The sequence below is a fragment of the Sphingomonas horti genome (assembly GCF_009753715.1).
In the GTDB taxonomy this organism is placed as follows: Bacteria; Pseudomonadota; Alphaproteobacteria; order Sphingomonadales; family Sphingomonadaceae; genus Sphingomonas_B; species Sphingomonas_B horti.
In genome coordinates, this window is record NZ_WQMS01000020.1 from 1 (window position 1) to 112,130 (window position 112,130).

The window sequence follows — 112,130 nt, forward strand, 5'->3', positions numbered from 1 at the left end:
CGGCCGAGGTCGAGGCCGACCAGGCTCACATTCTTCGAGCCGGTGATGGTGAGCCCGTCGAAATGCGCGCCCGCGCCCGGATTGGCGGCGACGATCGTCACCGTCGAATCGAAGCTGCGGTTGAAGATGCTGAGCTTGCCGTAATTGCCGTCGGCAACGACGATCCGGTCGCCGCCGGCCGCGCCTGCGATCGCGGACGACAGCTCGGCCGCAGTGGCAACGTTGAAAATGGTCATTGCAATCCCCGTCGGGACGCGGCCAAGGGGGCAGGCCGCGCTCATGTCGGGGGTGCGGATAGAGTCTGTGCGTTTAAGGACGCGGTTAACGGATACTTCGGATTTTACGGTGGCTTACGTGCCGGCTGCTGCCTCATGGTCATGCCGGGAATTCGCGACTTTCAGGCGTTCGGTCGAACGGCACCTGCCGGACGCGCTGCAGTCAGTGCGGCGATGGCTTGCGCAAACGGGGATGGCGGCGATGATTAAATATGCCTTTGCGCTGGTTCTTGTCTCCATGCCGAGTTCGATAGCATCGGCCAATCCGCGCGTGCGGGAGGCGGGGGTGACGGTCGGTATCCTGTCGCCGGGGCCGCTCAATGCGATCACCGACGTCGCCGGGGTGGAAGTCGGGCAGGTGACGCTGAACGAGGGCAAGCGCATCCACACTGGCGTCACCGCGGTGCTCCCGCATGGCGGCAACCTCTATCAGGACAAGGTGCCGGCGGGGTTCTTCGTCGCCAATGCGTTCGGCAAATTCGCGGGCTCGACGCAAGTGGTGGAGCTGGGCGAGGTCGAGACGCCGATCCTGCTCACGAACACGCTGAACGTCGCCGAGGCGATGGCCGCGGCGGTCGAATGGACGCTCGCCCGGCCCGGCAACGAACAGGTCCGATCGGTCAACGCGGTGGTCGGCGAAACCAATGACGGCTTCCTGAACGACATTCGCGGCCGCCACGTGACGATCGCCGACGCGCGCCGCGCGATCGAGAGCGCGAAGCCGGGGCCGGTAGCGGAAGGCAATGTCGGCGCCGGCGCCGGCACCGTCGCGTTCGGCTTCAAGGCCGGCATCGGCACCTCGTCGCGGCTGCTGCCGGCGTCGCTTGGCGGCTGGACGGTCGGCGTGCTGGTGCAGGCCAATTATGGCGGCGTGCTGACGATCGCCGGCGTGCCCGTGGGCGTGAAGCTCGGCCGCTACGACTATAAGGAGCAGGTCGAGCAGAAAAAGGCCGACGGGTCGGTCGTGGTCGTGATCGCGACCGACGCGCCACTGTCCGACCGCAACCTGCGCCGGCTGGCCGAGCGCGCCTTTGCCGGGATCGCGCGGACCGGCTCCAGCTTCTCGAACGGCTCAGGCGATTATGCGGTTGCCTTCTCGACCGCTGCTTCGGCGCGCCGCACGCCCGAGCGCCGCGCGGCCGCCAGCCCGGTCGAGGACCTGCCGAACGACCGCATGTCGCCGCTGTTCCAGGCCGTGGCGGAGGCGAGCGAGGAAGCGGTGCTCAACGCGCTGTTCGCCGCCACCAGCGTCGACGGCGATCAGGGCCGGATCGAGGCGCTGCCGCTCGACCGCGTGCTGCCGATGCTGAAGGGGCGCTAAGCCTCTCAAACAACGTGCCGGCTGCGTGCCGCATCCACGCTCCATGCGCCGCCGCCGGCACAGGCGAGGTAGAGGAACACGAAGCAGAACAGGATCGCCGCGTCGCCGCCGTTCAGCGCGGGCCAGAAGCTCTGCGGAGCGTGGCCCATGAAATAGGCGACCGCCATTTCGCCCGCGCAGATAAAGGCGACGGGCCGGGTGAACAGGCCGATCGCGAGCAGCGCGCCGCCGACCACCTCGATCCAGGCGGCCACCATCAGCAGGGCGGGAAGCGGGTCGGGGACGCCGGGCTGCGCGGCGGGGAAGTGGAGCAGCTTCATCAAGCCATGCTCCATGAACAGCAACGCCGCCATGATCCTGAGTACCGACAGCATCCGCTGCGCCCAGACTCCGAACCGGTCCATATGCCCCTCCCTCTATCTGCGGAGCGTCATTCCTCCGCGCCCTTATATTTGAGCTCCAGATATTTGCCCTGGGTGGCGAGCTTGTCGAGGTCGCCGCTCGCCAGCTGCTGGGTCATCCGCGCGAGCTCGCTTTCGACCACGCGCAGGCCTTCGACGAGCTGGGCGTCCGGCCCCTGGCGGCGGAGCTGCTGCGGCACGCGCTGATAGCCGCGGACCAGCTCGGGCAACTCCTCGCCCACCAGCCGGCGCACTTCCATCGCCGCGGGCTCGCGCTCGTCGAGATGCTGGACGCAGGGTGCCAATCCTTCGAGCCGCACCCCGATCTGGTCGATCAGCCGGTTGGCGGGCGCGGGGAGCGCGGGCCGCTGGCTGTCCAGCCATTGCTCGGTGCGGTTGGGGAGCGCCTTCAGCGGCACCTGCGGCAGCTGCTCGGCATTGGCTTCCGGCTCGGCCGAGAACAGCAGCACGCCGATCCAGGCGAGGACGATGCCCAGCACCACCGCCATCACGCCGGTGCCGCCGATCGGGCCGATGACCAGCCCCCAGGCGACCGCCGCGACCAGGATCGCCAATGTGAGGAAGAACATCCGCCGCATCATGCGGATCGCGCGCGCCTTGCGCCGCTCGCGCCGGCGCCGCGCCGCCGCCCGTCCCTCCGGCGAGGCGCGGCGGATCAGCTCTTCGGCCTTGGAGATGATGAGGTCGGAGTCGATCATTCAGTCAGCCCATAGCGGGCTTTCCCGTCCGCGCGAAGGTTCAGCCCGCATCCAGCGCTTGCAGCGGCGAGCTCTGGCCCTGTTCGGCCCCTTCGGCGCGGGCGATGTAGCCGCGCGACTTCTCGACCTCGCTCGACAGCGCGTTGACCGTCGTCTTCATCGATTCGAGCGCCTTCACCTTGAAGGTGTCGATCGAATCCATCGTATCGTAGATGTTCTGGAACGCGCGGCTGAGCACTTCCAGCGGGATCGTCGACGCCGCCGCCTGCTCGTGGATCTGCGCGGTCTGGGTCTTCAACAGCTTGCCGGTCGAATCGATGATGTTCGCGGTCGTGGTGTTGAGCGCGGTGATCTGCTCCAGCACCAATTTCTGGCTGGTCAGCGCCTGCGCGACAGTGACGGCGGTGCGTAGCGCCGAGACGGTGGTGGTGGAGGCGCGGTCGACGCCCTTGATCAGCTCGACATTGTTTTTCTTGACCAGGTCGAGCGCCAGATAGCCCTGCACCGTCACCGCCATCTGGGTCAGCAGGTCCTGGGTGCGCTGGCGGACGTAGAACAGCGCGCTTTCGCGGATCGCCTTGGCCTTGGCCGGATCAGTCGCGTCGAGCTCGTTGGCCTTGTCCTCCAGCTTCTCGTCCAGCGCCTTGGACATGTGGATCATTTGCTCCAGCCGGCCCATCGCCGCCCAGAGCTTCTGCCGCTCGACCGAGATCGCGGCATTGTCCATCAGCAGCTCGTCCTTGCCCTTGGCGAGGCGGCCGAGGATCGCGGCGATATGGCCCTGGGCGGACTGGTAGCTGTCGAAATAATTCCTGAGCTTCGAGCCGAACGGGATGATGCCGAACAGCCGGCGCTTGGTGAACAGGTCGCCTTTCGACGAGGGATCGAGGTCTTCGATCGTGCGGCGCAGCTCGGCGAGGTCGGTGCCGACGCCAGTCTCCTGGTCCATCGCGCGCACCGGCCGATCGAGGAAGCGATTGCTCTCGCCCGCCGCGGCGCGGATTTCCTTCTGACCGAGCGCGGTGATCGAATCGACGCGCTTGCCGAACTCGGGGCTGTTCACGTCCTGCGCGATCAACTCGTCGACGAATTGGTCGACCCGCTTTTCGAGCTCGGTCTTCTGCTTCTCCTCAAGGGGCACCAGGCCCGCCGCCTTTTCCGGGGCGACGGCGGCGACCGGGTCCGGCGGCGTCAGAACGAGCCCGCTCTCTTCGACAGTGGCGGTGGTGGCCATCAATTCATCTCCTGCCCCTTGCGGCTGCGGAGATTAGAGGCGTGCCGCCGCGGTTCAAGCGGCTTTCGTGTTTTAGGCCGATAATACGCCTATTTCGTCGGCTTCGGACCGGGCACGGGCGCCTGCCTGACATTGTCCTGGGCCTCGGCGGCCGCGTTTACCGCATTCTGCGTCGACGAGCCGGGCGCGCCCGGCGCACCGATGGCGCCATTCTCGCGGATCGCGTCGGCCCGGTTCTCCAGCACATCGGCCGCCTTGGCCGTGCTCTGGTCGGCGGCATTGTCGAGCGCATCGGCCTGCGCGTCGGCCGTCGAGCCGTTGGTGGAGTTGTCGGAGCAGGCGGCGAGCGCCAGCAGGGCGAGCGCGGGGACAGCGTATCTCATACGCGGCCAACGCAAGCGCCGCGCCGGGGTTGCGTCAGAGCGCGAAGCCGCCACCAACCGTGCTGTAGAGCACCCAGCCCGACAGGAGCAGCGACAGCGTCAGCGAAAAGGCCATCAGGCCCCAGCCGAACAGGGTCACGATCCGCGGATTGTCGCGGTTCGCGCGCTTGTTGCTGGTGATGCTGGCCAGCACGAAGCTCGCCAGGACGCCGTAGGTAAAAGCTGCAATCTCGAACATCGTGCCGTGAATCCCCCCGGACTCTGGGTGATCGCCCTACGCGGCGGCCGCGCGGCCCGCAAGGCGGGCGCCCGGCCATTTGCGGCGAGCCGAGCCTATTTGCCGGAACAAGGTTAACGGCCCCTTGATTGGGCGCGGCGCCGATCCGCGCGTTCAGCCGCCATGATCCGGGACGCACTGGCGCTGATCGGCGGGCTGGCGATCACCGCGGCGACGGTGTTCGACGTGTTCGCGACCGTGGTCGTGCCCGGCCGGGTATCGGGTCCCATCAACGTGTCGCGGCTGCTGCGGACCTACATGTTCGGCTTCTGGCGCGGCACGCTGCGCGCGTGCGCGGGCACCCGCGATCCCCGGATGGGCAGCGTGTTCGGCGCGATGCTGCTGCTGATGATGCTGGTCGTGTGGGTCTGCCTGACCCTGCTCGGCCTCAGCCTGACCGCCTGGGCGCTGCGCCGGTCGTTCACGCCGCCGATCATTGAATTCGGCGAAGCAGCGTTCGAGATCGGGTGCGCGATGATGACGCTGGGGCTGAGCGGCCATGGCGCCACGGGCTGGGCGCGCCCGCTCGTCGTGGTCGCCGGGCTGTGCGGGCTGCAGATCGTCACCGTCACGCTTTCCTTCATCGTCCAGATCCAGACCGCGCTGCGCGATCGCGACGCACTGGTGCTGAAGCTGGAGAGCCGGGCCGGCTCGCCGCCCTCAGGCGTCGTGCTGCTCGCCACCACGCGCGAGCTGGATGCGCATGACGGCCTGCCCAAGCTGTTCGACGATTGGGAAAGCTGGGCCGCGATGCTGCTGTACACGCACGGCGCCCATCCGGTGCTGTCCTATTTCCGGTCGGACAAGGGCGGGCTGGACTGGCTGACGGCGCTGGGCGCGGTGCTCGACGCGGCCTCGGTCACGATCGCGATGCTCGGCGACGTACCGGGCGGCAATGCCCGGCTGATGCACGACGGCGGCGTGCGGACCGTCCGGCGGCTGTGCGGCGCCTTCCGGCTCGACCCGCGCGCGATGCCGGAGCTGACGGACCGGGACGTCGCGAATGCCGCCGCCCGGCTGGAGCGGGCCGGCTATGCGATCCGGCGCGGCTGCGGCGACGCGCTGCGGCAGTGGCAGCGCGCCTATCGGGGCGAGCTCGCGGCTTTGGTCCGCCATTTCGGGGTGGAGGAGCCCGCCTGGCTGGGCGGGCAGGACGAGCAGGCAGCCGTCTATCGTCCGTAGATGCGATCGAGTATCTCGGCGACGTCGACGAAGCGCTCCGCCTCGGCCGAATAACGTTCGCCCGCTGCCAGCCGGCGCGCCCAGTCGGCAGCCGCGCGGCCGCCCCAGTCGTCGGGCGGCGCCGCCAGCACCTCGGTCGCGGTGCCGCGCCAGCGTTCGGCGGTGAAGTCGAAGAACGAGCCGTCAAGATTGCGGAAGCCGGCACCCAGGCCTTCCCCGTAGAAGCTGGCGCCGATGATCGCGTCGCGGCCGGCTGGCAGGTTCCAGGAGCAGGCGAGGCTGATCACGCGCCCATCGCCGAGCGTCAGGGTCGCGACCGCATAGTCCTCGCACGCGCCGGGCGGGAGCGGCCGGCCGTTGGCGAGCAGGCGCGCCTGCACGTCGGTCACTGCGGGGAAGTCGAGCGCCCAGAGCGCCAGGTCGACAAGATGGACGCCCAGATCGATCACGCAGCCGCCGCCGGATTGCGCGGGGTCGAAGAACCAGGCTTTTCCCGGCCCGTAGGCGTTGTGGAAGACCAGATCGACCGCGCCGACCCGGCCCAGCTCACCCGCGGCGATCAGCGAGCGGATGCGGCGCATCGCCTCGGTGTGGCGATAGGAGAGGTCGAGCCCGAGCAGCCGGTCGGCACGGCGTGCCGCATCCACGACCGCGCCGACCTCGCCGGCGGTGCGGCCGAGCGGCTTCTGGCAGAAGACGGCGACGTCCGCCTCCAGCGCCCGGATGGACTGCTCGGCGTGCAGGGCACTCGGCGTCGCGATCACGATGCCGTCCAGCCTATGCCCGAGCAGCGAATCGAGGCCGTCCACGCGCGCCGCGCCCGGCGCGAGCCTGGCCGCTTCCGCCGCCATTTCGTCGGACGGATCGGCATAGGCGACCGCCTCGATCGCGCCGGTGTCGATCATCGCCTGCATCCGGTGCCGGCCGATCCAGCCGGTGCCCAGGAACCCGACCCGCATCAGAAGGTCACCAGCGCCTTGATGAAATTGCCCGGCCGGTCGCGGGTCGCGTCCAGCGCTTCGCCGAGCCGGTCGAGCGGATAGCGATGGGTGTAGAGCTTCGCCGGGTCGAGCCGGCCCGAGGCGACCGCTTCCACCGCTTCGCGGATGCCGGCGATATAGGCGGCGGGATCACGTTCATGGGCGTTGATGACGTCGATGCCGCGCCAGTTCCACAGCCACATATTGACCTGGCGCGGGCCGTCCTGGTGGTAGCCGGCAATGATCAACTTGCCGCGCTCGGCGGTCAGTTCGGCGGCGAGATCGAGCGGCCATTGCTTGCCGACCGCCTCGATCACCCGCTCGCAGAAGCTGCCGCCGGTCAGGTCCTTCACACGTTCGATGATCGCCTGGTGGTCGTGCATCGGGATTGTTTCGGCCGCGCCCATCTCGCGCGCGACGGCGAGCGACTCGTCGCGCCGCGAGATCGCGATCACGCGCGCGCCGGCATCGGCCGCGAGCCGCGTCAGCAGCGCGCCCAGGAAACCGATGCCGACGATCGCAACCGTCTGCCCGGCATGGATGTCGGCGCGGCGGAAGATGTTGAACGCGCAGCCGAGCGGCTCGCCGGGAAAGGGAGCGCCGGCCAGCTCGGGCGGCAGCTTCACGACCGCGTCAGCCGCGGCAACATCATATTCGGCATAGCTCTGGTAGCTGAGCGCGGCGACGCGGTCGCCGATCGCGAGCCCCGTCACGCCGTCGCCGATCGCGTCGATCGTGCCCCAGCCTTCATGGCCGAGGTCGCCGGCTTTGGTCGGAAACGCCATCCAGTCGGGCCCGGCCCAGGGCGTGAGGTTTGACGCGCAGACGCCGCAGCCTTCCAGCCTGACGCGCGCCTGCCCCGGCCCCGGCTCCGGCAGCGGCACGTTCTCGACTTCGATCCGACCCGGCCCGGTCAGCACCGCCGCGCGCATGGTATTGGTTGGCAAGCTCAGCTCCCGCTCATGTTCCGATCCTGAAACAACAGGTGGCTGGCGCGGGTTCCGGGCAGCCGCTATCTCGCGGCCATGCCTCATCTCTATCTGGTCGACGGCTCCGGCTATATCTTCCGCGCCTATCACCGCCTGCCGCCGCTGACGAACATCCATGGCGAGCCGGTCGGCGCCGTCTATGGCTATACGACCATGTTGTGGAAGCTCGCGGAGGAGCTGAACAAGGCCGACGGGCCGACGCACCTGGCAGTGATCTTCGACCATTCGGCACGGTCGTTCCGCAACGACATGTACGACCAGTACAAGGCGCATCGCCCGCCGCCGCCCGAGGACCTGGTCCCGCAATTCCCTATGATCCGCGACGCGACCCGGGCCTTTTCGCTGCCCTGTCTGGAAGAGGAAGGCGTGGAGGCGGACGACCTGATCGCGTCCTATGCGAAAGCGGCGCTGGCGCAGGGCTGGTCGGTGACGATCGTCAGTTCCGACAAGGACCTGATGCAGCTGATCGAGCCGGGGCTCGACCTCTACGACACGATGAACAACCGGCGCCTGGGGGCAGACGCGGTGGTAGAGAAATTCGGCGTCCCGCCGGGCCAGCTGGGGCAGGTGCTCGCGCTGATGGGCGACAGCGTCGACAATGTGCCGGGCGTGCCCGGCGTCGGCCCCAAGACCGCGTCGAAGCTGATCCTGGAGCATGGCGATGTCGAGGCCGTGCTCGCCGCCGCGCCGGCGATGAAGCCGGGCAAGCTGCGCGACAATCTGATCGAGCATGCGGAAAATGCCCGGCTGTCGCGCGAACTGGTGAAGCTCAAATGTGACGTTCCGCTCGTCCATCCGATCGAGGAAATGGAGCTGCAGGGCATTCCCGAACCGCCGCTCCGCGCGTTTCTGGAGCATCACGGCTTCAAGTCGCTGCTGATGCGGCTGGGCCAGGTGGCCGACGAGGTTCCCGCGCCGGAGTCGCGCGTCGAGCTGCCACCCGACCCGCCCTGCGACCACGACAACTATGAGACGGTGCTGACGCTGGAGGCGCTCGACCGCTGGATCGCGGCAGCGACTGCCCAGGGCTTCGTCGCGGTCGATACCGAGACCGACAGCAAGGACCAGATGCACGCGGGGCTGGTCGGCGTCAGCCTGGCGCTGGAGCCGAACAAGGCCTGCTACATTCCGCTCGGCCATGGCGGCGGCGACCTGCTGGGCGGCGACTTCCCGGCGCAGATCCCGCTCGACGCGGCGATCGCACGGCTGAAGCCGCTGCTCGAAGACCCGGCGGTGCTGAAGATCGGGCACAACATCAAGTTCGACATGTGCGTGCTCGCCCGGCACGGCGTGCGCATCGCGCCCTATGACGACACGATCGTCATCAGCTTCGACCTGGATGCCGGGCTGCACGGCCATGGCATGGACGAGCTGGCGGCGACGCACCTCAGCCATAGCTGCATCGCGTTCAAGGACGTGGTCGGGACCGGCCGGAACCAGCTCGGCTTTCATCAGGTCGATCTGAACGCCGCCACCCGCTACGCCGCCGAGGATGCCGATGTTACACTCCGCCTGTGGCGCCGGCTGAAGCCGCGGCTGTCGGCGGAAGGCGCTGCGACCGTCTATGAGCGGGTCGACCGGCCGCTGGTCCCGGTCGTCGGCGCGATGGAGCGCGCCGGCATCAAGGTCGATCGCGAATATCTGTCGCGCCTGTCCGGCGACTTCGCGCAGCAGATCGCCGCGATCGAGGCTGACATTTTCGCGCTGGTCGGCGCGCCTTTCACCATCGGCAGCCCCAAGCAGCTGGGCGACATATTGTTCGAGCAGATGGGGCTGAAGGGCGGCCGCAAGGGCAAATCGGGCGTCTATTCGACCGACGTGAACGAGCTGGAGCGGCTCGCGGCCGAAGGCGTCGAGGTCGCGCGGCGCGTGCTCGACTGGCGGCAGCTGACCAAGCTGAAATCCACCTACACCGACGCGCTGCAGCAGGAGATCAGCCCGGAAACCGGCCGCGTCCACACCTGCTATTCGTTGACGGGTGCGCAGACCGGCCGCCTGTCGTCGACCGAGCCGAACCTGCAGAACATCCCGATCCGAACCGAGACCGGGCGGCAGATACGCGACGCTTTTGTGGCCGAGCCAGGCAACGTCATCCTGTCGGCCGATTACAGCCAGATCGAGCTGCGCATCGCCGCGCACATGGCCGACGTGCCGCAGCTCCGCGCCGCCTTCGCGGCCGGCGAGGACATTCACGCGCTGACCGCGACCGAGCTGTTCGGCGAAGTGAACCGGGACACGCGCGGGCGTGCCAAGACGATCAACTTCGCGATTCTCTACGGCATCTCGCGCTGGGGCCTCGCCGGCCGGCTGAGCGTCACGGCCGAGGAAGCGCAGGTGATGATCGACCGCTATTTCGAGCGCTTCCCCGGCATCAACCGCTACATCGCCGAGACGCTGACGGTCGCGCGCGAGCGCGGCTACACGACCACTTTGTTCGGACGGAAGACGCACTTCCCGCGCATCAAGTCCAAGGTCCAGCACGAGCGGCAGGGCGCCGAGCGCGCGGCGATCAACGCGCCGATCCAGGGCACCAGCGCCGACATCATCAAGCGAGCGATGGTGAAGATGGGCCCGGCGCTGGAGCGGGCCGGCCTGCCCGACGTGCGCATGCTGCTCCAGGTCCATGACGAGCTGGTGTTCGAGCTGCCCGAACGCGATGTCGGGGCGGCGAGCGCGGTGATCCGCGACGTCATGGCGTCGGCGGCGGAGCCGGCGGTCAGGCTCAGCGTTCCCGTGGGCGTGGAAATCGGCCACGGCCCCAGCTGGGGCGCGGCTCACTAAGGTTATGGGCAGGGACCAGGAACCTGTCTAAGCACGATCCGATGGGGGTTTCGGAAGCGCCGGCCAGCGATATCGCGGACCTCGCCAAGGGCGGCCGTACGAACATGTTGGGCTTCCTGCTGCGGCTGGCGGCGCGGATCCCGTTCCTGTTCATCGCCGGCCGCCTGTACGGCCCGGACGCGCTCGGCCGATTCGCCTATGCGATCCTGGTCATCGAATTTGCCGCCCAGCTCGCGACACTGGGGCTGAAGCGCGGACTCGCCCAGCAATTATCCTCGGCCGAGCGGCCGCATGTCTGCGTCGTCTGGGACGGGCTGCTGGTCGCCGGCGCCGCTTCGGCCGCGGCGGCGGCGGTGCTGGCCGCCATTCCCGAGCTGATGTTCCCGAACAGCGGCGTGAACGGGCTCGACCGGCTGCTTCCGCTGACGATCTTCGCCCTCGCCTGGTCGGACGTGTCGCTGGCCGCGCTCGCCTATCGCCACAATGTCGCGGCGACGGTGCGCGCACGGGCTGTGATCGAGCCCTGGACGATCAGCATCGCCGCCGGTGCGCTCTATTTCTATTCGACGCGGGACGGGCTGATCCTGTCATACGTGCTGTCGCTGATCGCGGCTCTGGTCGCCTCGATCATACCGCTGATCCGCAGCTATGGCCTGCCGCGGGGCTGGTCGCCGCGGCCGGTCGAGCTGTTCCACATCGCCCGCCGCAACGCCCCGCTCGCCGCCGCCGACGCGATCGAATGGGGCACGCGCAACGTCGACCGGGCGATTATCGGCCTGTTCTTCCCGCCGGCGACGGTCGGCATCTACTGGGTCGCGCAGCAGATCGCGACGCTGCCGCAGAAGCTGAAAACCAGCTTCGATCCGATCCTGGGGCCGGTCATCACGCAGAGCCTGGCGGAGGGCGACAAGGCCGCGGTCGCGGCGCAGGTGCGGCAGGTCGGCTTCTGGATCATCGCCGCGCAGGCCGGCATCGCGCTGGCGCTGACGATCCCGGGCGAGGCGGTGATGGGGCTGGCCGGCCCGCAATTCGTCAGCGGCACCGGCGCGCTCGCCTTCCTGATGATCGCCGAAGTGGTCGCGGCGACGGCGGTCGTGTCCGAATCGGCGCTGGTCTATGTCGCGCGCCACCGCAACCTGATGATCTCGCTGGCGACGATCGCGATCCAGATCGGCTTGAGCTTCGCCTTGATTCTCGGCATGGGCGAGGCCGCGCTGCCGCCCGAAGTCCAGGCCGTGGGCCCGGCGATGGCGCTGCCGCTCGCGCTGGGCTTCGCGGCGATCGCGAAGGCGCGGCTGCTCTCGACGCTGCTCGACGCGCCGGTGTCGCCGTGGCGCTGGGCGCTGGTGTGGGCGGTCGCGGCGGGGACGGTGGTCGGCTTCATCGCCACCCGCATCCCCGAATGGAGCGAGCTGCTGATCGGCATGCCCGCCATCCTGATCAGCTACGGCGCGGTGATTTGGATGAAAGGCTTCACCCGGGAAGACCGCGTGCTGTTCCGGTTGAAGAAAGGCGAGGAGCCGGAGCTGCCGCCGCCCGGGGAGACGCGGCAGGCGCGGTGAGAGAATAAAAGCCCATCCCCTTCAGGGGAGGGGCTTGCTTCGCTCAATGCCGGAAATGCCGGATCCCGGTGAAGACCATCGCCAGCCCGGCCTCGTCGGCGGCAGCGATGACCTCCTCGTCGCGGATCGAGCCGCCCGGCTGGATCACTGCCGTCGCGCCGGCCTCGACTGCGGCAAGCAGGCCGTCCGCGAACGGGAAGAAGGCGTCCGACGCCACCGCCGAGCCGATCGTGCGCGGTTCGCTCCATCCGGCCTTTTCCGCCGCGTCCTTTGCTTTCCAGGCGGCGATGCGGGCGGATTCGAGGCGGTTCATCTGACCCGCGCCGACGCCCGCGGTGGCGCCGTCCTTCGCGTAGACGATCGCGTTCGACTTGACGTGCTTGGCGACGGTCCAGGCGAAGCGGCAATCGGCCAGCTCCTGCTCGCTCGGCTGGCGCTTCGTGACCACCTGCAGCTCGCCGATGGCGCCATTGTCGCGCGACTGGACCAGCACGCCGCCGGCAATCGACTTCAGCATCAGGCCCGGCCGCTTCGGATCGGGCAGTTCGCCGCACAGCAGCAGGCGCAGGTTCTTCTTGCGCGCGAACGCCGCCTTTGCCGCCTCGTCCGCATCGGGCGCGACCACGACTTCGGTGAAGATTTCCGTGATCGCCTCGGCCGTCGCGCCGTCGAGCGGCCGGTTGCAGGCGATGATGCCGCCGAATGCGGAGACGGTGTCGCAGGCCAACGCCGCCTTATAGGCGTCGAGCAACGTCTCGCCGGTCGCGACGCCGCACGGATTCGCGTGCTTGACGATAACGACGGTGGGCGGGCCGTCCCGGAACTCGGCGACCAGCTCCAGCGCCGCGTCGGCATCGTTGAAATTATTGTAGCTGAGCTCCTTGCCCTGCAGTTGCTCAGCCTGGGCGATGCCGCGCGCGGACGGGCCGGCGGGAAGGTACAGCGCCGCCTTCTGGTGCGGGTTCTCGCCGTAGCGCAGCTCCTGCCCGCGCTTCAGCGGCACCGACAGCGTGTCCGGGAACATCTGCCCCTGATCGGCAAAGGCGAACCAGGAAGCGATGGCCGCATCATATTGCGCGGTCAGCGCGAAGGCCTTGGCGGCCAGCCGCTTGCGCTCGTCGAGACTGGTCGTGCCCTTCGCCACTACCGCATAGTCGGCCGGATCGGTGACAATCGCGACGAAGGCGTGGTTCTTGGCGGCCGACCGGACCATCGAGGGTCCGCCGATGTCGATATTCTCGATCACCTCGTCACGCCCGGCGCCGCGCGCGACGGTCTGCGCGAACGGATAGAGGTTCACCACGACCAGGTCGATCGCGCCGATCCCGTGCGCTTCCATCGCGGCGGCATGTTCCGGGTTGTCGCGGACGCCAAGCAGGCCGCCATGGACCTTGGGGTGGAGCGTCTTCACGCGCCCGTCCATCATCTCGGGAAAGCCGGTCAGGTCGGAAATGTCACGGACCTCAAGCCCCGCGTCGCGCAGCGCCTTCGCCGTGCCGCCGGTCGAGACCAATTCGACGCCCTTGGCCGCGAGCGCCTGGCCGAGTTCGGCGAGGCCGGTCTTGTCGGAAACGGAAAGCAGCGCGCGGCGGATCGGGATGTCGGTCATTTCTTCCTCTGGAGTCGGCCTGCGCCCCATAGCGTTCGGGCTGAACTTGTCGAAGCCCCCCTTCCCTCCGAGGCGTCAAAAGAAAAGGGAGGCCTTCGACAGGCTCAGGCGGAACGAAGTTTAGAAATTCTAACCCGCGCGCTTGAACAGCCAGCTGACGTTCGCGCCCCCCGCGGGCGATTCGCCGGTGACGACCAGCTGCTGCGTCTCGCGGGGACGGCCGGTCGCGTCGACCCAGAGGCTTTCCTCGGTCGAGAGGACGCCGCCCTTGCAGCGGAACTGCCAGAGTGGGCCGTCGTCGATGCGGAGCAGCGCGCCCTGGCTGTCGGCGGTCAGCGTGACCTCGACCTCAGGCGCCAGATGGAAGCGGATCGCGAACGGGGCCGCGCGCTTGCGGCGGCCGGCGGGAAGCAGCATGTCCTCGCCCGACAGCTGGCGCCCGTCGACGCTGAGCGCGAGCTGGCGACGATGGACCAGGCCATAGCGGCGGACATAGCCGTCATGGCTCGCTTCGATCCGGCTTCCCGATTCGAGCTCCTGCCGGTCGATCTCGACCTCCACCACGCCGCGGCCGAGACTGCCGTCTGGGTGGACCGCGGTCGAATTCGCATCGGCGACGATCAGCGCCGAATGCGCCGCGGTCGCGCGGAGCGCCTCCGCGAGGTTGGCGGGCAGCATCGCGCCGGGATTGCGCGCGCCGCCGCAGCTGACGACCAGCCGGTGTGGACCGTCCGACATCTCGAACGCCAGGGTGGAGGCGCAGCCGCCGCTCGCCGCGCGCGAGGCAGGCGGCGGCGCCGCGTCCATCGAGACGGTGGTCGCGCCGCCGGCGAGCCGCTGATAGCCCCATTGCCGGGCCTGGCGCAGCGGCCGCGCGCGCACCCGCGATGCCTCGATGGTGGCGGCGATCCGCGCCTGGTCGAACGGCAGGCCGCCCTGCCAGCTCGCCAGGCCGCCATCGCCGTGGGTGACGCCCAGAAGCGCCGGCACAGCCCGCGCCAGCGTCTCGTCGATCGCCGGAAGCGGGTCCTGCCGCCGCGCATCATAAGCGGCGCGCAACAGGCTCAGCAGCCCGATCGCGTCGAGCAGCGCCGAGGGCGAGCGGCAGGCGATCCCGCCATCCTCGCCGAACGACTGGCCGAGCGCGCGCGCCAGGCCCGCTTCGGCGAAGGCCCGTCGCGGGTCGCCACCGGGGATCAGCAATCCGGCGGCGATCAGCCCCCCCCAGGCGGCGACGCGGCCAAGCCCTTCCGGCGCCTTGTCCGCGGCGCGGTCGAGATGACGCGCGCCGCGCGCCAGCGTGTTCAGCACCGCCGAGCGATAGACCAGGTCGCGGCTGGACAGGATCAGCGGCGCGTGCGCGGTCCAGTAGAGGATGCGCTTGCCCCACAGGTCAGCGCGCCAGGCGAGGCCGCCGACATGTTCGGCATGGGCGGCGAGCCAGCGGCTCATGATCGCCTCGGCGACCGGCGCGCCCTGCTGGCGCGTGCCGGCGGTGGACAGGTCGCGGAGCCAGGCGAAGCTGTGCAGATACTCGACCATGCCGGGCGAACCCTGGAGCGCGGCGAAATTCAGCTCGCGCACCGCGATCCGCTCGCCGCGCCAGGTGATCCAGCCCTGCAGCAGCGCCTGTCCCACCTTCAGGTCGCCGACGATCGGATCGTCGGGCGCGGCGAGCAGCTTCAGCGGAAAACGGCCGCGCAGGCGCAGCTTGTGGAGCGGCGTGCGCCAGGTCAGCCGCTGGAAGCCTTCGGCGATGCGCTGGGCGAGCGAGTGGCCGCGATCGGCGTCGACGCGAATGAGCCGCTTGCCCTGCTCGATGCCATCCGCGCTCGGGTCGATCGGCTCGTGCTTGGTCATGACCCTCTCAAGGCTCGGATGTTCCCGGCATAGGCCGGCGGCCCGCCCGTGAAGGTGGCGGTGCCGGCGACCAGCGCATCGGCGCCCGCGGCGATCGCACGCGGCGCGGTCACCCGGTCGATGCCGCCATCGACTTCCAGGTCGATCGGCTTGCCGAGCTTGTCGATCTGCTTACGGATCGCCTCGATCTTGCGGAGCTGGCTTTCGATGAAGCTTTGCCCGCCGAAACCCGGGTTGACGCTCATCACCAGCACGAGGTCGATCTCTTCCAGCACATAGTCGAGCATCTTGGCCGGCGTCGCCGGATTGAGCGACACGCCGGCGCGCTTGCCGAGGCTCTTGATGCGCTGGATCGTGCGGTGAAGGTGCGGGCCGGCCTCCGGATGGACAGTGATCGTGTCCGCGCCGGCCTCGGCGAAGGCCTCCAGATACGCATCGATCGGCGAAATCATCAGGTGGACGTCGAAGGGCTTGGCCGTGTGCGGGCGGAGCGCCTTCACCACCATCGGCCCGATCGTGATGTTGGGCACGAAATGCCCGTCCATCACATCGACATGGATCCAGTCGGCGCCCGCCTCGTCGATTGCGCGGACTTCCTCGCCCAGCCGCGCGAAGTCGGCGGAGAGAATGGACGGCGCGATGCGGACGGGTTGCTGCACGGACACAAGCCCTAGTGGCTCTGCTCGCACGTTTGAAGCGCGGTGGCGCCTTTATCCACAATCCCTAGCGTCTGAAGCGCGCGATGAAGAAGCCGTCGAGCGCGCCGCGCTCCGCGAGCATGGCCGGCAGTGTGCGGACATGGCCGTCCGGATGCGGCGCGACGCCCGCCGGCAGCTCGTTCGGATCGACCGGATGAAGCGTCAGCGGCGCCTGTTCCAGATGCGATTCGCCTTCGTCCGGCTCCAGCGAGCAGGTCGAGAAAACCAGCGTGCCGCCCGGTTTCAGCCAGCCGGCGGCGCGCGCCAGCATCGCGCGCTGCAGCTCGGCCATGTCTGCGATGACTTTGGGGCGGACGCGGTGCAGCACGTCGGGGTGGCGGCGGAAAATGCCGGTCGCGCTGCACGGCGCGTCCAGCAGGATCGCGTCGACGGGTGCGGCCGGTTCCCACTGCATCACGTCCGCTTCGACGACTTCTGCGGAAAGTCGCGTGCGCTGGAGATTCTCGCGCAGCCGCTCCAGCCTGTTGGCGGAGCTGTCCACGGCCGTGACGCGCCAGCCCGCGCTCGCCAGCTGGAGCGTCTTGCCGCCCGGTGCGGCGCAGAGGTCGAGCACGGTCCGGCCCTCGCCTGGCCCGAGCAGCCGGGCGGGAATGGACGCGGCGAGGTCCTGCACCCACCACTGGCCCTCGGCAAAGCCCGGCAGCTCGGCGACCCGGCTCTGCGGGGGAATGCGGGCGTGGCGCTCGGCCAGATGGTCGCCGGCAAAGTTCCGCGCCACCTCGGCATCCGCGAAGCTCAGGTCGAGCGGCGGCGGCGTGGCGAGGGCGGCGCGCGCGGCGTCGACCATGTCGCGACCCCAGGCGGCGAGCCAGCGCTCCGCGACGCCGCGCGGCAGCGACGGCGGGGCGGGGAGGCTGACCTTGCGCCGCATCAGCGCGCCGAACACGCCGTGCACCAAGCGGCGCGGGCCGCCGTCGACCAAAGGCAGCACGGTCGCGATCGCGGCATGGGGCGGCGTGCCGAGCGCGAGCGCCTGGACGAGCGCGATGCGAAGCGCGAACCGTGCCTTGGCGTCTGGTGGCAGGCGTTGCTGCGTCGCCGAATCGATCAGCGCGTCAAGATCGGGCAGGCGCCGCAGCGTCTCCGCCGCGATCGCATGGGCAAGACCGCGGTCCTCGGGCTTGGCGAGATCGCCCGCGGCGCCGTCCAGCGCAGCTTCGAGCGGCAACCCGCGGCGCAGCACCGCGTCGAGCAGGCGCAGCGCGGCGCGACGGGCGTCGACGCCCGGAGGAGTGGAGTTCGGCTTCATGCTTGTTCGCGCGCGCTCCTGCGCCCATCTTCGGCTCAAGACAAGGAGCCGTTCCGATGGGCCAGCGCCCCGCGCATGTGAAGCCGCCCAAATATCTGAGCCCGAACCCGCCGCTGCCCCGGCCCGAGCCGGCCAAGCGCGAGGATGACCCGTTGGGCCTCGATCCGACCCGCTATGGCGACTGGGCACTGAAGGGAATCGCGGTCGACTTCTAATTTTCGGCCCGGATCGGCCGTGACAGCAATCCGCCGATCACGTCGTCCACTGCCGCTTCGCCGCCGAGCAGCGCGCAGACGGCGTCCACGACCGGCATGTCGACGCCGATCTCCCGTGCGGCCTGCTGCAGCACGGGTGCGGTGTAGGCGCCCTCGGCGACGGACTTGCGGTCGGCAAGCAGCTCGGCGGCGGCGCGGCCCTCGCCTATGCCCTTGCCCAGCGAGAAATTGCGCGAGCTCGTCGACGAGCAGGTCAGCACCAGGTCGCCGAGGCCGGAAAGGCCGGCCAGCGTCTCGGCGCGCGCGCCCTTGGCCAGGCCGAAGCGCGTCATCTCGGCAAAGCCGCGGCTGATCAGCGCCGCGCGCGCGTTCTGACCCAGGCCTCGCCCCTCGACGATGCCGCAGGCGATCGCGAGCACGTTCTTGACCGCGCCGCCGATCTCCGCGCCGACCACGTCGGTCGAGAGGTAAGGGCGAAAAAAGGGCTGCGCGATCGCTTCGGCCACGGCCCGCCCGACCGCTTCGTCGCCGCAGGCGAGCGTGACCGCCGCCGGCAGCCGCGCCGCGACTTCATGCGCGAAAGTCGGGCCCGACAGGACCGCGATCGGCGCGCGCGGCTGCACTTCGGCGGCGACTTCGGACATCAGCTTGCGGGTGCCGGCCTCCAGCCCCTTGGAGCAGAGGATCAGCGGGCTTTCGATCGGCGGCAGGCCGGCGAGCACGGCGCGCAGATGCTGGGCGGGCGGCACCACCAGCAGCATCCCGCAGCCGGTCAGGTCCGCCAGCGTTCCCGTCGCGCGGATCACGGGCGACAACGGCACGGCCGGGAGGAAGACGATATTCTCGCGCGCGCGGTTGATGCCGTCGACCACCTCCGGCTCGCGCGCCCAGAGCAGCACCTCGCCGCTCTCCGCAGCGACCTGGGCGAGAGCGGTGCCCCAGGCGCCGCCGCCGATCACGCCGATCGTCATGCCTTCACGCCCGCGCCGCGCGCCGGAGCGGCGCCCGGATCGAGCGGCCAGCGCGCCCGCGCCGGCGTGTCGAGCGGGTCGGTCAGGCCGGAGGCGAACCGCTCGGCGCCTGCCCAGGCGATCATCGCCGCATTGTCGGTGCACAGCCACAAGGGCGGCGCGACGAAGGGCAGGCCGTGCTCCGCCGCGAGCGTCTGCAGCGCCGCGCGGATCGCGCCGTTCGCCGCGACGCCGCCGGCGACGACCAGGGCTGTTGCGCCATCCGCCTTGTCGAGTGCCCTTTTCGTGCGGTCGACCAGGCAATCGACCACCGCCTGCTGGAAGGATGCGGCGATATCCTCGTTGGACCAGCGGCCGGCGTCGCGTGCACGGCCGACCGCGCTTTTCAATCCGGCGAAAGAGAAATGCGGGTCCGGCGTGCCGACCAGCGGCCGCGGCAGCGGCACCGCTTTCGGATCGCCCTTGCGCGCCGCCCGCTCCACCGCCGGCCCGCCGGGAAAGCCGAGGCCGAGCAGCTTCGCCGTCTTGTCGAACGCCTCGCCTGCCGCATCGTCGATCGTCGTCGCCAGGCGCCGGTAGCGGCCGACGCTTTCGACCAGCAGCAGCTGGCAATGGCCGCCCGAAACGAGCAGCAGCAGGTACGGAAAGTCGAGATCGGGCGAGGCCAGGCGCGGGCTCAGCGCATGACCTTCCAGGTGATTGACCGCGATCAGCGGCTTGTCCGCGGCGAGCGCGAGGGCCTTGGCGGTGACGAGCCCGACCATGACGCCGCCGATCAGGCCCGGCCCGGCAGTCGCTGCGATCGCGTCGACATCGGCAAGCGTCTTGCCCGCATCGGCGAGCGCCGCCTCGACCAGCGGCGTCAGCGCCTCGACATGCGCGCGCGCGGCAATCTCCGGCACGACGCCGCCATAAGGTGTGTGTTCCGCCTCCTGCCCCGCAAGCCGGTGCGCGAGGATTTCCCGCCCGTCCGTCACCAGCGCGGCCGCGGTCTCGTCGCAGCTCGATTCAAGGCCCAGTATGAGTGTCATTGCCGGCGCTCTAGCGCCGATTCCGCGCTAGCGGAAATTCGACTCTGATTGTGCACAAAGAACGGGAAGAGCACGAAGAGAGCATCTTTGTGCGCTTCGCGCTCTTCGTGCGAGCAAATCGGGTTTCCGCTTCGCGGAGGTCGGCGGGGACGCTACGAGGACCCCATGGAACGCACTCTCCGGCTGGGCACGCGCGGGTCGCCGCTGGCGCTGACGCAGGCGCATATGGTCAAGCGCGCGCTGGAGGCGGCGCATGGCTGGCCCGAGACGCTGATCGAGATCGTGCCGGTCAAGACCAGCGGCGACCGCATCCAGGATCGCGCGCTCGCCGAGGTCGGCGGCAAGGCGCTGTGGACCAAAGAGCTCGACCTGGCGCTTCACGACGGGCGCATCGATTTCGCGGTTCATTCGATGAAGGATGTCGAGACGATCCGGCCCGACGAGATCGTGATCGCGGCGATGCTGCCGCGCGCGGATGTCCGCGACCGGCTGATCGGCGCCGATTCGATCGACGCGATCCGGCAGGCCGGCCGCGTCGGCACCAGTTCGCCCAGGCGGAGCGCGCAGTTGCGGCGGCTGCGGCCCGATCTCGAGATCGTGCTGTTCCGCGGCAATGTCGACACGAGGCTGTCGCGCCTGAACCTCGGCGAGGCGGATGCGACGTTGCTGGCCGCGGCCGGGCTGGACCGGCTCGGCCGGCCGGAAGTCGGCGCGCCGATCCCGGTCGAGACGATGCTGCCGGCGCCGGCCCAGGGGGCTGTGGGGATCGAGGCACGGAGCGACGATGCCGAGGTCCGCGGCTGGCTGGCGGCGATCGACGATGCTGCGACCAACGCCTGCGTCCGGGCCGAGCGGGCGCTGCTTACACGGCTTGGAGCCGATTGCCGCTCGCCGGTCGCAGCGCTGGCCGTGCCGGACGGCGATGGGTGGCGGCTGCGGGCGCAGATCCTGATGCCGGACGGCAGCGAATCGGTGGAGGGCGAAGCGGCGATCGGCGACCCTGACGACGCGGGCGCGCTTGCGGCGGAGCTGCTGGGCCGCGCCTCGCCCGGGCTCCGCGCCCATTTCGCCGGATGACGCGACCGGTGCTCGTGCTCCGGCCGCAGCCGGGCGCGGATGCGACCGCCGCGCGCGCCGCCGCGCTCGGGCTGCATCCGATCGTGGCGCCGCTGTTCCGGATCGTGCCGCGCGCCTGGACGATGCCCGGCACGCCCTTCGACGCGCTGCTGCTCACCAGCGCCAATGCGGTCCGCGCGCTTGACGACCGCATCGACCGCGCCGTGCCGGCCTATGCCGTCGGCGGGGCGACGGCGGACGCGGCGCGCGCCGCGGGCTTCGAGTCGGTGATCGCGGGCCCGGGCCGGATCGAGGAGCTGGTTCCGCTGATCCTCGCCGACGGCATCGAGTCGCTGCTCCATCTCGCCGGCGAGGACCGCACCGCGTTCGATCCTGCCGGGCTGCGGATCGAGACGCGGATCGTCTATGCCGCCGAACCGGTGTCGCCGCCGGCCGCGTTCGAGGACGCGCTGGCCGACGGCGCCGTCGCCTTGCTGCACTCCGCGCGCGCGGCCCGGCGCTTCCGTGAGCTTGCCGGGCCCGGTCGCCGGATCGCGGCGATCAGCGCGGCCGTGCTTGCGGCCGCGGGCGATGGCTGGGCCGCGACCACGGTCGCCGATGCACCGAGCGACGACGCGCTGCTGGCGGCGGCGGCGCGGCTGTGCCAATGATGGCGGCCAGATGAGCACCGACTATTCCTCGCTCGATGTCCGGCCGGCGCGGAGCCGCGTGCCGATCGTCGTCGGCATCGTCGCTTTCATCGCCGGGCTGCTGCTTGCCGGCTGGCTGCTTTCCCGGTGGGACACGGCGCGCAACTGGCTGCTCGGCGGGCCGCCCCAGGCGACTGCACCCGCGCCGCAGCCGGCCCGTACGGCGCAGGCCGTGCCGATGGTGGCACCGCCGCCCGCCTCCACGCTCGATCCGAACCAGACGGTGGCGCTCGGCCAGCGGGTGGGCGAGATCGAGACGCGAATCGACCGCGTGGCGGAGCGCGCCAACGCCGCCGGCGACAATGCCGCGCGCGCCGAAGGGCTGCTGATCGCCTTCGCCGCCCGCCGCGCACTCGATCGCGGGCTCGGCCTCGGCTATATCGAGGGCCAGCTGCGCGAGCGCTTCGGCGCGACCCAGCCGCAAGCGGTGGCGACCGTCATCTCCGCGTCGCGCGACCCGATTACGCTGGAGGAATTGCAGCTCGGGCTCGACGACCTGGCGCCGTCGCTGACCAGCGGCACCAGCGATGAAGGCTGGTGGGCATCGCTGAAGGGGGAGCTCGCGAACCTGGTGGTGGTGCGCAAGGTCGGCCAGCCCTCGCCGATCCCGGCCGAGCGGCTGCGCCACGCGCGGCGGCTGCTCGAGGGCGGACAGGTCGAAAAGGCGCTGGTCGAAGTCGCGCGCCTGCCCGGCCGGGCAAAGGCGCAGAACTGGATGCGTGCCGCCCGGCTCTACATCCAGGCGCGCCAGGCGCTGGACGTGATCGAGACCGCCGCGATCCTGACGCCGCGCGCGCCTGTCACGCCGCCGCCCTTGCTGCCGGAACCGCCCCCCACCATGTGATCGCGGGCCGATGGCCTATTCAGTCAAGGAAATCTTCTACACGCTCCAGGGCGAGGGGCGGAATGCCGGGCGTGCCGCGGTGTTCTGCCGCTTTGCCGGCTGCAACCTCTGGTCGGGCCGGGAGCAGGCCCGGGCCGAGGCGACCTGCACCTTCTGCGACACCGACTTCGTCGGGACCGATGGCACGGGCGGCGGCAAGTTCCGTGACGCCGATGCACTGGCTTCGGCCGTGGCGGCGGAATGGTGCGGGGGCGGGGGCGAGAAGATGGTGGTGCTGACCGGCGGCGAGCCGCTGCTGCAGGTCGACGCGGCGCTGACGGAGGCGCTCCATGCGCGCGGCTTCGAGATCGCGGTCGAGACCAACGGCACCTGTCCGCCGCCTTCCGGCATCGACTGGCTCTGCGTCAGCCCCAAGGCCGACGCTCCGCTGGAGATCACGGCCGGCGACGAGCTGAAGCTGGTCTATCCGCAGCCGCAGGCGATGCCGGAGCGGTTCGCAGCGCTCGCGTTCGACCATTTCCTGCTGCAGCCGATGGACGGCCCCGCGCTCGCCGAGAACACCGCCGCCGCGATCGCCTATTGCATGGCGCACCCGCAATGGCGGCTGTCGGTACAGACGCACAAGGTGGTGGGGATACGCTAGGGCCGGTCGCGGAAGACAGGCGCCCTTTTCTCCACGTTCGCGCGCACCGCCTCGATCTGGTTCGGGGTGCGGATCACGCCGGCCTGCTCGATGCTTTCCGCCATCAGCAGCGCCTCGGCGTCGTTCGAATAGGCGTTGTAGAGCCGCTTGGAGGCCTGAACGGCGTCGGGATTGCGTGCGGCGATCTCCCGCGCCAGCGCCATTGCCTGGGCATGCGGGTCGTCCGCTATGCGCGTCGCGAAGCCGAGCCGCACGGCGTCCTCGCCGGTGAACTCGCGCGCGGTGTAGGTCAGCTCGCGCAACACGTCGTCGCGCACCAGCGTCCGCCAGAGCGCGACGCCGGCCATGTCGGGCACCAGGCCCCATTTCATTTCCATGATCGAGAGGCGCGTCGCCGAATGGACGATGCGGATGTCTGCGCCCGACATGATCTGGAAGCCGCCGCCGAACGCGATCCCGTGCACGGCTGCGACGACCGGTACTTTCAGCTCGCGCCAGCCCCAGGCGACGTGCTGGAACAGGTTGGCCGCGCCATGGGTGCGGTCGCGCAGGTCCTTGCCCGCGCTCGCCCCGCCCGACGCCATGCTCGCCATGTCGAGCCCGGCGCAGAAGGCGCGGCCCTCGCCCGACAATACGACCGCGCGCAGGCTTTTCATCGCGCCCAGGTCGGCAATGGCTGCCGCGATCCCTTCGAACATCGCCGGATCGAGCGCGTTCATCTTGTCCGGCCGATTGAGGCGGACGTCTGCGACGCCGCCCTCAAAGCCGATCGTTACCCGCTGCGCCATTCCTACACTCCGTCCGGCCTGAGCTTGTCGAAGGCCCCCCTTCTTCTTCAGGCCGCTTCGAAAAGAAAGAAAGGGCTTCGAGAAGCTCAGCCCGAACGGCGTTGGGCGAAAGCCGGAGAGCTAAACGATCCGGCTTTCCTTGCCCCAGTACCGATCCCGGATCAGCCGCTTGTAGAGCTTGCCGGTCGGGTGGCGCGGCAATTCCTCGACGAAGTCGATGCGGCGAGGCGTCTTCACGCCGGACAGGCTCTGGCGACAGAAGGCGGTCAGCTCGTCGGCAAGGGCGGCGCCGGGCTCGATGCCCGCCATCGGCTGGATCACCGCGACCACCTGCTCGCCCATCTCGTCGTGCGGCGCGCCGACCACGGCGACGTCGGCGACCGAGGGGTGGGTGACCAGATGATTCTCGATCTCCTGCGGGTAGATGTTCACCCCGCCCGAAATGATCATGAAGCTCTTGCGGTCCGTCAGGTACAGATAGCCGTCGTCGTCGACCCAGCCGACGTCGCCCAACGTCGACCAGCCATGGCGGTTGCGGCTCTCCGCCGTCTTCGCCGGGTCGTTGTGATATTCGAACTGCCGCTCGGCTTCGAAGAAGACCAGGCCTTCCTGCCTGGGCGGCAGCGCGTTGCCGTCCTCGTCGCAGATGTGAAGCTTCGCCTCGCCGATCGCGCGGCCGACCGATCCGGGCCGCGCCAGCCAGTCCGCCGCCTTGATCGCGGTGAAGCCATTGCCTTCGGTGCCGGCATAATATTCGTCGATAACCGGCCCCCACCAGGCGATCATCGCCTGCTTGACCGGCACCGGGCAGGGCGCGGCGGCATGGATCGCGCATTGCATCGAGGACACGTCATAGCGGGATCGCACGTTGTCCGGCAGCTTCAGCATCCGCACGAAATGGGTGGGCACGAACTGGCCGGCGTTGCAGCGATAGCGCTCGATCGCGGCGAGCGCGGCCTCGGGCTCGAAATGGTGCATCAGCACGATCGTGCCGCCCAGCATCTGCACCGTCATCGTCCAGGCGAGCGGCGCGGCATGATAGAGCGGGGCGGTCGACAGATAGACGGTCTGTGGCCCCAGGCCGAAGAACAGGCTGGCGATCATCGTCAGCGGCGTCGGTGCATCGATCGCCGGGTCGAGCGGCGGCGGCCGGCGGATGCCTTTAGGCCGCCCGGTCGTTCCGCTCGAATACAGCATCGCCGTGCCGGCGCTTTCGTCCGCAATCGGCGTAGCCGGCTGGCGGTCGAGCGCGGTCTCGGCCGCATCGAACCCGGCGATCGCGCCCCCATGGCTGTAGCGCTTGACCGCAGCCGTCAGCGCTTCGGCGACTGCGCCCAGCGCCCCGCTTGCGACGAGCAGCTGGGCGCCGCTGTCCGCCAGGATATAGTCGACTTCCGGCGCGGTCAGCTTGGAGGAGATCGCGACGAACAACAGCCCGCTGCGCTGCGCCCCCCAGACCAAAGCGAAATAGTCGGGCGTGTTCTCCATGAAGAAAGCGACCCGGTCGCCAGGCTGCAGCCCGTCGGCGCGGAACCATTGCGCCGCCTGGTTCGAACGCCGGTTCAGCGCGGCATAGCTGACCGCTTCGCCCGTTTCCGCGACGATGATCGCCGGCTTGTCGGGCGTGGTCTCCGCGTGGCGGGTTGGGTGCATGTTCCGTTCCTCTCCCGCGTCACCCCGGCCTTGAGCCGGGGCCTACCTTCTTTTGCGCAGGAGAAGTGAAGGTGGGTCCCGGGTCAAGCCCGGGATGACGAACATTGCACCCGGCGACTCTCCTGCCTAATCCCGCGCCATGCCGCTCGACAGCGCCTTCGATCCCGAACGCTTCGTCTCGACGCTTGCGTCGCGCGCGCATGGCGGGCTGCTGGGGCTCCGTTATATCGCGCACGGCGCCGACTGGTCGGAGCTGGCGATCGACTATGCGGAGCGACTGGTCGGCGACGAGGAAAGCGGCGTGCTCGCCTCCGGCCCGATCCTCGCGCTGATGGACATGGCGACCAGCATGGCGATCTGGATCCGGCAGCAGCGTTTCCGTGCCCAGGCGACACTGGACCTGCGCGTCGACTATCTGCGCCCGGCCACGCCCGGCAAGGCGGTGATCGGCCGCGGCGAATGCTATCGCCTCACCCGTAGCGTCGCCTTCGTGCGCGGTCAGGCGCATGACGGCGACCCCGCCGACCCGATCGCCCATGTCGCCGGCACCTATATGTTCACCAGCCCATGAAGCTGCCGCCTTATGCCGAGCTGCTGGGGCTGAGCGTCGCTGGCGAGGAGCACGGCGCGCCGTTGCTGCTGATGCCGTTTTCGGTCGGCGTGATGGGCCGGCCCGGCTTCCTGCACGGCGGCGCGATCGGCGGGCTGCTGGAGATGGCGGCGTTCACCGCGCTCTATGCCCGCTTCCCGGACGCGGAGCGGCCGCGGATCAAGCCGATCACCGTCACCGTCGACTATATGCGCGGCGGTCGCGAGGCGGAAACGTTCGCGGTCGGCACGATCGCCCGGCTCGGCACGAGGGTCGCGAACCTCGAGGCAATCGCGTGGCAGGACGACCGCGCCAAGCCGATCGCGGTCGCGCGGATGAACGTGTTGCTGGCGCGATCGGAGCCGTCATCCCGGGCTTGACCCGGGACCCACCTGTCTTGCTCAGAAGGTAGGCCCCGGCTCAAGGCCGGGGTGACGGTTCATGCATCGATGCTCACCCCCACCTTTGCGCTCACCAGACCGCCGTCCACCGTCAGCGTCTCGCCGACGACATAGTCGCCGGAACGAGCGGCCAGATACAGCGCCGCCGCGGCCATGTCCTCGGGAATGCCGATCCGCTTCGACGGGATCGCCTTCGCCACCTCGTCGCCATGGTCGCGCGCGGCACGGTTCATCTGGCTCGGGAAGGCGCCGGGCGCCAGCGAGGTGACGACGATATTGTCCTCGATCAGCCGCGCGGCCATGCGCTTGGTGAGATAGATCAGCCCCGCCTTGGACGCGTGATAGCTGTAGGTCTCCCACGGGTTCAGCCGCTGGCCGTCGATCGAGGTGATGTTGATCACCTTGGCCGGGCTGCCGCTCGCCGCCCCCGCTTTCAGCAGCCCGTGCAGCGCCTGGGTCAGGAAGAAGGGCGACTTCAGGTTCAGGTCCATGACCTTGTCCCAGCCTTTTTCCGGGAATTGCTCGAACGGTTCCCCCCAGGCGGTGCCGGCATTGTTGACCAGGATGTCGAGCCGCTGCTCGTGCTCGGCCAGCTGACCGGCAAGCGCGCGGCACCCGGCGACGGTCGACACGTCCTGCGGCAGCGCGATGCAGTTGGGCCCCAGCGCTTCGGCGGTCGCGAAACAGTCCTCTGCGTGCCGCGCGGAAATATACACCGTCGCACCCTGCGCGATGAACCCCTCGGCGATCCAGCGGCCGATGTTGCGCGAGCCGCCGGTGACGAGCGCTACGCGGCCGTCCAGCCGAAAGAACGACGCGATGTCCATGTGCCTTCTCCTTTGCCGATTTGACCGCTGGTTTCCGCGGATCGGGGCGCCTTCGCAACCCTGGGCGACTTGCGCGGCCCTGCCGTAGCGTCGTTGACGCCCCCTTCGGCCCGCCTATGCTCCCGGTAAAACACAAAGGAGAGGCGGATGCGATTCAGCGGCAAGGTCGCGGTCGTGACGGGAGCGGCGTCGGGCATCGGGCGGGCTACGGCGCTGCGGCTGGCCGAGGAAGGCGCGACCGTCGTCGCCGGCGATATCGACGAGGCGGGCGGCCGGGAGCTGGCCGAGACCTCCAACGGCCGTATCCGGTTCCGCCGCACCGACGTGACCATCGAAGACGATATCGTCGCGCTGATCGCCGAGGCGGCGGAGCTGGGCGGGCCGGACATCCTGTTCAACAATGCCGGCGCCGGCGGGCTGCGCGCCAAGATCGACGAGATCGACGCCGCCGGCTGGGACCGGACGATGGACCTGCTGCTGCGCTCCGTTGCGCTCGGCATCCGCCACGCGGCGCCGCTGATGGCGAAGAAGGGTGGCGGCGCGATCGTCAACACCGCCTCGGTCGCGGCGCTCGCCTCGGGCGCGGCGCCGACCGCCTATTCGGTCGCCAAGGCCGGGGTGCTGCACCTGACCAGGCTTGCCGCCGCCGACTTGGCCAAGGACCGGATCCGGGTGAACGCGGTGCTGCCGGGCTTCATCGCGACCAACATCTTTTCGGCGTCGCTGGGGCTTGAGGGCCAGGCGCGGGATCAGGCGAACGCGCTGATCCAGGGCGTCGGCCAGCAGGCGCAGCCGGTCGCGCGCGCGGGGCGGCCCGAGGACATCGCCGCCGCCGTCTGCTTCCTCGCCAGCGACGATGCCGGCTTCGTCAACGGCACGCATCTGCTGGTCGACGGCGGGCTGTCGGTGGGCCCGCGCCACAGCTGGGACCCGAACACGCCCGGCCTGTTCGAAGCGCTCGCCGCGCTGGCACCCGCCGCATGACCTCCGCCCGCGTTCCGCTCGCGACCAAGCTGTCCTACGGCCTGGGCGCGGTGGCCTACGGCATCAAGGACAATGGTTTTTCCGTGTTCCTGCTGCTGTTCTACAACCAGGTGGTCGGGCTGCCGGCGGAGCAGGTCGGCTTCGCGATCATGCTCGCGCTGTTCGTCGATGCGTTCGTCGATCCGGCGATCGGGTCCCTGAGCGACCGCACCCACACGCGGATCGGGCGGCGGCATCCCTGGCTCTACGGCTCGGCGCTGCCGATCGCGCTCAGCTGGGTGCTGCTGTGGAACCCGCCCCAGGCGGGCACGGCGGCGACGCTCGGCTATCTGGTGGTGGTCGCGATCCTGGTGCGCGCCGCGATCTCGACCAACGAAGTGCCGTCGGCCGCGATGGTGCCGGAACTAACCCGCGACTATCACGAGCGCACCGCCGTCATCCGCTACCGCTATGTGTTCGGCTGGGCGGGCGGGCTGGCGATGCTGATGCTCGCTTACGGCTATCTGCTGCGGCCGCCGACCGGGCCGACCGCCGGCCCCGGCTATCATGATTACGGCGTGGTCGGTGCGGTGGTGATGCTTGTCAGCGTGCTCGCCTCGGCGATCGGCACGCACAAAAGGCTTGCCCATCCGCCCAAGGCGCGGATCGAGACGATGTCGGTCGGCAAGGAGATCCGGGCGATCCTGTCGACGCTCGCCAACCGGCCCTTCCTGCTGCTGATGGCCGCCGGCATCTTCGCCTATATCAACCAGGGCATCGCCTTTGCGATGTCCAATTATATGTTGGGTTTCGTCTGGCTGTTCCGGCCGGTCGATTTCCTGACCTATTCGGTATGCCTGTTCGGCGGCGTGCTGCTCGCCTTCTTCATCGTCACGCCGACCGCCCGCGCGTTCGGCAAGCGCGGCGGCGCGGCGATCATGACGCTGCTGTCGGTCTTCTTCAACACCACGCCCTACTGGCTGCGCCTCGCCCGCGTCTTTCCCGAGCCCGGCGACCCGGTGATGCTGCCGTTGCTGCTGGCGATGGTCAGCCTCGCGACCGGGTTCGGCGTGTGCGTGATGATGCTGATCGGGTCGATGATCGCGGACGTGGTCGAGGCGTCGGAGGAACGCAGCGGCATGCGCGAGGAGGGGCTGTTCTACGCCGGCGCGCTGTTCATGCAGAAATGCACCTCGGGCCTTGGCATCTTCGCGTCGGGCATCCTGCTTTCTGTCGCGGGCTTCCCCGCCAAGGCGGTTCCGGGCCAGGTGCCGATCGACGTGCTCGATCGACTCACCGGCTTCGTTGCCGGGCTGGCAGTGCTGATCGCGCTTGCTTCGTCATGGCTGTTCACGCGCTTTCCGATCAGCAAGGCCGATCACGAGGCGCGGCTGGCCAAGCTTGCCGTAGCGTCCGCCGAGAGTGGCGGAAATCCGTGAGTTTTTGGGGCTGGAAAGCCCCGCGAAACGCGGCCTAGAAGGCTGGAACAGACCCGGAGAGTGCCATGGATTTCGACCTGACCGAACGCCAGACCTATTGGCGGGACCGCGTCCGCGACTTCATCGAAACCCATGTCCGGCCGCGCGACGCCGAGTGCAAGGCGCAGCACCGGGAAGGCGATCGCTGGAAAGTGATCCCGGTGATCGAGGAGGAAAAGAAGCGCGCCAAGGCGGCAGGCATCTGGAACCTGTTCATGCCGCCCGGCTCCGGCCGCCCGCATGTCGACGACAGCTTCGAGTTCGAAGGGCCGGGCCTCACCAACCTCGAATATGCGCTGTGCGCCGAGGAAATGGGCCGGATCGGCTGGGCATCCGAGGTGTTCAACTGCTCCGCACCCGACACCGGCAACATGGAGGTGTTCCACCGCTACGGCACGCGCGAGCAGAAGGAACAGTGGCTGCGCCCGCTGATGAATGGCGAGATCCGTTCCGCCTTCCTGATGACCGAGCCGGCGGTCGCTTCATCCGACGCCACCAATATCGAGACGCGGATCGAGCGCGACGGCGACCATTACGTCCTGAACGGCCGCAAATGGTGGTCGTCCGGCGCCGGCGATCCGCGCTGCAAGATCGCGATCGTGATGGGCAAGACCGATTTCGAGGCGCAGCGCCACCAGCAGCAGTCGATGATCCTGATGCCGCTCGACGCGCCCGGCGTCGAGATTCTGCGCCATCTGCCGGTGTTCGGCTATGACGACGCGCCGCACGGGCATATGGAAATCGAGCTGAAGGACGTGCGGGTCCCGGTCGAGAACATGCTCTTAGGCGAAGGCCGCGGGTTCGAGATCGCGCAGGGGCGGCTGGGCCCCGGCCGCATCCACCATTGCATGCGCACGATCGGCGTCGCCGAGGAAGCGCTCCGCAAGATGAGCGAGCGGCTGCTGTCCCGCGTCGCGTTCGGCAAGGCGATCGCCGAGCACAGCGTCTGGGAGCAGCGCGTGGCGGAGGCGCGGATCGACATCGAGATGAACCGCCTGCTCTGCCTGAAGGCCGCCGACATGATGGACAAGGCCGGCAACAAGGCCGCGCAGGGCGAGATCGCGATGATCAAGGTCTCGGCGCCGCGCATGGCGCTGCGCATCCTCGACGACGCGATCCAGGCGTTCGGCGGCGCCGGCGTGTCCGAGGATCCGGGCCTCGCCAAGATGTACGCCGGCATCCGCACGCTGCGCCTCGCCGACGGTCCGGACGAGGTCCACAACCGCGCGATCGCACGGCTGGAGTTCGGCAAATATGGCGGCCGGGAAGCGATCGCGGCGGCAAAGGCGAGGGCGGCTCGCTAATGCACAGAACTCCGTTCGGCCTGAGCTTGTCGAGGGTCTCCCTTCTTCTTGGGACGGAGCAAGGAAGAAAGGGAGGGCTTCGACAAGCTCAGCCCGAACGGTCTTTAGGAGTCAGATCTTGAAAGCAGCCATTCTTTCCCAACCCAAGGCGCCGCTCACCATCGAAGAGGTCGTCGTCTCCAAGCCCGGGCCGCGCGAGGTGCTGATCCGCACCGCCGCGACCGGCGTGTGCCGGTCCGACCTGCACTTCGTCGACGGCGCCTATCCGCACGCGATGCCGTGCATTCCCGGCCACGAAGCGGCGGGGATCGTCGAGCAGGTCGGGTCCGAAGTGACCACGGTGAAGCCGGGCGACGCGGTGGTGACTTGCCTCAGCGCCTTTTGCGGCCATTGCGAGTTCTGCGTGACCGGCCGCATGTCGCTGTGCCTAGGCGGCGACACGCGCCGCAAGCCGGGCGAGCCGCCGCGCCTCGCCTTCGCGGACGGGACGCCCGTCAACCAGATGCTGAACCTGTCGGCCTATGCCGAGCAGATGCTGATCCACGAGCACGCGTGCGTGGCGATCGATCCGGAGATGCCGCTCGATCGCGCCTGCGTGATCGGCTGCGCGGTGACGACCGGCGCGGGCGCCGTGTTCAACGCCGCCGACGTGACGCCGGGCGAAACGGTCGCGGTGGTCGGCTGCGGCGGCGTCGGGCTTGCGGTGGTCAACGCCGCCAAGATCGCCGGCGCCGGTCGGATCATCGCGGTCGATCCGGTGCCGGAGAAGCGCGAGATCGCGAAGAAGCTGGGCGCGACCGACGCGGTCGACGCGACCTCCGAAACCGCGGTTGCCGAGATCGTCGAGCTCACCAAAGGCGGCGTCGATCACGCGATCGAGGCGGTCGGTCGCCCGCAGTCGGGCGAGCTGGCGGTCAAGGTGCTGCGCCGCGGCGGGACGGCGACGATCCTCGGCATGATGCCGCTGACGCACCAGACCGGCCTCTCGGCGCTCGATCTGCTGTCAGGCAAGAAGCTGCAAGGCGCGCTTATGGGCGCCAACCGCTTCCCGGTAGAGATCCCGCGCCTGGTCGATTTCTACATGCGGGGCATGCTCGACCTCGACACGATCATCGCCGAGCGCGTGCCGCTGAGCGAGATCAACCACGCGTTCGACCAGCTGCGCAAGGGCGACACCACGCGATCGGTGGTGGTGTTCGAGTGAGGCAGGCCGGCCCATCGGCGCTTCGGCGAAGGCCGGAGCCGCGCGGAGAGGCGACCAGGGCTCCGGCCTTCGCCGGAGCACGTCGTGGCTGAGTCCTCCGCAACGTCCATGGTCGGCACCATGCCGGTGCCGGACAAGGACCGGCTCGACGAAGCGCGGCTGACGGAGTGGCTGGACGCCAACGTCGCGGGCTTCGCGGGCCCGATCGCGCTCAGCCGCTTCAAGGGCGGTCAGTCGAACCCGACCTATCGGATCGACACGCCCGGGCAGAGCTATGTGCTGCGCCGCCAGCCGTTCGGGCCGCTGCTGCCGTCCGCCCATGCGGTGGACCGCGAATATCGCGTGCAGGCGGCGCTCTACCCGACCGGCTTCCCGGTCGCGCGGCCTTACGGCCTGTGCACCGACCGCGACGTGATCGGCTCGATGTTCTACGTCATGGGCCTCGCCGACGGCCGGAACCTGTGGGACGGGTCGCTGCCCGGCTACACGCCCGATCAGCGGCGCGGCGTCTATCATGCGATGATCGACACGCTTGCCGCGCTCCACAATACCGATCACGTGAGCGTAGGCCTCGCCGATTACGGCAAGCCCGGCAATTATTTCGAGCGTCAGGTCGCGCGCTGGACCAAGCAGTACAAGGCATCGGAGACGGAGACGATCCCGGAGGTCGACAAGCTGATTGAGTGGCTGCCGAAGACCGTGCCGCCGCAGGAGAGGGTGTCGATCGTTCACGGCGATTACCGGATCGACAACATGATCTTCCATGCCGAGGAACCGCGCGTGATCGCCGTGCTGGACTGGGAGCTGTCGACGCTCGGCGATCCGCTTGCCGACTTCTCCTATTTCCTGATGAATTGGGTGACGGAGCCCGAGGGACGGTCGGGCGTGAAGGGCCTGGACTATGACGCGCTCGGCATTCCTTCGCTCGACCGGGCGGTCGAGCGCTATTGCGCCGCGACCGGCCGCAGCGGCGTGCCCGACCTGAATTGGTATTTCAGCTACAATCTGTTCCGGCTGACCGGCATCGTGCAGGGCATCAAGAAGCGCATCGTGGACGGCACCGCCGCCTCTGCCCAGGCCGAAGCGACCGCCGCGCGCGTGCCCGCGCTCGCGAAATCGGCGTGGCATTTCGCGCAACTGGCGGGGGCATCATGAGCACACTCTTCGACCTGACCGGCAAAGTCGCGATCATCACCGGCTCCTCGCGCGGGATCGGCAAGGCGATCGCGGAACGTATGGCGGAGCATGGCGCGAAGGTTGTCGTCTCCAGCCGCAAGCAGGACGCGTGCGACGCGGTCGCGGCGGAGATCAACGCGCGCTGGCCCGGCCACGCGATCGCGGTCGCCGCCAACATCTCCGACAAAGCCGGGCTGCAGCATCTGGTCGACGAGACGCGGCGCGCGTTCGGGCGGATCGACATCCTCGTCTGCAACGCCGCCTCCAATCCCTATTACGGGCCGATGGACGGGATCGCCGACGAGCAGTTCCAGAAAATCCTGACCAACAACATCGTCGCCAATCACTGGCTGATCGCGATGGTCGCGCCGGAAATGCGCGAACGCCGCGACGGCGCGATCGTCATCATCTCCTCGATCGGTGGACTGCGAGGCACGGCGGTGCTGGGCGCCTATGGCATTTCCAAGGCCGCCGACATGCAGCTCGCCCGCAACCTCGCGCACGAATTCGGGCCCGACAATGTCCGCGTCAACTGCATCGCGCCGGGCCTGATCAAGACCGATTTCGCCCGCGCGCTGTGGGAAAATCCGGAGACGCTGAAGCGATCGACCCAGGGCGCGCCGCTCAGGCGGATCGGCGAGCCGGACGAGATCGCGGGCGCCGCCGTGTTCCTCGCCTCGCCCGCCGCGGCGTTCATGACCGGGCAGACGATCGTGATCGATGGAGGGCAGACGATATGAGGCTGGCGGGAAAGGTCGCGATCATCACCGGCGCGGGCTCCGGCATCGGCCGGGCGACGGCCCGCCGCTTCGCCGCCGAAGGCGCGAAGCTGGTGATCGGCGACAAGAGCGAAGGCGTGCACGAGACCGCCGACGTGATCGGCGGCGATGGTGTCGTCGCGATGCAGATGGACGCCGGCTCCGAAGCCGATGTTGAGCGCCTCGTCGCGACTGCGGTCGATCGCTTCGGCGGGCTCGACGTGGCCTATGCCAATGCGGGCATCTCCGGTGGGCTGACCGGCATTTTCGACCATACGGTCGAGGAATGGCAGACGATCCTGCAGGTCAACCTGATCGGCCCGTTCCTGATGATCAAGCACGCCGCGCCGAAGATGGTCGAGCGCGGCAAGGGCTCGATCATCTGCACCGCCAGCGTCGCCGGCATCCGCTCGGGCGCCGGCTGCCCCGCCTATTCCGCGTCGAAGGCGGGGGTGATCAACCTCGTCATGACTACCGCGCAGCAGCTTTCGGCCACGAACGTTCGCGTCAACGCGATCTGCCCGGGCCTGATCCAGACGGGCATGACCCAACGTGCGTTCGACTATGCGGCGGAAAAGGGCGTGACCGACAAGATCGGCCGCCTGAACCCGCTCCGCCGCGCCGGCCAGCCCGAGGAGATCGCCAACATGGCGCTGTTCCTGGCGTCGGACGAAGCCAGCTACGTCAACGGCCAGGCCATTGCTGTCGATGGCGGCCTGTCCAGTTCCCACCCCGTCACCCGTCAGGAAACGGGCAAGACGGCGGCTTGAGCAAGATATTGTGATGCATCCTCACCCCACCCCGTTCGGGCTGAGCCTGTCGAAGCCCTCCCTTCTTGGCCTAGGGTGAAAAAAGAGAAGAAAGGCCTTCGACAAGCTCAGGCCGAACGGAGTTCATGGAGTCCAAAATGACCAACAACAGCCCCATCACCACCGAAGTCCGCGACGGCATCCTGATCGTCACCTCGAACAACCCGCCGGTGAACGCGCTCGGCGCCGCGGTACGGCAGGGGCTGGCGGCCGCGATCGACCAGCTCGAAGGCGACGATGAGCTGAAGGCGGCCGTGATCCGCTGCGAGGGCCGCACTTTCTTCGCAGGCGCCGACATCACCGAGTTCGGCAAGCCGCCGGTCGAGCCGATGCTGCCGGCGGTGGTGGACAAGATCGAGGCAAGCCGCAAACCGGTCGTCGGGGCGATCCACGGCACGGCGCTCGGCGGCGGGCTGGAGGTCGCGCTCGGCTGCCATTACCGCGTCGCGGTTCCGTCGGCGAAGCTGGGCGTGCCCGAAGTGAAATTGGGCCTGCTTCCCGGCGCCGGCGGCACCCAGCGCCTGCCGCGCGTGGCCGGGATCGAGGCCGCAGCCGAAATGTGCGCGACCGGGACCCCGCTCGGCGCGAAGAAAGCCGCCGAAGTGGGCCTTGTCGACAAGATCGCCGGCGAGGAGTCGCTGCTCGACGATGCGCTCGGCTTCGCCAAGGGCGTGGTCGGCACCGAACCGCGCCGCTCGCGCGAAATGCCGGTGCATGGCGATCCCGCTTTCATCCAGAAATTCGCGACCGACAATGCGAAGAAATTCCGTGGCTTCGACGCGCCGGCCGCGAACCTGCGCTGCGTCCAGGCGGCGGTCGAGCTGCCGTTCGACCAGGGCATCGCGTTCGAGCGGCAGGAATTCATGAAGCTGATGTTCGGCACCCAGTCGGCCGCGCAGCGCCACATCTTCTTCGCCGAACGCCAGGCCGCGAAGATCGACGGCATCCCCGAGGATATTCAGCTCCGCCCGAACAAAAAGGTCGGCGTGATCGGCGCCGGCACGATGGGCGGCGGCATCTCGATGAACTTCCTCCAGGCCGGGATTCCGGTCACGATCGTCGAGGCGGCGCAGGAGAATCTCGATCGCGGCACGGCGACGATCCGCAAGAATTACGACGCCTCCGCCGCCAAGGGCCGGTTCAAGCCGGAGCAGGTCGAGGCGTTCATGGGCGCGCTGACGCCCACGCTCGACCTCGAAGCACTCGCCGATTGCGACCTGATCATCGAAGCGATCTTCGAGAATATGGACGTAAAGAAGGAGATGTTCGCCCGGCTCGACAAGGTGGCGAAGCCGGGCGCGATCCTCGCGTCCAACACCTCCTATCTCGACATCAACGAGATAGCCGCGGTGACCGGCCGGCCGCAGGACGTGCTCGGCATGCACTTCTTCTCGCCGGCCAATGTGATGAAGCTGCTGGAGGTGGTGCGGGGCGACAAGACTGCGCCCGATGTGCTGGCGACGGTGATGGCCTTGTCGAAGAAGATCGGCAAGGTCGCGGTCATCGCCGGCGTCTGTGACGGCTTCATCGGCAACCGGATGCTTAAGCCGCGCCAGGTCGAGGCGATGAAGCTGCTGATGGAAGGGGCGACGCCGGCGCAGATCGATAAGGTCCATGTCGATTTCGGCATGCCGATGGGGCCGTTCCAGATGTCGGACCTGGCCGGCGTCGACATCGGCTGGCACCGCGACCCGAACCGCGTCGAGAATGTCCGCGACGCGCTCTGCGCCAAGGGCCGCTGGGGCCAGAAGACCGGCAAGGGCTTTTACGACTATGACGAGAAGCGCCGGCCCTCGCCCAGCGCCGAAGTGCAGGCGATCCTCGACGAATTCGCCGCCAAGTCCGGCACGGCCAAGCGCGAGATCAGCGATGAGGAGATCGTCGAGCGCACCCTCTACCCGATGGTCAACGAAGGCGCGCTGATCCTGGAGGAAGGCATCGCCCAGCGCGCGTCCGACATCGATGTGGTGTGGATCTACGGCTATGGCTGGCCGGTCTATCGCGGCGGGCCGATGTTCTGGGCCGACACCGAAGGCAATGACAAGATCGTCGCAGGCCTGGAGAAGCACGGCTTCAAGGTGGCGAAGCTGCTGAAGGAAAAGGCGGAGAAGAAGGAGCGCTTCACGCGGGCGGTCTGAGCCGGCAATGGCGCGTCACCCCGGCCTTGGGCCGGGGCCTACCGTCCTTCTGCCTTGGACGGTAGAGGGTGGGTCCCGGATCAAGTCGGGGATGACAAGGTTTAGTGTTTATGACCGAAACCCGCACCGAAACCGACTCGATCGGTCCGATCGAGGTCCCCGTCTCCGCCTATTGGGGCGCGCAGACGCAGCGGTCGATCGAGAATTTCCCGTTCGGGCCGACCGAGCGCATGCCGATCGGCATCATCCACGCGCTCGCGATCGTGAAGCAGGCGGCGGCGCGGGTGAACCGGCGGCACGGGCTGCCGGCGGAGATCGCCGACGCGATCGAGGCGGCGGCGGCGGACGTCGCGGCGGGCAGGTTTGACGACCAATTCCCGCTCGTCATCTGGCAGACCGGCTCCGGCACCCAGTCCAACATGAACGTGAACGAAGTGATCGCCGGCATCGCCAACGAGCGGCTGGCGGGCACGCGCGGCGGCAAGGCGCCCGTGCACCCGAACGACCATGTCAACATGTCGCAGTCGTCGAACGACAGCTTCCCGACCGCGATGCACGTCGCCGCCGCGCTGGCCGCGACTCGCCAGCTGATCCCGGCGCTGGAGCGGCTGGAAGCGGCGCTGCTCGCCAAGGCTGAGGCCTGGCACGACATCGTCAAGATCGGCCGCACGCATCTTCAGGATGCGACGCCGCTGACTTTAGGCCAGGAATTCTCCGGCTATTACGCCCAGCTCCGCCTCGCGCGCACGCGCCTCGCGCCGCTGATCGAGCACGGCCTCGCCAAGCTCGCTCAAGGCGGCACGGCGGTCGGGACCGGCCTCAACGCCCCGCCCGGCTTCGACATCGATATCGCGGCCGAGATCGCGGCGATCACCGGCTTTCCGTTCGAGACCGCGCCCAACAAATTCGAGGCGCTGGCGAGCAACGACACGCTGGTCGACTTCTCCGGCCGCCTGAACACGCTCGCCGTCGCGCTGACCAAGATCGCGAACGACTTGCGGCTGCTCGGCTCGGGGCCCCGTTCCGGCCTCGGCGAACTGGAGCTGCCCGCGAACGAGCCCGGCAGCTCGATCATGCCGGGCAAGGTGAACCCGACCCAGGCCGAGATGCTGACGATGGTCGCTGCGCAAGTGATCGGCAATCACACCGCAGTCACGGTCGGCGGGCTGCAGGGGCATTTGGAGCTGAACGTCTTCAAGCCGATGATCGCCGCCGCGGTGCTGCGCTCGATCCACCTGCTCAGCGTCGGCATGGAAAGCTTCGCCGAGCGGATGGTCGAAGGCACCGAGCCCAACCGCGCCCGCATCGCCGAGCTGGTCGACCGATCGCTGATGCTGGTGACGGCGCTGGCGCCCGAGATCGGCTACGACAATGCCGCGAAGATCGCCAAGCACGCCCACGCCAGGGGCCTGACGCTGAAGGAAGCGGGGCTGGAGCTGGGTCTGGTCGACGCCGAGACGTTCGACCGCGTCGTGCGGCCGGAAACCATGGTGGGGAAGTAATCGAGCCACTGCGTGCTCCGGCGAAGGCCGGAGCGGTGACCTGGGCTCCGGGCTTCCCCGGAGCACAATGCGGTCTCAGCCCCGTCCCTCCGCCAGCTCCAGCAGCGCGCGGCCATAGGCCGTCTTCTCGAACAGGCGCCCGCGTGTCCGCAGCGCATCCGCGTCGATCCAGCCATTGTGGAAGGCGATTTCCTCGAGGCTGGCGATCTGCACGCCCTGGCGCTTCTGCAGCGTGCGGACGAACTCGCTCGCTTCCAGCAGACTGTCATGGGTGCCGGTGTCGAGCCAGGCGAAGCCGCGGCCCATGCGCTCGACATAGAGCTCGCCCGCTTCCATGTAGATGCGGTTGAGGTCGGTGATCTCGAGTTCCCCGCGCGCGGACGGCTTCACCTGCTGGGCGAAGTCGCTGACCCGCTGGTCGTAGAAGTAAAGGCCCGTGACCGCCCAGCTCGATCTGGGCGCCTTGGGCTTTTCCTCGATGCTGAGCGCGCGGCCTTCTCCGTCCAGCTCGACCACGCCATAGGCGGTCGGGTCCTCGACATGATAGGCGAACACGGTCGCGCCCCGGGTCCGCGCGCGCGCGCTTTGCATCAGCCCGCTAAGGCCGGCCCCGAAGAAGATGTTGTCGCCCAGCACGAGCGCGCCGGGCCCGCCGGCCAGGAACTCGCGGCCGATCAGGAAGGCCTGGGCCAGCCCTTCCGGGCGGGGCTGGACCGCATAGTCGATCGCCAGCCCGAATTGCTCGCCGCTGCCGAACAGGCGCTTGTAGTTGTCCAGGTACTCGGGCGACGAGATGATCAGGATCTCCCGGATCCCGGCCATCATCAGCGCCGAGGCCGGGTAATAGATCATCGGCTTGTCATAGACCGGCAGCAGCTGCTTGTTGATCGCCAGCGTCGCCGGATGCAGCCGCGTGCCGGACCCGCCGGCCAGGATGATGCCTTTCACTGTGCCCCCTTGAGAGTATCGACCACCGCGCCGACCGCATCCTGCCACAGGCGCGGGCGGATGCCGAATGTGCGCTCCAGCTTGTCCGTCGACAGCCGTGAATTGGCCGGGCGCCTGGCCGGCGTCGGATAGTCGGCGGTCGTGATCGCTTCCACGTCCACGTCCATCCCGGCCCGCTCGAACACGAACCGCGCGAGGTCGCACCAGCTCGCCTCGCCGGCATTGACGAAGTGATAGGCGCCGGCCGGCCCGCCTTTGGTGGCGATCGTCAGCAGCGTCTCGGCGATATCGACGGCGGAGGTCGGACAGCCGCGCTGGTCGTCGACGACCCGCAGGCTGGCCCGCTCGGCGCCGAGCCGCAGCATCGTCTTCACGAAATTATGCCCCCAGGGGCTCACCACCCAGGCGGTGCGGAGAATTATGTGATCGGGATTGCCGGCGCGCACGCCGCGCTCGCCCGCTTCCTTGGACGCGCCATAGACGCCGAGGGGAGCGACCGGATCGTCCTCGGTGTAGAAACCGGCCTTGGACCCGTCGAACACATAGTCGGTCGAGACGTGCAGCAGCCGGATGCCGCGCGCGGCGGTTGCCAGCGCCAGCCGCTCGGGCGCGACGGCGTTCACCGCATAAGCGGCTTCCGGCTCGCTCTCGGCCTTGTCGACCGCGGTATAGGCGGCACCGTTGATGACCGCGCCCCAGTCCCGGCTTGCGACGGCCGCCTCGATCGAAGCGGGGCTGGTCAGATCGAGCGCGTCCCGCCCCGGCGCGACGATCTCGACCCCGAAGCGCGGCCCGAGCGCACGCAGCGCGGTTCCGACCTGGCCGGTGCCGCCGGTGACGAAGATCGGCGTCAAGCCGTCTTCAGCCCCAGCCGCTCGCCCGAATAGGTGCGGGCGAGGATCGGCCGCCACCAGGCTTCGTTGTCCAGATACCAGCGGATCGTCTTGTCGATGCCGGTCTCGAAACTCTCCTGTGGGCGCCAGCCAAGCTCGCGCTCCAGCTTCGACGCGTCGATCGCATAACGGAAGTCATGACCCGGCCGATCGGCGACGAAGCTGATCTGGTCGCGATAGCTTTTCCCGTCGGCGCGCGAGCGGATGCGGTCCAGCGTGTCGCAGATCGTCTCGACCACGGCGAGGTTGGTCCGCTCCGACCGGCCGCCGACCATATAGCTTTCGCCCGGCGTGCCCTTCTCGAACACGGTGGTCAGCGCCCGCACATGATCGTCGACAAACAGCCAGTCGCGCACGTTCGCGCCTTGGCCGTAAACCGGCAGCGCCTCGCCCGACAGGCACTTGATGATCATCAGCGGAATCAGCTTTTCGGGGAAATGATACGGCCCGTAATTATTCGAGCAGTTCGTGATCAGTACCGGCAGGCCGTAGGTGTGAGCCCAGGCGCTGACCAAGTGATCCGACCCCGCCTTCGACGCCGAATAGGGGGAGCGGGGGTCGTAGGGCGTTTCTTCGGTAAAATAGCCGTCATCGCCCAGCGCACCGAACACTTCGTCGGTGGAGATATGGTGGAAGCGGAACCGCGCCTTCTCCGCATCCGCCAGCCCGCGCCAATGGTCGAGCGCGGCGGACAGCATCGTGAAGGTGCCGACCAGGTTGGTCTCGATGAACGCCGCCGGCCCGTCGATCGAGCGGTCGACATGGCTTTCGGCCGCCAGGTGCGTGATCACCTCCGGCCGGAACTCGGCGATCAGCGCGGCGATCCGCTCCCGGTCGCAGACGTCCGCCTTGGCGAAGCGGTAGCGGTTGGAGTTGGCGACGGGCGCCAGCGAGGAGAGGTTGCCGGCATAGGTCAGCGCGTCGACGTTGAGCACTTCATGCTCGGTGTTCGCGATCAGGTGGCGGACCAGCGCCGAGCCGATGAAGCCGGCGCCGCCGGTGACGAGAATACGAGCCATTATGCGTCCACAAGTTCGAGCGGGCGGCCGTCATAGCCGAAAGGGCTGACGAAATCCTTGAGCGCCGGCAGCCGCGAATCCTTGTCCGACAGCTCGGGCGCCGCGCCGGGCAGCGGCCAGGAAATGGCGAGGTCGGGATCGTTCCAGGCGATGCCGGCGTCGCACTCCGGCGCGTAGAAGGCATCGACCTTGTAGGCGACTTCGGTGTCCGGCTCGAGCGTCAGGAAAGCGTGACCGAAGCCGGACGGGATGAACAGCTGCTCACCCCGTGCAGCCGTCAGCTCGGCGGCGACCCACCGGCCAAAGGTCGGCGAGCCGCCGCGCAGGTCCACCGCCACGTCCCAGATCCGGCCCCTCAGGCACCGCACCAGCTTCGCCTGGGCATGAGGCGGCGTCTGGAAATGAATGCCGCGCAGCGTGCCCGCCGGGCGGGACAGCGACTGGTTGTCCTGCACGAACTCGGCGTCGATCCCCGCCGCCGCGAAGCGATCGCGCCGGTAGGTCTCGGAAAACCATCCCCGCGGATCCTCGAAGCGCTTGGGGGTGATACGGACCACAGCCATGTCCGGGCCCCCTAAGGCGCGACGGTATCAAGTCAAGCCGCCGGCCCGGAATGTCCTGGACCGCGCCGCTCCCACCGTAATTCTACGAACGCGATCTTCGCGCGGAACTCAAGTCCGTGCCCCAAAGACCCCGCAGGTCGCCCGGCAATGGCCGGACTTCATTCATCAGAGGGTCGGACGTGCCGGCCGCAAGGAAGGGACGCCATCATGCTCGCCGTGAAGCTGAAGTCGCTGTTCGGAGTGGCCGAGGAGGCCGATGATTGGAGGGAACGGCGCGCGGAGCCGCGCAGCAAGGTCCTGCTGAAGGGAGATGCCTATCCCGTTGAAGGCTATGCCGATCTGGTGGTGACGAACCTCTCCCGGACGGGGCTTTCGGGAGAAACCGATGCACCGCTGGACGTCGACCAGTCGCTGCTGTTCAGCGTCGCGGGCAACCGGTTTCACATGGGCACGGTGCGTTGGGTCAAGGGCCGCCGGTTCGGCCTCGACATGGAGGATGCGCTCGCCATTCTCGGCCCGGCGAATGATGTCGATCCCGGCTTCCTTCCCACGCACCAGCCGCGCGCGCGACGCCATGATGTAGAGCTCTACGGCCGCATCGCGATCGCGCCGTGTTCGGTCCGCGCCACGATTCGGGACATCTCGCAATCCGGGCTGTGCATCGACATGCCGGCGCCGCTGGTCGAGCGGCAGCAGGTCATCGTGCGCCTTCGCGATCGTCCTCTGATCCTCGCCTCGGTCCAATGGACGGGCGGCGGTCGCGCCGGCATCAGGGCCGCCGAGCGGATGGAGACGCTGCGCCTGGTTTATGCCTACGAGTGACGCTAGCCCGACCAGGCGTCGCGCCACAGCGCCGGGAAGGCAGCCTTCAGCGCCGCCAGCTTGGGTGCGTCGTTGATCCGGATATAGGGGTGGTTCGGATTCCGGCGCATGAAGTTCTGGTGATAGGCCTCGGCCGGATAGAAGCGGCCCTGCTCGATCCGGGTGACGATCGGCCGCGGCCAGGCTTTCGCGGCGGCAAGCTGGGCCAGGTAGGCACGTGCCACCCGCTCCTGCTCCGTGCCGATCGGGAAGATCGCCGATCGGTAGCTGGGGCCGGAATCGGGACCCTGGCGATTCAATTGGGTCGGATCGTGCGCGACCGAGAAATAGACGCGCAGCAGCGTCTCATAGCTGATCTGCGAGGCGTCGAACTGGATCCGGATGGCTTCTGCATGGGCAGTCCGCTCGCTCGAGACCGCATCGTAATTGGCGGTCGCCGCGTCGCCGCCGGCATAGCCTGACGTCACGCCCTTGACGCCCTTCAGATGCTCGAACACCCCCTCCATGCCCCAGAAGCAGCCGCCCGCCAGCACGGCGGTGCGCAGCCCCTTCGCAGGTGCCGCAGAGACCTTGGGCGCAGGCACGGCCACGGCGCGCGCGCTGCGGGCGATCGAGGCTCCGCCGATCGCCCAGGCGACGATGGTCAGCGCGGCGATCGTCAGGACCGATGAACGCGCGCGCATCGCGGTCACGCCTTGTAGATCGCTTCGATCTTGGCCTTCAGCGTGTCGGTGCGATCGGACGGGCTGAGCGCCACCAGCGCCACTGCCCCCAGCAGGAAGCCGCTCGCGAAATTGCGGAACAGGTCGGATCTTATGATCGCACGCATCGTGTTCTTCCCATCTTGCCGCTTCTGTGGCGGCACGCTCGCTCCAGTTACGTGAGCGATAGTCAGATGGATGCTGCATTGTCTGTGAACAGGGTCACAGGCGAGGCAAGGTCGATCAAAATATCGGTTCGAGCGATCAAGCGCCCTTATCGCAATGCGGCGCAGGCTTCCTGGATTCGCGCGCACGCCTCGCGCAGCAGCGCGTCCGAGGTGGCGTAGCTGATCCGGAACGCGGGCGAGAGGCCGAAAGCCGCGCCGGCGACGGCGGCGACCCTGGCGTGGTCGAGGAAATAGCCGATCAGATCGTCGTCCGATTCGATGCGCTTGCCCTCCGGCGTGGTCTTGCCGATGCAGCCGCTCGCGTCCGGATAGACGTAGAAGGCGCCTTCCGGCGTCGGACACACAAGGCCCGGGGCCTCGTTCAGCATCCCGACGACCAGGTCGCGGCGCGTGCGGAACGCGTCCTGCCGCTCGGCGAGGAAATCCTGCGGGCCGGTGAGCGCCGCCGCCGCCGCCGCCTGCGCGATCGAGCAGGGGTTCGAGGTCGATTGCGATTGCAGCTTCGCCATCGCCTTGATCAGCCAGGCCGGGCCGCCGGCATAGCCGATCCTCCAGCCGGTCATCGCATAGGCCTTCGAACAGCCATTCTCAGTCAGGATACGATCCTTCAGGTCCGGACAGACCTGCGCCATCGTCGCGAACGGAAAGTCGGCGTAGAAAATGTGCTCGTACATGTCGTCGCTCAAGAGCATCACATGCTCATGGCGGCGGAGCACTTCGCCCAGCGCCTTCAGCTCGTCGGCCGAATAGGCCGCGCCGCTGGGATTGGACGGCGAGTTCAGCAGCACCCAGCGGGTGCGGGGCGTGATCGCCGCGTCCAGCTGTTCGGGCGTGATCTTGTAGGCCTGGTCGGCGCCGGCCTTCACGATGACCGGCTTCGCCCCCGAATAGGCGACGATGTCCGGATAGCTGACCCAATAGGGCGCCGGGATCACGACCTCGTCGCCGGCCTCGCAGGTCGCGACGATCGCGTTGAAGATCACATGCTTGCCGCCGACGCCGACGATGATCTCGCTCGCCTGGTAGTCGAGCCCGTTCTCGCGCGCGAATTTGCCGCGGATCGCATCCTTCAGCTCGGGCGTGCCACCGACATCGGTGTACTTCGTCTTGCCGGCGCGGATCGCCGCGATCGCAGCCTCCTTGACGAAATCGGGCGTGTCGAAGTCCGGCTCGCCCGCCGACAGGCCGATCACGTCGACGCCCTGCCGCTTCAGCTCGGCCACCCGCGCGGTCATCGCCAGCGTCTGCGACGGATGGATGCGGTCAAGCGCGGCGGACAGGCGAGCCATCGGATACCCCTTCAAGGAACAGGGGCGGCTATAGCCGACGCAGGCGCGCCCGCAACAGGCCGCGCACGGCGTTGCCGATGCAGAAGCCATGGGCCAGGTCTTCGGGGCGCAGGTCGGCCTCGATCGCGCGGCCCTGTCCGATCAGCTCGGCGCGCAGGATTCCCGGCAGCAGCCCGCGCGACAGCGGCGGCGTCAGCAGCACCCCGTCGCGCTCGACGAAGATGCTGGTGAAGCTGCCCTCGGTCAGGAAGCCCGCGGGATCGGTGAAGATCACTTCGAAGCAGCCGGCCTTGCGCCGCGCGTCGTCGTAGAAGGCGCGGTCCGTCGTCTTGTGCGCCAGCCGGACATCGCCGGACTCGATCGTCCGCGGCGCCAGCGCGACTTCCACCGGCTCCGAAGCTTCGTCCAGCCGCCGCACCTCGATCGCGCAATTGCCCCTTTGCGAGGCAAGCAGCCGGACGCGCGCCCGTTCGCGCAGGCGGAATGTCGCCGCCTGCAGCTCGTTGCGGGCGGCGTGGCGGTCGAAATTGAAGCCGAGCGCCTTCGCGCTGCGCTTCATCCGCGCCATGTGCGCGTCGAGATGCAGCAGGCCCTGGTGCGGATCGAACGCCATCGTCTCGATCAGGTCGAACGGACGCTCCGAACCCACAAAGGCTCCTTTCGCCAGACACTCGCGCCACTCGGCAGCGGGGTCGGAGTCCGCGACAATCCCCGAACCCAGACCCAGAGTGGCCCGGACGGACCCGGGCTTCAAGTGCAGGGTGCGGATGGCGACGTTAAAGGCGGCTTGCCCGTCGGGGTTAATGTGGCCGATCGCGCCGGTATAGGCGCCGCGCGCGGCGGTCTCGGTTTCGGCGATCACTTCCATCGCCCGAAGCTTCGGCGCGCCGGTGATCGATCCGCACGGAAACAGCGCCGTCACCACGTCGATCGCGTCGCGACCGGGGGAAAGGCGGGCAGTGACGGTCGAAACCATCTGCTGGACGGTCGGATAACGCTCGACCGCGAACAGCTCGGGCACCGCGACGCTGCCGGGCTCGGCGACGCGGGAAAGGTCGTTGCGCAGCAGGTCGACGATCATCAGGTTCTCGGCGCGCTGCTTCGGGTCGGCGCTCAGCAGCGCCGGGTGGGCATCGGGCGCCGCCGTGCCTTTCATCGGACGCGCGGTGAGCATACCGTCGTTCAGCGTGAAGAACAGCTCGGGCGACAGCGACAGGAACCAGTCCTCGCCGGTCCAGACCAGCGCGCCATGGCTCGCCCGTGCGCGGCGCCGCAGCCCGGCATAGATGGCGCGCGGATCGCCGGCGATCGCAACCTCGGCCGGAAACGTCAGGTTCGCCTGATAGATATCGCCGGCGACGATCGCCTCCTGCACGCGCGCGACGCGGTGGAGATAGTCGCGCTGCCCGACCAGCGGCTGCGGCGCGCCCGCCCAGCCGCCCGCCGGATCGGGCAGCCAGGCCGCCGCGTCGACCTCGTCGAAGCGGTCGAACAGGCCGAACCAGAGCAGCGGCGCGTCGGGCGGCCGGAAGATGCGCGCCAGCCGCGGCTCCAGCGCGCAGCCGGCTTCATAGGCAATGAATCCGACCGCATGCCGCCGCTCGCCGCGCAGCCGCTCCAGGGCGGGCCCGACTTCCTGCAGCCGGTCGGCGCGGACGATCGCGGCCGGATCGCGGAACAGCCGCGCTGACGCGCCCGACCGCGCGTCGTCGAGAAGGATGAAAGGGCCCACGCCCGGCTAGAAGCCGGAGCGCGGGCCGCGATCAAGCCCTCATGCCGGCGGCGGGATCAATAGGTGCCGGTCACGCCGTAATAGTCGTTGATCCGCCGGCCATAGTCGCGGTCATAGGCCGGCTCCTCGTTGGCGCGGTAGCTGGGGCCGCCCTGCAGCCGGTCCTTGGAGACGTTGACGACATAGCCGCCCTTGCCGGTGTCGTAGGTCAGCGAATTCCACGGCAGCGGATGGTAATTCTCTCCCATGCCGAACAGGCCGCCGAAGCCGAGCACGGCGTACTCGACCTGGCCCGAGCGCTTGTCGACCATGAAGTTGTAGACATGGCCGAGCTTCTCGCCGTCGGAGCCATAGACGGCGGTGCCCTCGACCTTGTTGGAGGCGATCAGGCGATCGGTCTCGTCGGTTTCGACCGCATTGCTCATCGTGTCCTGATAGTCGGTCATGGCATTCTCCTTCGTGCAACGAAGGACAGAACGAGCCGGGGCGCGTCCGGTTCTCCGGCTTGTCGAACGGTTCGGCGCACGCCATGTCCGCCCTATGGCCAACCCACCGTTGAAGGCGGCGATCGTCCCCGTCACGCCGCTCCAGCAGAATTGCACGCTGCTTTGGTGCACCGAAACCAACAAGGGCGCGTTCGTCGATCCCGGCGGCGACCTGCCGCGGCTGAAAGCAGCGGCGGCGCAGGCTGGGGTCGAGATCGAGAAGATCCTTTTGACCCACGGCCATATCGATCATTGCGGCCAGGCCGGCATGCTCGCCGAGGAACTGGGCGTGCCGATCGAAGGACCGCACGAGGCCGACCGCTTCTGGATCGCGCGGCTGGAGGATGACGGCCGCAATTACGGCATCCAGGGCAAGGTCTTCGAAAGCGACCGCTGGCTGGTCGATGGCGACCGGGTGACGGTCGGCAAGCTGACGTTCGACGTCCGCCACTGCCCCGGCCACACGCCCGGCCATGTCGTGTTCCACCATCCGGAATCGAAGCTGGCGATTGTCGGCGACGTGCTGTTCCAGGGCTCGATCGGGCGGACGGACTTCCCGATGGGCAATCACGCGGACCTGATCCACGCGATCACGACGCGGCTCTGGCCGATGGGCGACGACACCGCTTTCGTGCCGGGCCACGGCCCGATGTCCACCTTCGGGCATGAGCGCAAAACGAACCCGTTCGTCGGCGACGCGGTACTGGCCGCCTGACACCGCCATCCCGGGCTTGACCCGGGACCTACCTTCTTAAGCCGCGACGGCCGAAGGTTCGGAAGAACAAGAAGAAGGTGGGTCCCGGCCTTCGCCGGGATGACGGGTGGGTTGTGCGCGCCCCGCCCACTTCTCCCGGATCGTCTCGCTCGTGTCCCGGCTGCCGTCATGGCTCCATCCGGGTGGGCCGAAGGCATAGCCGGCCTTGGCACGCCAGGGCGCGCTCCACAGGTCCCTCGCGATGCCGATCCATTCGTGGAACGCCGCCCAGAGCACGTTGAAGCGGCCGAGATTCTTGACCAGCCCGTAGCGCGGGCGGTCCTCGTCCAGTTCGGGCGTGAAGCTGCCGAACATCCTGTCCCAGACGATGAACACGCCGGCATAATTCTTGTCGAGGTAGCGCGGGTTGGTCGCGTGGTGGACCCTGTGGTGCGACGGCGTGTTCATCACCGCCTCGAACCAGCGCGGACAGCGGCCGATCACCTCCGTGTGGATCCAGAACTGATAGATCAGGTTCACGCCCGCGCAGAAGAACACCATCGCCGGCGGGAATCCGATCAGGAACAGGGGCAGGCGGAACAGGAAGGCCATGCTGAAAAAGCCGGTCCAGGTCTGCCGCAGCGCCGTCGACAGATTATAATGCTGACTCGAATGGTGGATCACATGGCTGGCCCAGAACCAGCGCACGCGATGGGCCGAGCGGTGGAAGACATAGTAAGCCAGGTCGTCGAGCACGAAGCAGAGCGGCCAGGCCCACCAGGCGTAGGGAATGTCGAGCAGGCGGAAGCCCCACACCCATACCGCCATCGCATAGACCGCGCCCGCGGTCAGCGCGCCGGCGATGGTCGAGCCGAAGCCGAGCATCAGCGAGGTCAGCGTGTCCTTCGGGCAATAGCGCCGCTTGTCCCTGGCGCGCGCGATCAGCATCTCGATCAGCACCAGCGCGATGAAGCCGGGGACGGCATAGTCGACGGGGTTGGGAAGGTCGGGCATTTGTCTCAGCCTATCCCACTTCTCCGTTCGTTTCGAGCGTAGTCGAGAAACGGGGGACACAGCCGGAAGGCGCGTCTCGGCTTCGCTCGAAGCGGACGGGGTTTAGGCGTGCTCAGCGACAAACTGCGCCCCATGACGCCTCAGCCGCACCTGCTCTCCATCCGTCCCCGTCACCACCGCGCTTTGCCGATCCTCGGCCAGCACGGCGGACACGGCGACGAAGCCGGGCCGCTCCGCTTCGGCGATCGCCATCGCTTCGTCCTCGCTCGCCAGCTCGGCGCCGCCCAGCCTCAGCAATTTCGCGACCAGCGCCAGCCCGAGCACGCCGGCAAGCGATCCGGCCAGCAGCGTCCAGCTCATGACGCCGCCAGCGCGTCCAGCATCGGCCGGATCGGGCGCAGGTCGTACCCCGCGCCTTCCGCCTTCTCGACCAGCACCGCTGGATGATCGCCCATCTTCGCCCGCGCGAGTGCCCAGAGGAAGGTCGAGCGCGTGCCCGACTTGCAATAGGCAAGCACCGGGCCGCTCGCTGCCTCCAGCGCCCGCACCATCGCGTCGACCTGCGCGTGACTGAACCCGGCATGCGTGACCGGGATCGCGGCATAGGCGAGGCCTGCTGCCTCGGCTGCCTGCGCGATCGCAGCGCCTTCGGGTTGGCCGGGCTCCTCGTCGTCGGGGCGATTGTTGATCACGGCCGCCACGCCAAGCGAGACCGCCTCGGCGAGGTCCGCAGGTCCGATCTGCGGCGAGACGAGAATGGTGTTATCGATTTTTCTGAACACGCCTCACCTTATCCGTTCGTGTCGAGCGAAGTCGAGACACGCTTCTCGACTTCGCTCGAAGCGAACGGACTAATGTTGGCGAAGCACGTTCAAAAACGCCTCCCCATACGCTTCCAGCTTCCGCGCCCCCACGCCGGTGATCCGTCCCAAGGCCTCCCGCGTCTGCGGCCTTGCGGCGGACATCTCGCGCAGCGTCGAATCGTGGAACACGACATAGGGCGGCACGCCCGCTTCCTCGGCGAGTTTGCGGCGGCAGGACCGCAGCGCCTCAAACAGCGGGTCGCCGACCGGATTGGGCGCGGAGTCGCGGCGCCGGCGCCGTTCGCGTTTCGGCGGAACGATCAGCGAGACCGGCTCTTCGCCTTTCAGGATCGCGCGCGCGGCGGGGCCGAATTCCAGCCCGCCGTGCGGATTGGTGCGCAGCGCATCGCGCAGCTGGAGCGCCCGGCCGACCGGCTTCAGCAGCGCCGCTTCCTCCCCGTCGACGATGCCCCAGACCGACAGCGCCTCGTGCCCGTTCATCAGGCTCCGCTCGCTCGACTGGCCGGTCAGCACGCTTTCGACATAGCCGGCGCCGAACATCTGCCCGGTGCGGAACACCGCCGACAGATATTTGCGTGCGAGCTCGGTCGCGTCCACGCCCTGCGGCGGATTGAGGCAATTGTCGCAATTGCCGCACGCCTCGGGCGGCTGCTCGCCGAAATAGCGGAGCAGCAGCGCGCGGCGGCAGCTCGGCGTCTCGACCAGCCCGCCCAAGGCCGTCAGCCGCGCCCGCTCGCCCGCCAGGCGCGCTTCGTCGACCTCGTTCAGCCGTTGCCGCGCCTTGGCGAAATCGTCGGCGCCCCAGAACATCTGCGCGACCGCCGGCTCGCCGTCGCGCCCGGCGCGGCCGGTTTCCTGGTAATAGGCCTCGATCGACTTGGGCAGCCCGGCATGGGCGACGAAGCGCACGTCCGGCTTGTCGATGCCCATGCCGAAGGCGACGGTCGCGACCATCACCATCTCTTCCGAGGCGACGAACGCGGCCTGGTTGGCGGCGCGGACCTGCGGCTCCAGGCCCGCATGATAGGCGCGCACCGGCCGGCCCGTGGCGGCGATCTGCGCCGCCAGCTTCTCGGTCCCGGCGCGCGACTGGACATAGACGATGCCCGGTCCCGGCTGCTCGCGCAGCAGGTCGGCGATCTGCTGGGTCGTGTTCTGGCGCGGGCTGATCGCGTAGCGGATGTTCGGCCGGTCGAACCCGGCGACGATCAGCCCGTCCGTCGGGATGCCGAGCTGGACCAGGATGTCGTCGCGCGTGTGCGCGTCCGCGGTGGCGGTCAGCGCCAGCCGCGGCACGTCCGGAAACCCGTCGAGCAACGGCCGCAGCAGCCGGTAATCGGGCCGGAAATCGTGACCCCATTCGGAGACGCAATGCGCCTCGTCGATCGCGAAGAGTGAAACTCTCGCGCGACTCAGAAGCTCGCGGAAATGGCCCGCCGACGCCCGTTCCGGCGCGACATAGAGCAGGTCAAGCTGCCCCGCCTTGAACCGTTCGATCGTCTCGGCCCGATTGTCGTCGGCCGACGTCAGCGTCGCCGCGCGAATGCCGACCGCGGTGGCGGCGCGAAGCTGGTCGTGCATCAGCGCGATCAGCGGCGAGATGACGACGCAGGTCCCCTCCAGCGCGACCGCCGGCAGCTGGTAACAGAGCGACTTGCCCGCCCCCGTCGGCATCACTGCCAGCGTCCGATCGCCCGCCATCACCCGATCGACCACCGCGCGCTGGACGCCGCGGAAGTCGTTGAAGCCGAACGTGGAATGGAGGAGGTCGAGAAGATCGGGCATAGCAGCGGCCGCAGCCGTCAGCCCAGATAGCCGGTCCGCTTCAGGAATGCACGCAGCGCTTGCGGGTAGCTCGGGTAAGCGATCTGCCGCCCCTGCGGGCACTGGCCGGCGGGCGCGGCCCCGCGGCAGCCGGTCGGCCAATCCCATTTGGCCTTTCGGTCGTAGGATTTGAGCACGACCGGCCAGGCCCAGCGGAACTGCCCCAGCCGCGCCGCGGCGGCGGCATAGGCGGCGCAGGCGCCGTTCGGCGAAGCCTGGGGCGCCGGCGACACGCAGCCGCGCCTGGCCTCTGGCAGATAGTCGGCGAACAGGAACCGGAACGCCGGCTCTGCCGACACGTCCACGGCCTTTCCGCCTCGGATGTTCATCACCAGCGGCGGCGCGAAGCTTTCGGCATAGCTGGTGAACGCATAAAGGAAGCGGTTATCGACGAAGCGGAAATCGGCGATGCCGTCGCCCGACAGGTCCTTCGGGAAACCGGGCATGCCGCCGTTCCATTGGCCGAGATCGACGGTCCGGAAGCCGGTCGCGGTCGGCTGCACCGCGATCACATGGTCGCAGCAATGGGCACCCCCGGTATAGCCGGAAATCACCACCGACGCGTATTGACCGCGGGCGAGGGAGCCGATTCCGATCTGGTGGGGCGCGGAGACGCCGATCTCGCCTTTCAGCGTCAGCGGCTTCTTGCCGCGGGCCGAGATGGTGATGCGCGGGGAGGTGAAATCACGGTCGCGAACCGGCACGATGGACACGGTGACGCCGAGCGCGCGGTAGCGTCGCGGGCCTTTATGCGCAGTCCACTGGACGAAGGTGGCGGGGGCGATCGGCTGCGGCGCGGCGGCGGCGGCGAGCGAAAGGGCAAGCAACATGCGCCGAGCCTAGCGCGGCTCGCTCATCCGGCAAGGCCGAGAGCTTCGGCGACCAGCCGGTAGCTTTCCACGCGCGGCGCGTGCTCGGGAAGGATGTTGACCAGCATCATCTCGTCGGCGCCGTAGAGCGCGGCGACGGCCTTCACTTCGTCCGCCACTTCCGCGCCTGTGCCGAGCAGAGTCCGGCGCCGCGCGGGCGGCAGCGGGTTGGCGGCGAGCCAGGCTTCGGCCTCGGCGACGCTCGGCACCGGGATCAACGATCCCCGGATCAGGTGCGCGAACATCATCCGCGCAGGAGCGGCGAGCCGTTCAGCGGTGGCGCGATCCTCGGCCGCGATCGCCCAGACGGCCACCGTCAGCTGCGGCTCCGGGCAGCGGGCGGACGGCATGAAATGCTGGCGATAGATATCGGCGAGCGGCAGCGCGTCGGAATTGATGAAGTCGGCGATGCAATAGGGCAGGCCCATCTGCCCGGCCCAGACGGCGCTGTCGGGCGAGCTGCCGAGCATCCACACGTCGGGGCTGCCGTTCCCGCCCTGCGGCATCGTCGCTTCGAGCGGCTTGAACAGGTGATCGTCGGGCAGCGTGGCTTTGAGATAGCCGAGCAATTCCGCCACCTGCTCAGGAAAATCGCCGGGCGGGATGCGCTTCGACCGGTCGCGCTGCAGGGCATAGGCGGTGCGCTGGTCGCTTCCCGGCGCGCGGCCGAGGCCCAGGTCGATCCGCCCCGGCGCCATCGCGCCCAGCAGACGGAAGGTCTCGGCGATCTTGAACGGCGAATAATGCGGCAGCATGATTCCGCCCGATCCGACCCGGATGCGGTCGGTGGCGAGCGCCACCGGCCCGATCAGCGCTTCGGGCGCGACGCCGGCCAGCGCGGGCGAGGCGTGATGCTCGGCCAGCCAATAGCGGTGATAGCCGAGCCGCTCGGCCGCCTGGGCGAGGCCGATCGTGTTGCGGACCGCGTCGGCGGCGGTGCCGCCGGCGGGGATCGGGGACTGGTCGAGAACGGAGAAGTGCATCATCGGCACATAAGAAGTCCCTCCCCTTCAGGGGAGGGGTCGGGGTGGGGCTGCAAGGCGCAGCACGAGCCATCCCGCCAATGCAGACACCAGCGACCCGCAGAGGATTCCGATCTTCGCCGCATCGACGAATTCGGGCCGGCCGCCGAAGGCCAGGCCGCTGATGAACAGGCTCATCGTGAAGCCGATGCCGCAGAGAATGGACACGCCGTAAATCTGCGCCCAGGTCGCGCCGGCGGGCTTGCGCGCGCCGCCCAGGCGCACCGTGCCCCAGACTGCGCCGAACACCCCGAGCTGCTTGCCCAGGAACAGGCCCGCGGCGATGGCCAGTGGGAGTGGCGCGAACGCGGGCGAATGGCCGAAGGCGACGCCGGCGTTCACGAAGCCGAACAGCGGCACGATCGCGTAGGCGACCCAGGGGTGCAGGCCGTGCTCGAGCCGGTGCAGCGGTGAATCCTCGGCATCGGGCGCGCCCGGCGTCGGCTTGATCGGGATCGTCAGCGCGGCGAGCACGCCGGCGACCGTCGCGTGCACGCCGGACAGCAGCACCAGCAACCACAGCGCGGAAAAGGCGATCCAATAGGGCCAGAGCCGCTTCACGCCCGCGCGGTTCATCGCGGCCATCACGGCGAGCACCAGCGCCGCGCCGGCCAGCGCCGCCAGGTTCAGCGATTCGGTATAGACGGCCGCGATGATCGCGACCGCGCCCATGTCGTCGACGATCGCGACGGTGGTCAGGAACAGCTTCAGCGAGCTCGGCGCGCGCTTGCCCAGCAGCGCGAGCACGCCGATCGCAAAGGCGATGTCGGTTGCGGCCGGGATCGCCCAGCCGCGCGCGAGACCGTCCACGCCGTGCGTGACGGCCAGATAAATCAGCGCCGGCACCGCCATCCCCGCCGCGGCGGCGACGATCGGCAGCCGCCGGTCGGCGGGACGTGCGAGCTGGCCATCGACGACCTCGCGCTTGATCTCCAGCCCGACCAGAAGGAAGAACAGCGCCATCAGCGCGTCATTAACCCACAAATGCACGGTCATCGGCCCGAGCTTCGGGCTCAACACCGGGCCGACCTGTGCATGGACGAAATGGGCATAGGCGTCGCGCGTCGCGGGCAGGTTCGCGGCGACCAGCGCCAGCACTGCCGCGCCGATCAGCAGAATGCCGCCGGACGCCTCGCTTTCCAGGAAATCGCGCAGGGCTGAGCGAGGGCCGCGACGGGTCATGGGCCCCGACTGGCGGCAATCCAGTGCTGGTTCAACTTTTATCGAGCACTCGCCTTCATCGCCCGCCCCCAGAGCCGCTGGACCGCGGCCTGGTGGATTCCGGGCACGCTCGCCAGCACGCCGAACGCTTCCGCCCGGGTCGAGTTGAACCGGATCGGACGGCCGAGCGCGTCGGTGACCATCGCACCCGCTTCCTGCGCGATCAGCACGGCGGCGGCGATGTCCCATTCGCTGCCCCAGCGCAGGGTCGCGACCAGGTCGACCTCGCCCGCGGCCAGCATCGCGGTGCGGAGCGCGATCGAGTTGGGGCGCGGTACGCCGATCAGGTCGGCATCGGTCCTGGGCAGGGTGTCGGCCGGCACGCGCGATCCGGGCAGCTCGTCGCGGTCATGGACGCGCAGCCGCTTGCCGTTCAGCCAGGCGCCCTTGCCGGCCTCGGCGCGCCATTGCTGGCCGCGCGCTGGCGCGTCGAGAACGCCCAGCACCACCCGTCCGCCCTCCACCAGCGCGACCGACACCGCCCAGCCGGTGCGGCCGCGGATGAAGTCGCGCGTGCCGTCGATCGGGTCGACGACCCAGGTCCGGGTGCCGAGCAGCCGCTCGGCGCTGTCGGCGGTCTCCTCGGACAGCCAACCGGCATCGGGATCGAGCGCGCTCAGCCGTTCGCGCAGCAGCGCATCGGCCTCCAGGTCCACTTCGCACACCGGGTGGCCGGGCACTTTCTCCCAGCGCTTATAGTCGCCCTGCCAGCGCCACCGCGCCATCGCGCCGACCTCGGCCGCGACTTCGCCCACGCGCTGGAGAAGAGATTTAGTCACCGGCGACCGTCATTCCCTCGACCAGCAGGGTGGGCGTGTTGACCGCATAGCGGAACTCAAGGTCGTCGGCGGCGGAAAGGTTCCGGAACATGTCCTTCAAATTGCCGGCAATGGTCACCTCGGCGACCGGATGAGCCAGCGCGCCGTCCTCGATCAGGAAGCCGCCCGCGCCGCGGCTGTAGTCGCCGGTGACGCCGTTCACGCCTTGGCCGATCAGTTCGGTGACGTAGAGGCCGCGCCTGATGCCGCCGATCAGCGCGTCGCGCGAGGCCGCGCCGGGCATCACATGGACGTTGCTGGCCGACACGCCCGGCGGGCCGCCGACGCCGCGCGCGGCATGGCCGGTCGGCTGCAGCTCCAGCTGGCGCGCCGAGGCGCTGTCGAGCATCCAGCCGGTCAGCACGCCGGCGTCGATCAGGTTCTTCGCGCTGGTCGGCAGCCCCTCGCCGTCGAACGGGCGGGAGCGCAGGCCTTGCGGCCGGTGCGGATCGTCGGCCATCGTGATTCCCTCGCCAAAGACCGGCTGGCCGAGCGCTTCGAGCAGGAAGCTGGTCCGCCGCGTGATCGCGGGCCCGGCGATCGCGCCCAGCAGATGGCCGATCAGGGTGCCGCCGACGCGGGGATCGAACACCACCGGCATCGGTCCGCTCGCCAGCTTGCGCGCGCCGAGACGCGCGACCGCGCGCTCGCCGGCGAGGCGGCCGATCGTCTCGGCGTCATCCAGCGCGTCCAGGTGGCGCACCCAATGCCAGGCGCCGTCGCGCTGCTTCTGGCCGTCGCGCTCCGCGAGCATGCTTGCGCTGATCGAATGGGCGCTGGCGCCATAGCCGCCGGCAAAGCCGTGGCTGGTGGCGAGCGCGATCTGGCTGCGGCCGGCGCTGGCGCTGGCGCCTTCGCTGTTGCTGACGCCCGCAACCGCGCGCGCCGCGTCCTCGGCAGCAAGCGCACGCTGCTTCAGCGACGCCGGATCGGGCTCGATGCCGTCGTCGAGGTCGAGATCGGGGCCGGGCCCCCGCAGCAGCCGCTCCTCGGGTGCGAGCCCGGCGAACCGGTCCTCCGGCGCTTGCCCAGCCATCGCGACCGCGCGTTCGGCGAGTGTGCGCAGCGATTCGGGCGCAAGGTCGGACGCGGAGACGCTGGCCGAACGCCGGCCGACGAACACCCGCAGCCCGATTTCCTCGCCTTCGGACTGGTCGACATTTTCCAGCGCGCCGAGGCGGACATGCACGTCGGTGGAGCGGTCGCCATGGTACAGCGCGTCGGCGGCATCGGCGCCGGCGGCGCGGGCGTAGGAGACCAGGTCGGAAAGGCGGGATTGCGCGTCGGCGAGGGAAAGCATCACCGCCGCACTTAGGAAGACGCGTCAGGAAGCGCCAGTGCCGACCGTCGCGCAGGCGAGGAAGACGAGCAGGCCCGCGAACCGGTTGGAGCGGAATTTGTCGAGCGCGTCGGCGCCGTCCTCGGGTTCCAGCGCGATCACCTGCCAGGCGAGGTGGATCGCGGCGGGGACCAGCGCGACGAACGCGAGCGGATCGGGCCGCACGATCCAGACCGCGACGCTCCACAAGGCCAGCGCCACCGCGTAGAAGCCGGCCACGCCCGCGCGCACGTGCCGGCCGAGCCGAAGCGCGGAGGAGCGGACGCCGATCAGCGCGTCGTCCTCGCGGTCCTGCAGCGCGTAGATGGTGTCGTAGCCGATCACCCAGGCGATGGTGCCGGCATAGAGCAGCAGCATCGGCGCGCTCACCTCCCGCGCCACCGCCGCCCAGCCGACCAATGCGCCCCAGCTGAACACGATGCCAAGCCAGGCCTGCGGCCACCAGGTGATTCGCTTCATGAAGGGGTAGGCGGCGACGAAGACGAGGCTCGCCACCGCCACGCCCTGCGCAATCAGCGGCAGCTTCAGCAGCACGGCGAAGCCGATCGCGCAGAGCAGCAGCAGCCAGGCCCAGGCAGCCCGCAGTGATACCGCGCCGCTGGCGAGTGGCCGGCCGCGCGTGCGCTCCACCTGCGCGTCCAGGTCGCGGTCGACGATGTCGTTATAGACGCAGCCGGCGCCGCGCATCGCCACCGCGCCGAGCAGCATCCACAGGATCAGGTCGAACCGCGCGAACGCCCCGCCGGCCAGCGCGACGCCCCAGGCGCAGGGCCAGAACAGCAGCCACCAGCCGATCGGCCGGTCGAGCCGCGCGAGCAGGACATAGGGCCGAAACATGCCGGAACGCGCCAGGCGCCGGTGTTCGGTATCGGGGAGGGCGTCTGAGTCGGACGTAATGGTCACTTCAACTCCGGCTGGCCTGAGCTTGTCGAAGGCCTCCCTTCTTCTTTGCCGCCGTAAAGGGAAAGGGAGGGCTTCGACAAGCTCAGCCCAGCCGGTATTTGGGCACAGCCCAGGAGAATATATGCCCGCCACCCCCGCCTGGCCGCCGCACAGCGCGCCGCGCCTGTTCATCGACCAGCCGCTCGCCGACGGCATGGATCTGCGCGTCGAGGGCGGGCAGGCGCATTACCTGCTCTCGGTGATGCGGCTGAAGGCGGGCGGCACGGTGAAATTGTTCGACGACCGCACCGGCGAATGGCTGGGCGAAGTGGCGGCGACGGGCAGGCGCGACCTCGTTGTCCGCATCGCCGCGAAGCTCCGCGCACGCGAAGCCGTGCCCGACCTCTGGCTCTGCGCCGCGCCGATCAAGCGCGGCCGGATCGACTGGGTCGCGGAGAAGGCGTCAGAGCTGGGCGTGGCGCGGCTGGTGCCGGTCGCCACCCGCCGCGCGGTGGTCGACAAGCTCAATTCGGAGCGCCTGCGCGCGCACATGATCGAGGCCGCCGAGCAATGCGAGCGCACCGCGCTCCCGGAGCTCGCGGCCATGGTCTCGGTTGATGCCCTGCTTCGCGACTGGCCGGCCGAGCGCAGCCTCTATTTCGCCGACGAGGAAGGCGGCACGCCGATGCTGGACGCGGTGCGCGGGCGAAGCGGCCCCGCGGCGGTCCTGATCGGGCCGGAGGGCGGCTTCGATCCCGCCGAGCGAGAGGCGATTCGCGCCCGTCCTTCCGCCGTGCCCGTCTCGCTCGGCCCGCGCATCCTTCGCGCCGAAACCGCCGCGCTGGCGGCCGTCAGCGTCTGGATGGCGGCCGCGGGCGACTGGTCCATCTAAATCCTCCCCGAGCTTGCTCGGGGAGGGGGACCGCTTGCCGTAGGCGAGTGGTGGAAGGGTCGCACCCCGGCTCGAGCCGGGAGGACACAGCACCTCCGCGTCGCTCCGCCCCCTCGACCATCCCCGGCTCGCGGCCGGGCTGGCCCTCCCCCGCGCATCGCAAGCGGAGGATTTTCTTTTCGCGAGCGCCCTCGTAAGGCGCGCGCGATGAGCACGCGTGAAGAATCCGGCACAGACGATCCGATCATCGAGGATCGCGCCCAGCTGATCCAGCTATTCGCGAGCGGGGAAAAAGCGCGCGCGGCGTGGCGGATCGGCACCGAGCACGAGAAATTCGTCTATCGGACCGCCGATCACCGCGCGCCGTCCTACGACGAGCCCGGCGGCATCCGTGACCTGCTGTCGGGGCTGACGCGCTTCGGGTGGGAACCGGTCGTGGAAGGCGGCAACGTTATCGCGTTGCGCGGACCGGACGGCACGATCAGCCTGGAACCCGCGGGCCAGCTCGAATTATCGGGTGCGCCGCTCCAGAACCTGCACCAGACCTGCGCCGAAACCGGCCGCCATCTGGAACAGGTCAAGGCGGTCGGCGACGAGCTCGGCCTCGGCTTCCTCGGCCTCGGCATGTGGCCCGACAAGACGCGCGCCGAGCTGCCGGTCATGCCCAAGGGCCGCTACGCGATCATGCTGCGCCACATGCCGCGCGTCGGCACGCTCGGCCTCGACATGATGCTGCGCACCTGTACCATCCAGGTGAATCTCGATTATTCGTCCGAAGCCGACATGGTGAAGAAGTTCCGCGTCGGCCTGGCCCTGCAGCCGCTCGCGACAGCTTTGTTCGCCAACTCGCCCTTCACCGAAGGCAAGCCGAACGGCTTTCTTTCCTATCGCAGTCACATATGGTCGGACACCGATCCGGCCCGCACCGGCATGCTGCCGTTCGTGTTCGAGGAAGGTTTCGGCTATGAGCGCTATGCCGACTATGCGCTCGACGTGCCGATGTATTTCGTGTTCCGCGACGGCAAGTACATCGACGCGGCCGGCCAGAGCTTCCGCGATTTCCTGAAAGGCGAGCTGCCCGCTCTTCCGGGCGAAAAGCCGCGCCTGTCCGATTGGTCCGATCACCTCTCGACCGCTTTCCCCGAGGTGCGGCTGAAGACCTTCCTGGAAATGCGCGGCGCGGACGGGGGGCGGTGGAGCAAGATCTGCGCGCTGCCGGCCCTGTGGGTCGGCCTGCTCTATGGCGGCGGGTCGCTCGACGCCGCCTGGGACCTGGTCAAGGCCTGGTCGATGGAGGACCGCGAGGCGCTCAGGAACAGCGTGCCGAGGCTCGGCCTCGGCGCGCCGCTGCCGGGCGGCGGCACGCTCGCGGACATCGCCGGCGACGTGCTGGACATCGCCGCCTCCGGCCTGCGCGCCCGCGCCGAGCTGAGCGACGCCGGCGACAGCGAGGCCGGTTTCCTGGAGCCGCTGCGCGAGACCGTCCGCTCCGGCGTCGTGCCGGCACAGCGCCTGCTGAACCTCTATCACGGTCCGTGGGGCGGCGACCTCAGGCGCATCTACGACGAGTTCAGCTTCTGAACGCTGCGCCCTCGCCCGGGCGAGATAATGCTGTCCTACATGGGCGGTCTTGCGATATCGGATCGAACCATGGGAACGCCCTTAACCGATTCGGCTCTTTTTGATCGACTGTCTCGATCAGTCCTGCTGCGGTGAGTGAGGGAATTTTTCTCGCACGGCGAACCTTCCTAACCTTCCGCGCTCACTGCCCCGGCCGATAGATCCGCTCGGTGTGGCCCTTCAGCTGCTCGGGCCAGAAGTACACCTCGCGCAGGTTGCCGGTCGTGTAGCGCTCGGCCTCGTCGTTGAAGTGCGGCGAGCCGGGGTGGCCGCTCTCCCCGCCGGCGGTGATCGCGCGGGCGCGGACCTTGGGGCCGAACTCGACCACGGCGACGAAGCTGTTGCCGCTGGTGCCGTACCAGCGCCTCGTCCCCGGATAGGCCTTGGCCCCGAACGAGGCGAGCGAGCCCCAGCGCGACGAGGTGAAGGGCACCGGGATGCTCGGCTGCTTGTCGTCGAACGGCTGGACGATGTCGCCGGTCAGGCGCTGGAAGCGATTGATCTCGCCCCAGGCGACACCCCAATGGCCGAAATCGCGCTCCAGCTGGTCGGACGCGTCCGCCAGCGCCTTCAGTCTCTGCCGCGGCGTCGTCCGCTCGGCCATATAGTCATAGACGTTCATCGCCTCGGATTCGGCGTCGGCCTTCACGTCCTTCCACAGCGCTTCGCCCCAGAACACGGCCAGGGAGGTTGGCTGCGAGGCGATGCCCCAGCGATAGTCCCAGCTCCGCAGCAGCGCGATCTGGCCCTTCAGCTTCGCCTTCAGCGGATCCTTCGCCTCCAGCCCGTCATAGGCGCGGACCAGGGTCGGGATCAGCCGGGCAAAGGCCGGCAGATAGGAATCGAACGCGGCGTCGATCAGCAGAGGCAGCGTGAAATCGCGCCGGTCCTTCAGCACCATGGTCGCGTGGACGCCGCGGGGGTTCTCGCCGAACGTGTCCATGTAGCGCGGAAACTCGGCCTGGCGCGGGCTGTTCTCCGCGGCCGCCGAATAAGGCCAGTTGTTGGTGTTCATCACCCAGCCGTTCGGCGGATTGACCACCTGCGGCAGGCGCGCGAGCGGCGTCAGGCCTTTCCAGTCGGTTGCCGGATCGCTGCCGTCGACCGGCCTGGTATAGTCGAAGCGATTGTCGCGCAGCGGCACGAATTGCGGGTGCAGATAGGCGATCTCACCCTTGTCGCTGGCGAAGATCGTGTTGTTCGACGAATTGGCCTTCAGCTCGGCCACTTGCAGGAACGAGGCGAAGTCGTCCGCCTTGGTGCGCAGCCAGGATTGCTGGAGGGCTTCGACGGGCTTGAACATCATCGCAAACGCGACCCACTTGCCGTCGGCCTGGCGGACGATCGGGCCGTGATGCGTGCGGTAGGTCGTGAAGCTGCGCGCCGCCGTGCCGCCGTTCGGCGCGCGGTATCGCACCGTGATCACGCGCGTCTCCACCGGCCGCAGCTCCTTGCCGTAGCGGTAGAACAGGCGGCCGCCCTTGCGCACGATCGCTTCGGCGAATTCGTCGACCACGTCGACGCCGCTCGACGTGTGCATCCAGCCGATATGCGGGTTGAAGCCCTGGTAGATGAAGAACTGGCCCCAGGTGCTCGCGCCATAGGCGTTCAGCCCCTCGTCGCTGGTCATCTGCAGCTCGGAACGAAAGAAGAAGCTGGTGTGCGGGTTGATCAGCAGCAGCGCATGGCCGTCCGCGGTCTTCGCCGGCGCGATCGCGAAGCCGTTGGAGCCGGAGGGTTCCTTCTCGCCCGTGTCGGCCCGGGCGACAGCGGGCGGCTTGCCGCCGTAGAAGGCGCGCAAGCCATCGAGGTCGATCCGCTCGATATCGCCGCCGATGCTGCCTTCGGTGAAGGACAGCGCCATCCACGGCTCGAACCGGGTCAGCACCTTCGGCTTCACCTCCGGGTGAGTGGCGAGGAAGTGATTGAGCCCGTCCGCCCAGGCGTTCATCAGCGCCTGCATGGTCTTCGGGCTGCGGGCGTAAGCCGCGCGAAGCCCGGCCTCGTCGACGTAGAGGCGCGCGCGCAAATCGTCCCAGATCTTCCCCTCACCGTCGGCTTCGGCCTGCCGACCCAGCGCGATCAGATAGTTGCGCTCGATCCGGTTGAAGTCGTCTTCCGCCTGCGCATAGATCGCGCCGAACACCGCGTCGGCGTCCGTCCGCCCCTTCACATGCGCGATGCCCCAATCGTCGCGCGTGATCGTCACCCGCGCCGCCTCCGCCTGCCAGCGAGCGAGATCGGCCTGCGGAGCCGCGGCGAGAAGGAGGAAAGCGAGCGTCAGCATGGGAGCCTGCTAAGTCATTTCGGCGACAAACTGAACTCCGTTTGCTTCGAACGGCGCTGGCTAGAGCGGCAGCCTCATCGTCGCCCGCAGCCCTCGCTCCCGGTTCGCCAGCGTCAGCGTGCCGCCATGCGCGTCGACGATCGCGCGGGCGAGGGCGAGGCCCAGGCCGGCGCCGCCCGTGTCGCGGCTGCGCGAGCTTTCCAGCCGGGTGAAGGCCTCGAACATGCGCTCCATTTCCGCAGGCGGGATGCCGGGCCCGTCGTCATCGACCTCGACCACCGCCCAAACCGGCTCGCGCACCACCCGCACGCGCGCGCGTTCGCCATATTTCAGCGCGTTCTCGATCAGGTTCCTGAGCGCCCGCTTCATCAGGTTCGGCCGCATCGCCACCGCCAGCCGGTCGGCCTCGTCGACGGCGACGTCCGCGCCCAGATCCTCGAATTCCTCGGCGACGCTGTCGACCAGCGCGGGCAGGTCCACCTTCTGCTCCGGCTCGCTCGGATGGCCGAGCCGGGCGAGCGAGAGGATGTCGTCCAGCGTCTTGTTCATGTCGTCGATCGTCGCCGCCATCCGCGCCCGCTCGCCTTCGTCCTCGACCAGCTCGGTGCGCACCCGCATCGACGCGAGCGGGGTGCGGAGATCGTGCCCGATCGCGCCCAGCATTCGGTCCTTCTCGTCCAGCATCGCGGTGATGCGGGTGCGCATCGCGTTGAACGCGGCGATCAGCCGGCGGATGTCGGACGGGCCCTGTTCCTCGATCGGCTCCGGGGCGCTGCGACGGTCGAACCGCTCGGCCGCGTCGCGCAGCTCGGCCAGCGGCCGCGCCAGCCGTCCGCCGACCCACAGCACGGTCAGCAGGATGAAGCCGTAGAGCACGAAGGTCTGGAAGATCAGGCCGCCGAACACGCCGGCATGAAGCGGCGGCAGCGGCGCCGCGGTCGTCACCCAGCGGGACGGGGCGATCTCGGCGGACACGACGATGACGCGCCGCTGCAGCACCGCGGACTGGCGCAGCAGCCGCCCCTTGTCGTCCACCTGCACCTGGAATTCGCGGGCCGGGATCTCGGCCGCCTCGATCTGGCCGACCCGGATGCCGACCTGGCCCAGCATCTCGCGCGCATAGGCGGCCACGTCGGGCTTCAGCTCCATTTCCGCGCGGATCGGGCTTGAGACCGACGCGATTGATCCGCGCAGCATTTGCGGCGTGGTCGCGCCGCTGCGCGTGCGCTGGACCGTCTCGGCAAGCCGCGCGATGGCCAGCGTCGCCGTCTGCACATAGGTCTGGCGCTTGGTCGCCTGCAGCAGCAGCACGAAGTTCACCGCCTGCGCCACGCCCAGCGCCAGCGCCATCAGCAGCGCCAGCTGCGCGCCGAGGCTGCGGGGCCAGAGGCGCTTCAAAGCCGGGTCACGTCCGCGGCCAGCGTATAGCCGCCGCCCCAGACGGTCTTGATCAGCGCCGGGTTCTTCGGGTCCGCCTCGATCTTGCGCCTGAGCCGGCTGATATGGTTGTCGATCGCCCGGTCGAACGCATGCGCCTCGCGGCCATAGGCGAGGTCGAGCAACTGGTCGCGGCTCAGCACCTGGTGCGGGTGGGTGGCAAAGGCGAGCATCAGGTTGAACTCGCCGGTCGACAGCGGCACCTGCACGCCCTCGGGATCGACGAGCCCGCGCTCGCCCGCCTTCAGCACCCAGCCGGCAAAGGCATAGCTGCCGGTCTCGGGCGCGCGCTGCTTGACGCCGCCGCCGCGGCCGATCCGCCGCAGCACGACCTTGATCCGCGCGACCAGCTCGCGCGGGGAAAAGGGCTTCACGACATAGTCATCGGCGCCCATTTCGAGGCCGACGATCCGGTCGGTCTCCTCCGCCATCGCGGTCAGCAGGATCACCGGCAGCTCGGAGGTCTCGCGGATATGGCGGCAAAGGCTCAGGCCGTCTTCGCCCGGCATCATCACGTCCAGGATGACCAGGTCGATCGCATAGCCGTGCAGCCGCTCGCGCGCCTGCCCGGCGTCGCCCGCCTGGGTCACGCGGAACCCGTTGCGATTGAGATAGGTCGCGAGCGGCTCGCGGATCGAGCGCTCGTCATCGACCAGAAGGATGTGCGGCTTGTCGTCCATGATTCGCTCCTCCCTATCGCAAAGCGATGGGGAGGGGGACCACTCGCGAAGCGAGTGGTGGAGGGGCCGAGCCGCGGGCGAGGAGAAAATCCTCCGGTTCGCTCCGGCCCCCTCCACCATGCTTCGCATGATCCCCCTCCCCTGACTGCGTCAGGGGAGGACAAAGGAAAGGGCGGACGAGGCAGGGTCGACCTCGTCCGCCCCGGCTCTCCGGCGGCCGCGCCACAGGGGAAGACGCGGATTGGCCGGACGGAAGCATCCGGATGCGCGCTACTTGCGCTCGGAATGCTCCCGCATCGCGGCGTGAGCCTGCTCTCGCTCCGCCGTGGTGACCGTGCCATCGTGATTCGTGTCGACGCGGTCGAAATGCTCGATCGCCCGCTTCTGGAACTCGTCGCGGCTGATCGCACGGTCGCCGTCCATGTCCGCCATCATGCCCATGTGCCGCATCATTGGCCGGCCGCGCCCGTGCATCCCGGCCAGCTTCGCCGCGCCGGCATTCCATTCGTCGCGGCTGATCATGCCGTCGTGATTGGCGTCAGTGCGGTCGAACATGTCGGCGGCCATCTTCGCGTGCATCGCCGCGCGGTCGGCGCGGTCGAGCTTGCCGTCCTTGTTGGCGTCCATCCGGTCGAAATGGTCGTTTGCCATCTGGACCGCCTGGGCGCGGGTCATGTCGCCCATCGGGCGGTCGCCCATGTCGTGGGGCTGGCCCGCGGCGAGCGCGATGCCGCTGGTCAGCGCCAGCGCGCCCAGAGCCGAGATCATCAATGCCGTAGCCATGCTCGCCACCTCCGATGCTGCCTGTCTAGCCGGCAACGGTCGCGCGAGTATGTCGAGCGCGGAACGATATTGTCGCGATTTGTCGCAGCCGGATGCCGCCCGGCCGAACCGTCAGGCCAGGGTGGGCGCGGTGGATTTGCGGCGCGACCGCATCCCCGCTCCGATCGTTCCGAAGCCGATCAGCATCATCGCCCAGGCCGCAGGCTCCGGCACGGCCACGACGGCGGTGCCGCGCAGCGCAAAATTGGCATCGGCGCCGGTCAGGTCGGGCTCGAAGGAGCCGAACGGATTGACCCTCGAGTTCCGGGAAAATTCACTGCCGGGCAGGCTGCTGACCCCGTTGCCCGTGATCACCATGGGCTGGTCCGCATACAGGTAATATTTGGTGTTGGGCGCCAGCACCATATTCGGGTCGAACACATAGGCGCTGCCGCTGGCGAGCGAGGATCCAACCAGGTTCCGGGTGACCGTCGGCATGTCGAACAGCGTGCCGGTATAGCGTTCGCTGAAGAGATACGCGGTGCCGAGCGCGAGCGGTGACCCATCCTCGGCATAGAAATTGAAGCTGATATTGTTCAGCGCGGCGTCGCCCGTCGTGAACGACTGCCCGAACGCCAGCGGCTCGTTGTTTGACTCCGTTCCCCGCTGCGTCCCGACCGCGACCGGGTTGTCGTCGCGCACGTTCAGGTCGGCGAAGTTCCCGTCCAGGATGAAGTTGGCGTCGGCGCCCGTGACAGCTCCGGCCACGAAATTAGCGGAAGCACTGGAGCTCGAGGCATAGCTCCCGCCCCGATAATAGGTGCCGCCGCCCAGCAGGTGCATCGCGGTATCGGAATAGACATAATATTGAGTGCTCGCGCTGAGGCGCAGCGACGGGTCGAAGATATAGTTGCTGCCGTCGCCCATCGCCGTCGCGATCAGATTGGCGCTTGCGCTCGCAAGTCCATCCGGCGTTCCGGTATAGGCAGCGCTGAACAGATAGGCCGTACCCAGCGCCTGCCGTGCTCCGGTCGGATCAAAGAAACTGAAGCTGACATGATCGAACGCGGCGGCCGTGGTTGTGAAAGACTGGCCGATGAAAAAGGTGTCGTCGCCCTGGCCGGAAACATCGCCGACGATCGTCCGGGCCTCAGCGTGTCCCATCAAAGCGGCGCAAAGCAATGTACCGAGTACAAGCCTGTTCATCTGCTCCTCCCTGGAACGACTGTTGTTTTCTTGCAGCCCTAACAAATGTTAGTCAACAGTCGCGGCACATCTGTCTCGTACAGGGACAGGTGGCGGCAAGGCGCGAACGCCGGTCCTGCGCGGAGAGGACGGTCGACTAGGGATGGGCTGGAGCGGGTAGCGGGAATCGAACCCGCGCGTTCAGCATGGGAAGCTGACAGGCTACCATTACATCATACCCGCCTGTGCAGCGCCCGATGCCACAGGCGCGGGGTTCCGGTCAACGCGCGGCTTTGGCCGCCTTGGGCGCGAACAGGTCGCCGAAATAGTCGCCCTGGTACCAGCGCGGCGCCTCGTCGGCGTCGGCCAGCGCGCGGGTGATCCGGTAGTTCACCTCCGCGAAGCGCGCCGCGGCGTTCCAGTCGATCGGCTGGTTCATGTCGTCGGCGGGCTGATGATAGGCCTTGTCGAAGAAGGCCTTCCACGCCGCTTCGCCGCCATTGGCATAGCCGGTCGCCAGGAACACCGCCGGGATGCCCTGCTGGACGAAGCGGTAATGGTCCGACCGTACGAAGATATTCTCCTCGGGCATCGGGTCGGGCGACAGTGCGATGCCCATCGGCTTCGCGGCATCGGCGACGACCTTGCCCAGCGTCGAATGATCGGCGCCGAACGCGATCACGTCGGTGAACGGATAGAGCAGCAGCGGCATGTCGAGATCGACATCGGCGACGATGCTGGCCAGCGGCACGGTCGGGTTGTGCGCATAATATTCGGCGCCCAGCAGGCCCTTCTCCTCCGCGGTCGAGGCGAGGAAGACGAGCGTGCGCCGGGACCGGTCAGGGGCGCTGGCGAAGGCGCGCGCGACTTCCAGCATCGTCGCGATTCCGGACGCATTGTCGAGCGCGCCGTTGTTGATCCGGTCCTTGGCGGGCGGATCGTTCGGCCGCGGCTTGGCGATGCCGATATGATCGAGGTGCGCGGACAGGATCACGACCTCGGGCGCGAGCTTCGGGTCGGCGCCGGGCAGCACGCCCACCACATTGGGGCTGGTCAGCCGCTCGCTGACCGTCTCGGCCGTGATGCGCACGGTGCCGGCGAGCGGAAAGCCCTTGGGCCGGCCGCCCTCGACGTCCGCTTCCGCGCGGACCTGGTCGAGCGTCCGCGGCGCGCCGGCGAACAAGGCGGCCGCGACCGTATCGTCGATGCCCGCGCTGGCCCGCAGGCCCGTCCCTTCGACATAGGGTTGGCCGTCCTTGCCGATCCAGCTGAAGCGGGAGCCGTCGGCATAGCGTTGGCGCACTGTCCAGGGGCGAGTTGCCGCCGAGAGCCTGGTGTCGACCGACAGGAAGCCGACCGCGCCGCGCGCCGCCGCCGCTTCGTCCTTGGCGCTGGAGAGGTGCGCGCCGACCTCGCTCGGCATGCCCTTCGGGAAGCCGTTCAGCGCGACCACGATCTTGCCGCGCACGTCGAGCCCGGCATAGTCGTCGATGCCGAGCGACGTGTCGGCGATGCCATAGCCGACAAAAACGATCGGCGCGCTGAGGTCGGTCTTCGCCTCGCGCGGGTTGACGCCGATCAGCACGTCCTGGCCGTGTGCCCATTTGCCCGCCGCGGGCGAGCCGCTGAGCGCCAGCGTGCCGGGCATGTCGCCGCGGCGCGTCTTCTGGAACGTGACCTGCTGGTACCAGCCGCCATTGTCGCCGCCCGGCTTCAGCCCCAGGCCCGCGAATTGCGACGCGACGTAGCGCGCGGCGATCTCGTGGCCGCGGCTGCCGGTGTCCCGTCCCTCGAGCAGATCGTCGGACAGGAAGGCGACATGGGCGCGAAACGCGTCCGGCGAGAAGGCCGGAGCGGGGGCGGGCGGGGCGGCACTGACGAGAGCGAGCGGCAGGAGCGACAGCAGGACGCGCGGCATGATCTTCCTTGGGATCGGATGAGGACAAGTCGGAGAGCGTTGGTTCAGCGAAAATGCGCTGCTATGCAAGCCGCACGTCGCTTCCCCCGCAAAGGAGTCTTCATGCGCCGGTCCTGGCTTGCCGCTTCGCTTCTCGCACTTTCCTCCACGGCGCTGGCCCAGACCGCCGCGCCGGCGCCCTTGTCCGAGCTGTCGCAAGCGGTGAACATTCCGTACGAGCAGTTCACGCTGCCGAACGGCCTCAGGGTCATCGTGTCGACGGATCGCAAGGCGCCGATCGTCGCGGTTTCGGTCTGGTACAATGTCGGCTCGAAGATGGAGCCCAAGGGCAAGACCGGATACGCTCACCTGTTCGAGCACCTGATGTTCAACGGGTCGGAGAATGCGCCGGGCGACTTCTTCAAGCCGCTGCAGGAAATCGGCGCGACCGACGTGAACGGCACCACCTGGTTCGACCGCACCAATTATTTCGAGACCGTGCCGACGCCGGCGCTGGAGCGCGCTTTGTTCCTCGAAAGCGACCGGATGGGCCATTTCCTGGGTGCCGTCACGCAGGAGAATCTGAAGAACCAGATCGGCGTCGTCCAGAACGAGAAGAGGCAGGGCGACAACCAGCCGTTCGGGCTGGTCGAATATGCGCAGCTGAAGGCGCTGATTCCCGCTGATCATCCCTATGGCCATTCGACGATCGGTTCGATGGCCGACCTCGACGCGGCAAGCCTGGACGATGTGAAGGGCTGGTTCCGCCAGCATTACGGACCGAACAACGCCGTGCTGGTGCTGGCCGGCGACATCGACGTGCCGACGGCGAAGCGGCTGGTCACCAAGTATTTCGGCGACATTCCGAAGGGGCCGCAGCAGGGGCCGGTCGTCGCGCCGGTGCCGACGCCCGCGCAGCGCATCGACGAAGTGATGAAGGACCGGGTCGCGACGACCCGCATCTATCGCACCTGGGTGGTGCCCGGCCTCAACGATCCGGACGCGGTGCCGCTCGACATCGCCGCGAGCGTGCTCGGCGGACTCAGCAGCTCGCGGCTCGACAACGCGCTGGTGCGCGGCGACAAGAGCGCGGTGCGGGTGAGCGCCGAGCTGCAGCAATTCGCGCAGATCAGCTTTTTCGACGTCCAGGTCGACGTCGCGCCGGGCGTCGACGTGGCCGAGGAAGGACGCAAGCTCGACCGGCTGATCGCCGACTACATCGCCAACGGGCCGACCGCCGACGAAGTGCTGCGCTCCGCGACCCGCGACGTGGCCGGTCGCACCGCCGCGCTGGAATCGGTCGGTGGTTTCGGCGGCAAGGCCGTGACCCTGGCCGAAGGCTCGCTCTATTCGAACGATCCGGGCTTCTACAACAAGCAGCTCGCCGCCTATGCGGCGGCGACTCCGGCGCAGGTGCGCGCGGCGATGCAGAAATGGCTGAGCCGGCCGATGCTCGCGCTGGTCGTCGAGCCGGGGCCGCGCGGAGCGTATGAGGAGTCGAAGTCGGTCGCCGGCCCTTCGGGCTTCGCGCCGGCCTATTACCACAAGCCGGGCGAGGCGCCGGTCACCTTCGCGCCGCCGGCCGTGGTCGACCGCTCGCAGCTGCCGCCGGTCGGGCCGATTCCGAACCTCGATTTCCCGACCGTCGAGCGTGCGAAGCTCTCGAACGGCATCGAGTTGGTCTATGCGCAGCGCACGGCGACGCCGATCACCCGGATGGTGGTCAGCTTCGATGCGGGCAACGCCGCCGATCCCGCCGACAAGCTCGGCCTGCAATCGCTGACGCTGTCGCTGCTCGACGAAGGCACGAAGACGCGTAGCTCGATCCAGATCGCGGAGGAAGAAGAGCGGCTGGGCGCCAATATCGGCGCGGGCACGTCCACCGACCGTACCAGCGTCAGCCTGTTCGCATTGTCTCCGAACCTCCAGCCGTCGGTTGAGCTGCTCGCCGATATCCTGCGCAACCCGGCCTTCGCGCCGGCGGAAGTGGAGCGGCTGCGCAAGCAGCAACTGGTTTCGATCGTCAGCGAAATGACCCAGCCCGGCGGGCTGGCGCAGCGCACGCTATTGCCGGTGCTGTTCGGGCGCGATCACCCCTATGGGCGGCCGACCAGCGGGCTGGGCGACGCTGCCGTCGTCGAGCAGCTCAAGCGCGACGAGCTGATCGATTTCCACCGCGCCTGGATCCGGCCGGACAAGGCAACCATCTTCATCGTCAGCGACCAGCCGCTCGCCAAGGTCCGTGGCGTGCTGGACGCGGCACTCGGCGACTGGAAGGGCGAAGGCGCGCCCGGCACCAAGGCGTTCACGGCTGCTGTGCCGCCGGCGCAGCCGCGGATCATCCTGGTCGATCGGCCGGATTCGCCCCAGTCGCTGATCTACAGCGGCGAGGTGACGTCGCTGAAGGGCCGCGACGAGCTGCTGCCCTATATCGCGGCGAACGACGTGCTGGGCGGCAACTTCCTGTCGCGGCTCAACACCGACATTCGCGAGACCAAAGGCTGGTCGTACGGCGTCAACGGCAGCTTCCGCCGCTTGCTGAACGGCGTGCCCTATATCGTGTCCGCGCCCGTGCAGGCCGACCGGACCGGCGATTCGGTCGCGGCGATGCAGGCCGATATTCGTGCGTTCCTGACCACGGAGGGCATCACGCCCGAGGAGAAGGAGCGCACGATCCTGGGCTTCGTGCGCGAGCTGCCGGGCAGCTTCGAAACCGGTTCGGACGTGCTGGGCGGCATGCAGAACAACGTGCTCTACGGCCGGCCGGACGACTATTACGACACGATCGCCAGCCGCTACCGCGCGCTGACCGCGCCGGAAATGGATAAGGCGATCCGGTCGGTGATCGATCCCTCGAAATTCGTCTGGGTCGTCGTCGGCGACGCGAAAGCGGTCAAGCCCCAGCTTGACAGGCTCGGCCTGCCCGTCGAGGTGAAGACGGTACCGCAACGAACTGCACAGGGAGAGAAATGATGGCTGGTGTCGATGGCGAGTGGGATTGCATCACTAAGTCGCCGCTGGGCGAGCAGAAGTCTGTCTTCACGGTCAAGTCGGACGGCGGCAGCTTCACCGGCTCCAACGTCGGCGCGCAAGGGGCGCTCGACGTGATCGACGGCAAGGTCGACGGCAACAAGCTGACCTGGAAAATGGAAATGAAGGTGCCGATGCCGATGACGCTCGATTGCCAGGCGACGATCGACGGCGACACGCTGACCGGGACGGTGGGCGCCGGCGCTTTCGGCGCGTTCCCGATGACCGGCACGCGGAAGGCCTGAGCTTTCTAAATCCGCCCCGAGCTTGCTCGGGGAGGGGGACCCGCGCAGCGCGGTGGAGGGGCCCGAAACGAAGCGGAGGGTATTGCCGCCCGCTCCGCGGTCGGCCCCTCCCTCCACCACTCGCCTACGGCGAGCGGTCCCATCCCCTCGCTAGGCGAGGGGAGGAATAACCTTAGTCACATGCCCCATCTTGCGGCCCGGCCGCACATGCTTGCCGTACAGGTGCAGCTTCGCGGCGGGATCGCGGAGGATTTCCGGCCAGCTGTTGGCGTCCTCACCGATCAGGTTCTTCATTTCCACGTGCGCACCGACGCGTTGGGTCGAGCCCAGCGGCAGGCCGCAGACCGCGCGGATGTGGTTCTCGAACTGCGACGTCACCGCGCCTTCGATCGTCCAATGGCCGCTATTGTGAACGCGGGGCGCCATCTCGTTGAACACCGGGCCGTCGGGGCAGGCGAAGAATTCGCAGGTGAGCAGGCCGATATGGTCGAGCGCGTCGGCGACGGTGCGGGCAAGCACGATCGCTTCCGTCGCCTGGTCCAGCACCAGCGCGCGGGCGGGCACGGTCGACGTGTCCAGGATGCCGTGGGTGTGCACATTCTCCGGCGTGTCCCAGACCGCCGTCTCGCCGCTTTCGCCACGGCATAGCAGCACAGAGAATTCCGCCTCGAAGGACACGAACCCCTCCAGCACGCAGGGGGCGCCGCGCACGGCCTCCCAGGCCGCGTCCAGTTCGGAGGCGTCTCGCAGCCGCACCTGGCCCTTGCCGTCATAGCCGAGGCTGGACGTCTTGAGGATCGACGGGGCGCCGATCTCGGCAAAGGCGTCGCGGAGCTGCTCCAGATTCCGGACGGCGCGGAACGGCGCGGTGCGTCCGGCGAGCTGCCGCACCAGGTCCTTCTCCCGCTCGCGCACGCGCGAAATCTCGAGCGAGCGCTTGCCCGGCCGGATCGGTACCAGCGCCTCAAGCCGGTCGAGCGCTGCCGGCGGCACATTCTCGAACTCGTAGGTGACGACCCCGACTGCCTCCGCGAAGCGGTTCAGCGCATCCGGATCGTCATAGGCGGCCTGCGTCCATTGGGCGCTGACCTCGGTCGCCGGGCCGCTCGCCTCAGGCGCGTAGACATGGCTGCGATAGCCGAGCTGGGCCGCGGCGATCGCCAGCATCCGGCCGAGCTGTCCGCCGCCCAGAATTCCGATCGTGGCGCCGGGCGGCAGCGTCATTCGGGCTCGGCGGCGACGGCGTCGCTCTGCCGCTTGCGCCACGCGGACAGCCGGTCGCCCAGCGCGCCATCCTCGTTCGCCAGGATCGCGGCGGCGAACAGCGCCGCGTTGACCGCGCCGGGCTTGCCGATCGCGAAGGTTGCTACCGGCACGCCGCCCGGCATCTGCACGATCGACAGCAGGCTATCGAGGCCGTTCAGCGCCTTCGATTCGATCGGCACGCCCATCACCGGGACGGTCGTCATCGAGGCGGTCATGCCAGGCAGGTGCGCCGCTCCGCCGGCGCCCGCGATGATCGCCTTCAGCCCGCGATCGGCCGCGGACCTGGCATAATCATAGAGGCGGTCGGGCGTGCGGTGGGCGGAGACGATGCGCGCTTCGTGGCTGATGCCGAGCGCGCCGAGAATCTCGGCGGCGTGGCGCATGGTCGGCCAGTCCGACTGGCTGCCCATGATGATGCCCACAAGAGGCGCTGAGTCCGCCATTGTTGCCCCGCTTTTTTGGAGCGCCGCCGTGTAGCCGCCGATCAACGCTATTTCAATCCAGGCCGATTAGAGCGATGATGTCGGGAGGGAAGGATGCAGCAGGTTATTGATCCCGAAAAGGAAAATGCGGCGCTTCGGGCGCGCGTGGCGGAGCTGGAAGCCCGCATCGCGCAACTCGAGCGGCTGGCCGACAGCGATACGCTGACGCCGCTGCCCAATCGCCGCCTGTTCTTCCGCGCGATCGAGCGCGCGGTCGCGCAGCGCGCGCGCCACGGCACGCCGGCGGCCTTGCTGTTCGTTGATCTTAATCGTCTGAAGGAAATCAACGACGCGCACGGCCACGGCGTCGGCGACGAGGCGCTGATCCACACCGCCTGGGTGCTGCGCGAGAATGTGCGCGGCAGCGACGTGGTCGCGCGCATCGGCGGCGACGAATTCGGCGTGCTGCTCGAATATGCGGATGCCGAGGCCGCACGGGAGAAGGCGGCGGCGCTGGTCGCGGCGGTCAAGGTGTCGCCGCTGCACGGGCGGCTGCCGATCGAAGTCGCGATCGGCGTGACCGCGCTGCAGGCACACGACACGCCCGAAGTCGCGCTCGCTCGCGCGGACGCTGAAATGTACAAGGCCAAGCGGCGGGGCGATGCCTAACGCTCGGTCGAGCTGACCAGCAATTTGTCGATCTTGCGGCCGTCCATGTCGACCACCTCGAACCGCCAGCCCTGTTCCTCGAAGGCTTCCCCGACCGTCGGCAGATGGCGGAGCGCGGCGAGCGCGAAGCCGGCCACCGTCGCATAGTCGCGGTCTTCGGGCAGCGTCAGGTCGAGCCGCTCGGCAAGCGCGTCGGCGGCCAGCGAGCCGGAGATGAGCAGGCTGCCATCCTCGCGCTCGACACAGTCCGGGTCGGTGCCCGCGTCCTGATCCGACACGAAATGGCCGGCCAGCGCGATGAACAGGTCGGCAGGCGTGACCAGCCCTTCCAGATGGCCATATTCGTCATGGACCAGCACCATCGGCACCTCGGCGCGGCGGAGCGTGTGGAGCGCGTCCATCGCGTCCACCTGGTCCGGCACGATCAGCAGCGGCCGCATCAGCGCGCGCGGGTCGAGCCGCCGCCCCTCCAGCAGCGCCGCCGCGATGTCTCGGCTCTGCAGCACGCCGACGATGCGGTCGACAGAACCTTCGGCGACCGGCACGCGGGTGTGTGGCGTCTCGATGAAGCGCTGGCGCAACACTTCCGGATCGGCGTCGGCATCGATCCAGTCGATATCCGTGCGCGGCGTCATCACTTCGCGCACCGGCCGGTCGGCCAGCCGCACCACGCCCGAGATGATCGCGCGCTCGCTTTCCTCGATCACGCCGGATTTGCTCGCCTCGGCGACGATCAGGTGGAGTTCCTCCGCCGTCACATGCTTGTCGGTCTCACGCTTCAGCCCGAGCAGGCGGAAGATCAGCGCGCTGGTCCGGTCGAGCAGCCAGCCGACCGGCGCCGTCGCGCGCGCGAACCAGTCCATCGGCACCGCCGCGAGCGCGGCGATCGGCTCCGGCGAGCGCAGCGCGAATTGCTTTGGCACCAGCTCGCCGACGATCAGCGAGACGTAGGTGGTGACGACGATCGTCACCGCGAACCCGTAATGGGCGGGGATGCCGATCAGCGCGAGCCGTTCACCGACCGGCACTTCCAGCGCCGCGCCCGAAAAGGCGCCGGTCAGGATGCTGATCAGGGTGATGCCGATCTGGACCGTCGACAGCAGCCGGCCGGGATTGGCCTGAAGCTTCAGCGCGGTCGCGGCACCGGTGCGGCCGACCTTGATCATCGCCTGCAGCCGCGCCTTGCGTGCGGAGACGATCGCCAGCTCGCACATCGCGAACAGGCCGTTCAGCACGATCAGAGCAACGATGATCGCGACGCTGAGCCAGGGGAAGGGATGAAGGGGCTGCATGCCGGAGGTGTAACGTCCTTAGCGGCCAAATGTGGCGGGGAGCAACGCCCCATGCACATCAGGCGGCTTCCAGCGTCCTTCGCCCCGCACGGGTCCGCATCCGATGGGTGCGTGCCACCTGGGTCGAGCGGCCGATCACCGTGTCCATGAACAGCCATTCCGACGTTGCCGCCTCGGGCGTCAGCGTCACGGTCATGTAGCCGCGGCCGGCGGTGGAGCACCATTTGAGCTCCGGGTTCGCGCGGACCAGAGCGGTCGAGATGTCGGTCGGCGGCTCCTGGCGGAAGAAGGATTCATAACCGGGCGAGGTGACGCTGTGGCCGTCGAACTCGACGCCGGCGCGCTTGCCGTCCTGCGACAGCTCGAAGCCCCAGGCATTGTGGCTGTCGCCCGCCAGGATGACGAGGTCCGCGTCCGCGGCCTGGGCCGCCTGGAGCAGTCGCGCGCGGGCGGCCGGATAGCCGCCCCAGCTGTCGAAGTCGCTCGGCAGGCCCAGTTTCGCCGCGAGCAGCGCCGCCTTGATGCGCGCGGCGATATAATCGGCCGCGTCGGGCGAAATCCAGTTCGCCGCCTCGGGCGGGGCGACCTGCCGCCCGACGATCGTGCCGACGCCGACCACCTGCCAGCGCTTCCTGGCACGCACGGAGCGATGCAGTTCCTCGGCGAGCCAATGTTCCTGCGTCGTTCCCATCATCGAGCGGGCCGGGTCTGCCCAGGCCCCGTCGCGGAAGGCGGTCAGCGCCGCGACCGGATCGGCTGCGCCTTTCAGCGCGGCCTCCAGAGACGGCGCCTGGCCGCGCCCGATCAACCGCGTCTCGGTGCGGAAATAGGTGCCGAGGTCGCCGATCTCGTAAGTGGCGTAGGGCTTGTCGGAAACCGGCATCCATTCGCGCCAGGCCTGCATTGCCGCGATCTTGCGCTCGGTATAGTCGCCTTCGCCCGGATTGTGGTTCTCGGCGCCGCCTTCCCAGCTGTCGTTTGCCGTCTCGTGGTCGTCGACCGACGGGATGATCGGCAGGCGCGCGTGGAGCGCCTGCAGGTCCGGGTCGGCGCGGTAGCAGGCATAGCGGGTGCGATAGTCGGCGAGGTGGATCAGCTCGTTCGCGGGCTCCAGCACGCGCGCGGCGACCGCGTCGCGCTCGCTGGGGTAGGTGCCGCGCTTATATTCGTACAGATAGTCGCCGAGGTGGATGCCCAGATGCAGGTCGTCGCGCTGGGCGGCGTGGGCATAGGCATTGAAATAGCCGAACGGCAGGTTGGCGCAGGAGAACACCGCCATCCGCCATTCGGGCACGCGGCCCTCGGGCAAGGTGCGGGTGCGGCCGATGGGCGAGACTTCGCCGCTCGCCGTGAAGCGGTAGAAATAGGGGCGGCCCGGCTCCAGGCCGGCGACGGTGACTTTCGCGGTCCAGTCGCGCCAGGGGCCGGTGATGACGTCGCCGCCGGCGACGATGCGGCGAAAGTCGGCGGTGTCCGAGATTTCGGCGTGCACGTGCGCGCTGGCGCCCTGCGCGGGGACGTAGCGGGTCCAGAGCAGCACCGAATCCTGCGCCGGCTCGCCCGATGCGACGTTGTGGGTGAAGCCTCGCGCCGCGACGAGCTGCGCCAGCGCCGTGCTTCCGCCTGGCAGCAGCAGCGCGCCGAGGCCGAACGCGCCTCCCTTCACCAGCGAACGGCGATCGATCCTCAGCGTCATCGGCCCCCTCCCAGATGCAGCACTTCCCTCGCGAAGCGCCCTATGTCCTCGTCATCGTGATACAGGCCGAGCCCGATCCGCAAGACGTCGCCGCGCACGTCGGTGATGGCGTCGCGGGCCATCAGCTCCGCCTGCCAGCGCTGGGCATGCGGCGAGCGGAAGGCGAGGAAGCGCGCGTGCGGTCCGCCGGTCAGCGGGTTCAGCAGCTCGGCGCCTTCCAGAGCCGTGCCACGGATTGCGTGCAGCAGATGCTCGTGCAGCCGGGTGACGTGCGCGGCGATCGCGGCCGTGGTCAGCCCCTCGGCTTCCAGCATCGCGCGGACGGCGAGGAAGCGATAGAGGCCGGACGCGTCGAAGGTTGATCCCATGAACCGGCCGGCATCGGGCGCATAGCCGACCGCGCCGGGCGGCAGCGACAGGTCGTCGAACTCGGCATACCAGCCGGTGTAGACCGGGCGCGGCCCATAGCCCGGCGGCGCGTGCAGGAAGGCGACGCCTTCGCCAGCCATCGCGTATTTGTAGCCGCCCGCGACGTAGAAGATGCGGTCCGCGACGGCGCTTAGGTCGGTCTCGATCGCCATGAAAGCATGATAGCCGTCGTCGACGACCCACGGCCCGTCCGGCCGGGCGAGGGCGGCCAGCCGCCCGATGCCGTCGAAGACATGCCCTGAGTTGAACATCACATGGCTGACGAAAATCAGGTCGTGTGCGCCGCCCTCGGCCGCGCTCACGAACCGCTCGGCGAAGCTGTCGAACGGTTCGACGGGCACGCGCTCGACCGTCATTTCGCCCGCCGCTTCCCAGCGCGCGGACTGGCGGCGGAAGCTGTGGAACTCGCCGTCGGTCGCGAGCACGCGCAGCGGGCGAGGCCGTTCGATCGCGGAAACGAGGCGGACGATCAGCTCGTGCGTGTTCGGCGCGAAGACGATGGTGGACGGGTCCAGCAGGCGAAGCTCGCCGGCGACTTCCGCCTGCGTGCGGGGCCAGAGCTCGCCCATGATCCGGTCCCATTTCCGGTCGGCCAGCTTCGCCGCATCCTCCCACGCCTGCCACTGGCCGTCATGGCTGGCGTCCGGCCAGAGGTGATGGCTGTGCGCCGCCAGATGCAGCCGCTCCGGTGCGGCATCGAATGCGCGGCGAAACAGGTGTTTCCAGCTCATATTCCCCCTCTCCCGAGGGGAGAGGGCGACTCGCGGCAAAGCCGCGAGCGGGGTGAGGGGGTGCGGGGCATGACGGCCAAGCGCCCGATCCCCTCACCCGCTCGGCGCTGCCGCGCCGAGTCGACCTCTCCCCATGGGAGAGGTGAGGCGGAGAAAATCACAGCAAAGTCCTCAGCGACCACAGCTCCGGGAACGCGCGCTTCGCGACCGTCTCCTGCAGATACTTCACGCCCGCCGTGCCGCCGGTGCCGCGCTTGCCGCCGATGATGCGGGAGACGGTGAGGACGTGCTTGTGCCGCCAGGTCGCCATAGCGTCGTCGAGGTCGACCAGTTTCTCGGCGAGCTGGTACAGGTCCCACCATCGCTCGGTGTCGCGATAGACTTCGGCCCAGGCCGCCTCGATGCGGGGATCGGGCGTGTAGGGCTGCGTCCAGTCGCGATGGAGTGCTTCAGCCGGCACGTCGAAGCCGGCGGCGGCGAGGGCGGCGTTGGCGTCATCCCACAGGCTCGGCTGCTCCAGCGCCTCGCGCATCGCGCGCTGGGCTTCGGGGCGATCCTTCTGGTAATCGAGGAAGCGGCCATCCTTCAGCCCCAGCAGATATTCGACGGTGCGGAACTGGTCCGACTGGAAGCCGGAGCTGGTGCCGAGCACGCCGCGAAACCGCGAATAATCGGCAGGCGTCATCGTCGCGAGCACGTCCCACGACATGGTCATCACCGCCTGGATGCGCGAGACGCGTGCCAAGCCCTTATAGGCCGGCACCAGCTCGCCGCCGCGCACTTGGCGCTTGGCGAGCTTCAGTTCGGCGATCATCTGTTTCAGCCACAGCTCCTTGGTCTGGTGGATGATGATGAACAGCAGCTCGTCATGGCGGTCGGACAGCGGGTGCTGGGCGGACAGGAGCTGGTCGAGCCCCAAATAGGAAGCATAAGTCACGTCGGTCATGCGGCTTCCTATCGTGCCGCACGCGTTCCGGTAAGCCGGAACCGCTTTCCTTTTGCGCGAGCGTGGATCATGCTCCCGCTCCGTCCGAACAGGGGAGGACGCGATGATCGCATTGACGCTGATGCTCGCCGCCGCGATGCCGGCTCCCGCCGAACAGGCGGCGATCTTCAAGGCCGCGGGCGCGACCCGGCGCGGCACGATGTGGATGATGTGCGCGGAAGAGCCGCGGCCGGAAGGCGCGGCGATCGAGCTCTACCGCGATCTGAACGGCGACGGCCGCCCCGAATCGATCGTCAGCGAAGGCGGCACTTTCTGCTACGGCGCGCAGGAGGCCGGCTATGCGGTGCTCAGCAAACAGCCGGACGGAAGCTGGCGCAAGCTGACCTCCGGCCCCGGCATCGCCGAACCGATGAAGACCAAAGGCGCCGGCGGCTATCCCGACCTGTCGATCGGCGGTCCCGGCTTCTGCTTCCCGGTCGTGCGGTGGAATGGCCGGGAGTATGTGAACCAGCGGTTCGAATATGAGGGGAAGCCGTGCCGGCCGGGGCGGTAGGTGCATCTCAGACGAATTGGAGTGTCCGATCCGCTGCGGACGCATAATCGCCATGCAAGACTTCACCCGATGAACGAGCCTTCTATTGAGGGACTGTTGTTAGCTCTTGTCGGCCTAGTGGGGCTTGGCTTCGGATTTGCCCGACGAGAGATGCCGCTCAACTTTCGCGTGGACACCAGTCGCGATAGAAACCCCGTCGGCTTCTGGGCACTCGCCGGCTTTTATGGCTTCGTGGTGATCGTCGGCATCATGATAGCGATCCGCTACGCTCGGTAGCGGTCATTTATCCTTTTGCGCCCGCCGCGCCCTACACGTTAGCGGACGAGCACCCCGCCCTTCATAACGGCGGCGACATGCTCCAGCACGCGAATATTCGTGAGCGGATTGCCTTCCACCGCGACCATATCCGCGAAGAACCCAGGCGCGACGCGCCCGACCTTATCCTGCCAGCCAATCAGTTCGGCGGCTGACACGGTCGCGGACTGGATCGCCTGCATCGGGGTCATGCCGTAGCGGACTATATAGGCGAACTGGCGGGCGTTGAGGCCGTGCGGGTAGACGCCGGCGTCGGTGCCGTAGCCGATCCTGACGCCCGCCTTCACCGCCTTGGCGAAGCCCTGGCGCTGGGCTTCGGTCGTCTCGTCGTTCTTGCGGAGATATTCGGCGGGCCAGCCCTGCTTGCGCCCTTCCTCGGCGACATAGTCGCCATTGTAGATGTCCATGACCAGCCACACGCCTTTGGCCTTGGCGAGCGCGATGCCTTCGTCGTCGATCAGGCTCGCATGCTCGATCGAGCGGACGCCGCCGCGGATCGCCGCCTTGATGCCCTCCGCGCCGTGGGCATGGGCGGTCGCGTAGCTGTGATGCGCCTTCGCGACCGCGACGGCGGCGCGCACCGCGTCCTCGTCGAGCTCGATCTGTCCCGGCTCGGTGCCGATCGCGAGCACGGCGCCGGTCGCGATCAGCTTCAGGAAATCGGCGCCGCCGGCGAAGATGCGCTCGGCCTTGTCGCGGACCTGGGCCGGCGTGCTCGCCTCGCCGAAGCGCATGTCCTCGGGCATCGTCATGCCCTTCACATTCACTTCGCCGCCGCCGCCCGGCTTGGTGATGTAGGCGCCGGCGACGAGCATGCGCGGGCCGGGGACCAAGCCTCGGTTGATCGCGTCGCGCAGCGCCACGTCGGTGAAGGCGCGGTATGTGCCGACGTCGCGCACGGTGATGAAGCCGGCGCGGAGCGTGGTCAGCGCGTGGTTCGCGCCTAAGAGCGCGGTCGCGGCCGGCGAGGTCTTGTAGGGCAGCAGCGGATCGGACGAGTCGCCGACATCGGCCAGATGCGTGTGCAGGTCGATCAGGCCCGGCAGCACCGTGTAGCGCGACCAGTCGACGATTTCGGCGCCGGCGGGCGGCGCTTTCCAGGCGCCGACTTCGGCGACCTTGTCGTTCTCGACGCGGATCATACGGTTGCTCAGCACTTGCGCCGTCGCCGGGTCGATCAGCCGGCCGGCATGGACATAGACGGTCCGTGCCTCCGCCGGCGCGACCGCGATCAGCGCGGCCATCGCTGCCAGCATCCATTTCATCGCCCCGTCCTCCCTCGCCCTTGGCTTGTGCGTCGGGCGAAGCTAGCGCGCCCGGCATGACCGATCCACTGACGATCCGCCGCCTTTACGGCCGCGCCAAGGGGCACAAGCTCCGCGCGGGGCAGGAAGAGCTGCTGGAACACCTGCTGCCGAAAGTGAGCGTACCCGAGGGGCCGCTCGACGCGCGCACCCTGTTCGGCGACGATCGGCCGCTGGAGTTCGAGATCGGCTTCGGCGCGGGCGAGCATCTGGCGGCGCAGGCCGAGGCGCGGCCGGACCACGGCTTTATCGGCTGCGAACCGTTCCTGAACGGCGTGGTCGGCGCGCTCGCCAAGATCGACGATCGCGAACTCGGCAATGTCCGGGTGCATATGGGCGATGCATTGGACGTGCTGGAGCGGCTGCCCGACGCCTCGCTGGAGCGGCTCTACCTGCTCCATCCCGACCCGTGGCCCAAGGCGCGGCATGCGAAGCGGCGGATGGTCAATCACGGCCCGCTCGACCTGATCGCGGCGAAGCTGAAACCCGGCGGCGAATTCCGGCTGGGCACCGACGATCCGGTCTATTGCCGCTGGTCGATGATGGTGATGAACCAGCGCCGCGACTTCGAATGGCAGGCAAAGACGGCCGCCGATTTCCTCGCACGCCCCGCCGACTGGCCGCAGACCCGCTACGAGGCCAAGGCTCGGCGCAAGGGCCATGAAGTCTGGTATTTCCGCTACATCCGCCGCTGAGTCTTCGTCGCACGACGCGCCGGCTCCGTCGACCGGTCGTTTCGCCTGGTAAACGCGCCGCTAACCGCGCTCGCTCCAACTTCAACCGGGGTGAAAGACGATGCGTATCCTGATGGCGGCGGCTGCCGCCTTGCTTTGCACGACCGCGGCCAACGCGACCGTGACCGACGATTTCAACCGGCCCGATGCGCTGACGATCGGCGACAATTACGACGTCGAGAACGGCAATTTCCGGATCAGCGGCAGCAAGGCGATCACGACCAATTTCGTGTCGCTCGCGACCTACAGCAATTCGACCTCGGTCAGTGCCGGCCTCGACGCGTCGCTGCGCGGCATCGACGCGGGCAGCTATGTCGCGCTGTCGTTCGGTTATGGCACCGCGAACAGCTATTTCATCAAGGTGCAGGACAATAACGGCGACGGCTTTTTCGACATGTACGGGTTCGATACGGGCAACAACGAGCTGAACGGCCCGTTTGTCGGACTGAACCCGTTCCAGGCCGGCCAGATCGACGTCAGCGTCGACGGAACCGTCGCAAAGCTCAGCATCTTCGCCAATGGCGCGACCCAGACCTACAGCTTCGATTACGGCTATGCGCCCGGCAACACCCGGGTCGGCTTCGGCCTGAACCGGCAGGGCGCGGCCGACAATTTCCGCTTCGACGCGGTGACCGGCGGCAACGCGGTGCCGGAGCCGGCAAGCTGGGCGCTGATGATCGGCGGCTTCGGCCTGGCCGGCGCGGCCGCCCGCCGTCGGCGCACGGGGGCTGGGTTCGCGTGACTCCAAACGCCCGGCCGCTTGACCGGCGGCCGGGCGTCAACGCGCGGGCGTCAGCTTCAGCAGCCGCGCGCCTTTCCCGTCCTCCAGCAGCCAGACCGTGCCTTGCGGGCCTTGGGCCACGTCGCGGATGCGTGCGCCCATGTCCCAGCGGTCGGCCTTCGCCGCCGTGTCGCCGTCCAGCGTCACGCGGATCAGCGCTTCGCCCGACAGCGCCGCGATCAGGCCGGAGCCGCGCCAGCGCGGGAACAGCGATCCCGAATAGATGATGAAGCCGCCCGGCGAGATCGACGGATTCCAGGAGAGTTTCGGCGCCGCAAAGCCGTCACCCGGGTGGTGGTCCGGGATCGGCGATCCATCGTAATTGTCGCCGTTCGAGACGACCGGCCAGCCGTAGTTCCGGCCCGGCAGGATCATGTTCAGCTCGTCGCCGCCCTTCGGGCCCATCTCGGTTTCCCACAACCGCCCGTCGGCGGCGAAGGCGAGGCCATAGGGGTTGCGATGGCCGCTGCTCCAGATCTGCGAGCGCGCACCGGAGCCGGAGATCGGATTGAAGGGCGGCGTCGTCCCGTCCGGATAGAGGCGCAGGATCTTGCCGAGCGTCTGGTTCGGGTCCTGTGCGGGCGTCTTCCGCTGCCGCTCGCCCGAGGTCAGGAACAGATATTTGCCGTCGGGCGAAAAGGCGATCACGCCGCCGAATTGCCCGCCGCTGCCGTCCGACCCCTGCCGCCAGATCACCCGCAACCCATCGAGCCGCGCAGCGCCGTCGGCTTCGACCAGCTGCGCCCGGGCGAGCGCCAGGCTGCTGCCCTTCGGCCGGGGCTCCGAATAGGTCAGATAGATGTCATGGTCTTGAGCGAACCTTGGCGACAGGGCGACGTCCAGCAGCCCGCCCTGATTGACGAACGCGACCTTCGGCACGCCCGCCACGTCGATCGTCTCGCCGCCCGGCGCCCAGAGTTTCAGCACGCCCGGCTTCTCCGTGACCAGCAGCCGCCCGTCGGGCAGGAATGCCATCGCGAAGGGCCGGTCGAAGCAGCCTTCGACGGTCATGTCGAACGGGCGAGCCGAAGCCGTGCGAGCCTCCGACGGACGCTCGGCATCGGCGCCCTTGCTCGCGCCGCCAGCCGATCCACAGCCGGTGAGGACGGCCACAGCCAGGGCGGATATCAAACGCATGCGCATCGCTCTCTAACAGCCGGACGGCCGGTCGGGTTCAAGTCGCGGTGGCGGGACGCTGCGACCGGGGTGCAGGGTTAAACGACCGAATACTGCGTATCGCCGTGTCCGCGGCAGTGGATTGCTGATATAACCAGCCGCGCGGAGTCGCTTACCCCTGCGTGCGTTGGGACAGCCAAAGCGCAGGTGGATGAGAGTGCTCGTTTCCGGCACCGGATCACGGCTGTCGACCCCGATGGGGATTGGCAGAGGAACGACGTCATGGAACCGACCTTAACCGCAACCCAGAAATCGACGACCAGAGGGCGCGCGGCCCAGATTTCGATCGGCGCGAAGGGGGACCTGCGCGCGGTGCGCGTGTCCCATCCGGGCAAGCTTTCGCCGGACGAGATCGCCCGGATCGACAAGGTGCTGATCAACGACGTGATCAAGGACCTGACCGGTTGCGCCTGCCTGTCCGGCACGATCGACGTGATCTGGGAGAAGCAATTCGACCGCATCCTCGACGTCCAGCTCGGGCACTGACGAGGGACAGGGGGCATGGCCCTGGCCAAGCCGTCGGTCGGATTGCTCTACAATCCGGCAGTGCCGGCCGTGCTCGACGCGGCCGGCACCCTTGTCGACCATATCGAGGTCATTCCCGACCGTCTCTGGTACGATTTCGGCACCGGTGCGGAACATCGCTTCTCTCACGCGCACACCGCGATCGCCGAACTGGGGCGCTTCGCCGGCAGGCATGCGATGATCGGCCACGGCATCGGCCTGTCGCTGCCGAGCGCGATGCCGATCGACGAAGACCTGCTGGCCGAAGTCGCCGCCTCGCACCGGCATTTCGGCTATCGCTGGTACAGCGAGCATCTGAGCATGTTCCTCGCCCCCGGCGGGTCGGTGCCGAATGCGCAGGCGGGCATGGGCCTGCCGGTGGTGCATGATGCCGAGCTTCTGGAGATCGTGGGCCGCAAGGTCGAGCTGCTGCAGGCGACGCTGGGCGTGCCGATCGCGCTTGAGAACGGCACCATCTTCTCGGCCGTGCCGAACCCCGAGATGAGCGAGCCCGAGTTCATGAACCGGCTGCACGAGCGCACCGGCTGCAAGATGCTGCTCGACCTCCACAATCTCTACGCGAACATGCGCAATCTCAATTGGTCGCCGGCCGAGTATCTGGGCGCGCTCGATCCAGAGATCGTGATCGAGGTGCATGTCGCCGGCGGCGATCCCCTGCGCGGCCACTATACAGATTCCCATTCGCGGCGGAGCCCGGCGGTGATCTGGGACTGGCTGGAGGAATGGGGACCGCGCTTTCCGAACCTCGCCGCGATCACCTTCGAGTATCACGAGTCCTACCACAAGCGGATCGGCCTGGCCGGGGTGGTCGCCGAGCTGGAGAAGATGCATGCGGCGGCCGAGGCCATCTCCGGCGCCCCGCAACCGACGCCGGCATTCGCATGAGCCTGGACCAATTCCAGCGCGCGCTGACCGACCTGACGGCGTCGCCCGCGCTGTGCCGCGCGGTGCGCCGCGAGCCTGCGCTGCTGAGCCAGCTTTATGCGCTGTCGCCCCTCGAGCAGGACCGGCTGGCGGACATCGCCGCCAGCAACGGCATGGAAGCCAACTGCATGATCTATCGCGCCAACAGGCTCGCCCCGGTCGCACTCAATTGCCCCGATCTCTGCGCGGCGCTGGGCGACGACCTCAACCGCCTGATTTCGGCTTATTGGTATGCCGAGCCGACCACCAACGTGCACTTCCTGGTCGAGACCGAGCGCTTCTGCCAGTTCCTCGAGGAGCGCGACGATCTGTCGCCGCAGGCGCGCAAGGCCTTGTCGCGCGAGCACCGCAAAGTCCGTGACCGGCTGGCCGCGACGGCGGCCATGGCCGATCGGGATGCGTTCGCCGTCGCCCGCGTCATGCCGCCGGCGTAAGCTTCCACAGCCGCCCGCCGGTGTCCCCGTCCTCGAGTACCCAGATCGCGCCGTCCGGCCCTTCGCGGACGCCGCGGATGCGCGCCTCCAGGTCCCACTGGTCGCCCTTGGCCGCGCTGGTGCCGTTGGTGTCGACGCGGATCAGCGCGGTGCCCGACAACGCGCCGATGAACAGGTCGTCCTTCCACTCCGGCCACAGCTTGCCCGAGTAGGCCATCAGGCTGGACGGGGAGATTGACGGGTTCCACCAGACCTTGGGCGCTTCGAAGCCGTCGCCCGGCCGGTGATCGGGAATGTCGCGCCCGTCATAATGGCTGCCGTTGGACGCGAGCGGATAGCCGTAATCGAGGCCGGGCCGGACCAGGTTGACCTCGTCGCCGCCCTGCGGGCCCATTTCGTCCTCCCACAGATTGCCGGCGGAATCGAACGCGATGCCGAGCAGGTTGCGGTGGCCGTAGGACCAGATCGCCGGGTGGAAGCCCTTGGCGGCGAGCGGGTTGCCGGCCGCGGGCGTGCCGTCATCGTTCAGGCGGAGCACCTTGCCGAGCGTCGCCTTCGGATCCTGCGCCGGCGTGAATTTCTGCCGTTCGCCATTGGTGAAGAACAGATATCCGTCCGGCGAGAAGGCGATCCGGCCCGAATAATGGCCATTGCCTTCCACGAAAGGCGTCGCGCGAAAGATCGTCGTCAGCCCCTCCAGCCGCGTCGTCGGGCAAGGTGCCTTGATGCAGCGGATGTTCGGATCGTCGACCAGCTTGCCCCGCATCAGCACCACGCCTTTTCCGCCGGGTCCCGCCTGCGACGCGCTGATATAGACCCAGTGGTTCTCGGCGAACTTCGGATGGAGGACGACGTCCATCAGGCCGCCCTGGCCGGCACTGTCGACCGGGATCGCGGCCAGCACCGAATGATCCTTGCCGTCCGCCGAGACCAGCAGCAGCTCGCCCTTCTTCTCCGTCACCAGCATCCGCCCGTCCGGCAGGAAAGCAAGCGCCCAGGGGGCCTGGAACTTGGTGACTTCCGTCATCGCGAACGGCCGGGCCGCCGTTGCCGCGGAAGCGGCCCCCGTCGGAGCGGAAGACGCGGCATTCTCCGCATGGCCCGAACAGGCGGCCAGCAGAGCGATCGTCAAGGCGGCTGCGATTCGCATCTCTCTTTCCCTCATCGGCTTCCGAAAGACCCGAAAGGTCCCAAAGGTCGCACTGCGTTCTGCCGGAACTGCATCAACCGATCCGGCGCGGACGGTTGTGAACATGCGCTAGCCCAGTCCGGCCGATGTAGGACAGCCTTTTCGTTCGGGCTTGTCGGGAAGGCGGGCGAGGTCTATATCGCCCATGTTTCCTCGACATCGGTAACGGAGTTGAGGCTGGTGCCCTGCGGCGCCGGCGCGGAACGCTTGTGCATTCTGGAGGACCCGGTTGGCGGATATCGCTGCCCTGACGCGACTGATCGAACCCGAGGCGAAGGCGCTCGGCTTCGATCTCGTCCGCGTGGCGATGATCGGCGGCGCGTCCGACCCTACGCTGCAGGTGATGGCCGAGCGGCCGGACACGCGCCAGCTGACGATCGACGACTGCGCCGACCTGTCGCGCCGCCTGTCCGACGTGCTCGATGCCGCCGATCCAATCGAGGAAGCCTATCGGCTGGAAGTCAGCTCGCCCGGCATAGACCGGCCGCTGACCCGGCTTCAGGATTTCGAGGACTGGAAGGGGCATGAGGCGCGGATCAAGCTGTCTGACCCTGTCGAGGGTCGCAAGCAACTGACCGGCACGCTGGAAGGCGTCCAGGGCGACGTGGTTGCGATCGACGTCAACGGCTTTAAGGCCATGGCCGTCCCGTTCTCCGCCATTGCCAGCGCCAAGCTGGTGCTCACCGACAAGCTCATCGCGGCCACCGCGCCGCTCTCGGCCGAAGGGGCCGACAAAGTTCACGTGGAAGGGTAAGACACGATTATGGCCACCTCAGCCGTTTCCGCCAACAAGGCAGAACTGCTCGCAATCGCGGACTCGGTCGCGCGCGAGAAGCTGATCGACAAGGCGATCGTCATCGAGGCGATGGAAGACGCGATCCAGCGCGCGGCGAAGAACCGCTACGGCGCCGAGATGGAAATCCGCGCCAAGCTCGATCCGTCGAACGGCGACCTGCGCCTGTGGCGCGTGGTCGAGGTGGTCGAGCAGGTCGACGATATCTACAAGCAGGTGAACGTCCAGGACGCGCAGCGGCTGGAGAAGGGCGCGAAGATCGGCGATTTCATCGTCGATCCGCTGCCCCCGATCGAGTTCGGCCGCATCCAGGCCCAGGCATCGAAGCAGATCATCTTCCAGAAGGTGCGCGAGGCGGAGCGCGAGCGCCAATTCGAGGAGTTCAAGGACCGCGTCGGCGAGATCATCACGGGCGTCGTGAAGCGCGTCGAGTTCGGCCACATCGTCGTCGATCTCGGCCGGGCCGAGGGCGTGATTCGCCGTGACGCGCAGATCCCGCGCGAAGTGGTGCGCGTCGGCGATCGCATCCGGGCCATCATCCTGCGCGTGATCCGCGAGAATCGCGGGCCGCAGATTTTCCTGAGCCGCGCCCATCCCGACTTCATGAAGAAGCTGTTCGCGCAGGAAGTGCCGGAAATCTACGACGGCATCATCACCATCCAGGCGGCGGCGCGCGATCCGGGCAGCCGCGCCAAGATCGGCGTGATCAGCCGCGACAGCTCGATCGACCCGGTCGGCGCCTGCGTCGGCATGAAGGGCAGCCGCGTGCAGGCGGTCGTCCAGGAAATGCAGGGCGAGAAGATCGATATCATCCCCTGGTCGCCCGACACCGCGACGTTCGTCGTCAACGCGCTGCAGCCGGCGAATGTCAGCCGCGTCGTGATCGACGAGGAAGAGGACCGGATCGAAGTGGTGGTGCCCGACGACCAGCTGTCGCTGGCGATCGGCCGGCGCGGGCAGAACGTCCGCCTTGCCAGCCAGCTGACCGGCAAGGCGATCGACATCCTGACCGAGACCGACGCGTCCGAGAAGCGGCAGCGCGAGTTCGCCGAGCGCTCGGAGATGTTCCAGAACGAGCTCGACGTCGACGAGACGCTGGCGCAGCTGCTGGTCGCCGAAGGCTTCACCAGCCTGGAGGAAGTCGCCTATATCGAGGTCGACGAGATCGCCTCGATCGAAGGCTTTGACGAGGAGCTGGCGGCCGAGCTGCAGAGCCGCGCGCAGGAAGCCCTGGAGCGCCGCGAGGAAGCGGCCCGCGAGGAACGCCGCGCGCTCGGCGTCTCCGACGAACTGGCGACGATGCCGTACATGACCGAGGCGATGCTGGTCACGCTCGGCAAGGCCGGCATCAAGACGCTCGACGATCTGGCCGATCTTGCGACCGACGAGCTGGTCGCGAAAAAGCGGGTCGAGCCGCGCCGCCGCAACGAGGACGCGCCGAAGCGGCCCGAGGACAAGGGCGGCGTGCTCGCGGAATACGGCCTCAGCGAAGAGCAGGGCAACGAGATCATCATGGCGGCCCGCGCTCACTGGTTCGAAGGGGAGGACGCAGTTGCGGAAACCTCCCAATGAACGGCCGAAGCTAAGGCTGAAGCATCCGGTTCCCCCCTCCCGCCTGCGGGAGGGGCTGGGGGAGGGCCTTTCCGGTCAGATCCCCGCAGGTGGAGGCATGCCCTCCCCTGACCCCTCCCGCAAGCGGGAGGGGAAAGAGGACGGACCCGAGCGCAAGTGCGTGCTGACCGGCGACAAGGTCGATCGCGCGTCGCTGATCCGCCTGGTCTTGTCGCCGGAAGGCGAAGTGCTGGCGGACGTGCGCGCCAAGGCGCCGGGGCGCGGCGCCTGGATCGGCGTCGACCGCGAGGCGCTGCAGCGCGCGATCGACAGCGGCAAGCTGAAATCGGCGCTGTTCCGTGCCTTCCGCCGCCGCGACCTGACCGTTTCGGCGGACCTGCCCGAGCAGATCGAGCGGCAGCTGGAGCGCGCGGCGCTCGACCGGCTCGGCCTTGAGGCGCGAGCGAGCACGATCGTCACCGGCGGCGAGCGGATCGAGACGGCCGCACGGGCCGGGAAGGTCGCATTGCTGCTCCATGCCGCCGATGCCGGCGAGGACGGCAACCGCAAGCTGGACCAGGCGCTGCGCGTCGGCAGCGATGCCGAGGGAAGCGGGCTGAAGGGCCTCGTAATTGCCGCGCCGCGCACCATATTGTCGTCTGCCCTGGGCCGCGAGAATGTGGTACATGTGGCCGTGACGGACCCGGGGGCTGCCCGGCGAGTGGGCGACGTCATCGCCCGCTGGCACAGGTTTATCGGATTTGGCTCAGGCGAACGGCCTTGCGAAACGGTGCCGCAGGGTTCAATCGCCGCTGCTGCGTCTTCGGACGCGGCCGCGCCTGCTGCGAATGAAGGACTGACGACGGTTCATGAGTGATATCGACAACAAGGAAAAGCCGAAGCTGGGCGCGCGGGCGCCTCTGGGCCTGAAGCGCACGGTCGAGACCGGCAAGGTCAAGCAGAGCTTCAGCCACGGCCGTTCGAATACCGTCGTCGTCGAGGTGAAGCGCCGGCGCGTGCCGCTCGGCCGCCCGGGCGAGGCGGAAGCGGCGCCGGCGCCCGAGCCTGAGGTCGCCAAGGCCCCGGCCGCGCCCGTCGCCGCGCCGGCCGCGCCCGCGCGTCCCGCCGCGCCGGAACCCAGCCGGCCGATGACGCCGCTGGAGCGGCGCGAACAGCAGGCCCGCCTGCTTCGCGAAGCCGAGGAAGCGCGCATGGCCGCGCTGGAGGAGACCCGCCGCCGCGAGGAGCAGGCGCGGACCCAGGCCAGCGAAGAAGAGCGCCGCCGCGCCGAAGAGAATCGCCGCGCCGAGGAAGAAGCGCGCAAGCAGGCCGAAGAGGAAGCGCGACGCGCTCAGGAAGCGCCTGCCGAACCGGAACCCGCGCCGGCCGCCGAGGAGGCGCCGTCGCAGGAACGCGCCGCGTCGCCGGCGCCCCGCCGCTTCACGCCGGTCCAGGCGCCGCGCCGGCCCGAGCCGCCGGCCCGCCCGGCGCGTCCGGGCCCCCGCGGCGGCGACGATCGCCGCCAGTCGGGCAAGCTGACCGTCACGCGTGCCCTGTCCGACGACGAGGGCGCCCGCGCCCGCTCGCTCGCCGCGCTGAAGCGCGCGCGGGAGAAGGAGCGCCGCGCCCATATGTCGGGCTATGGCCAGCCCCAGGCGAAGCAGGTCCGCGACGTGGTGGTGCCCGAGGCGATCACCGTCGGCGAGCTCGCCAACCGCATGGCCGAGCGCGGCGCCGACCTGGTGAAGGCGCTGTTCAAGATGGGCATGCCCGTCACGCTGACCCAGACCATCGACCAGGACACGGCCGAGCTGCTCGTCACCGAGTTCGGGCACCGCATCAAGCGTGTGTCGGAATCGGACATCGACATCCAGTCGACCGAGGACGTGGACGCGGCGGAGTCGCTGCAGTCGCGCGCGCCGGTGGTCACGATCATGGGCCATGTCGATCACGGCAAGACGTCGCTGCTGGACGCGCTGCGCGGCACCGAAGTGGTGGCGGGCGAGGCGGGCGGCATCACCCAGCATATCGGCGCCTATCAGGTGACGGTGAAGTCGGGCGACAAGATCACGTTCCTCGACACGCCGGGCCACGAAGCGTTCAGCGAGATGCGCGCGCGCGGCGCCAACGTCACCGACATCGTCGTGCTGGTGGTGGCTGCCGATGACGGGCTGCGTCCGCAGACCGTCGAGGCGATCAACCACACCAAGGCGGCCGGCGTGCCGATGATCGTCGCGATCAACAAGATCGACAAGCCCGAGGCCAAGCCGCAGAAGGTCCGCGAGGAGCTGCTGCAGCACGAGGTCATCGTCGAGGACATGGGCGGCGACGTGCAGGACGTCGAAGTCTCCGCGCTCAAGAAGACCAACCTCGACGATCTGATCGAGAAGATCCAGCTGCAGGCGGAGCTGCTCGAGCTAAAGGCCAATCCCGACCGGCCGGCCGAAGGCACGGTGGTCGAGGCGAAGCTGGACAAGGGCCGCGGCCCGGTCGCGACGATCCTGGTCGGCCGCGGCACGCTGCGCGTGGGCGACGTGTTCGTGGTCGGCGCGGAAAGCGGCAAGGTGCGCGCACTGGTCGACGACAAGGGCCGCAACATCAAGGAAGCGGGGCCCTCGGTTCCGGTCGAAGTGCTCGGCCTGTCCGGCGTTCCCGGCGCCGGCGACCAGCTGACCGTGGTCGAGAACGAAGCGCGTGCCCGCGAGGTCGCCGCCTATCGCGCCGGCGTGATCCAGCAGAAGCGCACGACCTCTGCACCGGCATCGCTGGAATCGATGTTCTCGGCGCTGCGCGACAAGCAGGCGATCGAATATCCGGTCGTGGTGAAGGCCGACACGCAGGGCTCGGTCGAGGCGATCGTCGGCGCGCTGAACAAGATCGGCACGGAGGACATCCGCGTCCGCATCCTCCATTCGGGCGTGGGCGGCGTCACCGAAAGCGACGTGATCCTGGCAAGCGCGTCCAAGGCGCCGATCATCGGCTTCAACGTCCGCGCGAACGCCAAGGCGCGCGAGATCGCGAACCGCGATGGCGTCGCGCTGAAATATTACGACGTGATCTATCACCTGACCGACGAGATCCGCGCCGGCATGGCCGGCCAGCTCGGCCCGGAATCGATCGAGCACGTCGTCGGCCGCGCCGAGGTGCGCGAGGTGTTCAGCGCCGGCAAGCACGGGAAGGCGGCCGGCCTGCTCGTCACGGAAGGTTATATCCGCAAGGCGCTCAAGGCCCGCATCACGCGCAACGACGTCATCATCTACAACGGCGCGATCGCATCGCTCCGGCGTTTCAAGGACGACGTGGCCGAAGTCCGCGCCGGCCTGGAATGCGGCGTCACGTTCGAGAACACGACCGACATCAAGCCGGGCGATTTCGTCGAGACGTTCGAAGTCGAGCTGCGCGAGCGGACGCTTTGATACGACATCCGTAACTCTCGCTTGCCGCGGGAGTTACGGACGAGTAGGATGCAGGCGTGCAAATCCGCTTCTCGAAGTCGGCGTTGAGGGCGCTCGCGCGGTCGAACAAGCGGCAGCTGATACGTGAGAAGATCGACGATCTTGGGCGTGATCCGCTGTCGGTGAGTGCGAACGTGATACGCTTGCAGGGCCGGCCCGAATACCGTTTGCGCGTGCAGGATTGGAGAATCATCTTCCGTATCGAGGATCAGATTCTCTGGATCGATGACATCGCGCCGCGCGGCTCTGCGTATGAGGACCGATCATGACCGTACAGATCGTCGAGATTGCCGGACAGAAGATCGCGATGCTGCCGATCGCCGACTATCAGCGATTGCTCGACATCGCCGAGGACAAGGCCGATGCGCTTGCGGCTTCGCAGGCGGAGCAGCGGCGGATCGAGGGCGAGGAATATCTTCCCTGCGAAATGGTCGACCGCATCCTATCCGGCGACAATCCTCTGAGAGTCTGGCGTGAATATAGAGGCATGACTCTCGCCCAACTCGCCGTATCGACCAAAGCACGCCAGGCCACGCTGTCGGACATCGAGAATGGCAAGGCGCAAGGCAAGCCCGCACTTTGGCGCGCCCTGGCCGATGCCTTGCGTGTATCCGTCGACGACATCCTCCCGGACGCGTGACCCGTGCGCCACAACGCCACTCCTGAGACAAGGTCCGTCCGTCTGCTTCGCGTGGGCGAGCAGGTGCGGCATGTCTTGTCGGAAGTCCTGATGCGTGGGGACGTGCACGACCCCGTTCTCGCGTCGCACAGCGTGTCGGTGACCGAAGTGCGGATGTCGCCGGACCTTCGGCACGCGACGGTGTTCGTGAAGCCGCTGCTCGGCGCCGACGAGAAGGATGTGATCGACGCGCTGAAGCGCAACGTGAAATACCTGCGCGGGGAAGTGGCGCGGCGGGTGAATCTCAAATTCTCCGCCCAACTGAAATTCCTGCCCGACGAGAGCTTCGACGAAGCGAGCCATATCGACGCGATCCTCCGCCGTCCCGACGTCGCGCGCGACCTGGAGGCGGACGAGGAATAATCCGGCGCCGGCCCTTGAACGGCGGCCAATTCTGCGCACAGTGCGGCCTTCCGAAAACATAAGAGGCTGCCTGATGCTCCGCCGGTTCGCATTCCTGCCGCTGCTCGCCCTTTCCCTCCCCGCCTCCGCCGAGACCGCCACCCCGCCGCAAGGGCCGACGCCGATCTTCCAGGGCCGGGACCTGTTCGGGCTCGAATGGGCGAGCGATCCGCAGATCAGCCCGGACGGATCGCAGATCGCTTATGTGCGGCGCTCCAACGACATCATGACCGATCGCGCCCGCTCGACGATCTGGCTGGTCGACACGCGCACCGGCGCGCAGTCGCCGCTCGCGGCGGGTTCAGGATCCCATTCGAGCCCGCGCTGGTCGCCGGACGGCAAGCGGCTGGCCTATGTATCGAGCGATGGGGGCGGTTCGCCCCAGCTTCATGTCCGCTGGATGGCCACCGGGCAGACGGCGCGGATCACCGGCCTGCCCGACAGCCCCGGCGCGCTTTCCTGGTCGCCGGACGGCAGCCGCATCGCCTATCTGATGCGCGTGCCCGGCGAGGAGCCGAAGCTCGGCAAGGCGCCCGGGCCGAAGCCCGAAGGCGCGCAATGGGCGAAGCCGCTGGAGGTCATCACCACGGTCCAGTACCGGACGGACGAGGGCGGCTACACCAAGCCCGGCTTCGACCATATTTTCGTGGTCCCCGCGGACGGCGGCGCCCCGCGCCAGCTGACCTATGGGCAGATCGACGATGGTGGGCCGCTCAGCTGGGCACCCGACGGCAAGACGCTCTATTTCAGCACCAACCGCAAGGCGGATTGGGAGCGCCAGCCGCTCGACAGCGAGGTCTATGCGCTGAACGTGGATACCGGCGCGGTGACGCCGCTGACCGACCGGCGCGGGCCGGACCGCAGCCCGGTCGTCTCCCCCGACGGGCGGCACGTCGCCTATATCGGCTTTGACGACAAGAATCTCGGCTACCAGAATGCGCGCCTGTCGGTGATGGACCCGGACGGCCGCAATTCGCGGGTGCTGACCGGCAGCCTCGACCGCAGCATTTCCCAGGCGCGCTGGAGCGGCAACAACAGCCTGATCGTCCAGTATGACGATAACGGCCTGACGAAGCTTGCGCGGGTCGGGCTCGACGGGCGCATGGCGCCGCTGGCCAGCAACCTTGCCGGCTCCGAAATCGATCGCCCTTATACAGGCGGCGCGTTCAGCGTATCGCCGGCGGGCGCGATCGCCTTCACCAGCGGCACCGCACAGCGGCCGCCTGACGTATCGGTCTGGAAAGGCGGCGAGCGCAAGCTCACGAGCCTCAACGACAATCTGCTCGGGGCGAAGACGCTGGCGAACGTGCAGCCGCTTGCGGTCACCGCCGCCGACGGGCGCAAGGTCGATGCCTGGCTGGTGACGCCGCCGACACCGGCGCCCGGCGGCAAATACCCGCTGATTCTCGAAATCCATGGCGGCCCATTCTCCGCCTATGGCCCGCATTTCTCGACCGACGATCAGCTCTATGCGGCGGCGGGCTATGCGGTGCTGTACGTCAATCCGCGCGGATCGACGTCGTACGGCGAGGAATTCGCAAACCTGATCCACCACAAATATCCGGGCGACGATTATGGCGACCTGATGAGCGCAGTGGACGCCGCGATCGCCGGCGGCACGATCGATCCGGACAATCTGTTCGTCACCGGCGGATCGGGCGGCGGCGTGCTGACGGCGTGGATCGTCGGCAAGACCGACCGGTTCAAGGCCGCGGCGACGCAGAAGCCGGTGATCGACTGGGCCAGCTTCGCGCTGACGTCCGACAATCCGGCCTATTTCTCGCGCTATTGGTTCGGCGCCTATCCGTGGGAGGATTACCAGGCGTTCTGGGCGCGCTCGCCGCTGTCTCTGGTCGGCAATGTGAAGACGCCGACCCTGGTCGTGGTCGGCTCGGAGGATTACCGCACCCCGGATAGCGAGGCCGAGCAATATTATGCGGCGCTGCAGCTGCGTGGCGTCCCCACCGCTTTCGTGAAGGTGCCCGGAGCGGCGCACGGCACCATCGCCGCGCGACCGTCGCAATCGGCGGCGAAGGCGTCGGCGATCCTGGCATGGTTCGACCGGTATCGGAGCAAGGGAGCTTCCGCCGCCACGCAATAACAAGGGAGAGCGAAGATGGACGAACGACTGCGCCAGCGCGCGATCGAACTGTACGACGCTTACACCCATGAAGGCCGCGATCGGCGCGGCTTCCTGCGCGAGATGACTCTGCTCGCCGGCAGCACGGCGGCGGCCGACGCGCTGATCGCCGGCATCGCGGCCTCGCCCGCGGCGGCGGCGATGATCCCGCCCGACGACAAGCGGCTGAAGACCCGCACCGACCGCTGCGACAGCGCCCCGGGCCGGGCGATGAGCGCCTATGTCGCCGAGCCTGCTTCCGGAAAAACCAGCGCGACGGTGGTCGTGATCCACGAAAATCGCGGGCTCAACGACCATATCCGCGATGTCGCGCGGCGGGTGGCGCTGGCCGGCTATCAGGCGGTCGCGGTCGACCTGCTGACGCCGGTCGGCGGCACGCCGGAGGATCAGGACAAGGCGCGGTCGATGATCGGCGCGCTCGACCTGCCGGCAAGCGTGAAGGACGTGCAATCGGCGTTCGGCCGCTTCGCGCAAGGCCGCAAGGCGGGGATCGTCGGCTTCTGCTGGGGCGGGGCGATGGTCGACCGGATCGCGGTCGCCGGCGCGCCCGGCCTGGCGGCCGCGGTCAGCTATTACGGTCCGGCACCCGATCCGGCCGAGGCAGCGAAGGTCGAGGTGCCGCTGATGATCCACCTGCCGGGGCTGGACCAGCGCGTCGCGGGGACGGTGCATCCGTTCGTCGACGCCTTGAAAGCGGCGGGCAAGGACGTGACGCTCTACGAATATCCGGGCGCGAACCACGCGTTCAACAACGACACCTCGTCCGAGCGTTACGACGAAGCCGCAGCCAAGCTGGCCTGGGGCCGGACGATGGAATTCTTCAAATCCAAATTGGCCTGACATTTCGTTCCTGATATGTTCTCATTCGAATCACAGGGAGAACGACGATGGCGGACCAGCTGACTTTCTATACCAACCCGATGTCCCGCGGGCGGATCGTGCGCTGGATGCTGGAGGAAGTGGGTGCGCCGTACGAGACGGTGCTGCTCGATTATGCCTCGACGATGAAGGCGCCGGACTATCTGGCGATCAATCCGATGGGCAAGGTGCCGGCGATCAAGCATGGCGCGACCATTGTCACCGAAGGCGCGGCGATCTGCGCCTATCTTGCCGATGCGTTTCCCGAAGCCGGTCTCGCACCGCCGGTGGGGAGCAAGGATCGCGGCCCTTACTACCGCTGGCTGTTCTTCGCTGCCGGACCCCTGGAAGCCGTGACCACGAACAAGGCGATGAATGTCGAAGTGCCGGATGAGCGCCGGCCCATGGTGGGATATGGCACGCTGGACGCGACGGCCGACGCGCTGAACGAGCTGGTCGGTGCCAATGAATATATCGCGGGCGGCAAGTTCAGCGCGGCGGACGTGTTCGTCGGCTCGCATATCGGCTGGGGCACGCAGTTCGGGACTCTGCCGAAGCGGCCGAATTTCGATGCGTATCTTGCGCGCATCATGGGCCGGCCTGCGGCGGTGAAGGCGCGGGAGATCGACGACAAGGCAATGGCGGCTTGAGGAACGGAACACCTCTCCCATAGGGAGAAAGTCGCGCCGCGCCGCGCGCGACCGGGGTGAGGGGATCGGGAGGCCAATCGGACGCTCCATAACCCCTCACCCGCTCGCGCCGCCGGCGCGAGTCGCCCTCTCCCCAGGGAGAGGGATTCAGCGCCTCACCAGACCTTGATGCGCTGGTCCGGCGCCAGGTAATATTTGCTCCCCGGCTTCACGTCGAACGCGCTGTACCAGGCGTCGAGGTTGCGAACGACATAGGGCCGCCAATTGCCCGGCGTGTGCGGGTCGGTGGTCAGGATCTGCAGCAGGATGGGATCGCGATACTTGGCGCGCCAGACCTGCCCGAAGCCGAGGAAGAAGCGCTGGTCGCCGGTCCAGCCGTCGAGAACCGGCGCTTCCTTGCCGCCGAGCGAGATCTTGTACGCATCATAGGCGACGTTCACGCCGGCCAGGTCGGCCATGTTCTCGCCCAGCGTCAGCTCGCCGTTCACATGCTTGCCCGGCAGCGGCTCATAGCCGCCATATTGGGCGACGACGCGGTCGGTATAGGCCTTGAACCGCTGCACGTCCTGCGGCGTCCACCAGTCGGCCAGATTGCCGTTCTTGTCGAACTTGCGGCCCTGATCGTCGAAATGGTGGCTGATCTCGTGCCCGATCACAGCGCCGATCGCGCCGTAATTGACGGCATCGTCGGCATTCGGATCGAAGAAGGGCGGCTGCAGGATCGCGGCCGGGAACACGATCTCGTTCATCAGCGGATTGGCATAGGCGTTGACCGTCATCGGGGTCATGCCCCACTCGGTCCGGTCGACCGGCTTGCCGATCTTGTCGAGGTTGCGCTGATATTCGAAACGGGCGGCGCGGTCCGCATTGCCGAAGGCGTCGCCGGCCTTGATCTCCAGCTTCGAATAGTCGCGCCACTTGTCCGGATAGCCGATCTTGTAGGTGAAGGCGGCGAGCTTGTCGCGCGCCTGCGCCTTGGTCTCGGGCGCCATCCATTCCAGCCGCTGCAGGCGCATGTCCATCGCCGCGATCAGGTTCTTGACCAGCTGCTCGGCCTTGGCCTTCGATTCCGGCGGGAAGTATTTCGCGACATAGAGCTGGCCGACCGCCTCGCCCATGCCGCCATTGACCATGTCGACCGCGCGCTTCCAGCGCTCCTTCAGCTGCGGCGTGCCGGCCAGCGTGGTCCCCTTGAACGCGAAATCCTCGGCAACGAACGCCTTCGGCAGCACCGGCGCCGCGTTGGAAAGCGCGTGATAGGTCAGATAATCCTGCCAGACGGACAGCGGCTCGGACGCGATCAGCGCGGCAGTGCCGGTCACGGCGCTGGGCTGCGCGACGATCAGCTGCGGCTGGTCGATGCCGGCGGCCTTCAGGTAGGCCGCCCAGTCGAGGCCGGGCATCTTGGTCGCCAGCTCGGCCTTGGCGACCGGGTTGTAGAGCTTCTCGATCTGGCGCGACTGCGCGCGCGTCCAGTGCGTCTTCGCGATCTTCGTCTCGAGGTCGAAGATGCGCTCAGCCTTCGCGTCGGCATCGGCGATTCCGGCGAGCTTCAGCATCGCCGCGACATGCGCCTTGTACTTGCCGCGGGCCTCGACGAACTTCGGATTGCTGTCGTCGAGATAATAATCGCGGTCCGGCAGGCCCAGGCCGCCCTGGCCGACATAGACCGCGTATTTGCTGTTGTCCTTCAGGTCCTGCTCGACCATCACGCCGATCGGCACGGTGATGCCGCTGCGGTTCGCGTCGCCCATCCAGGCCGCGAGCTGCGCAGGAGTCTTGAGCGCCGCGATCGCCTGGAGCTCCGGCTTGATCGGCGCGAGGCCCTTCGCCTCGATCGCCGCTTCGTCCATGAAGCTCGAATAGAAGTCGCCGACCTTCTGGCCGTTGCTGCCGGGCGCGCCCTTGGTGGCGGCCGCCTGCTGGATCACCTCGCGCGTCCGTTCGTCGGACAGGTTGCGCAGCACGGCGAACCCGCCCCAGCTGGAACGGTCGGCCGGGATCGGCGTCGCCTCGTCCCACTTCCCGTTCGCGAATTTGTAGAAATCGTCGCCCGGCGCGACCGACTTGTCCATGCCGGACGCGTCATAGCCGAAATCGCCGAGCTGCGGCTTGCCGGCCGCGAACGCGACCGTGGAGAGCGCCAGCGCCGCGACGCCGAGCAGGATACGTGACTTCATTCGTGGAATCCCCGACTCTAGAGAGTGATAGCCGAAACTAGCGATTTGACGGCAGGGCGCAAACCGGGCACGTGACGTTCATCGGCGCTTGTTCGACGTTGATCGAATAGCGCTGGACCGTGGCGGCTCCGGTTCCTCGGCGGCGGCCGGCAAGCGCAGCCGGACTAGCAGCCCGCCCAGGTCCTCGCTGTCCTCCAGGCCGACGGTGCCGCCATAGATTTCGGCCACGTCGCGGACGATGGCGAGGCCAAGGCCGGTGCCGGGCTTCGACGTGTCGAGGCGGGCGCCGCGCGAAAACAGCCGCGCGCGCTTCTCCTCCGGAATGCCGACGCCATCGTCCTCGATCTGGAACTCGACGAAGCCGGCATCGGCGGAAACGGTGACGAACACGCTGCCGCCGCCATATTTGGCCGCATTCTCGATCAGGTTGCCGAGCAGCTCGTCCAGGTCCTGGCGCTCGACATGGACGACCAGGTCCTTCGGCCCGGCAATGTCGATGCGCACGTCCGGATAAAGGCGCGCGACGGCACGCTCGACCGCTTCGAGACTGGGCCAGACCTCGGAGCGGCTGTGCGCGTGGCCGCGCCGGCCGACCGCGCGGGCGCGGGCGAGATGGTGGTCGACCTGCCGGCGCATCGTCGTCGCTTCGCGGCAGACGGTGTCGGGCAGATCGGGGGCGTTGGCGGTCGCCGCGTTCATGATCACGGTCAGCGGCGTCTTCAGCGCATGGGCGAGGTTGCCGGCGTGACGCCGCGCCTCCTCCGCCTGCTTCTCGTTATGCTCCAGAAGGTCGTTCAGCTCCTCGACCATCGGCGCGAGCTCGTTGGGCAAAGGCTCGTCGACGCGGGTTGCGATGCCCGAACGCATCCGCGCGATCGCCTTGCGCACCTTCCGGAGCGGAAGCAGGCCGTAATAGGTCTGCAGCGCCGCCAGCACGATCAGGCCGAGGCCGAGCAGCGCGAAGCTGCGCACCAGCGTGCGGCGCAGCACGTTGATCTGGTCGTCGAGCGCGGTCCGGCTTTGCGCGACCTGGAAGCGCCAGCGCACCGGCGATCCCGGCAGGATCACGTCGCGTTCGAGGATGCGCAGCGGCTCGTCGTGGAATTCCTTGCTGTCATAGGTGTGGACGTCGATGTCGTTGTGCTTCTGCAGCACCTTCAGCGACCGGTCCCAGAGCGAACGCGAACGGAACGCCTCGAAGCCGCCGCCGCTGATCTGGTAGTAGAGGCCGGAATTGGGCTCCAGGAAGCGCTGGTCGCCGAGCGGGCGGTTGAGCAGCACTTCGCCCGCCGGCCCGATCTCTGCCGAGGCGACCATCGCGGTCAGCACATAATTGAGCGAATCATCGAAATTGCGGGTGACAGCGTTCGACAGCACCCGGTCCAGCGCCAGCCCGCCACCGAGCAGCAACAGGCTGATCCACGCCGCCGCGATCAGGATCATCCGCCGAGAGAGCGAGCCGGTAGTGCGGCGGTTGGCTGTGAGGGGCTTGCTCACAAATCCTCCCCTCGCATTGGCGAGGGGAGGGGGACCGCGCGGAGCGCGGTGGAGGGGCCCGGAGCGAAGCGGAGGGTCAGCGTCCTCGCTTCGCTGCGGCCCCTCCACCATGCTTCGCATGGTCCCCCTCCCCAAGCGAGCTTGGGGAGGAAACTACTAGCCATTCGGATCTTCGAGGCTGTAGCCGAGGCCGCGGATCGTGGTGATCACGTCCTGGCCCAGCTTCTTGCGGATGCGCGTCACGAACACCTCGATCGTGTTCGAATCGCGGTCGAAATCCTGGTCGTAGATATGCTCGATTAGCTCGGTGCGGCTGACCACCTTGCCCTTATGGTGCATCAGGTAGCTGAGCAGTTTATATTCCTGCGCGGTCAGCTTGACCGGCTCGCCGGCGAGCGTGACCTTGCCCGAGCGGGTATCGAGACGGACGTCGCCGGCGGTCAGCTCGGAGCTCGAATTGCCGGAGGCACGGCGGATCAGCGCGCGCAGTCTGGCGATCAGCTCCTCCGACTGGAAGGGCTTGGCCAGATAGTCGTCGGCGCCGGCATCGAGCCCTGCGACCTTGTCCGACCAGCTGTCGCGCGCGGTCAGCACCAGCACCGGCATCGCCTTGCCTTCCTTGCGCCAGCGGTCGAGCACGGTCAGCCCGTCGATCTCTGGCAGGCCGAGGTCGAGCACGACCGCGTCATAGGTCTCGCTCGCGCCCAGGAAGTGCCCGTCCTCGCCGTCGGTGGCGAGGTCGACCGCATAGCCGGCCCCTTCCAGCGTCTTCCTCAGCTGGGCGCCGAGATTCGGTTCGTCTTCGACGATCAAAACGCGCATTGAATTCCCCTCAATAGCCGGAGCGGCCAATCACCGCTCCGGTGCGGGCATCGACATCGACCCAGATGACCGAACCCGACCGCATGAACTTCAGCCGATAGACGCCGCCGTCAAACTCCGGACCCAGGTAAGTCGATCCGCGCATCCGCGGGAGGATCCGGTCCTCGATCTCACGCAACGACAGCACGCGGCCCGATTGGTGCGCTTCGTACGCGCGATACTGATCGCCCCGGCGCTGCGCCGTGGCGGGCGCGGCGAGGGCGAGCGCAACAAGCGCGATGGAAACGATACGCATCATCCGGTTCATGGGCATAGCGCCTAGGGGAGGGGCTTTGAATAGCCCATGAATGCGGGAGTTGGCGGCCGTTCAGCCTAGCTGCTAGGGCGCGCGCATGCCCGCACCTGTTCTTGCTTACGAAGGGCTGGGCCTCGTCCAGGGGTCCGGCTGGCTATTCCGCGATCTGGACCTCTATGTAGGCGAACGCGACCGGCTGGCGCTGATCGGCCGCAACGGGGCGGGCAAGACGACGCTGCTGCGCTTGCTCGCCGATCGGATCGAGGCGGACACAGGGCGGCGGACGATCGTGCCGGGCACTAACGTCGTGCTGCTGGAGCAGGAACCAGCGCTGGCGGGATTCGAGACGCTGCGCGCCTTCGCCGTTTCGGGCAAGGATGCGCCGGCGCTGCACGAAGTCGAGGCGATCGCCGACCAGATCGGCCTCGACCTTTCCCGCCCCGCATCGACTGCGAGCGGCGGCGAGCGGCGGCGGGCGGCGATCGCGCGGGCGCTGGCACAGGCGCCGGACGTGCTGCTGCTCGACGAACCGACCAACCATCTCGACCTGGCTGCGATCGACTGGCTGGAGAGCTGGCTGAACCGCTACACCGGCGCGTTCATCGCGATCAGCCATGACCGCACGTTCCTGACGCGTCTGACCCGTTCGACCCTGTGGCTCGACCGCGGCAGCCTGCGCCGGGCCGAGATCGGCTTCGGCGGATTCGAGGCGTGGCAGGAAAAGGTCTTCGCCGAAGAGGCGCGCGCAGCCGAAAAGCTGGATGCCAAGCTGAAGCTGGAACTGCACTGGCTGCAGCGCGGCGTCACCGCCCGGCGGCGGCGCAACCAGGGGCGGCTGGAGGCGCTGAACCGCACGCGCGCGCAGCGGGCGGCGATGATGGGTCCCGCCGGCGCGGCAAAGCTCGGCATCGAAGCGGATGACGTGCGCACAAAGTCCGTCATCACGGCCGAGCATGTGACGAAGCGCTTTGGCGAGAGGACGATCATCAAGGACTTCTCGCTCCGCATCCAGCGGGGGGACCGGATCGGCATCGTCGGCGCGAATGGGGCGGGCAAGACGACGCTGCTAAAGCTGCTGACCGGCGAGCTGGCGCCGGACGAAGGCAGCGTCACGCTCGCCAAGACGCTGGACGGGGTGATCATCGACCAGCAGCGCAGCCTGCTCGCGCCCGACAAGCGCGTGCGCGACGTGCTGGCGGACGGCGGCGACTGGATCGAGGTGCGGGGCACCAAGAAGCACATCCAGGGCTATCTGAAGGAATTCCTGTTCGATCCCGGCCTGGCCGATGCCCGCGTGGGGACGCTTTCGGGCGGCGAGCGCTCGCGGCTGCTGCTCGCGCGCGAATTCGCGAGGCGCAGCAACCTGCTGGTGCTGGACGAGCCGACCAACGACCTCGACCTCGAAACGCTCGACCTGCTGCAGGAAGTGATCGCCGACTATGAAGGCACCGTGCTGATCGTCAGCCACGACCGCGACTTCCTCGATCGTACGGTGACGGTGACGTTGGGGCTCGACGGGTCGGGCAAGGTCGACATCGTCGCCGGCGGCTATGCGGATTGGGAGCGGAAACGCACGCCGCCGCGTCCGACGCCCGCTCGTCCCGAGCGTAGTCGAGGGGCGACTGCATCGGAGACGCGCCCCTCGACTATGCTCGGGGCGAGCGAGCAACGGCGTCCCACGAAGCTCAGCTATAAAGACCAGCGCGATTACGATCTGCTGCCGAAGCGGATCGAGGAAATCGAGGCGGCGATCGCCCGCGACGAGGCGGCGCTGCACGATCCGGAGCTGTATGCGCAGGACCCGAAGCGGTTCGCAGTACTGACGCAGGCGATCGCAACGGCGCGCGCCGAGAAGGACGCGGCCGAGCACCGCTGGCTCGAGTTGGCCGAGATGGTGGAGGCTCTGAACGCCTGATTCGTCATCCGCAGGACATGACCCGGGACCCACCTTCGTCGACCCTAAGAAGGTAGGCCCCGGCTCAAGGCCGGGGTGACGATGAATTAAGCCACCTCGTTCATCCGCTCGCGCACGCGCTGTTCCAGGATGGTCAGCGGCATTGCGCCTTCCAGCAGGACGTCGTGGAAGCGCTTGACGTCGAACTTCGGCCCGAGCTTCGCTTCCGCTTCCTTGCGCAGCTTGGACCAGACGCCGTGGCCCACCTTGTAGCTGCAGGCCTGGCCGATCTGGGTGCAGTAGCGCTCAACCTCGCGCTGCGTGCGCGGGCGGGCGAAGCCGGTCGTCTCGACCATATAGTCGGTGGCCTTTTCGCGGCTCCAGCGCTTGGCGTGCAGGCCGGTGTCCACCACCAGCCGCGTCGCGCGGAACAGATAGGATTGCAGGAAGCCCGCCCGCTCGATCGGGCCGCGATAGACGCCGGCTTCGTCCGCCAGGCTTTCGGCATAAAGCGCCCAGCCTTCCGAATAAGGCGAGAAGCCGCCGACCTTCCGCAGCGTCGGGATCTCGGCCGATGTCTGCGAGATGCTGATCTGAAGGTGATGGCCGGGCACGCCCTCGTGGAAGCTGAGCGCCGGCAGCGTGTATTTCGGCCAGTCGCCGGTATCCTTCAGGTTGATGAAGTAGATCGCCGGCCGCGAGCCGTCGAGCGCGGCGCGGTTGTAGTAGCCGTTCGACGCACCGTCCTGGATCTCGACCGGCACGCGGCGGATTTCGAGCGGCTGCTTTGGCAGGGTCGAGAAGAACTGCGGCAACTTCTCGGTCATCCGCTGCACGTCGTCGTTCAGGCTGGCGAGCAGCGCGGCGCGGCCTTCGTCCGTGTTCGGGTAGAGCTGGTCCGAGCGGCGGTTGAGCTGATCGAGCCGGGCACCCACGCTGCCCTGGGTCAGCCCCTCGCCACGCAGGATCTTGTCGAGCTCGGCGCTGATCTCGGCGACCTGAGCCAGGCCCATCTGATGGACTTCCTCCGGCGTCAGCTTGGTGGTCGTCATCTGCTCCAGTGCGGCGGCGTAGATCGCGTCGCCATTGGTCAGGCGCCATGCGCCGTCGCCGGGGCGGGTGGTCGGCTTCAGCGCCTCGATCGCGGCGATCTGGCGGTCGAGCGCCGGATAGACGTTGTTCGCGACGATCCTGGTCGCGCGTCCCTGCCAGTCGCCGGCGATGTTCGCGGCCTTGGTACGGCGGACCAGCGACTGGACCAGCGTCGAATTCGCCGCCGCTTCGCCCCGCAGCTTGCGCATCTGGCCGAGCGTCAGGTCGAGCGACCAGTCGGGCGCCAGGAAGCCGCGCGCCGCCTGCGCGCGCTGCTCGGCGGTTTCCTCGTCGAGGATGCGGGCGAACGCGTCGAGCCGGGCCAGATAGGCTTCGGCACCCTCGGTCGAGCGGATCGTGTGCGCGGTGTTCAGGAAGTCCGGCGTGCGGAAATAGGCGCCGCCCTGCTGGAAGATCGGGTAGGGCCGCACGACGCTGTCGATCCCGTACCTGGCCGGCGCGACCGTCTGCGCCTCCAGCGAATAGGTGATGACGTCGAGGTTCAGGCGGTTGGCGGGCGAGAGGCTGGCGCGGTCGAGCCGCCCGAGCTCCGCGAGCGCCTTGCGGACTTGGGCAAGATCGTCCTCCCGCTCCTGCGCCGTTCGCGGGGAAAGCTTCGACTTGAGGCCCGCGAGCGCACCGCGATCGAGGCCCAGCGAGGTCGCAAGCTCGGGCGAACGGGCAACCGCTTCCTGGAAGATGCGCTCGAACAGCGCATTGGCGGCGGCATCGCCGCTCGTGCCCTGCGCGAACAGCTCAGACGGGATCAGCGTCGCGCCGGCGACAGCCAGACCCGAGGTGGTGAGAAACGTGCGGCGATCCATGGGCATCCCTCCTGCTCTTTGCGGAGCGGTTTAGCCCGGACCGGCGGCGAGGCCATCCCGCTTCGACGAACGTCAGGCAACCGCGCCGAACGTCGCTCGTTGTGCCCCTGAAACGAGGAGAGGCACATGGAAATCACCAAGGCGCTGCACACCGATCACATGGAAATGAAGAAGCTGATCAAGGCGGTGAACAAGAGCGAGGACGGCGCCGAGCGCAAGCGGCTGTTCACCCAGTTCGCCGAGCTGCTGGTCAAGCATTCGCGGGCGGAAGAGAAGGTCGTTTACGACGCGCTGATCAAGACCGGCGAGGAGGAGCAGGAAGAAGCGGGCTACGAAGGCTATACCGAGCACGGCCTCGCCGACTCGCTGCTCGCGCAGCTGAAGAGCGGCGCCGATCCGATGTCGCCCGAATGGTCCGCGCAGGCCAAGGTGATGATGGAAATCCTCGATCATCATATCAAGGAAGAGGAGGACGAGGTCTTCACCCAGGTGAAGGAGGATTTCGACGTCGCCGAGCGCAAGGATATGGGCGAGGCGTTCGAGGCGCAGAAGGACAAGGTGAGGGCTTGAGTTTCAGCCTCTCTCCCGGCGGGGAGAGGGCGAGTCGCGGCGCAAGCGGCGAGCGGGGTGGGGGGCTTAGAGCGAAGCGCGCCGAGCGTGAAGGAATCTGACCCTCACCCTCCCGCCGCTACGCGGCGGGCCCCTCCCTCTCCCGCAGGCGGGAGAGGGGCTTGCCCTCCCGTCCCGCCAGCTCGGTCGCATAGTGCCAGGCGACGCGGCCGGAACGGGCGCCGCGCTCGGCGGCCCAGGCGAGGGCGTCCTGTGGGTCAAAGGGCAGGCCGTACGTCGCTGCGTAGCGCTCGACGATCGCGAGATAGGTCTGCTGGTCGATCGCATGGAAGCCGAGCATCAGGCCGAAGCGGTCGGCGAGCGCCAGCCGGTCGTCGACCACGTCGCGCGGATTGATCGCGCTTTCCTGCTCGGCGATGTCGCGGGCGACGATATGGCGGCGGTTGGACGTGACATGCAGCCGGGCATTGGCCGGGCGCGCCTCGGCGCCACCTTCCAGCAGCGAGCGCAGAATGCGCGTTTCCGGCCCGCCCGCTTCGAACCCGATATCGTCGATGAACAGAATGAAGGCGCGGCCGGCATTCTCGACCTGGCCGAACAAGGCCGGGAGCGTATCCAGCCGGTCGGCGGCGACGTCCACCAGCGCGAGGTCCCGGCCCTCGCCGCGGATCGCGCCCACCACGGACTTCACCAGCGCGGACTTGCCGGTGCCTTTCGCGCCCCACAGCAGCACGTCGTGCGCGGCGTGACCGGCCGCAAGGCGGCGGGCATTGGCGAGCAGCGCCTGCTTCTGCGCGTCGATCCCGGTCAGCAGATCGAGCGGCAGCGGCGCAAAATGGCGTGCTTCCGCCAGCCCGGCGCCGCGCCACAGATAGGCGGGCGCGGCGCGGGGATCGGCCGGGGCGGCGGGGATCGGCGCGATGCGCTCCAGCGCGGCCGCGATGCGGGCGAGTTCGTCTGACACGCGGGACCCCATAGCGGCACCCGCGTCGCCTTTCCAACCGGGCCAAAGCCGTTAAAAGGCGCGCCCGATGTCCATTCCGATCACGCCCGTCATCCTGTCCGGCGGTGCCGGCACGCGCCTGTGGCCCCTTTCCACCGCCGCGACGCCGAAGCAGATGCTCCGGCTCGCCGGCGAGCTGACCATGCTGCAGGCGACGGCCGCGCGCGTCGCCGACCGCGCGCGGTTCGCCGGTCCGGTCGTCGTCGCCAACGCCGCGCACGCGGACGCGATCGAAGCGCAATTGGCCGCGATCGGCTGCCCGCCCGATGCGCTGGTGCTCGAGCCGGCGGGGCGCAACACCGCGCCGGCCATTGCCCTGGCCGCACTCGCCGCGCCCGACGCGCTGCTGCTGGTGATGCCCAGCGATCATGTGATCGGCGACGTCGACGCATTCCGTGCCGCCATCGACCGGGCCGCGCCGCTTGCGGAGCAGGATTGGCTGGTGACGTTCGGGATCACGCCGGAACGTCCGGAAACGGGCTTTGGCTATATCAGGCTGGGCGATGCGCTCGCCGAAGGCGTGCACCGGGTCGACCGTTTCGTCGAAAAGCCGCCGCGTGCCGATGCCGAGCGGATGGTCCGCGAAGGCGGATACGCATGGAATGGCGGCATCTTCCTGTTCCGTGCGCAGGCCTATCTCGACGCGCTGGCGGTCCACGCGCCGGCGATGCGGGACGCGGTTGCTGCGGCGATGGACGGGGCGCAGCGCAGCGGCTGCCGCGTGCTGCCAGATCCGGCGTCGTTCGGCGCGTCACCGGCGGATTCGATCGACTATGCCGTGCTCGAGAAGGCCGAGCGCGTCGCGGTCGTGCCGGTTGCCATGGCCTGGTCGGACGTCGGCAGCTGGGACGCCGTCCATGGCCTGGGAACGCCCGACGGGCAGGGCAATGTCCTTTCCGGTGCGGTCGTGGCTCTCGACAGCGCGGATTGCATGATCCGCAGCGACGGCCCCACGGTCGCGGCGCTCGGCGTCTCCGACCTGATCGTCGTCGCGACCCGCGACCAGGTGCTGATCCTGCCGCGCGGCCGCAGCCAGGAAGTCAAGCAGCTTCTGGACGCAGTGAGGGCGCGCGAGACCTAGCGCGGCGGCGCCGGCGGCTCGATCGTCGGCCCAAGGTTGCGCATCACCTCGCGCGCGTCGAAATCCCGGGCGTTCTTCGGCGGTCCCTTGAACATTACGATCTCGGCGCTCGCCTCGAAGCGGTCGATGGTATTGATGTCCACGGTATCGGCCCAGAAGGGATCGTAGCCCCACGGGTCCCAATAGCGCCAGCCGAAACGGCCGTAATAGCGCCAGCTCGGGCCCCAATAGCCCCAGGGGCCGGCCGCGAACGGACGCGCATAGGTCTGTACCGTCGTGTGCTTGTCGGTGTTGCGGTCGACCAGCGTGAAGCCGTCATAGCCCTGCTGCACGGTCAGCTCCGCGGCGCGAAACAGCAGGTAATTCTCGACCCGCTGGCGCGAGGTGAATTGGTTGCCGGCAAACATGACCCGGAACCGGTTGCGTTCGATCTGCTGCTCGGAAAAGCCGCCGCGCACCCCTGTGGGAGCGCCGAGCGGCTGGTAAGGGGTGGGCGTCGCGCAGCCGGCCAGCAAGGCGACGGCGGCGAGCGTGGCGAAGGTCAGGCGTTTCATGGTCGCGACTTTCTTAGTTCCGCACAGACAACACGCGCGGCGGCCCGCCCGTTCCATCGGATAAGTTGCATGTGAAAACCCTCTTTCGCTTGCGCTCAACCAATGGCACTCTGGCCCGAAAGCAGACCAAGCCAGGAGACGGATGATGGCCACGCTTGTCCAGCCCCAGCCGGAGATATTCGACGATCCACTGGATGTGAGCCGAGCCGACCTTTACGTCGAGGACAGCTGGCAGGAGCCGTTCCGCCGGCTGCGCGGCGAGGCCCCTGTCTATCGCTGCGAGCACTCGGCGTTCGGCCCCTATTGGTCAGTGTCGGCCTACAAGCCGATCGTGCACGTGGAGGCCCTGCCCGAAATCTACTCGTCGGAAGCCGGCGGCATCACGCTCGCCGACCGGTTCGAGGACGATTACAAGATGCCGATGTTCATCGCGCGCGATCGGCCGGTGCACACCGCCCAGCGCCGTACGGTGGCCCCGGCGTTCACGCCGAGCGAGATCGTCCGCATGTCCGAGGACCTGCGCCGCCGCACCGCCGAAATCCTGGACGAGCTGCCCTGGGGCGAGACGTTCGACTGGGTCGACCGCGTCTCGATCGAGCTGACCACGCAGATGCTGGCGATCCTGTTCGACTTCCCCTGGCAGGACCGGCGCAAGCTGACCTTCTGGTCCGACTGGGCCGGCGATATCGAGCTGGTCCACAACGAGGCGACCCGCCAGGAGCGGCTCGGCCACATGTTCGAGTGCATGACCTATTTCAAAGGGCTTTGGGACGCCAAGGTCGGCAAGGAACCGACGCCGGACCTGATCTCGATGATGATCCATTCCGAAGCCATGTCGAACATGGACGACCATGAGTTCATCGGGAACCTGATCCTGCTGATCGTTGGCGGCAACGATACCACGCGCAACTCGATGTCGGGCGCGATCTACGGGCTGAACCAGTTCCCGGACGAGCGCACCAAGCTCGAGCAGAACCCCGGCCTGATCCCGAACGCGGTGCAGGAAATCATCCGCTGGCAGACGCCGCTCGCCCATATGCGGCGCACCGCGACCCAGGATACGGAGCTGGAAGGGCAGCAGATCAAGGCCGGCGACAAGCTGGCGCTCTGGTACATCTCCGGCAATCGCGATGAGAGCGTGTTCCCCAACGCCGACAAATTGATCGTCGACCGGGAAAATGCGCGGCGGCACCTTGCCTTCGGCTATGGCATCCATCGCTGCGTCGGCGCGCGGCTGGCCGAGCTGCAGATCCAGGTGCTGCTCGAGGAGATGGCGAAGCGTCGGATGCGCGTGGAGGTGATGGAGGAGCCGGTGCGCGTGCGCGCCTGCTTCGTGCACGGCTATCGCAAGATGCCGGTCCGGATCACGAAATACTGAAGCCGATCGGGCCGCAGCTCCGTAGCTTACGGGCGAAACCGCGAGGGCCAGCGACCATGATCGATCGTCGAATGTTTCTGTTCACCGGGGCTGCCGCGGCGGGCGCTGCCTGGCTCGCGATGCCGGCGGGCGCCGCCGCCCCGGCCGCCGACCCGCGCTTCCGGCTCAGCCCGGCGCAATGGCGCAAGCGGCTCGGCCCCGATGCCTATGCCGTGTTGCGCGAGGAAGCGACCGAGCGGCCGGGCAGCAGCCGGCTGCTAAAGGAGCATCGCGCCGGCCTGTTCACCTGCGCCGGCTGCGGGCTGCCGGTTTATTCGTCCAGGACCAAGTATGACAGCGGCACCGGCTGGCCGAGCTTCTGGGCGGCGCTGCCGGGCGCGACCGCAACGTCGGTCGACACCAAGCTGGGCTTCGAACGCGTCGAGGAGCATTGCAGGCGCTGCGGCGGCCATCTCGGCCACATCTTCGACGACGGGCCGAAGCCGACCGGAAAGCGCCACTGCATCAACGGCCTGGCGCTGAGGTTCGTGCCGGGGAAGGCGGCGTAAAAAGTCCCTCCCTTGAAGGGGAGGGCTAAGGTCAAGCGAAGGCCGTCCGCGCGAGCTCGGTCAGCGCCGCCATCGCCTGGCGATAGGGCCCGGGGCCATGGCTGATCCGCGCGACCCCCAGCTCGGCGAGTCGCTTCTTATGCGGCATGCCGGGGAACATCATCGCGTTGACCGGCAGCGGCGAGCCCTCGCAGACGCGGGCGAGCAGGCGTTCGTCGGCCAGGCCGGGCACGAAGAAGCCGCTCGCGCCCGCATCGGCATAGGCGCGGGCGCGTTCCAGCGCCTGGTCGACCGCCTGACGGTCATGCGCGTCGGCCTTGGCCTTGAGGAAAATGTCGGTCCGGGCGTTGATGAAGGCGGGGATGCCGGCCGCCTCCGCCTTGCGCCGAAGCGCCTCGATGCGGCGTGCGTGGTCGCGGAGCGGGTGCAGCCCTTCGCCGCCGACTACCTGGTCCTCGAAATTGCAGCCGATCGCGCCGGCTTCGAGCACGCGGCCGAAATTGGCGGCGACGCGCTCCGGCTCGACGGCATAGCCGCCTTCGAAGTCGAGCGTCACCGGCAGGTCGACCGCGTCCGCGATGCGCGCCGCATTGGCGAGCGCGATCTCCATCGGCAGCCCTTCCGCATCCGCAAAGCCATGTGCCGCGGCGACGGACCAGCTGCCGGTCGCGATCGCCTTCGCGCCCGCATCGGCG

Annotated in this window: 108 protein-coding genes and 1 tRNA gene (1 of these 109 running past the window's edge); 49 read left to right on the plus strand and 60 right to left on the minus strand. The window is 68.3% G+C overall.

Translation table 11 applies throughout. The features are described from left to right. Positions 1-236, minus strand: a 236-nt coding sequence (locus tag GON01_RS15470) for a hypothetical protein (RefSeq protein ID WP_198159872.1), incomplete at its 3' end; no start/stop codon positions are given. Positions 237-468: 232 nt separating this feature from the next. Between GON01_RS15470 and GON01_RS15475 the strand changes: the two genes are divergently transcribed. Continuing rightward, entirely contained in the window at positions 469-1,596 is a 1,128-nt protein-coding gene (locus tag GON01_RS15475) for a DmpA family aminopeptidase (protein ID WP_157028298.1), read from the plus strand. 5 nt (positions 1,597-1,601) lie between these two features. On the opposite strand, the gene GON01_RS15480 is transcribed toward GON01_RS15475, so the two are convergent. The 5 genes from GON01_RS15480 to GON01_RS15500 form a co-directional block, all read right to left on the minus strand. Continuing rightward, on the minus strand, positions 1,602-2,000 hold the full coding sequence (locus GON01_RS15480; RefSeq protein ID WP_157028299.1) for a DoxX family protein: 399 nt from the start codon (positions 1,998-2,000) through the stop codon (positions 1,602-1,604). Positions 2,001-2,026: 26 nt separating this feature from the next. Further along, positions 2,027-2,716: a DUF3099 domain-containing protein gene (locus tag GON01_RS15485; protein ID WP_157028300.1), complete on the minus strand. Its 690-nt coding sequence runs from the start codon at positions 2,714-2,716 to the stop codon at positions 2,027-2,029. A 40-nt stretch (positions 2,717-2,756) separates the two neighbouring features. Next, on the minus strand, positions 2,757-3,950 hold the full coding sequence (locus tag GON01_RS15490) for a toxic anion resistance protein (RefSeq protein ID WP_157028301.1): 1,194 nt from the start codon (positions 3,948-3,950) through the stop codon (positions 2,757-2,759). An 89-nt stretch (positions 3,951-4,039) separates the two neighbouring features. Further along, a complete protein-coding gene (locus GON01_RS15495) occupies positions 4,040-4,333 on the minus strand; it encodes a hypothetical protein (RefSeq protein ID WP_157028302.1) in 294 nt (97 codons plus the stop codon). Between the two features lie 34 nt (positions 4,334-4,367). Next, a complete protein-coding gene (locus GON01_RS15500) occupies positions 4,368-4,571 on the minus strand; it encodes a hypothetical protein (protein WP_157028303.1) in 204 nt (67 codons plus the stop codon). Positions 4,572-4,733: 162 nt separating this feature from the next. Between GON01_RS15500 and GON01_RS15505 the strand changes: the two genes are divergently transcribed. Then, positions 4,734-5,792, plus strand: a complete 1,059-nt coding sequence (locus tag GON01_RS15505) for a hypothetical protein (protein WP_157028304.1) — start codon at positions 4,734-4,736, stop codon at positions 5,790-5,792. Here the strand turns inward: GON01_RS15505 and GON01_RS15510 are convergent. Together GON01_RS15510 and GON01_RS15515 are read right to left on the minus strand one after the other, a co-directional pair. Beyond that, positions 5,780-6,751 carry a Gfo/Idh/MocA family protein gene (locus tag GON01_RS15510; RefSeq protein WP_157028305.1) on the minus strand — a complete coding sequence of 324 codons (972 nt, stop codon included), beginning with the start codon at positions 6,749-6,751 and terminating at the stop codon, positions 5,780-5,782. The two genes, GON01_RS15505 and GON01_RS15510, sit on opposite strands and share 13 nt — an antisense overlap. Then, the gene (locus tag GON01_RS15515) at positions 6,751-7,719 is read right to left on the minus strand and encodes an MDR/zinc-dependent alcohol dehydrogenase-like family protein (protein WP_232328915.1); all 969 of its coding nucleotides are present in this window, start codon (positions 7,717-7,719) and stop codon (positions 6,751-6,753) included. The genes GON01_RS15510 and GON01_RS15515 overlap by 1 nt, the downstream gene beginning before the upstream one ends. 78 nt (positions 7,720-7,797) lie before the next feature. Between GON01_RS15515 and polA the strand changes: the two genes are divergently transcribed. Further along, a complete protein-coding gene (gene polA / locus GON01_RS15520; protein WP_157028306.1) occupies positions 7,798-10,542 on the plus strand; it encodes a DNA polymerase I in 2,745 nt (914 codons plus the stop codon). Between the two features lie 41 nt (positions 10,543-10,583). Beyond that, a complete protein-coding gene (locus tag GON01_RS15525) occupies positions 10,584-12,104 on the plus strand; it encodes a lipopolysaccharide biosynthesis protein (RefSeq protein ID WP_157028307.1) in 1,521 nt (506 codons plus the stop codon). A gap of 43 nt (positions 12,105-12,147) precedes the next feature. On the opposite strand, the gene purH is transcribed toward GON01_RS15525, so the two are convergent. The 4 genes from purH to GON01_RS15545 all read right to left on the minus strand — a co-directional run bounded on the left by purH (position 12,148) and on the right by GON01_RS15545 (position 17,541). Beyond that, positions 12,148-13,713, minus strand: coding sequence for a bifunctional phosphoribosylaminoimidazolecarboxamide formyltransferase/IMP cyclohydrolase (purH, locus tag GON01_RS15530; RefSeq protein WP_157028308.1), 1,566 nt, complete (start codon positions 13,711-13,713; stop codon positions 12,148-12,150). Positions 13,714-13,842: 129 nt separating this feature from the next. Next, positions 13,843-15,573, minus strand: a complete 1,731-nt coding sequence (locus tag GON01_RS15535) for a heparinase II/III family protein (RefSeq protein ID WP_157028309.1) — start codon at positions 15,571-15,573, stop codon at positions 13,843-13,845. After that, positions 15,570-16,232, minus strand: coding sequence for a ribulose-phosphate 3-epimerase (rpe, locus tag GON01_RS15540; protein WP_181600278.1), 663 nt, complete (start codon positions 16,230-16,232; stop codon positions 15,570-15,572). The genes GON01_RS15535 and rpe overlap by 4 nt, the downstream gene beginning before the upstream one ends. A 64-nt stretch (positions 16,233-16,296) precedes the next feature. Further along, the gene (locus tag GON01_RS15545) at positions 16,297-17,541 is read right to left on the minus strand and encodes an RsmB/NOP family class I SAM-dependent RNA methyltransferase (RefSeq protein WP_157028310.1); all 1,245 of its coding nucleotides are present in this window, start codon (positions 17,539-17,541) and stop codon (positions 16,297-16,299) included. A 56-nt stretch (positions 17,542-17,597) separates the two neighbouring features. On the opposite strand from GON01_RS15545, the gene GON01_RS15550 reads away from it, so the two are divergent. Beyond that, positions 17,598-17,756 (plus strand): DUF1674 domain-containing protein, encoded by a 159-nt coding sequence (locus GON01_RS15550; RefSeq protein ID WP_157028311.1) that lies wholly within the window; start codon positions 17,598-17,600, stop codon positions 17,754-17,756. On the opposite strand, the gene GON01_RS15555 is transcribed toward GON01_RS15550, so the two are convergent. Together GON01_RS15555 and tsaD are read right to left on the minus strand one after the other, a co-directional pair. Then, positions 17,753-18,727, minus strand: coding sequence for an NAD(P)H-dependent glycerol-3-phosphate dehydrogenase (locus GON01_RS15555; RefSeq protein ID WP_157028312.1), 975 nt, complete (start codon positions 18,725-18,727; stop codon positions 17,753-17,755). The two genes, GON01_RS15550 and GON01_RS15555, sit on opposite strands and share 4 nt — an antisense overlap. After that, positions 18,724-19,758, minus strand: coding sequence for a tRNA (adenosine(37)-N6)-threonylcarbamoyltransferase complex transferase subunit TsaD (gene tsaD, locus GON01_RS15560; RefSeq protein WP_157028313.1), 1,035 nt, complete (start codon positions 19,756-19,758; stop codon positions 18,724-18,726). The genes GON01_RS15555 and tsaD overlap by 4 nt, the downstream gene beginning before the upstream one ends. Before the next feature lie 165 nt (positions 19,759-19,923). Between tsaD and hemC the strand changes: the two genes are divergently transcribed. The 4 genes from hemC to queE are packed head-to-tail and all read left to right on the plus strand — an operon-like array spanning position 19,924 to position 23,011. Next, positions 19,924-20,835 carry a hydroxymethylbilane synthase gene (hemC, locus tag GON01_RS15565; RefSeq protein WP_157028314.1) on the plus strand — a complete coding sequence of 304 codons (912 nt, stop codon included), beginning with the start codon at positions 19,924-19,926 and terminating at the stop codon, positions 20,833-20,835. After that, complete coding sequence (locus tag GON01_RS15570) at positions 20,832-21,485, plus strand: uroporphyrinogen-III synthase (RefSeq protein WP_157028315.1); 654 nt, start codon at positions 20,832-20,834, stop codon at positions 21,483-21,485. Before hemC ends, GON01_RS15570 begins: the two co-directional genes overlap by 4 nt. A 10-nt stretch (positions 21,486-21,495) precedes the next feature. Then, on the plus strand, positions 21,496-22,368 hold the full coding sequence (locus tag GON01_RS15575) for an MICOS complex subunit MIC60 (protein WP_157028316.1): 873 nt from the start codon (positions 21,496-21,498) through the stop codon (positions 22,366-22,368). 10 nt (positions 22,369-22,378) lie between these two features. Beyond that, the gene (gene queE, locus GON01_RS15580) at positions 22,379-23,011 is read left to right on the plus strand and encodes a 7-carboxy-7-deazaguanine synthase (protein WP_157028317.1); all 633 of its coding nucleotides are present in this window, start codon (positions 22,379-22,381) and stop codon (positions 23,009-23,011) included. Here the strand turns inward: queE and GON01_RS15585 are convergent. Together GON01_RS15585 and GON01_RS15590 are read right to left on the minus strand one after the other, a co-directional pair. Continuing rightward, positions 23,008-23,799, minus strand: coding sequence for a crotonase/enoyl-CoA hydratase family protein (locus tag GON01_RS15585; protein WP_157028318.1), 792 nt, complete (start codon positions 23,797-23,799; stop codon positions 23,008-23,010). The genes queE and GON01_RS15585 overlap by 4 nt on opposite strands. Before the next feature lie 120 nt (positions 23,800-23,919). Further along, positions 23,920-25,452 (minus strand): acyl-CoA synthetase, encoded by a 1,533-nt coding sequence (locus GON01_RS15590; RefSeq protein ID WP_157028319.1) that lies wholly within the window; start codon positions 25,450-25,452, stop codon positions 23,920-23,922. A 139-nt stretch (positions 25,453-25,591) separates the two neighbouring features. Here GON01_RS15590 and GON01_RS15595 point away from each other — a divergent pair, with 139 nt between their 5' ends. After that, positions 25,592-26,023, plus strand: a complete 432-nt coding sequence (locus GON01_RS15595; RefSeq protein ID WP_157028320.1) for a PaaI family thioesterase — start codon at positions 25,592-25,594, stop codon at positions 26,021-26,023. Beyond that, positions 26,020-26,421, plus strand: coding sequence for a PaaI family thioesterase (locus GON01_RS15600; protein ID WP_157028321.1), 402 nt, complete (start codon positions 26,020-26,022; stop codon positions 26,419-26,421). The genes GON01_RS15595 and GON01_RS15600 overlap by 4 nt, the downstream gene beginning before the upstream one ends. Before the next feature lie 59 nt (positions 26,422-26,480). Here GON01_RS15600 and GON01_RS15605 read toward each other — a convergent pair whose 3' ends face one another. Beyond that, positions 26,481-27,269: an SDR family oxidoreductase gene (locus tag GON01_RS15605; RefSeq protein WP_157028322.1), complete on the minus strand. Its 789-nt coding sequence runs from the start codon at positions 27,267-27,269 to the stop codon at positions 26,481-26,483. Positions 27,270-27,416: 147 nt separating this feature from the next. Here GON01_RS15605 and GON01_RS15610 point away from each other — a divergent pair, with 147 nt between their 5' ends. From GON01_RS15610 to fumC, 9 genes are all read left to right on the plus strand, one after another. After that, the gene (locus GON01_RS15610; RefSeq protein ID WP_157028323.1) at positions 27,417-28,253 is read left to right on the plus strand and encodes an SDR family NAD(P)-dependent oxidoreductase; all 837 of its coding nucleotides are present in this window, start codon (positions 27,417-27,419) and stop codon (positions 28,251-28,253) included. Next, the gene (locus GON01_RS15615) at positions 28,250-29,671 is read left to right on the plus strand and encodes an MFS transporter (protein WP_157028324.1); all 1,422 of its coding nucleotides are present in this window, start codon (positions 28,250-28,252) and stop codon (positions 29,669-29,671) included. Before GON01_RS15610 ends, GON01_RS15615 begins: the two co-directional genes overlap by 4 nt. Before the next feature lie 65 nt (positions 29,672-29,736). Further along, a complete protein-coding gene (locus tag GON01_RS15620; RefSeq protein WP_157028325.1) occupies positions 29,737-31,014 on the plus strand; it encodes an acyl-CoA dehydrogenase family protein in 1,278 nt (425 codons plus the stop codon). 115 nt (positions 31,015-31,129) lie between these two features. After that, on the plus strand, positions 31,130-32,218 hold the full coding sequence (locus tag GON01_RS15625; protein ID WP_309503958.1) for a Zn-dependent alcohol dehydrogenase: 1,089 nt from the start codon (positions 31,130-31,132) through the stop codon (positions 32,216-32,218). 108 nt (positions 32,219-32,326) lie between these two features. Continuing rightward, positions 32,327-33,373, plus strand: coding sequence for a phosphotransferase family protein (locus GON01_RS15630; protein WP_157028452.1), 1,047 nt, complete (start codon positions 32,327-32,329; stop codon positions 33,371-33,373). Then, positions 33,370-34,134 (plus strand): SDR family oxidoreductase, encoded by a 765-nt coding sequence (locus tag GON01_RS15635; protein ID WP_157028327.1) that lies wholly within the window; start codon positions 33,370-33,372, stop codon positions 34,132-34,134. Before GON01_RS15630 ends, GON01_RS15635 begins: the two co-directional genes overlap by 4 nt. Beyond that, complete coding sequence (locus GON01_RS15640; RefSeq protein ID WP_157028328.1) at positions 34,131-34,922, plus strand: SDR family NAD(P)-dependent oxidoreductase; 792 nt, start codon at positions 34,131-34,133, stop codon at positions 34,920-34,922. The genes GON01_RS15635 and GON01_RS15640 overlap by 4 nt, the downstream gene beginning before the upstream one ends. A gap of 137 nt (positions 34,923-35,059) precedes the next feature. Then, a complete protein-coding gene (locus GON01_RS15645) occupies positions 35,060-37,099 on the plus strand; it encodes a 3-hydroxyacyl-CoA dehydrogenase NAD-binding domain-containing protein (protein ID WP_157028329.1) in 2,040 nt (679 codons plus the stop codon). Positions 37,100-37,209: 110 nt separating this feature from the next. Continuing rightward, positions 37,210-38,601, plus strand: coding sequence for a class II fumarate hydratase (gene fumC, locus GON01_RS15650; protein ID WP_157028330.1), 1,392 nt, complete (start codon positions 37,210-37,212; stop codon positions 38,599-38,601). A 75-nt stretch (positions 38,602-38,676) separates the two neighbouring features. Here the strand turns inward: fumC and rfbA are convergent, their stop codons facing one another. From rfbA to rfbC, 4 genes are read right to left on the minus strand one after another with little or no spacing between them, the layout of a single operon-like run. After that, a complete protein-coding gene (gene rfbA / locus GON01_RS15655) occupies positions 38,677-39,549 on the minus strand; it encodes a glucose-1-phosphate thymidylyltransferase RfbA (protein WP_181600279.1) in 873 nt (290 codons plus the stop codon). Further along, on the minus strand, positions 39,546-40,403 hold the full coding sequence (gene rfbD, locus GON01_RS15660; protein ID WP_157028331.1) for a dTDP-4-dehydrorhamnose reductase: 858 nt from the start codon (positions 40,401-40,403) through the stop codon (positions 39,546-39,548). Before rfbD ends, rfbA begins: the two co-directional genes overlap by 4 nt. Next, positions 40,400-41,461 (minus strand): dTDP-glucose 4,6-dehydratase, encoded by a 1,062-nt coding sequence (rfbB, locus tag GON01_RS15665; RefSeq protein ID WP_157028332.1) that lies wholly within the window; start codon positions 41,459-41,461, stop codon positions 40,400-40,402. The genes rfbD and rfbB overlap by 4 nt, the downstream gene beginning before the upstream one ends. Beyond that, on the minus strand, positions 41,461-42,024 hold the full coding sequence (rfbC, locus tag GON01_RS15670; protein WP_157028333.1) for a dTDP-4-dehydrorhamnose 3,5-epimerase: 564 nt from the start codon (positions 42,022-42,024) through the stop codon (positions 41,461-41,463). Before rfbC ends, rfbB begins: the two co-directional genes overlap by 1 nt. Before the next feature lie 207 nt (positions 42,025-42,231). Between rfbC and GON01_RS15675 the strand changes: the two genes are divergently transcribed. Next, positions 42,232-42,846 (plus strand): PilZ domain-containing protein, encoded by a 615-nt coding sequence (locus GON01_RS15675; RefSeq protein ID WP_181600280.1) that lies wholly within the window; start codon positions 42,232-42,234, stop codon positions 42,844-42,846. 2 nt (positions 42,847-42,848) lie between these two features. Here GON01_RS15675 and msrA read toward each other — a convergent pair whose 3' ends face one another. The 5 genes from msrA to GON01_RS15695 all read right to left on the minus strand — a co-directional run bounded on the left by msrA (position 42,849) and on the right by GON01_RS15695 (position 47,202). Then, positions 42,849-43,529: a peptide-methionine (S)-S-oxide reductase MsrA gene (gene msrA / locus GON01_RS15680; RefSeq protein ID WP_157028335.1), complete on the minus strand. Its 681-nt coding sequence runs from the start codon at positions 43,527-43,529 to the stop codon at positions 42,849-42,851. A 5-nt stretch (positions 43,530-43,534) separates the two neighbouring features. Next, positions 43,535-43,675 (minus strand): hypothetical protein, encoded by a 141-nt coding sequence (locus tag GON01_RS16750; RefSeq protein ID WP_181600281.1) that lies wholly within the window; start codon positions 43,673-43,675, stop codon positions 43,535-43,537. A gap of 146 nt (positions 43,676-43,821) precedes the next feature. Then, complete coding sequence (locus GON01_RS15685) at positions 43,822-45,024, minus strand: pyridoxal phosphate-dependent aminotransferase (protein ID WP_157028336.1); 1,203 nt, start codon at positions 45,022-45,024, stop codon at positions 43,822-43,824. Positions 45,025-45,052: 28 nt separating this feature from the next. After that, the gene (gene pabB, locus GON01_RS15690; RefSeq protein ID WP_181600282.1) at positions 45,053-46,756 is read right to left on the minus strand and encodes an aminodeoxychorismate synthase component I; all 1,704 of its coding nucleotides are present in this window, start codon (positions 46,754-46,756) and stop codon (positions 45,053-45,055) included. Positions 46,757-46,812: 56 nt separating this feature from the next. Further along, the gene (locus GON01_RS15695; protein ID WP_232328917.1) at positions 46,813-47,202 is read right to left on the minus strand and encodes a PRC-barrel domain-containing protein; all 390 of its coding nucleotides are present in this window, start codon (positions 47,200-47,202) and stop codon (positions 46,813-46,815) included. A gap of 94 nt (positions 47,203-47,296) precedes the next feature. Between GON01_RS15695 and GON01_RS15700 the strand changes: the two genes are divergently transcribed. Further along, positions 47,297-47,956 (plus strand): MBL fold metallo-hydrolase, encoded by a 660-nt coding sequence (locus GON01_RS15700; RefSeq protein ID WP_157028337.1) that lies wholly within the window; start codon positions 47,297-47,299, stop codon positions 47,954-47,956. 36 nt (positions 47,957-47,992) lie between these two features. Here GON01_RS15700 and GON01_RS15705 read toward each other — a convergent pair whose 3' ends face one another. The 10 genes from GON01_RS15705 to ubiA all read right to left on the minus strand — a co-directional run bounded on the left by GON01_RS15705 (position 47,993) and on the right by ubiA (position 57,703). Further along, on the minus strand, positions 47,993-48,949 hold the full coding sequence (locus tag GON01_RS15705) for a sterol desaturase family protein (protein WP_157028338.1): 957 nt from the start codon (positions 48,947-48,949) through the stop codon (positions 47,993-47,995). 102 nt (positions 48,950-49,051) lie between these two features. Further along, entirely contained in the window at positions 49,052-49,309 is a 258-nt protein-coding gene (locus GON01_RS15710; RefSeq protein ID WP_157028339.1) for a hypothetical protein, read from the minus strand. Then, positions 49,306-49,731, minus strand: coding sequence for a TIGR01244 family sulfur transferase (locus tag GON01_RS15715; RefSeq protein ID WP_181600283.1), 426 nt, complete (start codon positions 49,729-49,731; stop codon positions 49,306-49,308). The genes GON01_RS15710 and GON01_RS15715 overlap by 4 nt, the downstream gene beginning before the upstream one ends. Before the next feature lie 69 nt (positions 49,732-49,800). Next, positions 49,801-51,558: a DNA helicase RecQ gene (gene recQ, locus GON01_RS15720; protein ID WP_157028340.1), complete on the minus strand. Its 1,758-nt coding sequence runs from the start codon at positions 51,556-51,558 to the stop codon at positions 49,801-49,803. Between the two features lie 17 nt (positions 51,559-51,575). Next, a complete protein-coding gene (locus tag GON01_RS15725; RefSeq protein ID WP_157028341.1) occupies positions 51,576-52,427 on the minus strand; it encodes a hypothetical protein in 852 nt (283 codons plus the stop codon). A 23-nt stretch (positions 52,428-52,450) separates the two neighbouring features. Beyond that, the gene (locus GON01_RS15730; RefSeq protein ID WP_198159874.1) at positions 52,451-53,452 is read right to left on the minus strand and encodes an LLM class flavin-dependent oxidoreductase; all 1,002 of its coding nucleotides are present in this window, start codon (positions 53,450-53,452) and stop codon (positions 52,451-52,453) included. A gap of 24 nt (positions 53,453-53,476) precedes the next feature. Further along, positions 53,477-54,670 (minus strand): Na+/H+ antiporter NhaA, encoded by a 1,194-nt coding sequence (nhaA, locus tag GON01_RS15735; protein WP_157028342.1) that lies wholly within the window; start codon positions 54,668-54,670, stop codon positions 53,477-53,479. A 38-nt stretch (positions 54,671-54,708) separates the two neighbouring features. Beyond that, positions 54,709-55,488 (minus strand): inositol monophosphatase family protein, encoded by a 780-nt coding sequence (locus tag GON01_RS15740; protein WP_181600284.1) that lies wholly within the window; start codon positions 55,486-55,488, stop codon positions 54,709-54,711. Then, positions 55,481-56,827, minus strand: coding sequence for a TldD/PmbA family protein (locus GON01_RS15745; RefSeq protein ID WP_157028343.1), 1,347 nt, complete (start codon positions 56,825-56,827; stop codon positions 55,481-55,483). Before GON01_RS15745 ends, GON01_RS15740 begins: the two co-directional genes overlap by 8 nt. Before the next feature lie 24 nt (positions 56,828-56,851). Next, a complete protein-coding gene (ubiA, locus tag GON01_RS15750; RefSeq protein WP_157028458.1) occupies positions 56,852-57,703 on the minus strand; it encodes a 4-hydroxybenzoate octaprenyltransferase in 852 nt (283 codons plus the stop codon). A gap of 187 nt (positions 57,704-57,890) precedes the next feature. Here ubiA and GON01_RS15755 point away from each other — a divergent pair, with 187 nt between their 5' ends. Together GON01_RS15755 and GON01_RS15760 are read left to right on the plus strand one after the other, a co-directional pair. Beyond that, a complete protein-coding gene (locus GON01_RS15755; protein WP_157028344.1) occupies positions 57,891-58,640 on the plus strand; it encodes a 16S rRNA (uracil(1498)-N(3))-methyltransferase in 750 nt (249 codons plus the stop codon). A gap of 207 nt (positions 58,641-58,847) precedes the next feature. After that, entirely contained in the window at positions 58,848-60,221 is a 1,374-nt protein-coding gene (locus GON01_RS15760) for a glutamate--cysteine ligase (protein WP_157028345.1), read from the plus strand. A gap of 181 nt (positions 60,222-60,402) precedes the next feature. On the opposite strand, the gene GON01_RS15765 is transcribed toward GON01_RS15760, so the two are convergent. From GON01_RS15765 to GON01_RS15795, 7 genes are all read right to left on the minus strand, one after another. Continuing rightward, complete coding sequence (locus GON01_RS15765) at positions 60,403-62,547, minus strand: penicillin acylase family protein (protein ID WP_157028346.1); 2,145 nt, start codon at positions 62,545-62,547, stop codon at positions 60,403-60,405. A 60-nt stretch (positions 62,548-62,607) separates the two neighbouring features. Further along, positions 62,608-63,945, minus strand: coding sequence for an ATP-binding protein (locus GON01_RS15770; protein WP_232328918.1), 1,338 nt, complete (start codon positions 63,943-63,945; stop codon positions 62,608-62,610). Further along, entirely contained in the window at positions 63,942-64,664 is a 723-nt protein-coding gene (locus tag GON01_RS15775; RefSeq protein WP_157028347.1) for a response regulator, read from the minus strand. The genes GON01_RS15770 and GON01_RS15775 overlap by 4 nt, the downstream gene beginning before the upstream one ends. 270 nt (positions 64,665-64,934) lie before the next feature. Beyond that, entirely contained in the window at positions 64,935-65,447 is a 513-nt protein-coding gene (locus GON01_RS15780) for an EF-hand domain-containing protein (protein WP_157028348.1), read from the minus strand. 111 nt (positions 65,448-65,558) lie between these two features. Then, the gene (locus tag GON01_RS17105) at positions 65,559-66,677 is read right to left on the minus strand and encodes a PEPxxWA-CTERM sorting domain-containing protein (protein ID WP_232328919.1); all 1,119 of its coding nucleotides are present in this window, start codon (positions 66,675-66,677) and stop codon (positions 65,559-65,561) included. Between the two features lie 103 nt (positions 66,678-66,780). Beyond that, positions 66,781-66,854: transfer RNA gene (locus GON01_RS15790), tRNA-Gly, on the minus strand. Positions 66,855-66,891: 37 nt separating this feature from the next. Continuing rightward, on the minus strand, positions 66,892-68,529 hold the full coding sequence (locus GON01_RS15795; protein ID WP_157028349.1) for a M28 family metallopeptidase: 1,638 nt from the start codon (positions 68,527-68,529) through the stop codon (positions 66,892-66,894). Positions 68,530-68,631: 102 nt separating this feature from the next. On the opposite strand from GON01_RS15795, the gene GON01_RS15800 reads away from it, so the two are divergent. Next, positions 68,632-71,481: a M16 family metallopeptidase gene (locus tag GON01_RS15800; protein ID WP_157028350.1), complete on the plus strand. Its 2,850-nt coding sequence runs from the start codon at positions 68,632-68,634 to the stop codon at positions 71,479-71,481. After that, the gene (locus GON01_RS15805; protein WP_157028351.1) at positions 71,481-71,783 is read left to right on the plus strand and encodes a hypothetical protein; all 303 of its coding nucleotides are present in this window, start codon (positions 71,481-71,483) and stop codon (positions 71,781-71,783) included. Before GON01_RS15800 ends, GON01_RS15805 begins: the two co-directional genes overlap by 1 nt. 150 nt (positions 71,784-71,933) lie before the next feature. Here GON01_RS15805 and GON01_RS15810 read toward each other — a convergent pair whose 3' ends face one another. Beyond that, positions 71,934-73,007 (minus strand): 5-(carboxyamino)imidazole ribonucleotide synthase, encoded by a 1,074-nt coding sequence (locus tag GON01_RS15810; protein WP_157028352.1) that lies wholly within the window; start codon positions 73,005-73,007, stop codon positions 71,934-71,936. Beyond that, entirely contained in the window at positions 73,004-73,492 is a 489-nt protein-coding gene (gene purE / locus GON01_RS15815) for a 5-(carboxyamino)imidazole ribonucleotide mutase (protein ID WP_157028353.1), read from the minus strand. The genes GON01_RS15810 and purE overlap by 4 nt, the downstream gene beginning before the upstream one ends. A 93-nt stretch (positions 73,493-73,585) precedes the next feature. Here purE and GON01_RS15820 point away from each other — a divergent pair, with 93 nt between their 5' ends. Beyond that, on the plus strand, positions 73,586-74,140 hold the full coding sequence (locus GON01_RS15820) for a GGDEF domain-containing protein (protein ID WP_157028354.1): 555 nt from the start codon (positions 73,586-73,588) through the stop codon (positions 74,138-74,140). Here GON01_RS15820 and GON01_RS15825 read toward each other — a convergent pair. The 4 genes from GON01_RS15825 to GON01_RS15840 all read right to left on the minus strand — a co-directional run bounded on the left by GON01_RS15825 (position 74,137) and on the right by GON01_RS15840 (position 79,234). Further along, positions 74,137-75,432 carry a hemolysin family protein gene (locus GON01_RS15825; RefSeq protein ID WP_157028355.1) on the minus strand — a complete coding sequence of 432 codons (1,296 nt, stop codon included), beginning with the start codon at positions 75,430-75,432 and terminating at the stop codon, positions 74,137-74,139. The genes GON01_RS15820 and GON01_RS15825 overlap by 4 nt on opposite strands. 58 nt (positions 75,433-75,490) lie before the next feature. Continuing rightward, entirely contained in the window at positions 75,491-77,128 is a 1,638-nt protein-coding gene (locus GON01_RS15830; RefSeq protein WP_157028356.1) for an alkaline phosphatase D family protein, read from the minus strand. Beyond that, entirely contained in the window at positions 77,125-78,288 is a 1,164-nt protein-coding gene (locus GON01_RS15835) for an aminotransferase class V-fold PLP-dependent enzyme (protein ID WP_157028357.1), read from the minus strand. The genes GON01_RS15830 and GON01_RS15835 overlap by 4 nt, the downstream gene beginning before the upstream one ends. 157 nt (positions 78,289-78,445) lie before the next feature. Further along, the gene (locus GON01_RS15840) at positions 78,446-79,234 is read right to left on the minus strand and encodes a tryptophan 2,3-dioxygenase (RefSeq protein WP_157028358.1); all 789 of its coding nucleotides are present in this window, start codon (positions 79,232-79,234) and stop codon (positions 78,446-78,448) included. Positions 79,235-79,337: 103 nt separating this feature from the next. Here GON01_RS15840 and GON01_RS15845 point away from each other — a divergent pair, with 103 nt between their 5' ends. Then, entirely contained in the window at positions 79,338-79,787 is a 450-nt protein-coding gene (locus GON01_RS15845) for a hypothetical protein (protein ID WP_157028359.1), read from the plus strand. A gap of 69 nt (positions 79,788-79,856) precedes the next feature. Beyond that, a complete protein-coding gene (locus GON01_RS15850; RefSeq protein WP_198159875.1) occupies positions 79,857-80,063 on the plus strand; it encodes a hypothetical protein in 207 nt (68 codons plus the stop codon). Positions 80,064-80,101: 38 nt separating this feature from the next. On the opposite strand, the gene GON01_RS15855 is transcribed toward GON01_RS15850, so the two are convergent. Then, positions 80,102-81,358 carry a Xaa-Pro dipeptidase gene (locus tag GON01_RS15855; RefSeq protein WP_456299956.1) on the minus strand — a complete coding sequence of 419 codons (1,257 nt, stop codon included), beginning with the start codon at positions 81,356-81,358 and terminating at the stop codon, positions 80,102-80,104. Positions 81,359-81,423: 65 nt separating this feature from the next. On the opposite strand from GON01_RS15855, the gene trmB reads away from it, so the two are divergent. Then, positions 81,424-82,101, plus strand: coding sequence for a tRNA (guanosine(46)-N7)-methyltransferase TrmB (trmB, locus tag GON01_RS15860; protein ID WP_157028362.1), 678 nt, complete (start codon positions 81,424-81,426; stop codon positions 82,099-82,101). Positions 82,102-82,201: 100 nt separating this feature from the next. After that, positions 82,202-82,882: a PEPxxWA-CTERM sorting domain-containing protein gene (locus GON01_RS17110; RefSeq protein ID WP_232328920.1), complete on the plus strand. Its 681-nt coding sequence runs from the start codon at positions 82,202-82,204 to the stop codon at positions 82,880-82,882. Between the two features lie 36 nt (positions 82,883-82,918). On the opposite strand, the gene GON01_RS15870 is transcribed toward GON01_RS17110, so the two are convergent. Beyond that, a complete protein-coding gene (locus tag GON01_RS15870; RefSeq protein WP_157028363.1) occupies positions 82,919-84,064 on the minus strand; it encodes a PQQ-dependent sugar dehydrogenase in 1,146 nt (381 codons plus the stop codon). Between the two features lie 255 nt (positions 84,065-84,319). On the opposite strand from GON01_RS15870, the gene GON01_RS15875 reads away from it, so the two are divergent. Genes GON01_RS15875 through GON01_RS15885 form a run of 3 tightly spaced genes read left to right on the plus strand, consistent with a single transcriptional unit; the run spans position 84,320 to position 85,980 of the window. Further along, positions 84,320-84,583 carry a hypothetical protein gene (locus GON01_RS15875; RefSeq protein ID WP_157028364.1) on the plus strand — a complete coding sequence of 88 codons (264 nt, stop codon included), beginning with the start codon at positions 84,320-84,322 and terminating at the stop codon, positions 84,581-84,583. A 15-nt stretch (positions 84,584-84,598) separates the two neighbouring features. Further along, positions 84,599-85,507, plus strand: coding sequence for a DUF692 domain-containing protein (locus tag GON01_RS15880; protein WP_157028365.1), 909 nt, complete (start codon positions 84,599-84,601; stop codon positions 85,505-85,507). After that, positions 85,504-85,980 carry a hypothetical protein gene (locus GON01_RS15885; protein WP_157028366.1) on the plus strand — a complete coding sequence of 159 codons (477 nt, stop codon included), beginning with the start codon at positions 85,504-85,506 and terminating at the stop codon, positions 85,978-85,980. Before GON01_RS15880 ends, GON01_RS15885 begins: the two co-directional genes overlap by 4 nt. Here GON01_RS15885 and GON01_RS15890 read toward each other — a convergent pair. Beyond that, positions 85,964-87,145: a PQQ-dependent sugar dehydrogenase gene (locus tag GON01_RS15890; RefSeq protein ID WP_408640936.1), complete on the minus strand. Its 1,182-nt coding sequence runs from the start codon at positions 87,143-87,145 to the stop codon at positions 85,964-85,966. The two genes, GON01_RS15885 and GON01_RS15890, sit on opposite strands and share 17 nt — an antisense overlap. Before the next feature lie 253 nt (positions 87,146-87,398). Here GON01_RS15890 and rimP point away from each other — a divergent pair, with 253 nt between their 5' ends. The 10 genes from rimP to GON01_RS15940 all read left to right on the plus strand — a co-directional run bounded on the left by rimP (position 87,399) and on the right by GON01_RS15940 (position 97,697). After that, positions 87,399-87,923: a ribosome maturation protein RimP gene (rimP, locus tag GON01_RS15895; protein ID WP_157028368.1), complete on the plus strand. Its 525-nt coding sequence runs from the start codon at positions 87,399-87,401 to the stop codon at positions 87,921-87,923. Between the two features lie 9 nt (positions 87,924-87,932). After that, positions 87,933-89,534 (plus strand): transcription termination factor NusA, encoded by a 1,602-nt coding sequence (gene nusA, locus GON01_RS15900; protein WP_157028369.1) that lies wholly within the window; start codon positions 87,933-87,935, stop codon positions 89,532-89,534. Between the two features lie 97 nt (positions 89,535-89,631). After that, the gene (locus GON01_RS15905; protein WP_157028370.1) at positions 89,632-90,390 is read left to right on the plus strand and encodes a DUF448 domain-containing protein; all 759 of its coding nucleotides are present in this window, start codon (positions 89,632-89,634) and stop codon (positions 90,388-90,390) included. Then, on the plus strand, positions 90,383-92,929 hold the full coding sequence (gene infB / locus GON01_RS15910; protein WP_157028371.1) for a translation initiation factor IF-2: 2,547 nt from the start codon (positions 90,383-90,385) through the stop codon (positions 92,927-92,929). The genes GON01_RS15905 and infB overlap by 8 nt, the downstream gene beginning before the upstream one ends. Positions 92,930-92,985: 56 nt before the next feature. Then, on the plus strand, positions 92,986-93,237 hold the full coding sequence (locus GON01_RS15915) for a type II toxin-antitoxin system RelE family toxin (RefSeq protein ID WP_181600285.1): 252 nt from the start codon (positions 92,986-92,988) through the stop codon (positions 93,235-93,237). Next, positions 93,234-93,608, plus strand: a complete 375-nt coding sequence (locus GON01_RS15920; RefSeq protein WP_157028372.1) for a helix-turn-helix domain-containing protein — start codon at positions 93,234-93,236, stop codon at positions 93,606-93,608. The genes GON01_RS15915 and GON01_RS15920 overlap by 4 nt, the downstream gene beginning before the upstream one ends. Positions 93,609-93,611: 3 nt before the next feature. Continuing rightward, on the plus strand, positions 93,612-94,010 hold the full coding sequence (gene rbfA, locus GON01_RS15925; RefSeq protein ID WP_181600286.1) for a 30S ribosome-binding factor RbfA: 399 nt from the start codon (positions 93,612-93,614) through the stop codon (positions 94,008-94,010). Between the two features lie 73 nt (positions 94,011-94,083). Next, positions 94,084-96,150 (plus strand): alpha/beta hydrolase family protein, encoded by a 2,067-nt coding sequence (locus GON01_RS15930; RefSeq protein ID WP_157028373.1) that lies wholly within the window; start codon positions 94,084-94,086, stop codon positions 96,148-96,150. Positions 96,151-96,165: 15 nt separating this feature from the next. Continuing rightward, positions 96,166-97,029 (plus strand): dienelactone hydrolase family protein, encoded by an 864-nt coding sequence (locus tag GON01_RS15935; protein ID WP_157028374.1) that lies wholly within the window; start codon positions 96,166-96,168, stop codon positions 97,027-97,029. 47 nt (positions 97,030-97,076) lie between these two features. After that, positions 97,077-97,697: a glutathione S-transferase family protein gene (locus tag GON01_RS15940; RefSeq protein WP_157028375.1), complete on the plus strand. Its 621-nt coding sequence runs from the start codon at positions 97,077-97,079 to the stop codon at positions 97,695-97,697. Positions 97,698-97,852: 155 nt separating this feature from the next. Here GON01_RS15940 and GON01_RS15945 read toward each other — a convergent pair whose 3' ends face one another. The 4 genes from GON01_RS15945 to GON01_RS15960 all read right to left on the minus strand — a co-directional run bounded on the left by GON01_RS15945 (position 97,853) and on the right by GON01_RS15960 (position 102,494). After that, positions 97,853-99,877, minus strand: coding sequence for a M13 family metallopeptidase (locus tag GON01_RS15945; protein ID WP_157028376.1), 2,025 nt, complete (start codon positions 99,875-99,877; stop codon positions 97,853-97,855). A 78-nt stretch (positions 99,878-99,955) separates the two neighbouring features. Next, the gene (locus tag GON01_RS15950) at positions 99,956-101,320 is read right to left on the minus strand and encodes a sensor histidine kinase (protein ID WP_157028463.1); all 1,365 of its coding nucleotides are present in this window, start codon (positions 101,318-101,320) and stop codon (positions 99,956-99,958) included. Between the two features lie 210 nt (positions 101,321-101,530). Then, positions 101,531-102,196 (minus strand): response regulator transcription factor, encoded by a 666-nt coding sequence (locus GON01_RS15955; RefSeq protein WP_157028377.1) that lies wholly within the window; start codon positions 102,194-102,196, stop codon positions 101,531-101,533. A gap of 10 nt (positions 102,197-102,206) precedes the next feature. Then, positions 102,207-102,494 (minus strand): PepSY domain-containing protein, encoded by a 288-nt coding sequence (locus GON01_RS15960; RefSeq protein ID WP_232328921.1) that lies wholly within the window; start codon positions 102,492-102,494, stop codon positions 102,207-102,209. 94 nt (positions 102,495-102,588) lie between these two features. On the opposite strand from GON01_RS15960, the gene GON01_RS15965 reads away from it, so the two are divergent. Then, the gene (locus GON01_RS15965) at positions 102,589-104,406 is read left to right on the plus strand and encodes an ABC-F family ATP-binding cassette domain-containing protein (protein ID WP_157028379.1); all 1,818 of its coding nucleotides are present in this window, start codon (positions 102,589-102,591) and stop codon (positions 104,404-104,406) included. A gap of 86 nt (positions 104,407-104,492) precedes the next feature. On the opposite strand, the gene GON01_RS15970 is transcribed toward GON01_RS15965, so the two are convergent. Further along, positions 104,493-106,301 carry a DUF885 domain-containing protein gene (locus GON01_RS15970; protein WP_157028380.1) on the minus strand — a complete coding sequence of 603 codons (1,809 nt, stop codon included), beginning with the start codon at positions 106,299-106,301 and terminating at the stop codon, positions 104,493-104,495. 126 nt (positions 106,302-106,427) lie between these two features. Between GON01_RS15970 and GON01_RS15975 the strand changes: the two genes are divergently transcribed. Further along, a complete protein-coding gene (locus GON01_RS15975; protein ID WP_157028381.1) occupies positions 106,428-106,871 on the plus strand; it encodes a hemerythrin domain-containing protein in 444 nt (147 codons plus the stop codon). Between the two features lie 118 nt (positions 106,872-106,989). Here the strand turns inward: GON01_RS15975 and GON01_RS15980 are convergent, their stop codons facing one another. Then, complete coding sequence (locus tag GON01_RS15980; protein ID WP_309503932.1) at positions 106,990-107,835, minus strand: ATP-binding protein; 846 nt, start codon at positions 107,833-107,835, stop codon at positions 106,990-106,992. Between the two features lie 67 nt (positions 107,836-107,902). On the opposite strand from GON01_RS15980, the gene GON01_RS15985 reads away from it, so the two are divergent. Continuing rightward, a complete protein-coding gene (locus GON01_RS15985) occupies positions 107,903-108,955 on the plus strand; it encodes a mannose-1-phosphate guanylyltransferase/mannose-6-phosphate isomerase (RefSeq protein ID WP_157028383.1) in 1,053 nt (350 codons plus the stop codon). On the opposite strand, the gene GON01_RS15990 is transcribed toward GON01_RS15985, so the two are convergent. After that, positions 108,952-109,509: a CC0125/CC1285 family lipoprotein gene (locus GON01_RS15990; RefSeq protein ID WP_157028384.1), complete on the minus strand. Its 558-nt coding sequence runs from the start codon at positions 109,507-109,509 to the stop codon at positions 108,952-108,954. The genes GON01_RS15985 and GON01_RS15990 overlap by 4 nt on opposite strands. A 145-nt stretch (positions 109,510-109,654) precedes the next feature. Between GON01_RS15990 and GON01_RS15995 the strand changes: the two genes are divergently transcribed. Together GON01_RS15995 and msrB are read left to right on the plus strand one after the other, a co-directional pair. After that, a complete protein-coding gene (locus tag GON01_RS15995; RefSeq protein ID WP_157028385.1) occupies positions 109,655-110,887 on the plus strand; it encodes a cytochrome P450 in 1,233 nt (410 codons plus the stop codon). 56 nt (positions 110,888-110,943) lie between these two features. Beyond that, positions 110,944-111,435, plus strand: coding sequence for a peptide-methionine (R)-S-oxide reductase MsrB (gene msrB, locus GON01_RS16000; RefSeq protein ID WP_157028386.1), 492 nt, complete (start codon positions 110,944-110,946; stop codon positions 111,433-111,435). A 31-nt stretch (positions 111,436-111,466) separates the two neighbouring features. On the opposite strand, the gene GON01_RS16005 is transcribed toward msrB, so the two are convergent. Further along, positions 111,467-112,130, minus strand: the 3' portion of a protein-coding gene (locus GON01_RS16005; protein WP_157028387.1) for an isocitrate lyase/PEP mutase family protein. It continues 101 nt past the right edge of the window; 664 of the gene's 765 nt are visible here — the last part of the coding sequence; its start codon lies off the right edge, out of view; its stop codon occupies positions 111,467-111,469.

Bases quoted from the DNA above. Each gene is read 5' to 3' on its own strand.
- GON01_RS15475 (WP_157028298.1), top strand. From the start codon at position 469: ATGGCGGCGATGATTAAATATGCCTTTGCGCTGGTTCTTGTCTCCATG.
- GON01_RS15480 (WP_157028299.1), bottom strand. From the start codon at position 2,000: ATGGACCGGTTCGGAGTCTGGGCGCAGCGGATGCTGTCGGTACTCAGG.
- GON01_RS15485 (WP_157028300.1), bottom strand. From the start codon at position 2,716: ATGATCGACTCCGACCTCATCATCTCCAAGGCCGAAGAGCTGATCCGC.
- GON01_RS15490 (WP_157028301.1), bottom strand. From the start codon at position 3,950: ATGGCCACCACCGCCACTGTCGAAGAGAGCGGGCTCGTTCTGACGCCG.
- GON01_RS15495 (WP_157028302.1), bottom strand. From the start codon at position 4,333: ATGAGATACGCTGTCCCCGCGCTCGCCCTGCTGGCGCTCGCCGCCTGC.
- GON01_RS15500 (WP_157028303.1), bottom strand. From the start codon at position 4,571: ATGTTCGAGATTGCAGCTTTTACCTACGGCGTCCTGGCGAGCTTCGTG.
- GON01_RS15505 (WP_157028304.1), top strand. From the start codon at position 4,734: ATGATCCGGGACGCACTGGCGCTGATCGGCGGGCTGGCGATCACCGCG.
- GON01_RS15510 (WP_157028305.1), bottom strand. From the start codon at position 6,751: ATGCGGGTCGGGTTCCTGGGCACCGGCTGGATCGGCCGGCACCGGATG.
- polA (WP_157028306.1), top strand. From the start codon at position 7,798: ATGCCTCATCTCTATCTGGTCGACGGCTCCGGCTATATCTTCCGCGCC.
- GON01_RS15525 (WP_157028307.1), top strand. From the start codon at position 10,584: ATGGGGGTTTCGGAAGCGCCGGCCAGCGATATCGCGGACCTCGCCAAG.
- purH (WP_157028308.1), bottom strand. From the start codon at position 13,713: ATGACCGACATCCCGATCCGCCGCGCGCTGCTTTCCGTTTCCGACAAG.
- GON01_RS15535 (WP_157028309.1), bottom strand. From the start codon at position 15,573: ATGACCAAGCACGAGCCGATCGACCCGAGCGCGGATGGCATCGAGCAG.
- GON01_RS15545 (WP_157028310.1), bottom strand. From the start codon at position 17,541: ATGAAGCCGAACTCCACTCCTCCGGGCGTCGACGCCCGTCGCGCCGCG.
- GON01_RS15550 (WP_157028311.1), top strand. From the start codon at position 17,598: ATGGGCCAGCGCCCCGCGCATGTGAAGCCGCCCAAATATCTGAGCCCG.
- GON01_RS15555 (WP_157028312.1), bottom strand. From the start codon at position 18,727: ATGACGATCGGCGTGATCGGCGGCGGCGCCTGGGGCACCGCTCTCGCC.
- tsaD (WP_157028313.1), bottom strand. From the start codon at position 19,758: ATGACACTCATACTGGGCCTTGAATCGAGCTGCGACGAGACCGCGGCC.
- hemC (WP_157028314.1), top strand. From the start codon at position 19,924: ATGGAACGCACTCTCCGGCTGGGCACGCGCGGGTCGCCGCTGGCGCTG.
- GON01_RS15570 (WP_157028315.1), top strand. From the start codon at position 20,832: ATGACGCGACCGGTGCTCGTGCTCCGGCCGCAGCCGGGCGCGGATGCG.
- GON01_RS15575 (WP_157028316.1), top strand. From the start codon at position 21,496: ATGAGCACCGACTATTCCTCGCTCGATGTCCGGCCGGCGCGGAGCCGC.
- queE (WP_157028317.1), top strand. From the start codon at position 22,379: ATGGCCTATTCAGTCAAGGAAATCTTCTACACGCTCCAGGGCGAGGGG.
- GON01_RS15585 (WP_157028318.1), bottom strand. From the start codon at position 23,799: ATGGCGCAGCGGGTAACGATCGGCTTTGAGGGCGGCGTCGCAGACGTC.
- GON01_RS15590 (WP_157028319.1), bottom strand. From the start codon at position 25,452: ATGCACCCAACCCGCCACGCGGAGACCACGCCCGACAAGCCGGCGATC.
- GON01_RS15595 (WP_157028320.1), top strand. From the start codon at position 25,592: ATGCCGCTCGACAGCGCCTTCGATCCCGAACGCTTCGTCTCGACGCTT.
- GON01_RS15600 (WP_157028321.1), top strand. From the start codon at position 26,020: ATGAAGCTGCCGCCTTATGCCGAGCTGCTGGGGCTGAGCGTCGCTGGC.
- GON01_RS15605 (WP_157028322.1), bottom strand. From the start codon at position 27,269: ATGGACATCGCGTCGTTCTTTCGGCTGGACGGCCGCGTAGCGCTCGTC.
- GON01_RS15610 (WP_157028323.1), top strand. From the start codon at position 27,417: ATGCGATTCAGCGGCAAGGTCGCGGTCGTGACGGGAGCGGCGTCGGGC.
- GON01_RS15615 (WP_157028324.1), top strand. From the start codon at position 28,250: ATGACCTCCGCCCGCGTTCCGCTCGCGACCAAGCTGTCCTACGGCCTG.
- GON01_RS15620 (WP_157028325.1), top strand. From the start codon at position 29,737: ATGGATTTCGACCTGACCGAACGCCAGACCTATTGGCGGGACCGCGTC.
- GON01_RS15630 (WP_157028452.1), top strand. From the start codon at position 32,327: ATGGTCGGCACCATGCCGGTGCCGGACAAGGACCGGCTCGACGAAGCG.
- GON01_RS15635 (WP_157028327.1), top strand. From the start codon at position 33,370: ATGAGCACACTCTTCGACCTGACCGGCAAAGTCGCGATCATCACCGGC.
- GON01_RS15640 (WP_157028328.1), top strand. From the start codon at position 34,131: ATGAGGCTGGCGGGAAAGGTCGCGATCATCACCGGCGCGGGCTCCGGC.
- GON01_RS15645 (WP_157028329.1), top strand. From the start codon at position 35,060: ATGACCAACAACAGCCCCATCACCACCGAAGTCCGCGACGGCATCCTG.
- fumC (WP_157028330.1), top strand. From the start codon at position 37,210: ATGACCGAAACCCGCACCGAAACCGACTCGATCGGTCCGATCGAGGTC.
- rfbB (WP_157028332.1), bottom strand. From the start codon at position 41,461: ATGGCTCGTATTCTCGTCACCGGCGGCGCCGGCTTCATCGGCTCGGCG.
- rfbC (WP_157028333.1), bottom strand. From the start codon at position 42,024: ATGGCTGTGGTCCGTATCACCCCCAAGCGCTTCGAGGATCCGCGGGGA.
- GON01_RS15675 (WP_181600280.1), top strand. From the start codon at position 42,232: ATGCTCGCCGTGAAGCTGAAGTCGCTGTTCGGAGTGGCCGAGGAGGCC.
- msrA (WP_157028335.1), bottom strand. From the start codon at position 43,529: ATGCGCGCGCGTTCATCGGTCCTGACGATCGCCGCGCTGACCATCGTC.
- GON01_RS16750 (WP_181600281.1), bottom strand. From the start codon at position 43,675: ATGCGTGCGATCATAAGATCCGACCTGTTCCGCAATTTCGCGAGCGGC.
- GON01_RS15685 (WP_157028336.1), bottom strand. From the start codon at position 45,024: ATGGCTCGCCTGTCCGCCGCGCTTGACCGCATCCATCCGTCGCAGACG.
- GON01_RS15695 (WP_232328917.1), bottom strand. From the start codon at position 47,202: ATGACCGACTATCAGGACACGATGAGCAATGCGGTCGAAACCGACGAG.
- GON01_RS15700 (WP_157028337.1), top strand. From the start codon at position 47,297: ATGGCCAACCCACCGTTGAAGGCGGCGATCGTCCCCGTCACGCCGCTC.
- GON01_RS15705 (WP_157028338.1), bottom strand. From the start codon at position 48,949: ATGCCCGACCTTCCCAACCCCGTCGACTATGCCGTCCCCGGCTTCATC.
- GON01_RS15710 (WP_157028339.1), bottom strand. From the start codon at position 49,309: ATGAGCTGGACGCTGCTGGCCGGATCGCTTGCCGGCGTGCTCGGGCTG.
- recQ (WP_157028340.1), bottom strand. From the start codon at position 51,558: ATGCCCGATCTTCTCGACCTCCTCCATTCCACGTTCGGCTTCAACGAC.
- GON01_RS15725 (WP_157028341.1), bottom strand. From the start codon at position 52,427: ATGTTGCTTGCCCTTTCGCTCGCCGCCGCCGCCGCGCCGCAGCCGATC.
- GON01_RS15730 (WP_198159874.1), bottom strand. From the start codon at position 53,452: ATGATGCACTTCTCCGTTCTCGACCAGTCCCCGATCCCCGCCGGCGGC.
- nhaA (WP_157028342.1), bottom strand. From the start codon at position 54,670: ATGACCCGTCGCGGCCCTCGCTCAGCCCTGCGCGATTTCCTGGAAAGC.
- GON01_RS15745 (WP_157028343.1), bottom strand. From the start codon at position 56,827: ATGCTTTCCCTCGCCGACGCGCAATCCCGCCTTTCCGACCTGGTCTCC.
- ubiA (WP_157028458.1), bottom strand. From the start codon at position 57,703: ATGTTTCGGCCCTATGTCCTGCTCGCGCGGCTCGACCGGCCGATCGGC.
- GON01_RS15755 (WP_157028344.1), top strand. From the start codon at position 57,891: ATGCCCGCCACCCCCGCCTGGCCGCCGCACAGCGCGCCGCGCCTGTTC.
- GON01_RS15760 (WP_157028345.1), top strand. From the start codon at position 58,848: ATGAGCACGCGTGAAGAATCCGGCACAGACGATCCGATCATCGAGGAT.
- GON01_RS15765 (WP_157028346.1), bottom strand. From the start codon at position 62,547: ATGCTGACGCTCGCTTTCCTCCTTCTCGCCGCGGCTCCGCAGGCCGAT.
- GON01_RS15775 (WP_157028347.1), bottom strand. From the start codon at position 64,664: ATGGACGACAAGCCGCACATCCTTCTGGTCGATGACGAGCGCTCGATC.
- GON01_RS15780 (WP_157028348.1), bottom strand. From the start codon at position 65,447: ATGGCTACGGCATTGATGATCTCGGCTCTGGGCGCGCTGGCGCTGACC.
- GON01_RS15795 (WP_157028349.1), bottom strand. From the start codon at position 68,529: ATGCCGCGCGTCCTGCTGTCGCTCCTGCCGCTCGCTCTCGTCAGTGCC.
- GON01_RS15800 (WP_157028350.1), top strand. From the start codon at position 68,632: ATGCGCCGGTCCTGGCTTGCCGCTTCGCTTCTCGCACTTTCCTCCACG.
- GON01_RS15805 (WP_157028351.1), top strand. From the start codon at position 71,481: ATGGCTGGTGTCGATGGCGAGTGGGATTGCATCACTAAGTCGCCGCTG.
- GON01_RS15810 (WP_157028352.1), bottom strand. From the start codon at position 73,007: ATGACGCTGCCGCCCGGCGCCACGATCGGAATTCTGGGCGGCGGACAG.
- purE (WP_157028353.1), bottom strand. From the start codon at position 73,492: ATGGCGGACTCAGCGCCTCTTGTGGGCATCATCATGGGCAGCCAGTCG.
- GON01_RS15820 (WP_157028354.1), top strand. From the start codon at position 73,586: ATGCAGCAGGTTATTGATCCCGAAAAGGAAAATGCGGCGCTTCGGGCG.
- GON01_RS15825 (WP_157028355.1), bottom strand. From the start codon at position 75,432: ATGCAGCCCCTTCATCCCTTCCCCTGGCTCAGCGTCGCGATCATCGTT.
- GON01_RS15830 (WP_157028356.1), bottom strand. From the start codon at position 77,128: ATGACGCTGAGGATCGATCGCCGTTCGCTGGTGAAGGGAGGCGCGTTC.
- GON01_RS15835 (WP_157028357.1), bottom strand. From the start codon at position 78,288: ATGAGCTGGAAACACCTGTTTCGCCGCGCATTCGATGCCGCACCGGAG.
- GON01_RS15840 (WP_157028358.1), bottom strand. From the start codon at position 79,234: ATGACCGACGTGACTTATGCTTCCTATTTGGGGCTCGACCAGCTCCTG.
- GON01_RS15845 (WP_157028359.1), top strand. From the start codon at position 79,338: ATGATCGCATTGACGCTGATGCTCGCCGCCGCGATGCCGGCTCCCGCC.
- GON01_RS15850 (WP_198159875.1), top strand. From the start codon at position 79,857: ATGAACGAGCCTTCTATTGAGGGACTGTTGTTAGCTCTTGTCGGCCTA.
- GON01_RS15855 (WP_456299956.1), bottom strand. From the start codon at position 81,358: ATGCTGGCAGCGATGGCCGCGCTGATCGCGGTCGCGCCGGCGGAGGCA.
- trmB (WP_157028362.1), top strand. From the start codon at position 81,424: ATGACCGATCCACTGACGATCCGCCGCCTTTACGGCCGCGCCAAGGGG.
- GON01_RS17110 (WP_232328920.1), top strand. From the start codon at position 82,202: ATGCGTATCCTGATGGCGGCGGCTGCCGCCTTGCTTTGCACGACCGCG.
- GON01_RS15870 (WP_157028363.1), bottom strand. From the start codon at position 84,064: ATGCGCATGCGTTTGATATCCGCCCTGGCTGTGGCCGTCCTCACCGGC.
- GON01_RS15875 (WP_157028364.1), top strand. From the start codon at position 84,320: ATGGAACCGACCTTAACCGCAACCCAGAAATCGACGACCAGAGGGCGC.
- GON01_RS15880 (WP_157028365.1), top strand. From the start codon at position 84,599: ATGGCCCTGGCCAAGCCGTCGGTCGGATTGCTCTACAATCCGGCAGTG.
- GON01_RS15885 (WP_157028366.1), top strand. From the start codon at position 85,504: ATGAGCCTGGACCAATTCCAGCGCGCGCTGACCGACCTGACGGCGTCG.
- GON01_RS15890 (WP_408640936.1), bottom strand. From the start codon at position 87,145: ATGAGGGAAAGAGAGATGCGAATCGCAGCCGCCTTGACGATCGCTCTG.
- nusA (WP_157028369.1), top strand. From the start codon at position 87,933: ATGGCCACCTCAGCCGTTTCCGCCAACAAGGCAGAACTGCTCGCAATC.
- GON01_RS15905 (WP_157028370.1), top strand. From the start codon at position 89,632: ATGCCCTCCCCTGACCCCTCCCGCAAGCGGGAGGGGAAAGAGGACGGA.
- infB (WP_157028371.1), top strand. From the start codon at position 90,383: ATGAGTGATATCGACAACAAGGAAAAGCCGAAGCTGGGCGCGCGGGCG.
- GON01_RS15920 (WP_157028372.1), top strand. From the start codon at position 93,234: ATGACCGTACAGATCGTCGAGATTGCCGGACAGAAGATCGCGATGCTG.
- GON01_RS15930 (WP_157028373.1), top strand. From the start codon at position 94,084: ATGCTCCGCCGGTTCGCATTCCTGCCGCTGCTCGCCCTTTCCCTCCCC.
- GON01_RS15935 (WP_157028374.1), top strand. From the start codon at position 96,166: ATGGACGAACGACTGCGCCAGCGCGCGATCGAACTGTACGACGCTTAC.
- GON01_RS15940 (WP_157028375.1), top strand. From the start codon at position 97,077: ATGGCGGACCAGCTGACTTTCTATACCAACCCGATGTCCCGCGGGCGG.
- GON01_RS15945 (WP_157028376.1), bottom strand. From the start codon at position 99,877: ATGAAGTCACGTATCCTGCTCGGCGTCGCGGCGCTGGCGCTCTCCACG.
- GON01_RS15950 (WP_157028463.1), bottom strand. From the start codon at position 101,320: ATGATCCTGATCGCGGCGGCGTGGATCAGCCTGTTGCTGCTCGGTGGC.
- GON01_RS15955 (WP_157028377.1), bottom strand. From the start codon at position 102,196: ATGCGCGTTTTGATCGTCGAAGACGAACCGAATCTCGGCGCCCAGCTG.
- GON01_RS15960 (WP_232328921.1), bottom strand. From the start codon at position 102,494: ATGATGCGTATCGTTTCCATCGCGCTTGTTGCGCTCGCCCTCGCCGCG.
- GON01_RS15965 (WP_157028379.1), top strand. From the start codon at position 102,589: ATGCCCGCACCTGTTCTTGCTTACGAAGGGCTGGGCCTCGTCCAGGGG.
- GON01_RS15970 (WP_157028380.1), bottom strand. From the start codon at position 106,301: ATGGATCGCCGCACGTTTCTCACCACCTCGGGTCTGGCTGTCGCCGGC.
- GON01_RS15975 (WP_157028381.1), top strand. From the start codon at position 106,428: ATGGAAATCACCAAGGCGCTGCACACCGATCACATGGAAATGAAGAAG.
- GON01_RS15985 (WP_157028383.1), top strand. From the start codon at position 107,903: ATGTCCATTCCGATCACGCCCGTCATCCTGTCCGGCGGTGCCGGCACG.
- GON01_RS15990 (WP_157028384.1), bottom strand. From the start codon at position 109,509: ATGAAACGCCTGACCTTCGCCACGCTCGCCGCCGTCGCCTTGCTGGCC.
- GON01_RS15995 (WP_157028385.1), top strand. From the start codon at position 109,655: ATGGCCACGCTTGTCCAGCCCCAGCCGGAGATATTCGACGATCCACTG.
- msrB (WP_157028386.1), top strand. From the start codon at position 110,944: ATGATCGATCGTCGAATGTTTCTGTTCACCGGGGCTGCCGCGGCGGGC.